Consider the following 115,343-nt stretch of genomic DNA (forward strand, 5'->3'; position numbering starts at 1 on the left):
TGACTGCCTTTCTTGTCTATGGAGATATCCGCTGCGGCCTGCTTCCCGATAAATTTCTCTGCCCACTGCTGTGGGTGGGCCTGCTCTTTCAGCTCTGTATCCATCCTGATTTTTTGCCGAGTGCGGTGGTGGGTGCGATGGCAGGATATGTCGGCTTTGCCGTTATTTACTGGGGCTATCGGTTTATCTTTAGGCGCGAAGGGATGGGCTATGGCGATGTTAAATATCTGGCAGCGCTGGGCGCCTGGCATGGCTGGTGCGTATTACCGCTGCTGGCGTTGGTCGCCGCGCTGATGGCACTTTTGTGTCTTCTCATCCTCTCTTTAGTGCACCCTGATAAACAGACATTAAAAAACCCACTGCCTTTTGGGCCATTTCTGGCGGCAGCGGGTTTATGCGTTGGCTGGGAAAACCTGATTAGCTTTCCACTTTGATCTGCGACTGAAGGTAGTTCTGTAGGCCAATTTTGGTAATGAGATCCAGTTCAGTCTCCAGCCAATCAATATGGCCTTCTTCATCGGCGAGGATCTGGATCATCATGTCACGACTAACATAATCATGGACGCTGTCAGCATAGGCGATGGCTTCACGAAGATCTCTTGCGCCTTCGAGTTCCAGTCTGAGATCGGAACGCAGCATCTCCTCAACATCTTCACCAATGCCCAGTTTGCCAAGATCCTGCAAGTTTGGAATGCCTTCGAGGAATAAAATACGCTCAATATATTTATCGGCGTGCTTCATCTCATCGATGGACTCATGGTATTCAACATCATTGAGGCGAGTCAGTCCCCAGTTTTTGAACATTCTTGCATGGAGAAAATACTGATTGATTGCGACAAGCTCATTTCCCAATAATTTATTGAGATAACTTATGATTTTAACATCACCTTTCATTATATAGTCCCTCCGCTTCCACTCATTGAAGCGTAGATCGGGCTACAAGGATGTCAAAAAAAAGATACGGGCTTACGCGATCTCTTTGAATTCCGGGATCTGCATCAATTCGTCCTGCATAATCTCACGCGCTGCGCGAACGCATTTACCGCATTGATTTCCCACCGGAACAAACTTGCGAAGCTGCTGGAATGACTGTGGCTGAAACTGGCGAACGGCCTGACGTATTTTTTTGTCACTCACACCATTACATAAACAAACGTACATAAAAACTCCCGTTCAAAATATGCGCAAAGTGTAAGTGAGAATGGTTATGATTACAATAGCACAAACGCCGGGATGCGAGACGGAAGCAGGCAAAAAATGCGAAAATTTGTGACAGGTTCAAAAAGCCAGAAAACAAAAAAGGACGCCGAAGCGTCCTTTTTTCATTCAGGGATAATTAATTAGCCCAGAACTTTAGCAACAACGCCCGCGCCAACGGTACGGCCGCCTTCACGGATTGCGAAACGCAGACCGTCGTCCATCGCGATTGGGTGGATCAGAGTCACAACCATCTTGATGTTGTCGCCAGGCATTACCATCTCAACGCCTTCTGGCAGTTCGATGGTACCGGTCACATCAGTTGTACGGAAGTAGAACTGTGGACGGTAGCCTTTGAAGAACGGAGTATGACGGCCGCCTTCGTCTTTGGACAGGATGTACACTTCAGATTCGAACTTGGTGTGTGGCTTGATTGAGCCTGGCTTCGCCAGAACCTGACCACGTTCGATTTCTTCACGTTTGATACCACGCAGCAGAACACCAACGTTCTCACCAGCACGGCCTTCGTCCAGCAGTTTGCGGAACATTTCAACGCCAGTACAGGTAGACTTAGCAGTCTCTTTGATACCAACGATTTCAACTTCTTCACCAACTTTGATGATACCGCGCTCTACACGACCGGTAACAACGGTACCACGACCGGAGATGGAGAATACGTCTTCGATTGGCAGCAGGAATGGCTTGTCAATCGCACGCTCTGGTTCTGGGATGTAAGAATCCAGGAAGCCAGCCAGTTCGATGATTTTTGCTTCCCACTCTGCTTCGCCTTCCAGCGCTTTCAGCGCGGAACCACGAACGATTGGGGTATCGTCGCCTGGGAAATCGTACTGAGACAGCAGTTCACGAACTTCCATCTCTACCAGTTCCAGCAGCTCTTCGTCATCAACCATGTCGCATTTGTTCAGGAACACGATGATGAAAGGAACGCCTACCTGACGACCCAGCAGGATGTGCTCACGAGTCTGAGGCATTGGGCCGTCAGTCGCAGCAACAACCAGGATCGCGCCGTCCATCTGCGCAGCACCGGTGATCATGTTTTTAACATAGTCGGCGTGGCCTGGGCAGTCTACGTGTGCGTAGTGGCGAGTCGGGGTGTCGTATTCAACGTGGGAAGTGTTGATGGTGATACCACGAGCTTTTTCTTCTGGTGCGTTATCGATCTGGTCGAATGCACGAGCAGAACCACCGTAGGTTTTAGCCAGAACGGTAGTGATTGCAGCAGTCAGGGTAGTTTTACCATGGTCAACGTGGCCGATAGTACCAACGTTGACGTGCGGTTTTGTACGTTCAAATTTTTCTTTAGACACGGCTATATTCCTTACTATAGTGCTCTCCCCTTTGGAGAGAGCACGGGACTTAGGTTTTAATCCTGTGGATTACTTACCACGGGCTTCAATAACGGCCTGAGCAACGTTGTTAGGCGCATCATCATACTTCAGGAATTCCATAGTGTATGATGCACGACCTTTGGTCAGAGAACGCAGCTGAGTTGCATATCCGAACATTTCAGACAGCGGAACTTCAGCGTGGATCTTAACGCCAGTTACTTCAGATTCCTGACCACGCAGCATACCGCGACGACGGCTCAAGTCACCGATAACGTCACCGGTGTTCTCTTCAGGAGTTTCTACTTCAACCTTCATGATCGGCTCAAGCAGAACTGGTTTTGCTTTCTTAAAGCCTTCTTTAAAGGCAATAGACGCAGCCAGTTTAAACGCCAGTTCAGAGGAGTCAACGTCATGGTAAGAACCGAAGTGCAGACGAACACCCATGTCAACAACTGGATAGCCAGCCAGAGGGCCCGCTTTCAGCTGCTCCTGGATGCCTTTATCAACGGCTGGGATGTATTCGCCAGGAATTACACCACCTTTGATGTCGTTGATGAACTCGTAACCTTTAGGGTTAGAGCCCGGCTCCAGTGGGTACATGTCGATCACAACGTGACCGTACTGACCGCGACCACCAGACTGCTTAGCGTGTTTACCTTCAACATCGGTAACTTTCGCACGAATCGCTTCGCGGTAAGCAACCTGAGGTTTACCCACGTTCGCTTCAACGTTGAATTCACGCTTCATACGGTCAACGATGATGTCCAGGTGCAGCTCACCCATACCAGCGATGATAGTCTGGTTAGATTCTTCATCAGTCCATACGCGGAATGATGGGTCTTCTTTCGCCAGACGGCCCAGAGCCAGACCCATTTTTTCCTGGTCAGCTTTGGTTTTTGGTTCAACCGCGATGGAGATTACCGGCTCAGGGAATTCCATACGCTCCAGAATGATCGGGTGATCTGGGTTACACAGGGTGTCACCAGTAGTCACGTCTTTCAGACCGATAGCTGCAGCGATGTCGCCCGCACGAACTTCTTTGATCTCTTCACGTTTGTTAGCGTGCATCTGTACGATACGGCCAAAACGCTCACGCGCCGCTTTCACGGAGTTCAGGATGGTGTCACCGGAGTTAACCACACCAGAGTAAACGCGGAAGAAGGTCAGGTTACCCACGAATGGGTCGGTAGCAATTTTGAACGCCAGTGCAGAGAACGGCTCGTCATCACTTGCGTGACGCTCAGCCGGAGTATCTTTACCGTCGTCCAGGATACCGTTGATCGCAGGTACGTCAACTGGGGATGGCAGGTAGTCAACTACCGCATCCAGCATCGCCTGAACACCTTTGTTCTTGAACGCAGAACCACAGGTTACCAGGATGATTTCGTTGTTCAGAACGCGCTGACGCAGAGCTTTCTTGATCTCTTCTTCAGTCAGTTCTTCACCACCCAGGTATTTCTCCATCAGCTCTTCAGAAGCTTCAGCAGCGGACTCGATCAGGTTCTGGTGCCATTCGTCAGCCAGGTCCTGCATGTCTGCTGGGATATCTTCGTAAGTGAAGGTAACGCCTGCGTCTTCTTCGTTCCAGTTGATGGCTTTCATTTTCACCAGGTCGATAACACCGGTGAAACCTTCTTCAGCACCAATTGCCAGCTGCAGCGGAACAGGGTTCGCGCCCAGACGGGTTTTGATCTGACCAACAACTTTCAGGAAGTTAGCACCCATACGGTCCATTTTGTTAACGAACGCGATGCGTGGAACTTTATATTTGTTCGCCTGACGCCATACGGTTTCAGACTGTGGCTGAACACCACCAACTGCGCAATAAACCATTACCGCGCCGTCAAGAACACGCATGGAACGTTCTACTTCGATGGTGAAGTCAACGTGGCCTGGGGTGTCGATGATGTTTACACGATGCGGTTCGTACTGCTTAGCCATACCTGACCAGAATGCAGTAGTCGCTGCGGAGGTGATAGTAATACCACGCTCCTGCTCCTGTTCCATCCAGTCCATGGTGGCTGCGCCGTCATGAACTTCACCGATTTTGTGGTTTACACCGGTGTAGAACAGAATACGTTCGGTAGTAGTGGTCTTACCGGCGTCGATGTGCGCACTGATACCGATGTTACGGTAGCGTGCGATGGGTGTTGTACGAGCCATTTGATTCCTCGTTTGTTTCTTTAGGCGTTCAGTTAAGTTACCCAGAGCGGGCGGCTTCTCTGAAGCGCCCGCCTGGTGACTAATACTCCGAAGGGATTACCAACGGTAGTGTGCGAACGCCTTGTTGGCTTCTGCCATACGGTGAACGTCTTCACGTTTCTTAACTGCAGTACCTTTGTTTTCTGCAGCATCAGAAAGTTCGTTCGCCAGACGCAGAGCCATGGATTTATCACCGCGTTTACGAGCAGCTTCAACGATCCAACGCATTGCCAGAGCATTACGACGAACCGGACGAACTTCAACTGGAACCTGATAAGTAGAACCACCAACGCGGCGGGACTTAACTTCTACAGTTGGGCGAACGTTGTCGAGAGCGACTTCGAAAGCTTCCAGTTCATTTTTACCAGAACGCTGAGCCAGGGTCTCAAGCGCGCTGTATACGATTGCTTCTGCAGTAGATTTTTTACCATCTACCATCAGGATATTTACAAATTTTGCCAGCAGTTCTGATCCGAATTTCGGATCTGGAAGGATTTTACGCTGACCAATGACGCGACGACGTGGCATGGGAATACTCCGTTGTTAATTCAGGATTGTCCAAAACTCAAAGAGTTTAGTGTGACATTAAGATAAATCAGTTTGGCCTTACTTAACGGAGAACCATTAAGCCTTAGGACGCTTCACGCCGTACTTGGAGCGAGCCTGCTTACGGTCTTTAACACCTGAGCAGTCGAGCGCACCACGAACGGTGTGGTAACGAACACCCGGAAGGTCTTTAACACGACCGCCACGGATCAGGATCACGGAGTGCTCCTGCAGGTTGTGACCTTCACCACCGATGTAGGAAGTCACTTCGAAACCGTTAGTCAAACGCACACGGCATACTTTACGCAGTGCGGAGTTTGGTTTTTTAGGAGTGGTGGTATATACACGAGTACATACGCCACGTTTCTGCGGGCAGGCTTCCAGTGCAGGCACGTTGCTTTTTGCAACTTTGCGTGCACGTGGTTTGCGTACCAGCTGGTTAACTGTTGCCATTAAATAGCTCCTGGTTTTAGCTTTTGCTTCGTAAACACGTAATAAATCGACCTCATACAATATGAGGACGCGAAATTTTAGGGCTACGTCGAAAAGGTGTCAAGAAATATACAGCGATCTCAAATCACCAGTTCATTTGACTGGGGTGTGTCACAGTAAGATTGACGAAATCAGTATAGCCAACCACGTCAATTTTGGCTGAAATTTGACCAGTAAGACCTCGCGCTTCAAGATCGTCTTTCAGCGCAGAGATGGATATGGGGGCACTGCTGAGGATTTCAACGAACTGACTACCATCAAGCGCCGCAAGCACACCGTCCTGAATCAGCAGCAAATCATCCTCTTCGCGCAACATGCTCAGTAACGCGTCGATATCACATTGCCACGGGGAATGGCTCAGGGTGTGCAGCATGTCAGCCTCAGAAAGTCAGAACAGTATCATATTGAGAGAGTTGTTCGCGCAGCGCACCCGCGGGGAGGAGCGTGACATCCAACACGAAAGGCGTCTTGTCATTGAGACCGCGCGCAGCCAAAGAGTCAGCACACACGTAGAAGGTTTCAATGTCGTAAAGCGGTAAAACTTTGAAGGTAGCGATGTAGTCCCGCGCCAGAATTGCCTGCGGTTGCTGGCCCGCCAGCAGCTGGAATACGCCGTCTCCCAGAAAGAATACGCCAATATCTTCGGTTAATGCGGAGGTTGCAAGCAACGCGTCCAGCCCTTCTCTGCCAGACGCACTCCCATGGGGAGCAGACGAAAAAACAAACGCGACACGCTTCATTAAAACTGCACCACTCTGTCGCAGGTTAGCGCGGCCTGGGCCAGTGCCCCCAGGCCACTCAACGAAAAACCGGGCTGAAGGTTAGCCCCTGGCAAGCCGAGACGCTCTGCTTCGGCCGCATCCGTCACGCCGCGACGCAATGCCGCTGCCACGCAGATATGCAGCTCAACGCCCTGCTTTTCGTTTAATGCCTGCCAGGCGCGGACAAGGTCAAATTCATCGCTCGCCGGTGACGTAAACTGGTTCGCGTTATAGACCCCTTCCCGATAGAAGAAGACGCTCGCCAGTTCGTGTCCAGCCTCAAGTAGCGCATGGGCAAACTGCAGCGCGCTGCTGGCCTGCTGAGTACCATACGCCGGGCCTGTCACCATTAACGCAAAACGCATTACTTGTCTTGCCCCAGGAAATCGCCGCTTTTGAACTGGCGAATGTAGAGGTAAACCGTGTGCTTGGAGATATTCAGACGATCGGCCACCTGGTTAATGGCGTCTTTGATGTCAAAAATCCCTTTCTCGTAGAGGTTCAGTACGATCTGACGGTTCTTGGCGTTGTTCGATACGTTGCGGTCGGCATTCACCTCTTCAATGGTGAACTCCAGCGTCTGGGTCACCAGATCCTCAACAGAGGAGGCAAAATTCACAGAAGAGCCCACATCTGGGGTTTCTGGTGGGATAAAGGTACTCATGATTTGCGAGAACGGTACATCAAGGTTCATGTTGATGCACAGCAAACCGATGACACGATGGTCACGGTTTCGAATGGCGATAGTTTCTGATTTCATCAACACACCGCTTTTGGCGCGGGTGAAGTAACATTTGGAGACGCTGCTGTCCGCGCCGGTCATGTCATGCAACATACGCAATGCAAGGTCGGTGATTGGCGAACCAATTTTACGGCCAGTATGTTCACCATTCGCAATGCGGATGGCGGAACACTTCAGATCTTGCAGGGAGTGCAATACGATTTCGCAGTGGGAGCCAATGAGCATCGCTAACCCGTCCACCACCGCCTCGTAGGATTTCAGAATATCGAAGTCGGTCTGGTCAAAAGGACGTTGATCCAGCAAATCGAGTTCACTGGTTTCGTTGGTTAAAAGCGACCTGGACATGAAAAAAACACTCCTTTTCAGGAGCCTGTCGTTAGGTTTTCAGGGCAGGCTCATTATCTACACGGACAACTAAATTAATACAGCGTGTATAGCGCTTTCCAGTGTTAATTATATCTGCCCTACAATAAAAAAAACCGCCGCCTCAAAGGCGGCGGTTTTTTTTCAGCATTACTTCTTAGCAGCAGCGGCTTTATCGTCAGCCGGAGCATCTGCCTTGGCATCCGCTTTAGGTGCCGGTTTGATGTCCAGCAGTTCTACGTCAAAGACCAGCGTAGAGTTCGCTGGGATACCCGGAACACCGGTTTTGCCGTAAGCCAGATCCGGTGGGATGACCATCTTGATCTTGCCGCCTTTCTTGATGTTCTTCAGGCCTTCGGTCCAGCCCGGGATCACACCGTCCAGACGGAAGGAAAGAGGCTCACCACGGGTGTAAGAGTTGTCGAACTCTTTACCGTCGATCAACGTACCTTTGTAGTTAACCACAACGGTGTCGCTGTCTTTAGGCGCATCACCGGTACCTTCTTTCTCAACTTTGTACACCAGGCCAGTAGAGGAGGTTTTTACACCTTTTTCTTTAGCAAAGGTATCGCGGTAGGCTTTGCCTTTCGCTTCGTTGTCTTTGGCATCTGCTTCCATTTTGGTCTGAGCAGCACCTTTCACACGCGCTTCAAACGCCTGCAGAGTCTGTTCGATTTCCTGGTCAGACAGTTTGCTCTTATCTGCAAACGCATCCTGAACACCCGCGATCAGCTGAGCTTTGTCCAGTTTGATGCCCAGTTTCTCTTGCTCTTTCAGAGAGTTTTCCATGTAACGACCCAGAGATGCGCCAAGTGCGTAGGCGGATTTCTGGTCGTCATTTTTGAACGCCGCTTTGCTGTCTGCAGTTGCAGCAGGCTTCGCTGCAGTGTCAGCAGCGAAAGACAGCGGTGCATTCAGTGCGACAGCCATTGTCGTCGCCAGCAGCGTTACTTTGAACAGTGATTTCATCCATATCTCCAGGGCCTGGGGACTCTCACCCCAGCATTAAACGTAAATGAGTGACGTACTATAAATCGTTGCGGAAGAAATCTACAGACAGACTCTCCCGATTCTCGTCTCTTTTCAGACTATTTTTGTTTAAATAAGTTTCTTGCCAAAGGGATGGATACTGCACTTGAGGATAAACTCAGTTAAACTTCGCCGCCGCAGGCCCATTATGGCGAGTGTGAAATTGACGAGGTGAACCATGAAGGACACATTGATTGAAGCGAGACTGGCTGAGCTGGAAAGCCGACTGGCTTTTCAGGACATCACCATCGAAGAACTTAACCAGACCGTGACCGCCCATGAACTTGAAATGGCAAAGCTGCGCGATCTGATGCGCCTGCTCACTGAAAAAGTGAAGGCAACGCAGTCGTCGCACATCGCCTCTCAGTCAGAAGAGACGCCACCACCTCATTATTGAGGCGTAAAAAAAGCGGGATATCCCCGCTTTTTTTGTGCCCGGTGGCGCGAAGCTTACCGGGCCTACATGTCAAATACCCTATGGATTTCGAGTCGCAGGAAGGCGGCAAGCTTGAAAATCCCCGAGAGCATAGATAACTATGTGACCGGGGTTTGAAAGCGCAGCCAACGCACCAGCGGCTTGAAAGACGACGGGTATTAGTGGCAGCCGCAGCCGCCGTTGCCGCAACCACCTTTACCGTGGTCGTGACCATGGTCGTGATCGTGGCCGTGACCACCGCAGCAGCCATCGTGGCCGTGATCGTGGTCATGGTCGTGACCGTGTGCACCGTGAACGTGGCCATGAGCCAGTTCTTCTTCGGTTGCTTCACGGATCGCAACAACTTCTACGTTGAATTTCAGGTTCTGGCCAGCCAGCATGTGGTTGCCGTCAACCACAACGTGGTCGTCTTCAACTTCAGTGATTTCAACCGGCACCGGGCCCTGGTCGGTTTCCGCCAGGAAGCGCATGCCAACCTGCAGTTCGTCAACGCCCATGAACACGTCTTTAGGAACGCGCTGAACCAGGTTGTCGTCATATTGACCATAAGCGTCGTTCGCGCCTACAGCAACGTCGAATTTGTCGCCAACGTCATGACCTTCCAGCGCTGTTTCCAGGCCAGAAATCAGGGAGCCGTGACCATGCAGGTAGTCCAGCGGCGCACTCACCGGAGACTCATCAACCAACACACCGTCTTCTGTACGTACCTGATAGGCCAGGCTGACCACCAGGTCTTTTGCTACTTTCATGATATCTCCTGAGCGTGGGAAAATTGCTGGCGCAGATTGTAGCGGAAATCTGCACCCGTGTACCCTTTAGCTTAAAAAAACTCAGGGCATATCGCTAGTCCGGATGAAAAATGCCGATCACTTGCTCTTCTTTGCGAACGTGATCGCGGGCCTCTTTATCAGCCTCACGCATCTGGTGACCGCACTTAACACACTCAACTACATCAATATTATTTTCACGCCACATAGCCAAAGTATCTTGCGCCTGGCAGGTCGGGCATTTTGCCCCCGCGATAAAGCGTTTACGTACAGCCATCTTTCGTTACCCTTTATTCAAATTCGTCCCAGCCGTCCAGTTGGCGTCGTTCCTGTTGCATCTCTCTCTGGAAGATCTCCTCCAGCTCGCGACGCGCTTCCCGCACGCGGGAGATTTGCGCCGTATCGGTATGGACCGGCATCAGCTCGCGCAGCATCCGCATATCCAGCCGGCGGAAGTGCATCTGGGCGCGCTGTGCCTGATGCGGATGCATGCCGAGCGAGATCAGCGCCTTACGGCCCAACTCCAGCGCACTGGAGAATGTCTCACGGGAGAAGTGTTTCACACCCGCCTGCAACAATTCGTGAGCTTCAACACGTCCCCGCGCACGCGCCAGAATATGCAGATGCGGGAAATGCTGCTGACACAGCTCCACCAGCTTCATTGTATCCTCCGGATCGTTGCAGGTAATCACGATGGACTCTGCCGCTTCCGCCCCCGCCGAGCGCAGCAGCTCGAGCTGGGTCGCGTCGCCGTAGTAAACCTTATAGCCATATTTGCGCATCAGATTGACCGCGCTGATATCGCGCTCCAGTACCGTGATGCGCATTTTGTTCGCCATCAGCAAACGCCCAATCACCTGTCCGAAACGGCCAAAACCCACGACGATAACCTGTGGCTTATCATCTTCCACCCAGGGCGCTTCATCTTCATCATCAGCCGGGTTAAACCGGCGCGACAGCAGTTTATCCACCAGCTTCATCAGCAGCGGCGTGGTCATCATCGACAGCGTGACCGTCACCAGCAGCAGCGCCATCTGGTCATCTTTGAAGAGTTTTTGGGAAGATGCGGTAGAGAACAGCACAAACGCGAACTCTCCTCCCTGGCTTAGCACGCTGGCAAACTGCATGCGTTCCGAGCTACGCAGCCCGTAAATACGGGCCAGTACGTAGAGCACCAGCATTTTCACCGCCACCAGCACCGCCACGCTCACGGCCACCCACAGCAGATGGGTATAAAGCACGCCAAGGTTCAGCGCCATGCCGACCGAAATAAAGAACAGCCCTAACAGCAGCCCCTTAAACGGATCGATGGCAATTTCCAGTTCGTGACGATATTCGCTCTCCGCCAGCAGCACCCCGGCAATGAACGTCCCCAGCGCCATCGACAGCCCCAGCGCATCCATAAACAGCGCAGAGCCAAGCACCAGCAGCAGCGTCGCGGCGGTAAACACTTCACGAACGCCCGAGGCGGCAATAAAGCGGAACACCGGACGCAGTAAGAAACGCCCGCCAATCAGCATCCCCGCGAAGGCCAGCACCTTCATGGAGATTTTTACCCAGTCAAAATGATCGTCACCGGATCCTGCCAGCAGCGGCACCAGCGCCAGCGCCGGGATGACGGCCAAATCCTGAAACAGCAGCACCGAAAAGCCCAGCTGTCCGGCTTCGTTGCGGTTCATCCCTTTGTCGCGCATCAACTGCAGCGCCATCGCCGTGGAGGACATCGCGAGCCCAATCCCGCCGATCACCGCCGCCTGCCAGGAAAACTGCGTCAGCATGAGCAGCCCGCCCAGAATCGCGGCGCTAAACAGCACCTGTGCCGCCCCCACGCCGAAGATGGAGCGGCGAAGCTGCCACAGCTTGGACGGGTTCAGTTCAAGGCCGATGATGAACATCAGGAACACGACGCCCAGCTCGGAGAAATGGAGGATCTCATCCACATCGCTGATGAATCCCAGCCCCCAGGGGCCGATGGCGATCCCCGCCAACAAATACCCCAGGACTGCACCGATACCGATACGTGCCGCAAGCGGCACCGCAACAACCGCCGCAAATAAAAACAGCACCCCGGCGAGGAGTAAATTCGATCCTTCCATCAACGACCTCCTGCCGGAATCGGTGAGGCCAGCCATTCACCGTAGGCTCTGGCGTGGCTCGCCAGCTCTTGTGGCTGCTGGCGTCGCGCCCAGTAGACAATAATCGGGCTCATCCAGTGCATACGGCACATTGCCGCCGTCAGCTCGAAGGGCCGCAGGATATCGCTCATGGGATAGCGGTTCAGCCCGTCGTGACGGTAAGCGCTTTCTGGCTCACCGGTCGTAATGACGCTACGCCAGTACTTTCCCGCCAGCTGGTTTCCCCCCACCCCGCTGGAGAAGCCCCGGCTCAGCACGCGGTCCAGCCACTCTTTCAGCAGCGCCGGACAGCTATAGGTATAAAGCGGATGCTGGAACACAATGACGTCATGCTGACGCAGCAGTTCCTGCTCGTAAGGAATATCAATAAAGAAATCAGGATAGTGCGCGTAGAGATCGTGCACCGTCACGTTGCTGAGCTGTGTAGCCGGCTTAAGCAGCACCCGGTTCGCCACCGAGTCCTGAGATTCCGGATGGGCATACAGCAGCAGCACCTTTGCTGTCTGAGACATCATTCCCCTCCCGGTCTTGTTTCTGTTTTTGTGTATCGTCGTTGTTTTGGGCTACCATGGCGGCCCGGTGGGGAAAATGGCCCACACCTTACATTATCATAATGACAAATTAACATAGTCGGAACATACGGCGCTTCTATGATTGTTTTCTCCTCGTTACAAATTCGTCGCGGCGTGCGCGTTCTGCTGGATAACGCCACTGCTACCATCAACCCGGGCCAAAAAGTGGGTCTGGTCGGCAAAAACGGCTGCGGTAAATCCACCCTGCTGGCGTTGCTGAAAAACGAGATTAGCGCGGATGGCGGTAACTTTACCTTCCCGGGGAACTGGCAGCTTGCCTGGGTAAACCAGGAGACGCCTGCGCTGAGTGAGCCGGCGCTCGACTATGTTATCGACGGCGACCGTGAATACCGCAAGCTCGAGGCAGAACTCAACGCCGCGAACGAGCGCAACGACGGTCACGCCATCGCCACCGTTCACGGCAAGCTGGACGCCATCGACGCCTGGACCATTCGCTCCCGCGCCTCCAGCCTGCTGCATGGCCTGGGCTTCAGCAATGAACAGCTGGAACGCCCGGTCAGCGACTTCTCGGGCGGCTGGCGCATGCGCCTCAACCTGGCGCAGGCGCTGATCTGCCGCTCTGACCTGCTGCTGCTCGATGAACCGACCAACCACCTCGATCTTGATGCCGTTATTTGGCTGGAGAAGTGGCTGAAGAGCTATCAGGGCACTCTGATTCTGATCTCCCACGACCGCGACTTCCTCGACCCGGTGGTGGATAAAATCATTCACATCGAACAGCAAACGATGTTCGAGTACACCGGCAACTACAGCTCCTTCGAGCGCCAGCGCGCGACGCGCCTTGCCCAGCAGCAGTCCATGTACGAAAGCCAGCAGCAGCGCGTGGCGCACCTGCAGAGCTTTGTGGATCGCTTCAAGGCCAAAGCCTCAAAAGCCAAGCAGGCCCAGAGCCGCATCAAGATGCTGGAGCGCATGGAGATGATTGCCCCGGCGCACGTGGATAACCCGTTCCACTTCAGCTTCCGCGAGCCTGAAAGCCTGCCGAACCCGCTGCTGAAGATGGAGAAGGTCAGCGCGGGCTATGCCGAGCGCATTATCCTCGATTCCATCAAGCTCAACCTGGTGCCGGGTTCGCGCATTGGCCTGCTGGGGCGTAACGGCGCCGGTAAATCGACGCTGATCAAACTGCTGGCGGGCGAGCTTAACCCGATCAGCGGTGAAATCGGCCTGGCGAAGGGCATCAAGCTGGGCTACTTCGCCCAGCATCAGCTGGAATTTTTACGCGCGGATGAATCGCCGATTCAACACCTGGCGCGTCTGGCGCCGCAGGAGATGGAGCAAAAGCTGCGCGACTACCTCGGCGGCTTCGGCTTCCAGGGCGATAAGGTGACGGAAAACACCGAGCGCTTCTCCGGGGGTGAAAAAGCCCGTCTGGTGCTGGCGCTGATCGTCTGGCAGCGCCCGAACCTGCTGCTGCTCGATGAACCGACCAACCACCTGGATCTCGACATGCGTCAGGCGCTGACCGAAGCGCTGATCGAGTTCGAAGGCGCGCTGGTTGTGGTTTCGCACGACCGCCACCTGATCCGCTCTACCACGGACGATCTCTACCTGGTGCACGGCGGCAAAGTCGAACCGTTCGACGGCGATCTGGAGGACTACCAGCAGTGGCTGACGGACGTGCAGAAGCAGGAGAACCAGCCGGAAGAGTCAGCGAAAGACAACGCCAACAGCGCGCAGTCGCGTAAAGACCAGAAGCGCCGTGAAGCGGAGCTGCGCACCCAGACGCAGCCGCTGCGTAAAGAGATTGCCCGTCTTGAAAAAGAGATGGAAAAGCTCAACGCCACGCTGGCTACCGTTGAAGAGAAGCTGGGCGACAGCGAGCTGTACGACCAAAGCCGCAAAGCGGAACTGACCGACTGTCTGCAAACCCAGGCGAAAACCAAATCCAGCCTCGAAGAGTGCGAAATGGCGTGGCTGGACGCGCAGGAACAGCTGGAAGCCATGCTTCAGGCCGACTAAACCATCGGGAGGGTTATGCGTTTCGATACGACGAGCGATATTACATTCCGCAAGCTCAGCATCTTCATGACATTTATGGAGAAGGGGAATATCGCACGTACCGCCGAAACGCTGGGCCTGAGCGGCGTCAGCGTGCACCGCGCGCTGCACACGCTGGAAGAGAACGTGCGCTGCCCGCTCTTTACCCACAAGGGGCGTAACCTGATTGCGCTCCCCTCCGCGTGGACGCTGCTGGAGTATTGCCAGGAAGTGATGCAGGTGATGGAGCGCGGGCTGGAGGCGTCCCGCAAAATCGCCGGTATCGGCCAGGGGCGCTTACGCGTCGGCACGCTCTACTCGCTCACCCTGGAAACCGTCCCGCGTCTGATTATGGGCATGAAGCTGCGCCGTCCGGATCTGGAGATGGATCTGACGATGGGCTCCAACGACACCCTGCTGCACATGCTGGATGAAGGCTCGCTGGACGCGATTCTTATCTCCATCTCCGAAAGCGACATCGACCGTAACAGCCTTGAGGTTCTGCCGCTGTTCCATGACGACATCTTCCTTGCCGCACCGGCTTCCGCCACGCTGAATACCCACGGGCCAGCGGATCTCCGCGATTACAAAGATCAGAAATTTGTCGCGCTTGCAGAAGGCTTTGCGACCTACGCCGGGTTCCAGGAAGCGTTTCATATCGCCGGGTTCGAGCCGGAAATCGTCACGCGCGTTAATGACATTTTCTCGATGCTGAGCCTGGTGCAGGCAGGCGTTGGATTTACGCTGATGCCGGGCAGGATGAAGAAGGTCTACGAGAATTCCGTGCAGCTGTTGAAGCTGGCGGAGCCGTACCAGATGCAGCAGCTTATCGCGATTGTCTTTGCCCGTAACCGCGAGCAGGACCCAAGCCTGCGGGCATTAGCCGCCGAAGGGCGGATGTATGCCAGAAGTTTGCAGGACGGAGCCTGAGGCCTTGCCGGGTGGCGACGCGTTGCGTCTTACCCGGCTTACAAAATAATACAACCGAACCCGTAGGCCCGGTAAGGCGTAGCCGCCACTGGGCGAAAAAAATCACGCACGAAGCCGACCCGTCAGATGCACCGCCACGTCCACACCGCTGCGCTCCAGCGAAAGGGTTTCCCCTTCCCACGCTGCCTGGCGCGTCAGGCAGGTCAATATGCCGCCGGGCGGCATTTCAATCGCCAGTCGCGCTTCGCGTTCGTTAGCGGAAATCATCGCCTCCTGCCAGCGCACGGTTCGCGCCATGTTCATCGCCAGATCGTCGGCGATCTTTTCCGGCTGCCAGAGCACGCGGCCGGTACTGCCGCTCAGGTAGGCGCAGCGTGGACGAGCCAGCGTAACGGGCTCAAACGCCGACGCCAGCTTTTTCGCCGGTTCTGCCAGCAGCGCGCAGTGCGACGGCACGCTAACCGCCAGCCGCCTGGCCTTGCTCGCCCCTTTGGCCAGCGCGCGTTCTGCCACCTGCGCCATCCCGTCATCGGTTCCGGCAATCACGATCTGCGTTTCAGCATTCAGGTTAGCAACGTAGGTTCCGGTGCCTTCAATCAGCGTTTCCACCTGCGGCAGGGTCAAGCCCATGATGGCCGTCAGGCCGTAGCCGTGCGGATACGCCTGCTCCATCAGGTCACCGCGCAGCGCCACCAGCCTCAGCGCGTCCGAAAAATCCAGCGCGCACGCGATAACCGCCGCCGGATAAGCGCCGATGGACAGCCCGCTAACAATATCCGGCGTCACGCCGCGACGCTCCAGCTCGCGCGCCCAGGCCACGCCGGAAATCAGCAGCGAAAGCTGAACCGCGCGGGTGTGAGCGAGTGAGGCTGCACTGTCCAGCGTATCCACTTCGGCGCCAAGCACCTCTCGCGCCTGTTCCAGCTCCGTTCCCGGCAAATTTTGCAGCATGCCTTCGTGCTGCGTGCCCTGCCCCGGAAAGGTAAACAGTATTTTCATCACTCCTCCCTGCGCCACGGATCCGCCACCAGGCGCGGTCCGCATTGAGTTTTTAGCAGCGTTTTGCCGTCGCGCAGCCACTCCGCCAACGCAAATCCCCCTTCGGGCGTATCCACCTGCGTATCCGCCCGACACAGCGCCCGGCCAAGCTGAGACTGCCAGCCAGCAAACGCATCAGGGGAAACGGGGTGCGGAGCGCGGATCAGCAGATCGAGATCGCTGTCGGCATGGATCACCGGAATACCGGTCGCCAGCGCGTAGCCGGTGCTGCCGGTAATGCCCCACGTCCACGGCCACGCCTGCTGCGCCAGCTGCAGCGCCACCTGAACCGGAGGCTGGGTGACAAAAGGTGATCGCAGCAGATCGGCGGTGGCACACAGGTCTTCCGGTGATACCACACGCAGCACGTTTTCCGGCTTCACCCATCCGGCCGCCCGCTGGTCGCGGCGCAATCCGCGCACGCCAACGGGAATACGGCCTTCATTATCAACATCACGCCGCACCACTACCGGCAGGCCAATATGCCAGGCTGCCTCAACCCAGGATTCGGTGATGCCTTCCAGCGCGTCGCGCGCGGTAAGCCAGATGAGGTCGTGCGGGCGTAATGTTGTGGTCATGATTACATTCCTGAAGTCAGCGAGATAAACAGCGGCAGCGACAGGATACACAGTACGGAGCTTAACAGCAGCACGGCTTCAGCATCCGGCGACTGCACGCCAAAGCGGTTACCGAACACCACGCCGAAGAAACCCGCGGAGAGCGCAATCATCAGGATAGCGGTAATCGCCACCGAGCCGTGCAGACCGAAGATCAGCACGATACCCCAGGCAATCGCGGGCTGAATCAGCAGCTTGGCGATGGTTGAGGTAATCACCATGGTGTTGATCTGCAGCTTGCGGGCAGAGAGGATCACCCCGGTCAGGAACAGCGCCGCAGCGGTGGCGGACAGCCCCAGCGGTTTAATCGCCGCAAGCACCAGTTCCGGCATTTTGATGCCGATTGCGGAGAGAATCACGCCCAGCAGCGGGCCCATCACGATCGGTTTTTTAATGGAACGCCACATCAGCACCGGCAGCATGGAGAGCGTTGAGCCGGAATTATTCCCCTCGGCGCGCGCTTTCTCGCGCTCCAGGATCAGCAGGCAGAACGGGGTCATCAGCACCGAACCGCAGGCAATAGAGACCGCAACGGAAAGCGACGTGGAAGATCCTTCACCCAGCACGCTGCCCAGAATCGGCAGACCGAGCGCCGCGTAGTTTGGCAGGGCAACGGTAAGCGTCAGCACCGCCGCGTCCTGCGGGGATTTCTTAAAGACTTTGGTGGCAAGGAAGTAGATGGCCGCATAGGTGATCCACATCGCCAGGGTCAGCACCAGGATCAGCGGCGACTGCGCCACGATGCCGGTCCACGGCGTTTGCACGGTGGCGCTAAACAGCGCGGCAGGGAGTGCAAAATCCATCACGAAGATATTGAGCAGGGAAACGTTTTTGTTATCGACCATCTTTGCCTTACCGGCCCAGAATCCCAGCAGCATGATGACGAAAATCGGTGCAAGAGCATGAACAATTACGTAAGTCATAAATCACCTGTAGTAAAAAAAGTTTTAGCACTGGTGCGATGTTTATTATTTTTCAGGATGCAGGCTCCCACGCGGGCGCAGCGGGCGCGCCCACGAGGGTTGCATCTCTGGCAGGTCTTTTTTTTTACTTACCAGCTGGCTCGCATACGTTCGCGTACGAGCGCCGAGCTGCGGCGGTTGTCAGCACCCAGACGGTTTTTAAGCGTCGCGTCCTGACGAGCATCGCTGATGGCCTGTTGCAGGGTGGTTTTCACCTGCGCCAGATCGTTATCGGATGGGGCATCCGGGTTGCTGATGTCCAGCAGGCTGGCGAGCAGCCCCAGCGTCGCATAGTTGCTGATGTCATACGCCATTGGCGGAATGGTCGCCGCCAGCTTTTCCAGCGCCTCGACGGTACGCAGCGTAATGCGCGCCGCGGACTCTTTGCCCATCGCGTGGATCAGCACGCCTTTGTCGTTAAAGGCAATCAGGCGGTTGGCCTGGTAGCCGTGCGCCAGAAACGCGCCGGACATCGCCTTGCCGACGATAAGCCCAATCACCGGATGACCGGCCAGGCGCGCGTTCGCATACGCGGCAGCGGCTCCCGCCAGCGCCTGGTGAATACCAAACGCCTCTTCCCGACGGCCATAGGCCTGGCTTGGGACGTCAATCACCGCCACAATCGGGCGCTTAACGGCCTTATCGGCATCCGCCGCGACGGTTTCACTGACCACTTTCGCCAGGGTCCAGCCTTCCAGCAGACCGACTTCACCTTTCGCCGCGCGCGGGAAGTGGTTGTTGGCATCCGGCACCACGGCCACAAAGCGCACCGCTTCACCATTAAGCTCGCCGTCTGCCGCCTGCACGGACGGGCATAACCCTTCCACACGTTTTGCATTCGGGGCGAGAATGTCCAGCCAGAGCTCGCCACGGCTCATTGAGTTAGTCATCATTTCACCTCCCGGGCAAAAAGCGCGTTAATTTGTTCGGCATCGGCCTGTTTGCGGGTGTCGAAATTCGTCAGACGGTTCAGGTAATCGTCGTAGTTATCGGTGCGATGTTTCGCCGGTACGCCTTTGGCGATGGCTTCGTTCATCGCGGCTTTCACCGCGTTCACGCCGTCGCCCACCAGCGCGTCCACCAGTCCGCTTTCATAGCGCACTTCGCCGCCGGTCATGCTCCAGATAAACGGACGGTCGCGGGAGTCGTACTCTTCAATGCCCGCTTCCTGCTCGATAACCTGCGGGCCGTTGAGGCCAAGACGCGCTTCGCGAGTCACAATCAGGTAGCTGCACAGCGCCGCCGCGATGGACATCCCGCCGAAGCAGCCCACGGTCCCGGCAACAATCCCGACCACCGGGGTATACCGGCGCAGGTCAACAATCGCGGCATGGATATCGGCAATCGCCGCCAGGCCGAGGTTAGCTTCCTGCAGACGCACGCCGCCGGTTTCGAGGCACAGCACCGCCTGCGTCGGAATGCCGTTGCGGTTATCTTCTGCCGCCAGCTCCAGCGCCGCTGCCATTTTGGCACCGGACACTTCGCCCATGCTGCCGCCCTGGAACGCGCCTTCAATCGCGACGACGACCGCAGGCTGACCGTTGATGGTGCCTTTTGCGACGACCATGCCGTCATCGGCCTGCGGAACAATCCCCTGCGGCCCAAGCCACGGAGAGATAATGCCTTCAAACGGATCCAGCAGTTCGCGGTAGCTGCCGTCATCCAGCAGCGCCTGCGCGCGCTGGCGCGCTTTTAGTTCGATAAAGCTGCTGTCGTTACGCATGGCTCACCCCCTCAAAGACCTGTTCGATGCGAATGCGCGCCACGCCCGGCGTCGCGCCGAAGTCGTGGATGGTCAGTTTGCCTGCGGGCAGGCTGCTGACGGTGTGCAGACGGTTGAACAGCGCCTCCCAGCGACCACGGCTATTGTCGACTGAAGTGGTGATATCAACGGTTAAGGTCTGGCCCGGCTCGGCGGCGAACAACACCTCCATATCCCCGGAGCCGACGACGCCCGCCAACGCCCTGCCGCTTACTTCGCGGCTGGCGGGCACGGTCAATGTAATTTTTTCCATAACATCCTCTTAATGCTTTGAATAAGGCGTTTCGACGCGGTCGAGAAACAGCGTGGCGGCAAGCAGGTCGGCAGCGCCGCCCGGTGACGCGTTGAGCGAGAGCATCTGACGGTCTAAGCTCGCCAGCGCCTGCTGCCCTGAAAGCGTTGCGCATCCTCCGGCGTTCAGTACCGCACGAGCACCGTTCTGCATGGCGTCCAGCCCCTCCATTCCGGCGCGCGACAGCACGCAGGTGTCGGTGAGTGACGTCATGATCGCCATCAGCGCGTCGAGCCTCGCATGCGTTTCGCTGCTGCCGTTGAGACGGCTGAGGCGAAGCTGCGGCAGCGCGCGCTGCATAACGTGCGGGAACGCCTGCTGCGCCTCTTCGCGCGCGCCCGGCACGCGGTAGCGGTGCGTGGCGCGCAGCCCTTTGCTGAACACTTTCGGCGCCGCATCGTCCGGGAGTTTCGCCAGCTGAGCGGCGGTATTCGCGACGGCCTGCGCAGTCGCCCCCCCGCCCAGCATCGCCACCGCGCTCACCAGCAATCCCAGCGCCCAGATCGCACCACGGTGGGTATTAACCCCGTCGGTGGCTGCCATCATCTGCTGCTCGCCTTCGCGGCCAAGACGGCCAACGGTTTGCCGAAGCGCAATGTCCGCCGGACGCTGCCAGCTCTGCTGCGCCAGCGCCTGAAACGTGGGGGTCAGGCTGCGCGCGGAGCGCTCCATCAGCGCAAGGGATAAATCGTGGTGCGCGCCGTTCCCCCGACTGTCCACCAGACCGGGTTTCGGGCTTAGTCGTGCTTCGTCAATCAGACACTGCGTGGCGGTTCGCGCCAGCCATTCGGCACCGCCTTCAACCTGAATCTGGGGCAGAAGTTTCATTACCAGCTCCGGAATTTCGCAGGTGGGTTATACAGACCGCCGGACCACTCAACGAGGTCAGACACGCTCCCGGCTGCCAGAAGAGAGCGGGTGGCGTCGGTGCGACGGATCCCCATATCTTCCGGATACACCACCTTGCCGCTCTGGCGCAGTTCCGCCACGCGTTTAGCGTCAACGCCCAGGCCGATATCGGTGATCCCCGCGACGGCGGCAACCATGGCACGACGCTCTTCCAGATCTTTCGCCCGGTAGAGGTAAGCAATCCCCTCTTCCGTCAGCACGTGCGTCACGTCATCGCCGTAAATCATCACCGGTGCCAGCGGCATGCCGGAGGCTTTCGCCACGTCAACGGCATCAAGTTTTTCCACGAAGGTCGGCTTCACGCCCGCCTGGAAGGTTTCGACCATCTGCACGACGAGTTTTTTACCGCGCTGCATTGGGTCAGGCTCGGTGATCATGTTCAGCCAGGCCGGGGTCGCATGACGACGACCGTGCGGGTCATGGCCCATGTTTGGCGCACCGCCGAAGCCGGAAAGACGACCGCGCGTCACCGTTGAGGAGTTGGCGTAGCCGTCAACCTGCAGCGTAGAGCCGATGAACATATCCACCGCGTACTGGCCTGCCAGCTGGCAGAAGGCGCGGTTGGAACGCATGGAGCCATCGGCACCGGTAAAGAAGACATCAGGACGGGCGCGGATGTACTCTTCCATCCCCAGCTCGCCGCCGAAGCAGTGCACGCTTTCCACCCAGCCGCTTTCAATGGCGGGGATCAGCGTCGGATGCGGGTTCAGCGTCCAGTGTTTACAGATTTTGCCCTTCAGGCCGAGCTGTTCGCCGTAGGTGGGCAGCAGCAGCTCAATCGCTGCGGTGTTAAAGCCGATACCGTGGTTCAGGGACTGCACCTGGTGTTCCGCATAGATGCCTTTGATCGCCATCATCGCCATCAGGATATGTTCCTGTTTGATCAGGCGCGGGTCGCGGGTGAACAGCGGTTCGATAAAGAACGGCTTGTCCGCAACGACCACGTAGTCGATCCAGGAGCCAGGAATATCGACGCGCGGCAGATCGCACTCGTCGTCCACCAGCTCGTTCACCTGCGCGATGACGATGCCGTCGTGGAACGCGGCGGCTTCCACCAGCGCCGGGGTATCTTCGGTACTCGCCCCGGTGTAGAGGTTGCCTTTGCGGTCGGCTTTAAAACCGGCAATCAGCGCCACGTTGGGGGACAGGTCGACGTAGAGGCGCGAGTAGAGTTCGATGTAGGTGTGAATTGCACCGATTTCGAGCTGACCGTCTTCCAGCAGCTGCGAGATACGCAGGCTCTGAGTCCCGGAGAAGGAGAAGTCCAGCTTGCGGGCGATGCCTTTTTCAAAGATATCCAGATGCTCGCTGCGGCCAACGCTCGGCATGATCATATGCAGGTCGTGAATGATTTGCGGGTTCACTTCAGCCAGCGAGCGGGAAAGGAAATCCGCCTGCTTCTGGTTGTTGCCTTCCAGCACGACTTTATCGCCCGGGGCGATCAGTTTTTCCAGCATGGCGACAAGATCGCCGGTTGGCAGTACCTTGCCCTGCACCGGTACGGACGCCAGACGACGCGCTTTCTCGCTGCGTCGTGTGTTCCATTGCCGGGTGGGTGTTTGCCCAGATAACATTATTAACCTCCTGATTCAGCACATCATTCTGATTTGCTTAACGTTGAGTAAAGTCTGCGCTCTGGCGAGAAAGGCATCAATTAAGCGTAGAGCTGAATCATTAGCCTGAGAGTAATAATCAAGGTAAAGATTTGTGATCGGGATCAGTTCATGGTTCGGAAATCCAGGCTAAACGGGGTACAATTCGGAAGGTATAGTAAATTTCTGACAAGAATCAGCATCGCCCTTATGACCCAAATCATTCCATCAGACTTCGACATTGCAGCCGAAGAGAGCGCAGAGTTCGTGCCCATGCGCGGCGTGGCTAACCCCCACCTGCAAACCATGCTGCCGCGCCTGATCCGCCGCAAGGTGCAGTTCACCCCGCACTGGCAGCGCCTGGATTTGCCGGACGGCGACTTTTTAGATCTCGCCTGGAGCGAAGCGCCGGAGCAGGCCCGACACAAACCTCGCCTGGTGGTGTTTCATGGTCTGGAAGGCAGCCTGCACAGTCCCTACGCCCACGGTTTAATCGAGGCGGCGAAAGCCCGCGGCTGGCTGGCGGTGGTGATGCATTTTCGCGGCTGCAGCGGCGAGCCGAATCGCCAGAAGCGTATTTACCACTCCGGTGAAACCGAAGACGGCACCTGGTTCTTACACTGGCTGAGAGAAAATTTTGGCACGGTGCCAACGGCGGCGGTGGGCTATTCGCTGGGCGGTAATATGCTGGCCTGCCTGCTGGCGAAAGAAGGTGATGCAGTCCCGCTGGATGCCGCTGTTATTGTCTCCGCTCCCTTTATGCTCGAGCAGTGCAGCTACCATATGGAGAAAGGGTTTTCCCGCGTCTATCAGCGCTACCTGCTCAACCTGCTGAAGGCAAACGCCGCGCGCAAGCTGAAGGCCTACCCTGATACCCTGCCGGTTAGCCTGCAGCAGCTCAAGCGCGTGAAGCGTCTGCGCGAGTTTGACGATCTGATTACCTCGAAGATCCACGGTTTTGCCGATGCGATTGACTATTACCGTCAGTGCAGCGCCATGCCGCTGTTGAATCAAATCACCACGCCGACGCTGATTATCCACGCCAAAGACGATCCGTTTATGGATCATCACTCTATTCCGGCACCGGAGCATTTACCGGCTAACGTGCAGTATCAGCTCACCGAGTACGGCGGGCACGTCGGCTTTGTTGGCGGCACGCTACGCAGGCCGAAAATGTGGCTGGAAACCCGCATCCCTGACTGGCTCACCTCTTTTCTGGACGGTAAAAAATGATTATCCCCTGGCAGGATCTCGCTCCCGAAACGCTCGATAATCTGATTGAAAGCTTTGTATTACGTGAAGGCACCGATTATGGTGAACAAGAACGTTCGCTCGAACAAAAGGTCAGCGATGTTAAGCGCCAGCTGAAAAGTGGCGACGTGGTGCTGGTGTGGTCCGAACTGCATGAGACGGTCAATATCATGCACCGCAACGCGTTTCACGGCTGATCTGTAAACCTTTCCAGTCAGGGAGTTGCTATGTCTGCCAGACATCCGGTTATTGCCGTAACGGGCTCAAGTGGTGCGGGTACCACCACCACCAGCCTCGCCTTTCGCAAGATTTTCGCACAGCTGAATCTCCGGGCGGCAGAAGTGGAGGGCGATAGCTTTCACCGCTATACGCGCCCGGAAATGGACATGGCCATCCGCAAGGCGCGCGATCTGGGCAAACACATCAGCTATTTCGGGCCGGAAGCCAACGATTTCAGCCTGCTGGAACAAACCTTCCGCGAATACGGGCAGAGCGGGACCGGCCAGTCCCGCAAATACCTGCACACCTACGACGAAGCGGTTCCCTGGAATCAGGTGCCGGGGACGTTCACCCCGTGGCAGCCGCTGCCGGAGCCGACCGACGTGCTGTTTTACGAAGGGCTACACGGCGGCGTGGTCACGCCTCAACACGACGTCGCGCGTCACGTGGATCTGCTGGTCGGCGTGGTGCCGATTGTTAACCTTGAATGGATCCAGAAGCTGACGCGTGACATGAGCGAGCGCGGGCATTCTCGCGAAGCGGTGATGGATTCCGTCGTGCGCTCCATGGAGGATTACATCAACTTCCTGACGCCGCAGTTCTCCCGCACCCACATCAACTTTCAGCGCGTGCCGACGGTGGATACCTCCAACCCGTTTGCGGCCAAAACGATCCCCTCGCTGGATGAGAGCTTTGTCGTCATCCATTTCCGCAATCTCGAAGGCATTGATTACCCCTGGCTGCTGGCGATGCTGCAGGGCTCGTTTATTTCGCACATGAATACGTTGGTGGTGCCGGGCGGAAAAATGGGGCTGGCGATGGAGTTAATTATGACGCCGCTGGTCCAGCGACTGATGGAAGGGAAGCAGATCGCGTGAGTTGTTTTGCCCGGTGGCGCTGCGCTTACCGGGCCTACGGTCGTGCTTTTGTAGGGCGGGTCAGCGAAGCGCCACCCGCCAAAAGATTAAGCCTCGATCACTTCATACGAATGCGTGATTTTTACCGCTTTCTCCAGCATTAACGCCACAGAGCAGTATTTCTCCGCAGAAAGGTCTACGGCGCGTGATACTGCGGCATCTTTCAGTTCTTTACCGGTCACGATAAAGTGCAGATTAATGTGCGTGAACAGGCGTGGCGCCTCTTCGCGACGTTCGGAAGTAAGCTTCACTTCGCAATCGGTCACATCATGACGACCTTTTTGCAAAATCGACACCACGTCAATTGCGCTGCATCCGCCCGCCGCCATCAGCACCATCTCCATCGGGCTTGGGGCTTTGTCGCCGGAGTTACCGTCCATCAAAATCTGATGTCCAGAAGCGGATTCGCCCAGGAACGTTAAACCTTCAACCCATTTGACACGCGCTTGCATATTCATTAACTCCAACGTTGCATTTTTGGTGACAGATTACGCGTGCATTACATTTCTCGCAACGGAAGGCGACCTGCATCATGCTGAAGCGAGACACCAGGAGACACGCGGCAAAAGCTATGCTAAAACACTCTGGATGCTACAGTAATACATTGACGTTACACATGTATGCAGAGGACATCAAACTTTACTGGCTGCGAAACGTTACGACAGCCGACTTCCCAGGGTATGGGTAAGAATTCGATTGCAACCCCAGAGTCCGGATGCATCTTATGACTCTGGTGACAGCTTATAACAGAGGATAACAGCGCATGGTGCTTGGCAAACCGCAAACAGACCCGACTCTCGAATGGTTCTTGTCTCATTGCCACATTCATAAGTACCCATCGAAGAGCACGCTGATTCACCAGGGTGAAAAAGCGGAAACGTTGTATTACATCGTTAAAGGCTCGGTGGCAGTGCTGATCAAAGATGAAGAAGGGAAAGAGATGATCCTTTCTTATCTGAACCAGGGCGATTTCATCGGTGAACTGGGCCTGTTTGAAGAGGGCCAGGAACGTAGCGCCTGGGTTCGTGCAAAGACAGCATGTGAAGTGGCTGAAATTTCTTACAAGAAATTCCGTCAGCTGATTCAGGTTAATCCTGACATCCTGATGCGTCTTTCTTCCCAGATGGCGCGCCGTCTGCAGGTGACGTCTGAGAAAGTGGGTAACCTCGCCTTCCTGGACGTGACCGGCCGTATCGCGCAGACCCTGTTGAACCTGGCGAAACAGCCAGACGCCATGACCCACCCTGACGGCATGCAAATTAAAATTACCCGCCAGGAAATTGGTCAGATCGTCGGTTGCTCCCGTGAAACAGTGGGCCGTATCCTGAAAATGCTGGAAGACCAGAACCTGATCTCCGCCCACGGTAAAACCATCGTGGTTTACGGAACGCGTTAATTCCGCTCAAACGGCGTGCCATCGCAAGGTGTCACGCCGTTTTTGTCTCTACTCCCCATGTGGCGCAGGCTGATCTATCACCCGGAAGTTAACTACGCACTGCGACAAACGCTGGTGTTGTGCCTTCCTGTGGCCGTGGGCCTGATCCTCGGACACCTCCAGCAAGGTCTGCTGTTTTCCCTCGTGCCCGCCTGCTGCAACATTGCCGGTCTGGACACGCCGCATAAGCGCTTTTTCAAACGCCTGATTATCGGTGGCTGTCTGTTTGCGGGCTGTAGTCTCGCCGTACAGCTCCTGCTTGCCCGTGATATCCCGCTGCCCCTGATCCTGACCGTGCTGGCGATGACGCTTGGCGTGACGGCGGAAATCAGTTCGCTGCACGCGCGCCTGCTGCCCGCCTCGCTGATTGCGGCTATCTTCACCCTGAGCCTCGCCGGGAATATGCCGGTATGGGAGCCGCTGCTGATCTACGCCCTTGGCACGCTCTGGTACGGGGTGTTTAACTGGTTCTGGTTTTGGCTCTGGCGGGAACAGCCGCTGCGTGAATCCCTGAGCCTGCTCTATGTGCAGCTTGCGGATTACTGTGAAGCCAAATACACCCTGCTCACCCAGCATACCGACCCGGAGAAATCCCTGCCGCCGCTGCTGACGCGTCAGCAAAAGGTTGTCGACCTGATTAGCCAGTGCTACCAGCAGCTGCACATGCTTGCCGCCAACAAGAACCACGAATACAAACGGCTGCTGCGCACTTTCCAGGTGGGGCTGGACCTGCAGGAGCATATCTCCGTTAGCCTTCACCACCCGCAGGAGGTACAAAAGCTGGTAGAGCGCAGCCATGCAGAAGCAGTGATCCGCTGGAACGCCCAGACCGTCGCCGCGCGGCTTAGGGTACTGGCTGACGATATTCTCTATCACCGCTACCCCACGCGTTTTAACATGGATAAACAGCTCGGCGCGCTGGAGAAAATCGCCCGTCAGCATCCGGATAACCCGGTAGGCCAGTTTGCCGCCTGGCACTTCAGCCGTATCGCCCGCGTGTTGCGTACGCAGCGCCCGCTTTATCACCGCGACCTGATGGCGGATAAGCAGAAACGTCTGCCGCTGCTGCCTGCGCTCAAAAGCTATCTGTCACTGAAATCCGCCGCCCTGCGCAACGCGGCGCGGATAAGCGTGATGCTGAGCATTGCCAGCCTGATGGGCATGGCGCTGCACCTGCCTAAACCCTACTGGATCTTAATGACCGTGCTGTTTGTCACGCAGAACGGCTACGGGGCCACGCGAGTGCGTATCTTCCACCGGGCTGGCGGAACGCTAGCCGGGCTGATTATTGCGGGCGTGACGCTTCACTTCCACGTGCCGGAAGGCTATACGCTGGTCGGGATGCTGGCGATCACCATGGTGAGCTATCTGATCATCCGTAAAAATTACGGCTGGGCGATGGTGGGCTTTACGGTCACGGCGGTGTACACCCTGCAGCTGCTCACGCTCAACGGCGAGCAGTTTATCGTGGCTCGTCTGGTCGATACGCTGATTGGCTGCCTGATTGCCTTCGGCGGTATGGTCTGGCTGTGGCCGCAGTGGCAGAGCGGATTGCTCAGGCAGAACGCCCATGACGCGCTGGAAGCCGACCAGCAGGCCATTCGCCTGATCCTCAGCGACGATCCGCAGCCCTCCCCGCTGGCGTATCAGCGGATGAAGGTCAACCAGGCGCACAACGCGCTGTTTAACTCGCTCAATCAGGCGATGCAGGAGCCGGGGTTTAACTCGCACTATCTTGCAGACATGAAGCTGTGGGTGACACACAGCCAGTTTATCGTCGAGCACATTAACGCCATGACCACGCTGGCGCGCGAGCACACGATGCTGACGCCGGATCTGGCGCAGCGCTATTTGCAGTCGTGTGAAATTACGTTGCAGAGGTGTCAACAGCGTCTGGAGTATGACTCGCCGGGTGAATCGGGAGATTCGAATATTCTGGAAGCGCCTGAAACGCTGACCCACGGGCCGATGAGCACCCTTGAGCAGCATCTGCAGCGCGTTCTGGGGCATTTGAACACCATGCACACCATTTCATCGGTGGCATGGCGTCAGCGCCCGCATCACGGGATTTGGTTAACGCGCCGGTTAAAGCGAACCGAGTATTAGCCTTTAACGATCTTCGCGACCGCCGCGGCAAAGCGGGTTAATCCGTCTTCAATATCTTTCTCTTCCACCACCAGCGACGGCGCAAAGCGCATCACGTCAGGTCCGGCATTGAGCACCATCACCCCTTCGTGCGCGGCGGCGTGCAGGAAATCACGCGCGCGGCCTTTGAACTGCGGCTTCAGCTCGGCGCCAATCAGCAGCCCCATGCCGCGGATCTCGCTGAAAACACCATATTCATCGTTAATCTGCTGGAGATGCTTCACGAACAGCTCACGCTTCGCGCTAACGCCGTTCAGCACCTCAGGCGTATTGATAACATCAAACGCGGCACCCGCCACGGCGCTCGCCAGCGGGTTGCCGCCGTAGGTAGAGCCGTGAGAGCCGACGTGGAACGCAGAGGCAATCTCCTGCGTCGTCAGTACCGCACTCACCGGGAAACCGCCGCCGAGCGCTTTGGCGCTGGTCAGGATGTCCGGCGTCACGCCGTAATGCATGTAGGCAAACAGATCCCCGGTGCGCCCCATGCCGCACTGCACTTCATCAAAGACCAGCAGCGCCTGATGCTCGTCACACAGTTCGCGCAGCCCTTTCAGGAATTCCGGCGTCGCTGCGGTCACGCCGCCTTCGCCCTGAATAGGCTCGACCACCACCGCGCAGGTGTGGTCGTCCATTACCGCTTTCACGGCATGCAGATCGTTAAACGGCACGTGGACAATGTCTGCCGGTTTCGGGCCGAAGCCGTCGGAATACTTCGGCTGGCCGCCAACGGAGACGGTAAAGAAGGAGCGTCCGTGGAAGGCATTGTGGAAGGCGATGATTTTGGTTTTGTACGGGCTGTGGCGCGTGGTGGCGTAGTAGCGCGCCAGCTTAAAGGCGGTTTCGTTGGCTTCGGTGCCGGAATTCATAAACAGCACGCGTTCCGCGAAGGTGGCATCGATGATCTTACGCCCCAGACGCAGCGCCGGTTCGTTGGTGAACACGTTGCTGGTGTGCCACAGGGTTTCGCCCTGGGTTTTCAGCGCCTCCACCAGCGCGGGATGGCAATGGCCCAGCGCCGTCACCGCAATCCCGCCCGCGAAATCAACATACTCTTTGCCTTCCTGATCCCAGACGCGGCTGCCTTTCCCCTTCACAGGGATAAACTCAGCCGGTGCATAAATCGGCAGGATCACTTCATCAAATGTTGCACGGGTAATTGCTGGTTGTTCAGTTGCCATGTCATGACCATCCATTTTTATGTCACAGTGATAGTGAAAATATAATCACAAAATATGCATAAAAAATCACAACAAGGCAACAGATATTCAGCGATTGAGGAAATTTGCCAGCAGCGCGTGTCCCTGCTCGCTGAGGATGCTTTCCGGATGGAATTGCACGCCTTCGAGATCCCACTCGCGGTGACGGATACCCATGATCTCCTGCGTCTCGCTCCAGGCGGTAACCTCAAAGCAGGCGGGTAGCGTCGGCGGGTCAATGACCAGAGAATGGTAGCGCGTCACGGTTAACGGATTATTTAACCCTGCGAATACGCCCGTGCCGGTGTGGGTGACCGGAGAGGTTTTCCCGTGCATCACTTTCGCAGCGCGCACGATAGTGGCACCAAACGCCTGGGCAATAGCCTGATGACCCAGGCAGACGCCCAGAATCGGCAGTTTGCCTGCATAGTGGCGGATAACATCCAGAGAAATGCCTGATTCCGAGGGCGTACACGGCCCCGGCGAAATCACGATTTTCTGCGGGGCCAGCGTGTCGATATCGGGCAGCGTGAGGTCATCATTACGGCGGACAACCACCTCTGCACCCAGTTCACAAAAATACTGGTAAAGGTTCCAGGTGAAGGAATCGTAGTTATCAATCAGCAGAATCATGGCGGCTCCCGAAAAAAATGCCGCCCTATTCTACTCAGATTCCCGTGCTTCGCTCACTACTTTGGCAAAGATAGCGCTCAGCGCGGTCAAATCGCCCATCGCGCCGCTTCGGTTAGCCGCCACCCACTGCTCGGGATCGATATCCCGCCAGTCCAGCGCGTAACCCGCGTGGAGCGCCAGCTGCTCGAAGAAGACGCGTTGGGCAATGCCGTTGCCGCGCATAAAAGGATGCAGCATATTGATTTCACAGTAGTAATGACTAACTTTGTCAACAAAAGCCGCCCTCTCAAGACCCACAAGATACTTTTCGCTTTCAAGCGCCGCCATCAGCTCGTTGCCCATCTTCTCGATGTACTCGAAATGGCAGAAGGGAATGTCACCCTTAAAAATATCGTCGGTACGGAATTCGCCTGCCCGCTTCATCTCGCTGTGATACAGATGGCGGTGAATCAGGCACAGATGGGGCAGCCCGGGCGCGGATGGCCCAAGCTCCAGCGTTTCGATGTGGGGCGCTGAAGGACCATGACCTTTTTCAAGGAGACAACTGGCCTGCAAATTGACGCTACGCTGCTGTTCCCAGAGTCGGGATTTTTGCTTGTCGGTGAGTTTTTTCACTTAACGCCTCCCTGAATAGTCCGTTTGCCACAAGTATAAGCAGCAAAACGCGCTTTCGCAGGGAGGGCAACATAACGCGGGCAGAAGAAACCCGCGTTCAGAAGAGTTACGGCAGAACTTTTGCGGAAAGGATAACGATCGGTTTTGACGGGACATTCTGATACGGGCCGACGTCGTGAGTAGGCACCTGAGAAATCTTGTCGGCCACGTCCATCCCTTTCACGATTTTACCGAAGACGGCATAGCCAAAGTCACGCTGGCCGTGGTCAAGGAAGGCGTTATCCGCCACGTTGAGGAAGAACTGGCTGGTCGCGCTGTCTTTATCTGCGGTACGCGCCATGGAGATAGTGCCGCGCTTGTTCAGCAGGCCGTTGTCCGCTTCGTTTTTAATCGGTGGGTTAGGCTGCTTCTGCTGCATCTGCTCGTTGAAGCCGCCGCCCTGCACCATAAAGCCCGGGATCACGCGGTGGAAAGTGGTGTTGTTGTAGAACCCACTGTTCACGTAGTCGAGGAAGTTTTTCACCGAAACAGGGGCTTTCTGGCTGTTCAGTTCCAGCTCAATATTCCCGGCAGAGGTGGTCAGCAGGACGTGAGGGTCACCCTTGGCTGCCAGCGCAGCAGGGGAAACGGCAGAAAGAGCAAACACAGCTGCAACAGCCGCCAGTGTTGATTTGAGCATGAGAATTCCTTAACAAAGCGCAGTATAAAAAGCGAATGGCTTGATTCTAAAGAGCAGTATGAACGGAGACCAGCCTTTTACCTAATTTTACGAAATTGAAACAGTTGTTACCGCGCAAACGATTGGTAATGGCGCTATTTTACGTGATCTGCATCACACAAAAATATGCAAATGTGATCAATATTTTCTGAAAAGATTTAATTAGATCACTTTCGAGTCTAAAATCTGCCCGCTCTCAGCGCCTTCCCGGCGCTTTTCTTTTTCTGAACAGGCCAGACATGACTAACAGCAATCGCATCAAGCTCACATGGATCAGCTTCTTCTCCTACGCCCTGACCGGCGCGTTGGTGATCGTCACCGGGATGGTGATGGGAAATATCGCAGACTACTTCCAGCTGCCCGTTTCCAGCATGAGTAATACCTTTACCTTCCTCAACGCGGGGATCCTGATCTCTATCTTCCTGAATGCCTGGCTGATGGAGATTGTGCCGCTGAAAACCCAGCTGCGCTTTGGTTTTGTGCTGATGGTCGCCGCCGTGGCGGGCCTGATGCTGAGCCACAGCATCGCGCTGTTCTCCGCCGCCATGTTCGTGCTCGGTCTGGTCAGCGGGATCACCATGTCGATCGGTACGTTCCTGATTACCCATATGTATGAAGGCCGCCAGCGCGGCGCGCGCCTGCTGTTTACCGACTCCTTCTTTAGCATGGCCGGTATGATCTTCCCGATGGTGGCTGCCGTTCTGCTGGCGCGCAGCATCGAGTGGTACTGGGTTTATGCCTGCATCGGTCTGGTCTACGTGGCGATCTTTATCCTGACCTTCGGCTGTGAGTTCCCGGTACTGGGCAAGAAAGCGCAAACTACCGCAGAGCCCGTTGTGAAAGAAAAGTGGGGCATCGGCGTGCTGTTCCTCTCCGTTGCCGCCCTGTGCTACATCCTGGGCCAGCTGGGCTTTATCTCCTGGGTACCAGAATACGCGAAAGGGCTTGGCATGAGCCTGAACGACGCGGGTAAACTGGTGAGCGATTTCTGGATGTCTTACATGTTCGGCATGTGGGCGTTTAGCTTCATCCTGCGCTTCTTCGACCTGCAGCGCATTCTGACCGTGCTGGCGGGCCTGGCAACCGTGCTGATGTACCTGTTCATCAACGGTTCGCCGGAGCATATGCCGTGGTTCATTCTGACCCTGGGCTTCTTCTCCAGCGCCATTTATACCTCGATCATCACCCTGGGCTCCCTGCAGACCAAAGTGGCCTCGCCGAAGCTGGTTAACTTCGTCCTGACCTGCGGCACCATCGGCACCATGCTGACCTTCGTGGTGACGGGTCCGATTGTCGCCCACAGCGGTCCGCTGGCGGCGCTGCACACCGCTAACGGTCTGTATGCCGTGGTGTTCATCATGTGCTTCATCCTGGGCTTCGTGACCCGCCACCGCCAGCACAACGTTGCAGCGGCGTCTCACTAACGTCTACGCCCCTTTGCGCTCGGCAGAGGGGCTGTTTCTGGCAAAGCTCACCTCTTCTCCCCCGACATCCATCTGGATCCACGTCTGCGCCAGCTGCGTCGTGGCAATCACGCGTCCCTGACGAATCGACCAGCGTACCGGCACCTGGCAGCGTACCGCTTCAAACCCGCTCTCCGCAGGCAGAATAATCAGGTTTGCCGGGTTCCCCGTCTTAATACCGTAATCGCTCAGGCCAAAGGTCCGGGCGCTGTTATGGGTGATCAGGTTCAGGCCGTTGTCGATTTGCGGATAGCCCATCATCTGACAGACGTGCAGTCCCATATGCAGCACCTGCAGCATATTGCCAGTCCCGAGCGGATACCACGGGTCAAACACATCATCGTGACCAAAGCAGACGTTAATGCCCGCGTCCTGGAGTTCTTTCACGCGCGTGATCCCGCGGCGTTTCGGGTAGTCATCAAAGCGCCCCTGCAGGTGGATGTTCACCAGCGGGTTAGCGACGAAGTTAATCCCTGACATTTTCAGCAGGCGGAACAGCCGCGAGGTGTACGCGCCGTTGTAGGAGTGCATGGCGGTAGTATGGCTGGCCGTCACGCGCGGACCGATGCCTGCTTCATATGCCAGTGTCGCCACCGTCTCGATAAACCGCGACTGTTCGTCGTCAATTTCATCGCAGTGAATATCCAGCGGGCGGTCATATTTCTTCGCCAGATCAAAAGCGATATGCAGCGACTGGACGCCATACTCGCGGGTGAACTCGAAGTGCGGGATCGCCCCAACCACGTCGGCCCCCAGCGTTAACGCCTCTTCCAGCAGCGCCGCGCCGTTCGGATAGGAGAGGATCCCCTCCTGCGGGAAGGCGACGATTTGCAGCGTCACCCACGGTGCGACCTCCTGCTTCACCTCCAGCATCGCCTTCAGGGCGGTGAGCGTCGGATCAGAGACATCCACATGGGTGCGGACAAACTGGATGCCGTTGGCGATTTGCCACTTCAGCGTTTTCCAGGCGCGCGCTTTCACATCCTCATGGCTGAGCAGCGCCTTGCGCTCTGTCCAGCGCTCAATACCTTCGAACAGGGTGCCGGACTGGTTCCAGTTTGGCTCCCCCGCCGTCTGGGTGGTATCGAGATGAATATGCGGCTCGATAAACGGCGGGATCGCCAGCCCGCCGCGCGCATTCAGGACTTCGTAACTTTCGGCATGGGTATCATCCATTGGTGTGACTTCACCAAAACGACCGTTCTCGATGGCGATTTGCCACAGCCCTTCCCGACCCGGTAAGCGAACATTCTGGACAAGCCAAAGCGGTGTTGTAGACATACCTTTCTCCCGAAAAACACGGCTGATATTTAGGAGTACGCATTTTCAAAAAACGCACTCTATTTTGTACACAAAATCGACGAATACGAAAAGCCTGCAAATTCCATAACTTATAAAAATCCTGACAAATCAGTTATATACCACCTTGTGGGTAGGTGAAGGCGTATTTGATTTGCATCAATAAGTGCCCCTGCTGAATCGTTAAGGTAGGCAGTAATAAAAAAGAAATCGAGGCAAAAATGAGCAAAGTCAGACTCGCTATCATCGGTAACGGCATGGTCGGCCACCGCTTTATTGAGGATCTTCTCGATAAAGCCGACGCCGACCGTTTCGACATTACCGTGTTCTGTGAAGAACCCCGCAAGGCGTACGACCGCGTGCACTTGTCTTCCTACTTCTCCCATCATACCGCCGAAGAGCTCTCTCTGGTGCGTGAAGGTTTCTACGAGAAGCATGGCGTAAAAGTGCTGGTGGGCGAACGCGCTATCACCATCAACCGTCAGGAAAAAGTGATCCACTCCAGCGCCGGGCGTACGGTTTTTTACGACAAGCTGATCATGGCGACTGGCTCCTATCCGTGGATCCCGCCTATCAAAGGCTCAGAAACGCAGGATTGCTTCGTTTATCGTACCATTGAAGACCTCAACGCCATCGAATCCTGCGCCCGTCGAAGCAAACGCGGCGCGGTGGTCGGCGGCGGACTACTGGGTCTGGAAGCGGCTGGCGCGCTCAAAAACCTCGGCGTTGAAACCCACGTCATCGAATTTGCCCCGATGCTGATGGCCGAACAGCTGGACCACATGGGTGGTGACCAGCTTAAGCGTAAAATCGAAAGCATGGGCGTGAAGGTTCACACCAGCAAGAACACCAAAGAGATCGTGCAGGAAGGCACAGAAGCGCGCAAAACCATGCGCTTTGCCGACGGCAGCGAGCTGGAAGTGGACTTTATCGTCTTCTCCACCGGTATTCGTCCGCGCGACAAGCTGGCGACCCAGTGCGGTCTCGCCGTGGCGCAGCGCGGCGGGATCATGATTAACGATGCCTGCCAAACCTCCGATCCGGATATTTACGCCATCGGCGAATGCGCTAGCTGGAACAATCGCGTTTACGGTCTGGTGGCGCCGGGCTACAAAATGGCGCAGGTCGCCGTTGACCACATTCTCGGCACCGAAAACGCGTTTACCGGCGCAGACATGAGCGCCAAGCTGAAGCTGCTGGGTGTGGACGTAGGCGGTATTGGCGATGCGCACGGTCGTACCCCGAATTCCCGCAGCTACGTCTACCTCGACGAAAGTAAAGAAGTCTACAAACGCCTCATCGTCAGCCAGGACAACAAAACCCTGCTCGGTGCGGTACTGGTGGGCGATACCAGCGACTTCGGCAACCTGCTCCAGCTGGTGCTGAACGCCATCGAGCTGCCGGAGAACCCGGACGCGCTGATCCTCCCGGCGCATGCCTCCAGCGGCAAGCCGTCTATCGGGGTGGATAAACTGCCCGACAGCGCGCAGATTTGCTCCTGCTTCGACGTCACCAAAGGCATGCTGATTTCCGCCATCAACAAGGGTTGCCACACCGTGGCGGCGCTGAAAGCGGAAACCAAAGCCGGTACCGGCTGCGGCGGCTGTATTCCGCTGGTCACTCAGGTGCTGAACGCCGAGCTGGCGAAACAAGGCATCGAAGTGAACAACAACCTGTGCGAGCACTTCGCGTATTCTCGCCAGGAGCTGTACCACTTGATCCGCGTGGAAGGCATCAAGTCCTTCGACGAACTGCTGGCGAAGCACGGCCAGGGCTACGGCTGTGAAGTGTGTAAACCGACCGTCGGCTCCCTGCTGGCCTCCTGCTGGAACGAGTACGTGCTCAAGCCGGAGCACACGCCGCTGCAGGACACCAACGACAACTTCCTGGCGAACATTCAGAAAGACGGGACCTATTCCGTTATCCCACGTTCTGCCGGTGGCGAAATCACGCCGGAAGGGCTGGTGGCCGTGGGCCGTATCGCCCGTGAATTTAACCTGTACACCAAAATCACCGGCTCCCAGCGTATCGGCCTGTTTGGCGCGCAGAAGGACGACCTGCCGGAAATCTGGCGTCAGCTGATTGAAGCGGGCTTTGAAACCGGCCACGCGTATGCCAAAGCGCTGCGTATGGCGAAAACCTGCGTGGGCAGCACCTGGTGCCGCTACGGCGTGGGCGACAGCGTGGGCTTCGGCGTGGAGCTGGAGAACCGCTACAAAGGCATCCGCACCCCGCACAAAATGAAGTTTGGCGTCTCCGGCTGTACCCGTGAATGTGCGGAAGCGCAGGGTAAAGACGTGGGGATCATCGCCACCGAGAAAGGCTGGAACCTGTACGTCTGCGGCAACGGCGGGATGAAGCCACGCCACGCGGACCTGCTGGCCGCGGATCTTGACCGCGACACGCTGATTCAGTATCTCGACCGCTTCATGATGTTCTACATCCGCACCGCCGATAAGCTGACCCGTACCGCTTCCTGGCTGGATAACCTGGAAGGCGGCATCGACTACCTGAAGTCCGTCATCATCGACGATAAGCTGGGCCTGAACGAACAGCTGGAAGCCGAAATGGCGCGCCTGCGCGAGGCGGTGATCTGCGAGTGGACTGAAACCGTGAACACGCCTGCGGCGCAGACGCGCTTCAAACACTTTATCAACAGCACCCAGCGCGACCCGAACGTGCAGGTAGTGCCGGAGCGTGAACAGCATCGCCCGGCAACGCCGTATGAACGCATCCCAGTGACGCTGGTGGAGGAAAACGCATGAGCCAGTGGATAAACATTTGCGATATTAACGACATTATCCCCGCCACCGGCGTATGTGCGCTGCTGGGCCGCGAGCAGGTCGCGATTTTCCGCCCTCGCCACGATGAACAGGTTTATGCCATCAGCAATATTGACCCGTTCTTCGAGGCCAGCGTGCTCTCCCGTGGATTGATTGCCGAGCATCAGGGTGAACTGTGGGTTGCCAGCCCGCTGAAAAAGCAGCGCTTCAGCTTAACTGACGGACGCTGCATGGAAGATGAAAATGTCTCCGTGAAGCACTACGACGCCCGCGTGAAGGACGGTAAGGTGCAGCTGAAAGGCTAATCCCCCGCCTTTTCAATACGAAAAGCTTATGACCCCTTATGGGTAACGGCAGGAAAAACCGTATGTTCTGTGCGATTCCTGCTGTTATCCTGACGTCAATTATTACCCCCTCCATGAATGCTGCGAGGTAACGTCGTGGATCACCTGCCGATTTTTTGTCAATTACGCAACCGCGACTGCCTGCTCGTGGGCGGCGGCGACGTGGCTGAACGCAAAGCGCGCCTGCTGTTAGAGGCTGGCGCCCGACTCACCGTCAACGCCCTCGACTTCGCCCCACAGTTTGAGGTCTGGGCTCAGGAAGGGATGCTCACGCTGGAGCAGGGTGAGTTTAATGAATCCCTGCTGGATACCTGCTGGCTGACCATCGCTGCGACGGATAACGATGAAGTGAACCAGCGCGTCAGTGACGCCTGCGAAGCGCGACGTATCTTCTGTAACGTGGTGGATGCGCCGAAAGAGGCCAGCTTCATCATGCCGTCGATTATCGACCGTTCGCCGCTGATGATCGCAGTGTCATCCGGCGGTCGCTCGCCGGTTCTCGCCCGCCTGCTGCGGGAAAAGCTGGAGGCCGTGCTGCCCCAGCATCTTGGTCAGATAGCCCATTACGCCGGGCAGCTTCGTACCCGCGTGAAGCAAACTTTCTCCACCGTAGGCGAGCGTCGCCGCTTCTGGGAGAAATTCTTTGTTAACGACAGGCTGGCACAGTCGCTGGCGAATCAGGACGCGAAAGCCGTTGAAGAGACGACCGAACAGCTGCTGAGCGAACCGCTGGATCACCGCGGTGAAGTGGTGCTGGTGGGCGCAGGTCCCGGCGATGCAGGTTTGCTGACGCTGAAAGGGCTGCAGCAGATCCAGCAGGCCGATATCGTGGTTTACGATCGCCTGGTCTCCGATGACATCATGAACCTGGTGCGCCGCGACGCCGACCGCGTGTTCGTCGGCAAACGCGCGGGCTACCACTGCGTGCCCCAGGAGGAGATTAACCAGATCCTGCTGCGCGAGGCGCAGAAAGGTAAACGCGTGGTGCGCCTTAAGGGCGGCGATCCGTTTATCTTTGGTCGCGGCGGCGAAGAGCTGGAAACCCTGTGCAACGCGGGCATTCCGTTCTCTGTCGTGCCGGGCATTACGGCGGCGTCCGGGTGTTCAGCCTACTCTGGCATTCCGCTGACCCACCGTGATTACGCCCAGAGCGTGCGTCTGGTGACGGGGCACCTGAAAACCGGCAGCGAGCTGGACTGGCACAACCTGGCCGCCGAAAAGCAGACGCTGGTGTTCTATATGGGGCTTAATCAGGCCGCGACTATTCAGGCGAAACTGCTGGAACATGGCATGGAGGCAGATATGCCGGTCGCGCTGGTGGAAAACGGTACCGCCATTACGCAGCGCGTGGTGGATGGTGTGCTGACGCAGCTTGGTGAACTGGCGCAGCAGGTAGAGAGTCCGGCGCTGATTATTGTTGGCCGTGTGGTTGAACTGCGCGAAAAACTCAACTGGTTCTCTAATCACTAACGCATATCCGTTCTTCTTCGAGTAGTCCTTAACCGGACTACTCCCCTGTTACCGCTGTCGATAACATACCGCCCTGAAATGGAACTTTTCCATTTATTCCCTCGTGTTACATCCAATTTAAGTTTCAAGACAAGGAATGCGTATGTTCAAACTGGCAAAAGCCGCCGTTCTGGTTGGCCTGTTATCGACTCTGACCGCCTGCACCGGTCACGTGCAAAACACCAAAAATAACTGCAGCTACGATTACCTGCTGCACCCGGCGATCTCCATTTCGAAGATCATCGGCGGTTGCGGCCCGGCGGCGCAGCAGTAAGCGATTTTCAGGCGTAAAAAAACCGGGGATTTCCCGGTTTTTTTGTTTGGGCGGTTTTTCGTCGGGTGGCGGCTCCGCCTTACCCGACCTACACGATCCCGTAGGCCGGGTAAGCGTCAGCGCCACCCGGCAAGCAGACTCAAGGTTTCGCGACAAACCCAATCGCTTCGTACACCGCTTTCAGGGTTTCGGACGCGCGCGCGCTGGCTTTTTCCGCGCCGTCTTTCATGACCTTCTGCAGGAAGGCTTCGTCGTTGCGATAGCGGTTATAGCGCTCCTGAAGCTCGGTCAGCATGCCGGAAACGGCGTCTGCCACTTCACCTTTCAGGTGGCCGTACATTTTGCCTTCGAAGTGCTGCTCCAGCTCAGGAATGCTCTGGCCGGTGACACCGGAGAGAATATCCAGCAGGTTGGAGACGCCCGCTTTGTTCTGCACGTCGTAGCGGACAACAGGCGGCTCGTCGGAATCGGTGACCGCACGCTTGAGCTTTTTAACCACCGATTTCGGGTCTTCCAGCAGGCCGATAACGTTGTTGCGGTTATCGTCAGACTTGGACATCTTCTTGGTCGGCTCCAGCAGCGACATCACGCGCGCACCGGATTTTGGAATGAACGGCTCTGGCACTTTAAACACATCGCCGTAAATCGCGTTGAAGCGCTGGGCGATATCACGGCTCAGCTCAAGGTGCTGCTTCTGGTCTTCACCCACCGGCACCTGGTTGGTTTGATACAGCAGGATGTCAGCCGCCATTAGCACCGGATAGTCAAACAGACCGGCGTTGATGTTTTCAGAGTAGCGCGCGGATTTATCCTTGAACTGGGTCATGCGGCTCAGCTCGCCGAAATAGGTGTAGCAGTTCAGCGCCCAGCCCAGCTGTGCGTGCTCTGGCACGTGAGACTGAACGAAGATGGTGCTCTTCTCTGGATCGATACCGCAGGCCAGATATAAAGCCAGGGTATCCAGCGTGGCTTTGCGCAGCTTCTCAGGATCCTGACGCGCGGTAATTGCATGGAGATCCACGATGCAGTAAATGCAATGGTAGTCATCCTGCATGCTGACCCACTGACGTAACGCACCCATGTAGTTACCAATGGTCAATTCACCTGACGGCTGTGCGCCACTAAAAACGATGGGCTTAGTCATTATTCAATTCCTGATGTTCACTGTGCGAAAGCCCGAGTGCGGGCAACAAATCTTTGAAGTGGTCGAACACGACATCCGGCTCACTCAGCGTGATGGCCTCACCGTAGTTGTAGCCATAGGTTAATCCCACGGAAGGACAGCCTGCCGCTCTGGCAGCCAGAATATCATTACGGGAATCACCGACAAAGAGCAGCTCCGCAGGCGTTAAGGATAATTTTCCTGCCACCAGCAGAAGCGGTTCCGGGTGCGGCTTTTTGTTCTGCACGTCGTCGCCGCCCACAATCACGGAGAAATACTTCGCGATATCCAGCGCTTCCAGAAGCGGTGCGACAAACGGCGTCGGCTTGTTCGTCACCAGACCCAGCGGGATGCCTTTGGCGTGAAGTGCGCTCAGCGTTTGTTCAACATCCGGGAACAGGAAGCTGCCCTCTTCAACGGTCTCTTCGTAGAAACGATCGAACAGTTTACGCAGAATACGCAGCTGCTCATCTTTAGGAATGTCGGCGTGATCGACGCTCGGTTTACCCTGCGCAGCACGCTGCGATGCGCGTTCCTGACGAGCCCAGGTCAGGGCGCGATCCATCAGCACATCTGCGCCATTGCCAATCCACGTCACCACGCGCTCTTCGCCCGCAACGGGTAATTCGAGCGCATACAGCGCCTGATCGACGGCGCTCGTTAAGCCAGGCGCGCTGTCGACCAGCGTGCCGTCGAGGTCAAATGCGATACCCCGGGTTGCCTGCAATTTATCCATGACTTACCTTCGCCAGTTCACGGCGCATTTCATCAATGACTTTTTTGTAATCCGGTTGGTCGAAAATCGCTGAGCCTGCAACGAACATATCCGCGCCCGCAGCCGCAATTTCACCAATGTTATTCACTTTCACGCCGCCATCCACTTCCAGACGAATATCGTAACCTGACTCGTCAATACGACGGCGCACTTCACGCAGTTTATCGAGCGTCTGAGGAATGAACGACTGGCCGCCAAAGCCCGGGTTAACGGACATCAGCAGGATCACGTCCAGCTTATCCATCACGTAGTCGAGATAGCTCAGCGGCGTAGCCGGGTTAAAGACCAGGCCCGCTTTACAGCCGTTCTCTTTGATCAGCTGCAGCGTGCGGTCAACGTGTTCTGAGGCTTCCGGGTGAAAAGTGATGATACTGGCGCCCGCCGCGGCGAAATCAGGCACGATGCGATCAACCGGTTTTACCATCAGGTGCACGTCAATCGGTGCGGTAATGCCGTAGCTACGCAGCGCCTTGAGCACCATAGGACCGATGGTCAGATTGGGAACGTAGTGGTTATCCATAACGTCAAAATGGACGACATCCGCGCCAGCCGCCAGTGCGTTGGCGGTGTCTTCACCCAGGCGGGCAAAATCGGCCGACAGAATTGAGGGAGCAATCAAAAACTGTTTCATCCGCATCTCCTTGAAATGTATTTACCGGCGGGCAAAACGGCTCAGGGGCGATAAAGAGCCAGGAGTTCGTCCACCTTTTTACGTGTGCCGCCGTTGCTGCTAATGCTACGCCGCACCTTGACCTGAAAATGCTTCGCGGCTTTGTACCATTCGCGCGTATCAGGGGTATCGTGATTCGAAATTAACACCGGAATTCTTTTGCTGACCAGCTTTTCCGCCATCTCCGCCAGACGCGCCTGCTCGGCAGGGCTGAAGCTGTTGGTGTGATAAGCGGTAAAATTTGCCGTCGCAGAGAGCGGGGCGTAAGGCGGGTCGCAGTAGACGACCGAGTTTACGCCAGCCAACTCCATGCACTCCTCATAGGAGAGACAATGGAATTCTGCATTCTGCGCTTTTTCAGCAAAGTGGTACAACTCATCCTGCGGGAAGTAAGGACGCTTGTAGCGACCAAACGGCACGTTAAATTCGCCGCGCAGATTATACCGGCACAGGCCGTTGTAGCCATGGCGGTTGAGGTAGAGGAACAACAGTGCGCGACGGAACGGATCCTGGCTCTGATTAAACTCAGTGCGGAACTGATAGTAAACGTCAGGATGGTTGTTCTCAGGGGTAAACAGCTTCCGCGCCTCTTCCACATACTCATCGGTACGCAGCTTAACAATGTTATAGAGGCTGATAAGGTCGCTGTTGATATCCGCCAGGATATAACGAGAAAAATCGGTATTCAGGAATACCGATCCAGCGCCCACGAAGGGCTCGATAAGACACTCGCCTTTCGGCAGGTGCTTTTTAATATCGTCGAGCAGGGGGTATTTCCCCCCTGCCCATTTCAGAAAAGCGCGATTTTTTTTCATGCTGACTAACTGATTACACCTTCTCCGGCTGTGGAGAAAGCTCCGACAGCATCCTGCGCTTTAAACATTACTTCAGATCGGCCTGCACCTGATGAATCGGCTTCGCCCACGGGTTCTTCGCCTGGACATCAGCGGGCAGTGTTGCAACGGCGCGTTTCGCTTCATCTTTAGAAGCATACACACCGCTCACCAGCACATACCACGGCTGCCCGTTGCGGGTCGTCTGATAAACAACGTAGTTTTTCAGATTTGATTTCTTCGCCCAACCGTTGAGGTTGTCATAGTTAGACGAACTGCTCAGCTGCAGGGTGTAATTGCTGGATGGCGCAGATTTCAGAGAACCCACGTTGCCTGCCGTTTTACCTGCTGCTGCGCTGGAAGTGGTTGCCGTTGCAGTTGGTGCTGCCGTCGCTGCAGGTGCCGTTGTGGTTGCTGTCGCTTTTGGCGCTGCTGTTGCCGTTGGCGCTTTCACCGGCTCGCTCACTGCAGGTTTGGTCTGCGCTGGCGCTTTCACTTCAGGCGCTTTAGCTACAGTCTGCGGCTTGCTTTCACGCTTCGGCTCAATCACGGCCTGTTTGCGTTCCTGACGCGGTGCAGTCTGCGTCTGGCGCGGTTTGGTTTCCGTTGTCGGCGCGGTTGCAGTTGCTTGCGGTTGTGCATTGCTACCGCGAATCGGCGCGACGGTTGCAGGTTCAGTTGGCAGCGTAGAGTTGACCACCACGTTGTTCATCTGATCCTGGTTCTGAGGCTGCGTCAGTGCGTTGTTCAGATCGCCCTGAACCTCTACACGCTGCTGGCCCTCTGGCGTAGCAGGTGCCTGCCCTTCGGTCGGGGTAGAAGAGACTGGCGGCAAAGACACATCCTGCGGAGTCGTTGTATTACCCGCAGTCTGCTCTGCAGACGTGGTACCCGGTGCAGGCTGCGCACCGTTTGCCTGGTCGGTCGCATCGTTACCTGACAGGTTGATGCTCTTCTCGGTAGAAGCCATCTGATCGGCTGAATTCGTTGAGGGTGCTTTCAGCGCGGAACCAATGCCGACAATCAGCAGCAGCAGTACCAGAACGCCCAGCCCCATCATGATGTACTGGCGGGAAGCCGGTTTCGCCGCTACCGCTTTTTTACGTTTACGCGGGCGACGCTCTACAGGCTCTTCGTCCATTGAATCTTCTTCGGACTCATAATCCTCTTCTTCTCGCTCATCACGCGCGTTACGGCTGCGTGAAGGGCGACGATCGTCTGCATCCAGATCAACATCGTCAAAGTTGATCTGCGGCTCGTTATCACGTTCTGAAGATTGACGAGAACGACCAGTACGACGATCGCTGGGATCGGGTTTCAGCTCGTCTTCTGGTTTGAATTCATCCATTTAACACCCCACTCAAAGGCTTATGCCAACGACTTTACATTTCACCTGAAGCTAAACGACCACCGGTAACAGTGGCCTGACCTTTCTAGTTGTTACGCCTGCTGACAATCAGCGATAGCGCCAAGAACGACATCGTGCGGCACTCCGCCGCGCATTTCACTCTTCCCTATTGCAAGCGGGAGTACCAGACGCATCTCACCTGCCAATACTTTTTTATCGCGCATCATGTGGGGTAGATACGCCTGCGCAGACATCTCCTGCGGCCCTGTCACTGGTAACCCGGCACGTTCAAGCAGCGCAATAATGCGTGCTGTCTCTTCCGGTTTGAACTGACCCAGGCGCTCAGACGCACGCGCAGCCATGACCATACCGGCCGCGACCGCTTCGCCATGAAGCCAGTTACCGTAGCCCATTTCCGCTTCGATCGCGTGACCAAACGTATGCCCCAGATTCAGTAAAGCACGTAAGCCCGTTTCGCGCTCGTCTGCTGCAACGACTTCTGCTTTCAGCTCACAACAACGACGAATACAGTACGCCAACGCTGGCCCGTCAAGGCGCAGCAGGGCATCCATATTCTCTTCCAGCCAAGTGAAGAACTCACCGTCAAGAATAATGCCGTATTTGATCACTTCTGCAAGACCAGACGCCAGCTCACGCTCAGGTAAGGTTTTCAGACAGTCGAGATCCACCACCACCGATGCCGGCTGGTAGAATGCGCCAATCATGTTTTTACCGAGCGGATGGTTGACGGCGGTTTTGCCACCAACAGAAGAATCGACCTGTGACAGCAAGGTCGTTGGGATCTGAATAAAGCGCACGCCACGTTGATAGCTGGCGGCTGCAAAGCCTGTAAGATCGCCTACAACACCGCCGCCGAGGGCGAGCAGTGTCGTATCGCGACCGTGCGGTTTTTGCAGAAGTGCGGTAAAGACGGTATCAAGCACCGTCAGGCTTTTATACTGCTCGCCATCGGGCAGAATCACACTGTCGACCTTCACGCCCGCCTGCTCAAGCAGGTGGCGCACGCGGTCAAGATAAAGCGGAGCCAGTGTCTCATTGGTGACCAGCATCGCCTGATCACCCGCTTTCAGTGGTAAGAAGGAAGCTGGGTCGTTAAACAAACCAGCCGCGATGGTGATAGGGTAACTACGTTCCCCGAGAGTAACTGTAATCCTCTCCATGACGCGACATCCACCTTAAATGCTTTTACCCGCAGGCGAGTGTATATAAAGCCAGAATCAGTTGCTTTCCAGCATATGAATAATCTGGTTTGCAACCACTTTAGCGCTCTGATCGTCAGTACGAATGGTCACATCAGCAATCTCTTCGTACAGAGGATTGCGTTCGCCTGCCAGGGCTTCCAGAACTTCACGTGGTGGCGTTTCAACCTGCAGCAGCGGGCGCTTTTTATCGCGCTGCGTACGTGCCAGTTGTTTTTCGATAGTTGTCTCAAGATAGACCACTACACCACGGGCGGAGAGACGGTTGCGGGTTTCGCGAGATTTAACAGAGCCGCCGCCAGTTGCCAGCACAATGCCCTGTTTTTCCGTGAGTTCGTTGATCACTTTTTCTTCTCGGTCACGGAAACCTTCTTCGCCTTCTACATCGAAGACCCAGCCCACATCCGCTCCGGTTCGTTTCTCAATCTCTTGATCAGAATCGTAAAATTCCATATTGAGTTGTTGAGCTAACTGACGCCCAATAGTGCTTTTGCCGGCACCCATAGGCCCAACCAGAAAGATATTGCGTTTCTCTGCCATTTTTTCGGTACTACTAAGACTATTCGTTAATGGTAATCCCCGCTTCGCAGACACCCAGCGTAGCAGGACATGAACTGAAACCTCATATGCAATAGAGCGAGAGTCAGACTAAAAATTATCTCAATACTCCGGCTTGTTTGGCAACTGATTAAATCACCGCACCAGACGCATAAGGTAATAAGACGTAAGTCCAACTCAAATCGGTACTCCTTGTATGCTAATTCATGCCCCACGTCAAACATCTGCAACAAACTGAATGCAAAATCATTGCGGGGATCGTTACCCATTAATGAATACCGACCAGGCGTGGCGTAATAAACACCACCAGCTCGCGCCGCTCGTTATCTTTGCCGTCGTGACGGAACAGTTGCCCAATCCAGGGGATTTTCCCCAGCCCCGGCACGCTATCACTCCCGGTTTTATTCTTTTGCGAGAAAATGCCGCCCAGCGCCAGCGTTTCTCCGCTTTTTACCTCCACCTGCGTTTCTATCTCTTGCTTATCAATTGCCAGCGTTTCGCCATCGGCCTGCTGAAGCACCTGGCCCGGCATGTTTTCGCTGATGTGAAGCTTCAGACGCACGCGCCCTCCCGGCAGCACCACCGGCGTGACCTCCATCCCTAGCACGGCCTCTTTAAATTCCACGGAGGTCGCGCCGCTCTCGCCGCTGGAGACCTGATACGGAATTTCGCTGCCCTGCTTGATGCTGGCCGGTTGCATATGGGACGCCAGCAACCGTGGACTGGCGATAATATCCACCTGCTGTTTTTGCTCCAGAGCCGACAGTTCCAGATCCAGCAGCCTGCCGTTGATGCGCCCAATGTTAAACCCGACGTGCGTGGTCGCACTGGCGACCGACAGATCTGCCCCGAGCGTCGTGACCTGCCCCACTTTACCGGCCTCTGTAGCCTCTGCGAGATTCCATTTCACCCCCAGTTCACGCAGGCTTTTTTCGTTAATGGTGACGATATGGGCCGAAAGCTCCACTTGCTCAACGGGCAGGTCCATCTGCTCCGCCCAACGCTTTAGCACGTCCACGACGCTCTGATTATCCCGCACCCACAGTCGATTTGTGCGCTTATCGACGGATAAACTGCCCTTCGGGCTCAGGAGCCTTTCGGCGTTTTTTTGCACGTCTCCGGCATCCGCCCAGGTGAACGGAATGCTCTGTGAGACGAGCGGTGCCTCAAGCAACCGCCGTGCCTGCTGCTCGCGCTGCCAGGCGGCAGTATGGACATAAAAGATGCCGCCATCTTCCTGAAGGACCAGCCCGGCACTGGTCACCACCGTCTGCAGCGCCTGTCGCCAGGGCACGCGCGTTAAATTCAACGAAAGCGAGCCCGTCACATCCGGCGATACCACCAGATTACGGTTCTCCTGCGCCACCAGCGCCTGCAGCACCTGTACGACAGGGACATCATCCACCACGAGGGTGACGGGTTTTGGCGCGGCGGCCCACAGGGGCTGGCTGATCGCCAGCAGTAACAGCAGTATCCTTAACGTCACTTTTATTCGTTCCTTCTCGTTGCCATGTCCATTGCGTCGGTTCACACAGGTCCCCGACATCCACGGTCAGCTGTTGTTGATCCATCTTGCTCACCCGCCAGCCAGGCGGTAAACGTTCATCCCTTTTCACGCGGTGCCAGCGCTGTTGCCCGTCGCGCAAAATGCCGGTTTCCATGCTGCCACTCACCATTCCCTGATATCGCCACCGGGCGAGCTGCCCAACCGCGCAGCTATCCTCCGGGGGCTGGAAGGGATCGCGCATTCCAGTCAGAAACAGCAGCGAAAAGAGAATCAGGTAGCGCACCTTACTGCGCATGATCGCTCTCCAGCTGCAGGCTCAGGCGTAGCGTTGCGCCTTCAGGGACAAGGTTAAATGCGCTGATGCTCACCGCCTGCTGCGCCAGACGGGAAAACAGCGCTGGGACATCTGACCATAGCGCATCCAGCACCAGTTCCCCGCCGTTCTGCTGCGGTTTCCAGTGCACCAGCGCGGTTCTCTTGTCCTGAAAATCCAGCGGCGAGAAGGGCTGAACGGGCGGCATCTCGCGCCGGGCTGGCGCCACGGGTTGCCGTCCGGCCCCAGGCCACAACGCGGTATTCAATTGCCTGGCGCGAATGGATAACGCCTCAAGTTCTGCACACTTCAACCCAGCGGGCCGGACCAGAAGCCCCCATACGGCCATGGCAATAACCCCGGACACCACGCACCAGCAGATCACCCGCACAGAAGAGCGGATTTCTACCCAGCGTTGCAGACGTTGTTCCACGGCCTACCCCCGGCGCTTAAGCTGAAAAGTGAACACCCAGCGGCCCTGGCTATCCTGCTGCAGTTCACCAGCAGACCCGAAGCTAAACCCTGCCACCTGTTTCAGCGCATCCGTCATGGCCGCAAGCGCCGGGAGGGCGGAGGCATACCCGCTCACCGTAAGCACAGGCGGTTGATAACGTAACGCTGAAAGCCAGGCTTGCGCTGGCATCACGGCAGAGAGTGACTCCAGTGCCGGTTGCCATGCGACGGGACGAGATTCCACCTCAGTCGTTGCTGGGGGTGCAGAGGGGCGCTGACGTGTTTTCAGTATTTGCTGCACCGCGTTGATTCCCGCCAGTTCACTCTGTAGCCCACGCAGCTTCACGTCATGATTCATCCGCAGGCCAAGCCCGAGGGTCAGCGTCACCAGCAATGAAGCGATAAACAGCACGCCCCAGAAGCGCAGGCAGCGCATCCGGCGCTGCTGTCGCCACGGTAAAAAATTCGCCGTGCTCATTCAGGCACCTCACTCATGGCCAACGCCAGCGCGACGGTAAAAACAGCACCGCACTCGGGTAAAGGAGGCTGGCAACTGACCAGCAGTTTCCAGGGGTCACGTGTGGCATCGAACTGAACGATGTCATCAGAAGAGAGCGCAAGCAGAGCCGCCAGCTCGGTGACATCTTTCGCTTCTGTGGCGTAGCGCCGTCCCCACTGGTGGCGCATCGCCCACAGCCACTGGTGCCCATCCCGCCAGGCGACGCACTGAGCAGGGGCAACGGCAGGCAGAAGATTCCCTAACGCGCCTGCATCCGGCGTGATAGCCGCTAACCGCAAGCGCAGCGTTTTTGCCAACAACAAAAGGGCATCGACTTCGTTGTTTTGCGCCGCCGTAACATGAAATGTGTTGCTGAACGTGTCCTCCACATAGTCAAAGCACAGCCCGTCTGTGGACATCTCCAGCTCCCGGGACAGCGTGGAACCCACCCAGGAAACCTGCTCGCTGTCACGAAGGGCCATGGACGGGCGCGGCAGCGAGCGTTGTAACGTGCGCGCAGCGGGAAATGAGAGGAATACCCGGTGGTAATGGGGCAACGCCCGCCGCCAGTCGCGTAACGCGGCAACCAGATGTTCTGGCTTGAGAATTTTCCCGTCGCGGATAATCCCGTCTGCCAGGGAAACAGCCCACCAGCGCCGTAAACGCCACCCTGACTTCTCTTTGGTCAGCGCTACGATGAGCACCCTATCTTGTTGAATATGAATGCCCGTTTGCCAGGTTTTGAAAGCCATACTTCACGATCTCCTTATCGCCCGTCAGAGTGACGGCTATATCAATGAATCAGGCTTGCCTTTATACTACCGCGCGATTGTTTAGAAACTGCCCAAGTGAAACCAGATGGGAAATCTCCGGTGAAGTTCGTAAAGTATTTATTGATCCTTGCAGTCTGTTGCATTCTGCTGGGAGCAGGCTCGATTTATGGTTTGTACAAATATATTGAGCCGCAGCTACCTGATGTCGCCACGCTTCGTGATGTGCGACTCCAGATCCCAATGCAGGTCTATAGCGCCGATGGCGAGCTCATGGCGCAATATGGCGAAAAACGCCGTATCCCGCTGACCTTAAAGCAAATTCCTCCCGTGATGGTGAACGCTTTTATCGCCACCGAGGACAGCCGTTTTTACGAGCACCACGGCGTCGATCCGGTGGGGATTTTCCGCGCCGCCAGCATAGCGTTGTTCTCCGGTCATGCCTCTCAGGGGGCCAGTACCATTACGCAGCAGCTGGCGCGTAACTTCTTCCTCAGCCCTGAAAAGACGCTAACGCGTAAGATCAAAGAGGTGTTCCTCGCGATCCGCATCGAGCAGTTGCTGAGCAAAGACGAGATCCTTGAGCTTTACCTCAACAAAATCTATCTCGGTTACCGCGCCTATGGCGTTGGCGCTGCTGCGCAGGTGTACTTTGGTAAGCCGGTAGAACAACTCACGCTGAGCGAAATGGCGACCATCGCCGGTCTGCCGAAAGCGCCATCCACGTTCAACCCGCTCTACTCCATGGACCGTGCGACTGCGCGTCGTAACGTGGTGCTGTCGCGTATGCTGAGCGAAGGCTACATCAGCCAGACCGAGTACGACCAGGCACGCAGCGATGTTATCGACGCCAACTACCATGCGCCGGAAATCGCCTTCTCCTCGCCGTATCTCACCGAGATGGTTCGTCAGGAGATGGTGAGCCGTTATGGCGAGAAGGCCTATGAAGACGGCTATCGCGTATACACCACGGTGACCCGCAAAGTTCAGCAGGCGGCACAGCAGGCCGTGCGTAACAACGTGATGGATTACGACATGCGCCACGGCTACCGCGGCCCGTCGAACGTGTTGTGGAAAGTGGGCGAAAGCGCGTGGGACAGCAAGAAAATCACCGACTCGCTGAAAACACTACCAACCTATGGCCCGCTGCTGCCAGCCGTTGTCACACAGGCCGATCCGCAGGAGGCCGTCGCTCTGCTGGCTGACGGCACGTCCGTCTCGCTGCGAATGGACGGGATCCGCTGGGCCCGTCCGTACCGCTCTGACACGCTGCAAGGCCCGACGCCGCGCAAAGTGACGGACGCGGTGCAGACGGGTCAGCAAATCTGGGTTCGCCAGGTGGGCGATGCGTGGTGGCTGGCACAGGTGCCAGACGTGAACTCCGCGCTCGTCTCCATTAATCCGCAAAACGGTGCGGTGATGGCGCTGGTCGGCGGGTTTGATTTCAACCAGAGCAAATTTAACCGTGCCACTCAGGCGCTGCGTCAGGTTGGCTCTAACATCAAGCCGTTCCTCTACACCGCCGCGATGGATAAAGGGCTGACGCTCGCCAGTATTCTCAACGACGTACCGATTTCCCGCTGGGATGCCGGTGCGGGTTCTGACTGGCAGCCGAAGAACTCTCCACCGCAATATGCGGGCCCAATCCGTCTTCGTCAGGGTCTGGGGCAGTCGAAAAACGTGGTGATGGTTCGCGCCATGCGCGCCATGGGCGTTGACTATGCGGCAGAGTATCTGCAGCGCTTCGGCTTCCCGGCGCAGAATATCGTCCATACCGAATCGCTGGCGCTGGGCTCCGCGTCCTTTACGCCGCTTCAGGTCGCGCGCGGTTATGCGGTAATGACGAACGGCGGGTTCCTGATCGATCCGTACTTCATCAGTAAAATTGAGAACGACCAGGGCGGCGTGCTGTTCGAGGCGAAACCAAAAATCGCCTGTGCAGAGTGCGATATTCCGGTCATTTACGGCGATACGCAGAAGTCTAACGTACTTGAAAACAAAGACATGGAAGATGTCGCCATTTCTCAGGAACAGCAGAACTCAGCGGTACCACAGCCTCAGCTGGAGCAGGCTAACCAGGCGCTGGTTGCCCAGACCGGTGCGCAGGAGTATGCCCCGCACGTGATCAACACGCCGCTGTCGTTCCTGATTAAGAGCGCGCTGAATACCAATATCTTTGGTGAACCGGGCTGGCAAGGCACCGGCTGGCGTGCCGGACGTGATCTGCAACGCCGCGACATCGGTGGGAAAACGGGGACCACCAACAGCTCGAAAGATGCGTGGTTCTCCGGTTACGGGCCGGGTGTGGTCACTTCTGTCTGGATCGGCTTTGACGATCACCGCCGCGATTTGGGTCGTACCACCGCCTCCGGCGCGATTAAAGATCAGATCTCCGGTTACGAAGGCGGCGCGAAGAGTGCGCAACCGGCGTGGGATGCATACATGAAATCCGTTCTGGAAGGCGTGCCGGAGCAGCCGCTAACGCCTCCGCCGGGCATTGTGACGGTCAACATTGACCGCAACACCGGGCAGCTCGCCAATGGCGGAAATAGCCGTGAAGAGTATTTCATCGAAGGCACGCAGCCAACCAGGCAGGCGGTGCATGAGGTGGGAACAGAAATTATCGATAACGGCGAAACGCACGAGTTGTTTTAAGCATAAAAATGCCCGGTAAAAACCGGGCAAAGAATTCCAGGCCGGGTAAGGCGAAGCCGCCACCCGGCTTTTTTATGACCTACAGCCGCCCCTGCCCTTTCAACCACTCGCGTACCAGGAACAGGGCGCTCACGTTACGCGCTTCGTTAAAGTCCGGATCTTCCAGTAAATCCATCAGATGCGCCAGCGGCCAGCGAACCTGCGGCAGCGGCTCCGGCTCGTCTCCTTCCAGCGATTCTGGATAGAGATCTTCCGCCACCACTATATTCATTTTGCTGGAAAAATAGGACGGTGCCATGCTCAGTTTTTTCAGGAACGACAGCTCATTCGCGCCAAAACCGACCTCTTCTTTCAGTTCACGATTGGCGGCTTCGAAAACGGTCTCACCCGGATCGATCAGGCCCTTGGAGAATCCAAGTTCGTAAGATTCAGTTCCTACCGCGTATTCACGGATCAAGATCAGGTGATCGTCAACGATGGGGACAATCATCACTGCTTCACGCGAAGAGGGGCGCATACGTTCGTAAACGCGACGCACACCGTTGCTGAACTCCAGGTCCACACTTTCCACATTAAACAGGCGCGATTTAGCGACGGTTTCAACGCTCAGAATGGTGGGTTTTTGTAGTGGTTTGCTCATCTTGACGGGTCTTTGCTGTGTGAACTGGCGTTATTGTGCGATATGCCGCACGGTTTGGGCAATGTCAATTGTACTTTATTTACATTTATGCAACGTAACTGGAATCAATCCTTAATTCAAAACAAATGTCAAGAGGTTGAAATGTTTCCAGGAATTTGCTGATATCGCGCCATCACAGGCTTTGCTATTATCATCGGTCACTGGGATGCGCTTCAGAATGCTCAAGTTCGACTCCATACTTGCCGATAGCCAACCACAGACTCTCATTCATGTTAAAGGTGCTACTGACTACACCTGTAAGATAAGTAAGATGGGGAAAGCATGAGCACCATTTTGATTGTTCTCACTGCTATGCTGGCCGCCGCGCTGGTTGCAGGGTGGGCGTACAGGCGTCGCGTACAGCGTCGATATCGACTGCCCTTTTTAAACGCTTTTGCGGGTGCGACGACACGTAAGCTCGCGCCTGAAGAACGCAGCGCCATTGAACACTACCTCGATAACCTGAACCGCGCTCAGCAGTCTCCAGGGCCAACGGGTGCCAGTACTGCGCCGGTCTCCCTCAATCTTAACGCACAAAGCGATACCGTGCTCTGCGTGACGCGCTCGATCACCCGTTACGGCATTACGACTGACGACCCTAACAAATGGCGTTATTACCTGGATTCTGTCGAGGTCCATCTGCCGCCATTCTGGGAACAGTACATTAATGATGAAAACAGCGTAGAGCTGATTCATACCGACTCCCTGCCGCTGGTTATCTCGCTAAACGGCCATCACCTCAATGAGTACGTGCATGAAGCGCCGCGCTTCGCGCTGGAACGGGCAAGTTCAACGCAGGCCAGCATTCGCGGTGAAGAGACAGAGCAGATTGAACTGCTGAACATTCGTCAGGAGACGCATGAAGAGTACGCCTTAAGCCGCCCGGATGGTATTCGTGAAGCGGTGCTGATTGTTGCGGCATTTCTGCTCTTTTTCTTCTGTCTGCTCACGCCAGATGTTTTCGTTCCCTGGCTGGCGGGCGGCGCAGTTCTGCTCCTGGCGGCCGGATTGTGGGGTCTGTTTGCCCCTCCGACGAAAACGTCGCTGCGTGAAATTCACTGCCTGCGTGGAACACCAAAGCGCTGGGGTCTCTTCGGCGAGAACGATCAGGAGCATCTCAATAATATCTCGCTCGGTATTATCGACCTTATCTATCCGCGCCACTGGCAGCCGTGGATCGCCCAGGATTTAGGGCATAAAACCGATATCGATATCTACCTCGACCGCCACGTGGTGCGTCAGGGGCGTTATCTGTCTCTGCACGATGAAGTAAAAAACTTCCCGCTTCAGCACTGGCTTCGCAGCACGGTCATTGCTGGCGGCGCTGCGCTGGTCTTTTTGATGCTGCTACTTTTCGTGCCGCTGGATATGCCCATTAAGTTCACCCTGTCATGGATTAAAGGGGCGCAGACGGTGGAAGCCACCAGCGTGAAGCAACTGGAAGACGCCGGCATACGCGTGGGTGATACGCTGCGTCTGCAAGGGACCGGAATGTGTAACATCCATGCGCCTGGCGCATGGAACACACGTCAGAATTCGCCATTTATGCCGTTTGATTGTTCGCAAATTATCTGGAACGATGCGCCTCCGCTGCCGCTGCCTGAATCCGATGTCGTGAATAAAGCCACGGCGCTCACCGAGACGGTCAGCCGCCAGCTGCATCCGAAACCTGATGACGATTCCCGCGTTAGCCCTGCCCTGCGTTCGGCAATTCAGAAATCGGGCATGGTACTGCTGGATGACTTTGGTGAAATCGTCCTGAAAACAGAAGATCTCTGTTCTGCTCAGGACGAGTGCGTGCGGCTTAAAAATGCACTGGTGAATCTCGGGAACAGCAAGGACTGGGATGCGCTGGTGAAACGCGCGGAAGCAGGACGCCTGGACGGCGTCAACGTGCTGCTGCGTCCGGTCAGCGCTGAATCTCTGGATAACCTGGTCGCCACCTCCACCGCGCCGTTTGTGATGCGCGAAACCACCCGAGCAGCCCAGGCGTTAAACAGCCCGGCTCCGGGCGGCTTTGTGATTGTCAGCGATGAGGGGAGCGATCTGGTTGATCAGCCTTATCCGCAAGTTGCGTTATATGACTACCCGGCTCAGGAGCAGTGGGGAGAGTTCCAGCGCCTTGCTCAAATGCTGATGCAAACGCCGTTCAGCGCGGAAGGGATCGTCACACGTATCTTCACAGACGCCAATGGCACGCGCCATGTCGACCTGCACCGAATGCCGGATAGCGCAGGATTGTGGCGTTATATCGGCACATCTCTGCTGATGATGGCGATGCTGGCATGCATTTTCTGGAACGGCTTTATGGCCTTGCGCCGCTATCAGCGTTCGCGCACCCGGCTTGCTGAGATTCAGCAGTATTACGAAAATTGCCTCAATCCTAAACTCATCTCATCCTCTGAGAGCCTGATCGGATAACGTCACTGCGCGGCAAGTTGTGCTACCCTGTCGCGCACGTTTCTTCTGGCTGGAGTTCCCCTAAATGCATCTTGATATTGCCTGGCAGGAGGTCGATACCGTCCTGCTGGATATGGACGGCACGCTGCTTGATCTCGCCTTTGATAACTTTTTCTGGCAACAACTGGTGCCCGAAACATACGGTAAACAGCAGGGTATCTCTCCGGCAGAAGCACAGGAATTCATTCGTTCGCAATATAGCGCCGTGCAGCATACGCTAAACTGGTACTGTCTGGACTACTGGAGCGAGCGCCTCGGTTTGGATATTTGTGCCATGACCACCGCCCAAGGGCCACGCGCGGTACTGCGCGACGATACGGTGCCGTTCCTGGATGCCCTGAAAGCCAGCGGTAAGCGCCGCATTTTGCTGACTAACGCGCATCCTCATAATCTGGCCGTGAAGCTGGAACATACGGGTCTGGCGTCACACCTTGATTTATTACTTTCCACCCACACATTTGGTTATCCGAAAGAGGATCAGCGTTTGTGGCATGCGGTGGCGGAGGAGACCGGTTTGCAGCCGGAACGTACGCTGTTTATTGACGACAGCGAGCCGATTCTGGATGCCGCCGCGACGTTTGGCATTCGCTATTGTCTGGGCGTGACCAATCCTGATTCCGGACTGGCTGAAAAAAGCTACCTGCGGCATCCGGGGCTGAACGACTATCGCCGGATGATCCCCTCACTCACCGTGAAGGAGACGCCATGAAAGAAAAACCCTCTGATGGGGTAAGACTGGATAAATGGCTATGGGCGGCCCGGTTTTATAAAACGCGCGCCCTTGCCCGCGAAATGGTTGATGGTGGCAAAGTGCATTACAACGGTCAGCGCAGCAAGCCGAGCAAGATGGTTGAGCTGAATGCCACCTTAACGCTGCGCCAGGGTAATGATGAAAAAACGGTAGTGATTAAAGCCATTACCGAACAGCGACGTCCCGCAACCGAAGCCACACAGCTTTATGAAGAGACAGCTGAAAGCATTGAAAAGCGTGAGAAAACCGCGCTGGCGCGCAAAATGAACGCGCTGACGATGCCTCACCCGGACCGGCGACCGGATAAAAAAGAGCGCCGCGATCTGATGAAATTTAAACACGGTGAGACCGAGTAACCCTCACCTGCACGAGAGATGAAAATGGCCCAACACGACCAATTACACCGCTATCTGTTTGAACAATTCGCCGTGCGCGGCGAGCTGGTCACCGTATCCGAAACCTGGAAACAGATTCTGGAAAACCACAACTACCCGCTGCCGGTGAAAACCCTGTTGGGCGAACTGCTGGTTGCCACCAGCCTGCTGACCGCCACGCTAAAATTCGCTGGCGATATCACCGTGCAGCTGCAGGGTGACGGCCCGATGACGCTGGCGGTGATCAACGGCAACAACCAGCAGCAGATGCGCGGCGTTGCGCGCGTTCAGGGCGAAGTCCCTGAAAATGCGGATCTGAAAACGCTGGTCGGCAATGGCTATCTGGTGATCACCATCTCCCCGGAGGAAGGCGAGCGCTATCAGGGCGTGGTCGGGCTGGAAGGCGATACCCTGGCAGCCTGCCTGGAAGACTACTTCATGCGGTCTGAACAGCTGCCAACCCGTCTGTTCATCCGCACCGGTGAAGTTGACGGTCAGCCTGCTGCTGGCGGTATGCTGCTGCAGGTTCTGCCTGCACAGGATGCGCAGACCAATGATTTTGAGCACCTGGCGACGCTGACCGAAACCGTCAAAGCAGAAGAGCTCTTCAACCTGTCGGCGACCGACGTGCTGTGGCGTCTGTACCACGAAGAAGAAGTGACGGTATACGACCCGCAGGCGGTGGAGTTTAAGTGCACCTGCTCCCGCGAGCGCTGCGCGGGCGCCCTGAAAACGCTGCCTGACGAAGAGATCGACAGCATCATGGCGGAAGACGGTGAAATCGACATGCACTGTGACTACTGCGGTACGCACTACGTGTTCAATTCGATGGATATCGCCGAGATCCGCAATAACGCCTCCCCGGCGGATCCGCAGGTTCACTAAACCTCTTTCCCCTCACCCTAACCCTCTCCCCTTTGGGAGTGGGCTGGGGTGAGGAGTAAAAAACTCCCCCCAAGCTGAATCGTTTTCCCTATGTAACTCTTACGTAATTTTCTTACGTGTATGCGATTACATTCACATTCCTTCGGTTAAATTCACCAGCCCTTAACCTTTTAGGAACATTTTCCACAACCAAAAAGCGATTCCTGCGATAATCCGCCTGCGCTGTGACTGGAGTCGCAGCGTTTTCCGTTAGTAAGGGTTTTGTCCAGATACGTAAATCTATGAGCCCCGTCGCGGTTAACAACCTCAGAAAAACCCTACAATTTCAGGCAGTACATATTGGCTAAGGAGCAGTGATATGCGTGTTACTGGTTTAACCCCGCAAGATCTCATGGCTTATGGTATTCACGACGTCCAGGAAATCGTCTACAACCCCGATTACGATACGCTGTATCAGGAAGAGCTCAATCCAGCACTGGAAGGATACGAGCGAGGTGTGTTGACAAACCTTGGTGCTATCGCCGTCGATACCGGTATTTTTACCGGTCGTTCGCCGAAAGATAAGTATATCGTCCGAGACGAAACCACCCGCGATACGCTGTGGTGGGCTGATAAGGGCAAAGGGAAGAACGACAACAAACCGCTCTCCCCGGAGACCTGGCAGCATCTGAAAGGGCTCGTCACTCACCAACTCTCCGGCAAGCGCCTGTTCATTATCGACGCTTTCTGCGGCGCTAACGCCGACACCCGACTTTCCGTGCGTTTCATTACCGAAGTGGCCTGGCAGGCGCATTTCGTGAAAAACATGTTTATTCGTCCTACCGACGAAGAGCTGCAGGACTTCACCCCAGATTTCATCGTGATGAACGGCGCGAAATGCACGAATCCACAGTGGAAAGAGCAGGGTCTGAACTCCGAAAACTTTGTTGCCTTCAACCTGACCGAGCGTATCCAGCTGATTGGCGGTACCTGGTACGGCGGCGAGATGAAGAAAGGGATGTTCTCGGTCATGAACTACCTGCTGCCGCTGCGCGGTATCGCCTCCATGCACTGCTCGGCGAACGTCGGCGAGAAAGGCGACGTGGCGGTATTCTTCGGCCTGTCCGGCACTGGGAAGACAACTCTCTCTACCGATCCGAAACGCCGCCTGATTGGCGATGACGAACACGGCTGGGACGACGACGGCGTGTTTAACTTCGAAGGCGGCTGCTACGCGAAGACCATTCGACTGTCTGAAGAGGCAGAGCCGGATATCTTCCACGCGATCCGCCGCGACGCGCTGCTCGAAAACGTCACCGTGCGTGCCGACGGCTCCATCGACTTCGACGATGCGTCGAAAACCGAAAACACCCGTGTGTCGTATCCGATTTACCACATCGACAATATCGTGAAGCCGGTGTCAAAAGCGGGTCATGCTACGAAGGTGATTTTCCTGACGGCGGATGCGTTCGGCGTGCTGCCTCCGGTATCTCGCCTGACCGCCAGCCAGACGCAGTACCACTTCCTCTCGGGCTTTACCGCCAAGCTGGCCGGAACCGAGCGCGGCGTGACGGAGCCAACCCCAACCTTCTCCGCCTGCTTTGGCGCGGCCTTCCTGTCGCTGCATCCGACGCAGTACGCTGAAGTGCTGGTAAAACGCATGCAGGCATCCGGCGCGCAGGCCTACCTGGTGAACACCGGCTGGAACGGTACCGGCAAACGTATCTCTATCAAAGATACCCGCGCGATTATCGACGCCATTCTGGATGGTTCTCTGGACGACGCTGAAACCTTCACGCTGCCGATGTTTGACCTGGCGATCCCAACGTCGCTGCCGGGTGTGGATACGCATATCCTCGACCCGCGCAATACGTACGGTTCTCCGGAGCAGTGGCGTGAGAAGGCGGAATCGCTGGCGAAGCTGTTTATTGAGAACTTCGAGAAGTATACCGATACCCCGGCGGGTGCTGCGCTGGTGAGTGCGGGTCCAAAACTGTAGTCCATGTCGGGTGGCGGCTTCGCCTTACCCGACCTACAAAAAAGGGTGGCGAGTGCCACCCTTTTTTTAACTCTCTTTCACCTGCCCCCGCGTCACCGGTACCGGCAGCCAGGCGCGAATACTCAGCCCACCCCGTTCGCTGGTGCCAATCTCCAGCAATCCGTTATGGTTATCGATAATACGCTGCACAATCGCCAGGCCTAAACCGGTTCCGCTGGTGCTGCGCGCGCTGTCGCCACGCACAAACGGCTGGAACAGATGCTTACGCTGCTCAGGCTTAATGCCAGGGCCATCGTCTTCCACCTGGAACCAGGCGCGGTTGAGTTCAGAACCGCTGCTGACTTTAATCCAGCCATTGCCGTAGCGAGCCGCGTTGACCACCATGTTCGCCACTGCACGTTTGATGGAGAGCGGATGCATGCGCACCTGGATCTCCCCCGCCTGCAGGTCGGTATCAATCTCACGCTCGTAGCCGCTTTCCGCAGCCACCACCTCGCCCAGCACTGCGTTCAGGTCAGCCATTTCCATCGGCATCTCCTGCCCGGTGCGCAGGTAATCGATGAACTGCTCAATAATGGCGTTACACTCTTCGATATCCTTGTTGATGGACTCGGCAAGGTAACCGTCCTCTTCCCCCATCATCTCCGTCGCCAGGCGAATACGCGTCAGCGGCGTGCGCAGGTCATGGCTGACCCCCGCCATCAGCAGCGTACGGTCATCCGCCAGCTGCTTCACGCCTGCCGCCATATGGTTAAACGCGCGCGTCACCGAACGGACTTCTGAGGCGCCATACTCGCGCAGCGGTGGAGGAATAATCCCTTTACCGACCTGCAGCGCCGCGTGCTCCAGGTCGACCAGCGGTCGGTTCTGTATACGGATAAACAGCCACGCGCCGCCTATCGCCAGCAGCATGATGGCCAGGGTGTAGCGGAACAGCGGCGAGAAGTCGCCCTGATGGATTTCGGTCAGCGGGACGCGCACCCAGATATTGGGTGAGAGCCAGGTTTTCAGCCAGACGACCGGCGAGCTTTTGTTGACCTCAACGCGCACTTCCGTTGGGCCACCCAGCTGCTGCGCCATCTGCTGGCTAAGGAATTCGTAGTGCTGCGCCCAGCGCAGGCCAGCGTCTTCCGCCGCTTCGTTGGAGTAGAGCGAAATGCCCAGCTCACGGTAGATTTCACGGCGAAACGCCGGGGGAACGACGAGCTGCGTGCCGTCCTCCAGCTGCAGCTTATCGGTCATCAGCATACGGACTTCGTAGGCAAGGACCTTATTAAACTGCTGGAGGCTCGGCAGGATCGCAAAGTTCAGCACCACCAGATAGGTCGTCACCAGGCTGACGAACAGCAGAGTGACGATCAATAACAGGGTGCGGGCAAACGAGCTTCGCGGCGAGAAGCGCATTCGCCTCATGCTTTAGAGCCGTCCGGGACGAACACGTAGCCCAGACCCCATACGGTCTGAATATAACGAGGATGAGCAGGATCTTCTTCCACCATGCGGCGCAGACGGGAGATCTGCACGTCAATGGAGCGCTCCATTGCGGAGTATTCGCGACCGCGCGCCAGGTTCATCAGCTTGTCACGGGAAAGCGGCTCGCGCGGGTGGCTGACCAGCGCTTTCAGTACCGCAAACTCGCCGCTGGTGAGCGGCATTGGCTCGTCTTCACGGAACATCTCGCGCGTGCCGAGGTTCAGCTTGAACTTGCCGAAGGCAATGACGGCTTCTTCCTGCGACGGTGCGCCAGGCAGTTCGTTCGCCTGACGGCGCAGCACGGCGCGAATACGCGCCAGCAGTTCACGCGGGTTAAACGGTTTTGGAATGTAGTCGTCTGCGCCAATTTCGAGGCCCACGATACGGTCAACCTCTTCGCCCTTCGCCGTCACCATGATGATTGGCATCGGGTTGCTCTGGCTGCGCAGACGGCGGCAGATGGAAAGCCCGTCTTCGCCCGGTAGCATCAGGTCAAGGACCATCAGGTGGAAAGATTCACGGGTCAGCAGACGGTCCATCTGCTCAGCGTTCGCGACGCTACGAACCTGGAAGCCCTGCTCGGTCAGATAACGCTCAAGCAGCGCGCGCAGGCGCATGTCGTCATCCACGACCAGAATTTTGTAGTTTTCTTGCATTGTGTGTACTCCCAAAGGTTCGGATAGTCTTTGTAACAGCGTATTCTAAAAAAGTGCACGTATTCGACCAGCTAATTCTGGTATAAATTCTAGTCGAAATTGTTACAAAGCATATTTAACAGCAGCTTATCTGCTCATTTCATCACATAAATCATTATTAATCCTGTCTGTTACACTGTGTGGTACGTATTGTGCGCAAGACAGTAAACCGGCAGCAAAGGCTTCACCATGAAAACGCCCCTGATCACCCGCGAAGGGTACGAAAAGCTCAAAAAAGAGATGGATTACCTGTGGCGCGAAGAGCGTCCCGAGGTGACCAAAAAAGTCACCTGGGCGGCAAGCCTGGGCGATCGCAGCGAAAATGCTGACTACCAGTACAACAAAAAGCGACTGCGTGAGATCGACCGTCGGGTTCGCTACCTGACGAAGTGCCTCGAGAACCTGAAAATTGTCGATTACTCCCCGCAGCAGGAAGGCAAAGTGTTCTTCGGCGCGTGGGTTGAAATTGAAAACGATGACGGCAACACCCTGCGGTTTCGCATCGTTGGCTACGATGAAATTTTTGGTCGTAAGGATTACATCTCCATCGACTCACCCATGGCGCGCGCGCTGCTGAAAAAGGAAGTGGGCGATCTGGCCGTCGTGCAGACCCCTTCCGGTGAAGCCAGCTGGTACGTGAACGAAATCGAGTATGTTAAATAGTCCGAGAGCGCCCTCCACGGCTGGCATTTTGCCGTGTCAGCCCGTATAACTATCCCCTGATTTTTTCGACTCAACAGATGATAAAGCCATGATGAAAGATTCGCTCTGCCGCATTATTGCGGGTGATATTCAGGCCAGAGCCGAACAGGTAGAAGCTGCCGTTCGCCTGCTTGATGAAGGGAACACCGTGCCGTTTATTGCACGCTATCGTAAGGAAGTCACCGGTGGTCTGGATGACACGCAGCTGCGTAACCTGGAAACGCGCCTGGGTTATTTGCGCGAGCTGGAAGAACGTCGGCAGGCAATCCTCAAATCCATTGGCGAACAGGGCAAGCTGACCAGCGAGCTGGAAAACGCCATCAATGGCACCCTGAGCAAAACCGAACTCGAAGATCTCTATCTGCCGTATAAACCGAAGCGCCGCACGCGTGGGCAGATTGCGATTGAAGCGGGTCTTGAGCCGCTGGCCGACCTGCTGTGGAACGAGCCGTCCCACGATCCCGATACCGAAGCGGCGAAATTTATCGACGCTGACAAAGGCGTAGCGGACACCAAAGCCGCCCTCGACGGCGCGCGCTACATTCTGATGGAGCGTTTCTCTGAAGACGCCGCCCTGCTCGCTAAAGTGCGTGATTACCTGTGGAAAAACGCCCACATCGTCTCTACCGTCGTCGCGGGTAAAGAGGAAGAAGGCGCGAAATTCCGCGACTACTTCGATCACCACGAACCGATCTCTACCACCCCTTCACACCGCGCGCTGGCGATGTTCCGCGGCCGCAACGAAGGCGTGCTCCAGCTCTCCCTGAACGCCGACCCGCAGTTTGACGAGCCGCCGAAAGAGAGCCACTGCGAGCAGATCATCACCGATCACCTCGGCCTGCGCCTGAACAACGCCCCGGCGGACAGCTGGCGTAAAGGCGTGGTGAGCTGGACCTGGCGCATTAAGGTGCTGATGCACCTCGAAACCGAGCTGATGGGCACCGTGCGCGAGCGCGCCGAAGACGAAGCCATTAACGTTTTCGCCCGCAACCTGCACGACCTGCTGATGGCCGCCCCTGCTGGCCTGCGCGCGACCATGGGTCTCGATCCGGGCCTGCGTACCGGTGTGAAGGTTGCCGTCGTTGACGGCACCGGCAAGCTTGTCGCCACCGACACTATTTACCCGCACACTGGTCAGGCAGCGAAAGCGGCCGTCGTGGTGGCGGCGCTGTGCGAGAAGTACAACGTGGAACTGGTCGCCATCGGCAACGGTACGGCCTCACGCGAAACCGAGCGTTTCTACCTCGACGTGCAGAAACAGTTCCCGAAAGTGACGGCGCAGAAAGTGATCGTCAGTGAAGCGGGCGCATCCGTCTATTCCGCGTCTGAACTGGCAGCGCTGGAGTTCCCGGACCTGGACGTTTCCCTGCGCGGCGCGGTCTCTATCGCACGCCGTTTACAGGATCCGCTGGCCGAACTCGTGAAGATCGACCCGAAATCCATCGGCGTGGGCCAGTATCAGCACGACGTGAGCCAGACGCAGCTGGCGCGCAAGCTGGATGCGGTGGTGGAAGACTGCGTAAACGCCGTCGGCGTTGACCTGAACACCGCCTCCGTTCCCCTGCTGACTCGCGTGGCGGGCTTAACCCGCATGATGGCGCAGAACATCGTCGCCTGGCGTGATGAGAACGGCCAGTTCCAGAACCGTCAGCAGTTGCTGAAGGTGAGCCGTCTGGGGCCGAAAGCCTTTGAGCAGTGCGCGGGCTTCCTGCGTATCAACCACGGCGATAACCCGCTCGATGCCTCTACCGTTCACCCGGAAGCCTACCCTGTGGTGGAGCGCATTCTGGCCGCGACCCAGCAGGCGCTGAAAGACCTGATGGGCGACAACAGCGCGCTGCGTAACCTGAAAGCATCGGATTTCACCGACGAGCAGTTTGGCGTGCCGACGGTTAGCGACATCATCAAAGAGCTGGAAAAACCGGGCCGCGATCCGCGTCCTGAGTTTAAAACCGCGACTTTTGCCGACGGCGTGGAGACCATGAACGACCTGCTGCCGGGCATGGTGCTGGAAGGTGCGGTCACCAACGTCACCAACTTTGGCGCGTTTGTGGATATCGGCGTGCATCAGGACGGTCTGGTCCATATCTCTTCCCTCGCCGACAAGTTCGTTGAAGACCCGCATACCGTGGTCAAAGCGGGCGACATCGTGAAGGTGAAAGTGCTGGAAGTAGATCTGCAGCGCAAGCGTATCGCCCTGACCATGCGTCTGGACGAGCAGCCGGGCGAAACCAACGCGCGCCGCGGCGGCAACGGCGGCGGTCGCGAACAGCAGCGTCCGGCAGCGAAGGCCGCGAAACCGCGCGGGCGTGACGCGCAGCCTGCGGGCAACAGCGCGATGATGGATGCGCTGGCAGCGGCAATGGGTAAGAAACGCTAAGGTTGTCAATGCCCGGTGGCGCTACGCTTACCGGGCCTACGATTTTGTAGGCCGGGCAAACGCAGTGCCGCCCGGCAAGCAGACCGCAGGGAATTAAAATAAATATGGTGACCCCATATTTAAACCACTATTTATCACTCCATTAACAAATAAGCTTTTTATTCCTTCCCGAGTAATTCTGCAAATATTGAGCAAGGTCAATCAGACCGCAAATTAATACGATTAACAACATTCCGTCACAGTTTTAATATTGCTGATAAAAACTATTCTCATTATCATCATTGTGTAGATTATTTAACCTCTCGTGGAATCAGGCGCTATGCAATTCACTCCAGACAGTGCATGGAAAATTACCGGTTTTACTCGTGAAATTAGCCCCGCCTATCGGCAAAAGCTCTTGTCACTCGGCATGCTACCCGGCTCGTCATTCCAGGTAGTACGCGTGGCCCCGCTGGGCGACCCCGTTCATATCGAAACCCGACGCGTCAATCTGGTACTGCGTAAGAAAGACCTCGCCTTAATTGAAGTCGAAGCGTTATCTCAATAACAAGCCAGCGGTTCAGTGAGTCTATTACAATGAAAAAATTAACTATTGGCTTAATTGGCAATCCTAATTCCGGCAAGACAACCTTATTTAATCAGTTAACCGGTGCGCGCCAGCGCGTCGGCAACTGGGCAGGCGTGACGGTTGAACGCAAAGAAGGCCAGTTCACGACGACGGACAATCAGGTCACACTGGTTGACCTGCCGGGCACCTATTCGCTCACCACGATTTCATCCCAGACCTCGCTCGATGAGCAGATCGCCTGCCACTATATTCTGAGCGGCGATGCGGATCTGCTCATCAACGTGGTGGATGCGTCCAACCTTGAGCGCAATCTCTATCTGACGCTGCAGCTGCTTGAGCTGGGTATTCCCTGCATCGTGGCCCTTAACATGCTCGACATCGCAGAGAAGCAGAAATTGCGCATCGACGTCGATGCCCTCTCCGCACGCCTGGGCTGCCCGGTGGTTCCGCTTGTCTCTACCCGCGGGCGCGGCATTGACGCCCTGAAGCTGGCCGTTGACCGCCACGCAGGTAATGCCGACGTTGAACTGGTGCACTACGCGCAGCCGCTGCTTCGCGAAGCCAGCAAGCTGGCGCAGGAGATGGACACCGCCATGCCTGCCAGACAGCGTCAATGGCTCGGCCTGCAGATGCTGGAAGGTGATATCTACAGCCGCGCCTATGCCGGTGACGCAGCAGATAAACTCGACGTGGCGCTGGCACGCCTGAGCGACGAGCTGGATGACCCGGCGCTGCACATCGCGGACGCGCGCTATCAGGCCATCGCCGCGATTTGCGACGTGGTCAGCAACGCCCTGACGGCGGAACCCAGCCGCTTTACCGCCGCCGTAGATAAGATTGTGCTCAACCGATTCCTCGGTTTGCCCATCTTCCTGCTGGTGATGTACCTGATGTTCCTGCTTGCCATTAACATCGGCGGCGCGCTCCAGCCTGTCTTTGATGCCGGTTCCGTCGCGATATTCGTGCACGGTATCCAGTGGCTGGGCTATACCCTGCACTTCCCGGAATGGCTGACTATCTTCCTCGCTCAGGGGATTGGCGGCGGTATCAACACCGTGCTGCCGCTGGTGCCGCAGATCGGCATGATGTACCTGTTCCTCTCCTTCCTTGAAGACTCCGGCTATATGGCTCGCGCGGCGTTCGTGATGGATCGCCTGATGCAGGCGCTGGGGCTGCCGGGTAAATCCTTCGTGCCGCTGATCGTTGGCTTCGGCTGCAACGTGCCGTCGGTGATGGGTGCACGTACGCTTGATGCGCCGCGCGAGCGGCTGATGACCATCATGATGGCGCCATTTATGTCCTGCGGCGCGCGCCTGGCCATCTTTGCGGTCTTTGCCGCCGCTTTCTTTGGTCAGCAGGGCGCGCTGGCGGTCTTCTCGCTGTACGTGCTCGGCATCGTGATGGCAATCCTGACCGGTCTGATGCTGAAGCACACCATTATGCGCGGTGAAGCGTCACCGTTCGTGATGGAGCTGCCGGTTTACCACGTACCGCATCTGAAGAGCCTGGCGATCCAGACCTGGCAGCGCCTGAAAGGCTTCGTGCTGCGCGCCGGTAAAGTGATTGTCATCGTCAGTATCTTCCTGAGCGCGCTGAACAGCTTCACGTTGAGCGGTCAGGCGGCAGATAACATCAACGACTCTGCCCTCGCCTCCGTCAGCCGCGTCATCACGCCGGTCTTCAAACCGATTGGCGTGCAGGAGGATAACTGGCAGGCGACCGTTGGCCTGTTCACCGGCGCAATGGCGAAAGAGGTGGTTGTCGGGACGCTGAACACACTCTACACCGCAGAGAACATTCAGGAGCAAGAGTTCAATCCGGCAGAGTTTCACCTCGGCGACGAACTGTTGGGTGCCGTTGAGGAAACCTGGCAGAGCCTGAAAGACACCTTCAGCCTGAGCGTGCTGGCGAACCCGATTGAGGCCAGCAAAGGCGACGGCGAAATGGCGACCGGCGCCATGGGCGTGATGAGCGAGAAATTCGGCAGTGCGTCAGCGGCCTACAGCTACCTCATCTTCGTGTTGCTGTACATTCCGTGCATCTCGGTAATGGGGGCGATTGCCCGTGAGTCCAGCCGCGGCTGGATGGGCTTCTCCATTCTGTGGGGGCTGAATATCGCTTACTCCCTGGCGACGGTGTTCTATCAGACCGTTAACTTCAGCCAGCACCCGCGTTACAGCCTGGTCTGCATCCTGGCGGTGATCCTGTTTAACGTGATGGTGATGGGCTTGCTGCGCCGGGCGCGGAGCCGCGTTGATATCAACCTGCTGGCGACGCGTAAAACGCCGACCTCCTGCTGCAACAGCCCGGCTGGCGACTGTCACTAAGGGGCAAACAGATGGCATCGTTGATTCAGGTTCGTGATTTACTGGCGTTACAGGGGCGCATGGAGGCAAAACAGCTCAGCCTCAGCCTGCATACGCCCCAGCCGATGATCGATGCCATGCTGGAAAGACTCGAAGCGATGGGAAAAGCCGTGCGCATTCAGGAAGAGCCGGACGGTTGTTTGTCCGGCAGCTGTAAACGTTGCCCGGAAGGGAAAGCCTGCCTCAGGGAGTGGTGGGCACTGCGCGAATAAAGCCGGACAGCGCCGAACAAAACTCGCCAGGGTGCGAGATAAACGGCGCGTGTGCCGCTTTAGCGACCACCAACGATTGGCTCTCCGGCCACAGATCATCCAGCAGCGGAACCACCTTGCGCGGCACCAGCCCGTCCAGATAACCATAAATACGAAGATGCGGGACCGCCAGCGACGCCAGCGGTTCACGCAGATCGACCGTTTTCAGGATCTCAAGCCCCCCGTTAAGCACCTCAACGTCAGGCATCGGCAGCGAGAGCACGGTCTGCTTCAGCGTGCGCGCATCCTGACGCGCGGTTTCTGTTCCCATCGTCTGCAGCGCGAGAAAACGTTCCACCGTCCGCTGGAAGTCTTCGCTTAGCTGCTGCTGGAACCCGGCCAGCACTTCAGGCTTGATACCCGGCCACGCATCCTGCGCGCTAAAACTCGGGGACGAGGCCACGGTAACCAGCGCGCTCACGCGCCCGGGGTTATCCAGCGCAATTTTGCTTGCCACCAGCCCACCCAGGCTCCAGCCCAGCCAGACGGCGTTTTGCGGCGCGGCATCCAAAACCTGCTGCGCCATCTCATCAAGCGACATCGCGCCAAAGCCGCGACTACGGCCATAGCCCGGCAAATCCACCAGATGCAGCGTAAATTGCGAGGCGAGTTCCTCACTTACGCAACGCCACACTTCCGCATTCAGTCCCCATCCGTGCAGCAGCACAAGATGACAATTTCCCGTCCCGACGGTCTGCCACCACAGCGTCTTCATCAGCTATCGTTCTCTTTTTTTACATGGAGGTTGCCTATGCTAACAGTGCCCGGCTTGTGCTGGCTATGCCGAATGCCGCTTGCGCTCAGCGCGTGGGGGATGTGTTCCGTCTGTACCCGCTCGCTGGAAGGACGAATCGCCGGGTGTCCGCAGTGTGGGTTACCGGCGGTCAGCCTGGCGATCCCCTGCGGTCGCTGCCTAAAAAAAGCGCCGCCGTGGCAAGCGCTTGTGGCGGTGGATAATTATGTTCCGCCGCTCAGTTCACTTATCCACGCACTGAAGTTTTCCCACCAAAGCGTACTGGCGACGCCTCTTGCCCGCTTGCTGCTTCTCGCCGTTTTGCAGGCACGACGAACGCGCGCGCTGCCGCGGGTCGACATGCTGATGAATGTCCCCCTGCACCACCGTCGCCACTGGCGGCGCGGCTATAACCAAAGCGACCTGCTCTGTCGTCCGCTCGCCCGCTGGCTCGGATGCCGTTACGCTGCCTCAGCGCTCAGTCGCGTGCAGGCAACCGCAATACAGCATCAGCTCAGCGCGCGGCTTCGCAAAAGGAACCTGAAAAATGCCTTCCGCCTTGAATTGCCGGTTCACGGCCTCCATATCGCGCTTGTGGATGATGTCGTCACCACGGGCAGTACCGTTGCTGAACTTTCCCGACTGCTTTTGCAAAGCGGCGCCGCGTCGGTTCAGGTATGGTGTCTGTGCCGTACCTTGTAGCCCTTCTTCAATGGGCGTATGATTATACCCAGGTAATTTAGTCAACTATTAGGTCAAAGCTATGATCCGTATTTCCGATTCTGCACAAGCGCACTTTGCCAAATTGCTGGCAAATCAGGAAGAAGGGACGCAGATCCGCGTGTTTGTGATCAATCCAGGCACTCCGAATGCAGAATGTGGTGTCTCGTATTGTCCTCCGGACGCTGTGGAAGCAACTGACACCGCCCTTAAATTTGAACAGCTCACCGCGTACGTCGATGAACTGAGCGCGCCGTATCTTGACGATGCGGAAATCGACTTTGTCACCGACCAGCTGGGCTCTCAGCTGACCCTGAAAGCACCGAACGCGAAAATGCGTAAAGTGTCTGACGATGCCCCGCTGATGGAGCGCGTTGAGTATCTGCTGCAATCGCAGATCAACCCACAGCTGGCAGGACACGGTGGCCGTGTAACCCTGATGGAAATCACGGAAGACGGTCTGGCGATCCTGCAGTTCGGCGGCGGCTGTAACGGCTGTTCTATGGTCGATGTGACCCTGAAGGAAGGGATCGAGAAGCAGCTGCTGAACGAATTCCCGGAACTGAAAGGCGTGCGCGATCTGACCGAGCACCAGCGCGGCGAGCACTCTTACTACTAATTCAGTACCCGTCTGTCTTGCCCGGTGGCGCTGCGCTTACCGGGCCTACAAAACAGTTACTGCATCCGAATCGTAGGCCGGGTAAGGCGAAGCCGCCACCCGGCTTTTGTTTTCCCGCAGCCCCCCCTCTATATGTTGACCTGCGTCTCATAATTCAAATTTAGCCTCCCAGGGTGATTCTCAATCACATCATGTTACCCGTATCATTCTCGTGGGCACTCAACACCCTTATAACAGCCGACTAAACTTAATGGTTTCGCAGGCATCAGTATGAGTGCCGTTAACGCTCTGTTCCCAGTTGGGACAATCGGAATTTGTCGTTGAAACAATGACGTTACCCATAACAATTCAAAGGCCAGGTAAATCATGCCATTAGTCATCGTCGCTATCGGTGTTGTGTTATTACTGCTCTTGATGATCCGTTTCAAAATGAACGGATTTATCGCTTTGGTTCTGGTGGCACTTGCAGTCGGTCTGATGCAAGGGATGCCGCTGGTGAAAGTCATCAGCTCGATTAAAGCCGGTGTCGGCGGTACGCTCGGCAGCCTGGCGTTGATCATGGGCTTCGGCGCCATGCTCGGCAAAATGCTGGCGGACTGCGGGGGTGCGCAGCGCATCGCCACCACGCTGATCGCCAAATTCGGTAAACAGCACATTCAGTGGGCCGTGGTCTTAACCGGTTTTACCGTCGGTTTCGCGCTGTTCTATGAAGTGGGCTTCGTGCTGATGCTGCCGCTGGTGTTCACCATCGCGGCTGCGGCAAATATCCCGCTGCTATATGTCGGTGTGCCAATGGCTGCGGCGCTGTCCGTGACCCACGGCTTCCTGCCGCCGCACCCGGGCCCAACCGCTATCGCCACCATTTTCCACGCAGATATGGGTAAAACCCTGCTGTTCGGTACGATTCTGGCAATCCCAACCGTGATTCTGGCGGGCCCGGTTTATGCGCGCTTCCTGAAAGGCATTGATAAGCCGATTCCTGAAGGGCTGTACAGCGCCAAAACCTTTACCGAAGAAGAGATGCCTGGCTTTGGCGTCAGCGTCTGGACCTCTCTGGTGCCGGTCATTCTGATGGCGATGCGCGCCGTGGCGGAGATGGTCCTGCCAAAAGGTCACGCGTTCCTGGCCGTTGCGGAATTCCTGGGTGACCCGGTGATGGCAACACTGATTGCGGTGCTGATCGCGATGTTCACCTTCGGCCTTAACCGCGGTCGTTCAATGGATCAGATCAACGACACGCTGACCTCTTCCATTAAAATCATTGCCATGATGCTCCTGATCATCGGCGGTGGCGGTGCGTTCAAGCAGGTTCTGGTCGACAGCGGCGTGGACAAATACATCGCTGCCATGATGCATGAAACCAACGTGTCGCCGCTCCTGATGGCCTGGTCTATTGCTGCCGTGCTGCGTATTGCGCTGGGTTCTGCAACCGTTGCGGCGATCACCGCAGGCGGTATCGTTGCCCCGTTGATTGCGACCACGGGCGTAAGCCCTGAGCTGATGGTTATCGCAGTCGGTTCCGGTAGCGTGATTTTCTCTCACGTGAACGATCCGGGCTTCTGGCTGTTCAAGGAGTACTTCAACCTGACGATCGGTGAAACCATCAAGTCCTGGTCCGCGCTGGAAACCATTATTTCGGTGTGCGGTCTGGTCGGGGTTCTGCTGTTGAATATGGTGGTTTGATGTAAAAAAGCCGGGTGGCGCTGACGCTTACCCGGCCTACATTCTATTCCCTCTCCCTCTGGGAGAGGGTTAGGGTGAGGGTGAAACTACCGCTTCTTACCCACCGCTCTTCTGCGCTTGTCCAAATCCTTAATCAGCCTGTTCACCCCGTCATCGGCAAACATCTTCTCAAGCGTTGTGGACAGCTTGCGACGCCAGTTCTTGTACTGATAGCTGGTGCCCGGGATGTTCACCGGCTCCGCCATATCAATCCAGTCTTCCGGCTGCAGGCCCAGCAGAGCGCTGTTACTGTCGGCAATATAGCGCTGCAAACCACGATTAAGCGTGGAGGTCATCGACATCAACGACGCCTTATGCCCGGCGCGTTTCGGCAGACAGCCATGCTTGTGCAGCGCATCCAGCAGCCCCTGTTTGGAGAGTTCGCGATCCTGATACAGGCCGCGCAGAACCTCTTCATCAGGATAGAGTCCCAGCGTTTTACCGAGCGTCAGGTCGCCGCTTTCCCAATAGCCACGAAGCGTAGGAAGGTCATGCGTCGTCGCGACTGCCATTGACTGTTCAGGGTACGCTTGCGGCGCGCGGAAGGTTTTCTCATGGTCGTTTTCAAAATAGAGCACTTTGTAGGAGTAGACGCCGCTGTCGCGGAGCTTACTGACAATTTCCACCGGCACGGTACCGAGATCCTCACCGATCACCATGCACTGGTGACGCTTACTTTCCAGCGCCAGGATCGACAGCAGATCGTCAACCGGGTACTGCACGTACGCCCCGTGGTCGGCCGTTTCACCGTACGGGATCCACCACAGGCGCAGCACGGACATCACGTGGTCGATACGCAGCGCCCCGCAGTTCTGCATGTTCGCGCGCAGCAGGTCGATAAACGGCTCGTAGGCGCGCGCCGCCATCACGTGCGGATCCATCGGCGGCAAGCCCCAGTTCTGGCCGAGCGGGCCAAGGATATCCGGCGGCGCGCCGACGGAGGCTTTCAGACAGTAAAGCTCGCGGTCACACCAGGTTTCCGCACCGCCTTCCGCCACGCCAACGGCCAGGTCACGATACAGGCCAATCGGCATCTTGTAGCCCTGGCTCACCTGCCAGCAGGCGGCAAACTGGCTGTACGCCAGCCACTGCAGCCATAGGTAGAAGTCCACCTCGTCAGCGTATTTTTTGCAGAAGGCTTTCACTTCAGGCGTGTCGACGGTCTGATACGCTTCCGGCCAGACCGGCCAGCCCCAGCGCATTTCGTCCTCTTTCACCTGATACGCGTGCAGCGCATCAAACGCCGCCTGCCAGTACAGGCTTTCGCCCTCCTGGGTGACAAACTGACGGAAGGCCGTCATCTGCTCGTCATCGCGCTTCGCAAAACCTTTCCATGCCAGACGCAGTGCCGCCATTTTCAACGCGGTGACGGTGGCGTAGTCCACCCAGTCGGCGTCGCGCGCCTGCTTCAGCGCGTGCTGCGTGGTACTGAGGTTCCACCACGCTTGCGCCTCTTTGCTGTTTTTGAAGTCATCTAACGCGTTAACGTCGATGTAAATCACGTTCAGCCAGCGACGGGACGACGGGCTGTACGGGCTGGCACTTTCCGGGTTCGCCGGATAAAGCGCATGGATCGGGTTGAGGCCGATGAACGCGCCGCCGCGCTCGCCCACATCCACCAGCATCTTTTTCAGGTCGCCAAAATCACCGATGCCCCAGTTGTTGTCCGAACGGAGGGTGTAGAGCTGCACGCAGGCGCCCCACAGCTTTTTACCTTCGAGCAACGCCTGCGGCTCGTAGCAGCGTTTTGGCGCGACGATCACCCGGCAGTGGAAACGCAGGTCATCCTGGGTGAGCGTTAAGGTGTGATAGCCCTCCGGCAGCTTCGCCGGAAGGTTGAGCGTTTTGCCACCGGTCGCGTGGCCTTTGTGCTGATGCCCCTCTTCGGTGGTGAGCAGCCAGCTAAACTCGCCGCGCCCCTCCACCGCCAGCGGCATCTTTTTGCCTGCGGTGAAGACCTTCACGTTCGGCACCGGTGCAACCGACGCTTTCGCGTCGGCTTTGTGCATGGCATCCAGCAAACGTCTTTTGGTGTCGGCGCCAATAGACTGCGGTTTGCCGTGCGCATTGATGTAACTGAGGCTGATCCCCGCCGCCTGCGCGGCACTGTCCAGACGTTTACTCTCCATCGCGCTTCCTTAGCGTTTTGCCTGCCAGATACGGGCCTGATAATCACGGATTGAACGGTCAGAGCTGAACATGCCGCAGCGGGCGGTGTTCAGGATGCACGCGCGGGTCCACGCTTCCTGGTCGCGATACAGCACGTCGACCTGTTTTTGCGCTTCAACGTAGGCCGTGAAGTCCGCCATCACCAGATACGGGTCACCGCCGTGTTTGTCCATGCTGTGCAGCATCTGGTCAAACGCGTGCTTGTCGCCGTCGCTGTATTTGCCGCTTTCCAGCTCTTTCAGCACCGCGTCCAGCACTTTGTCTTTCTTACGCCATTTCACCGGGTCGTAGCCTTTGGCCTTGATGGCTTTCACCTCTTCCACGGTATGGCCGAAGATGAAGATATTCTCTTCACCGACCTTCTCGGCGATTTCGACGTTTGCTCCGTCGAGCGTACCGACGGTCAGCGCGCCGTTCAGCGCCAGCTTCATATTGCCGGTACCGGACGCTTCTTTCCCTGCGGTAGAGATCTGCTCGGAGATATCCGCCGCCGGGATCAGCATTTCAGCCGCCGAGACGCAGTAATCCGGCAGGAACACGACCTTCAGCTTGTCGCCCACTTTCGGATCGCTGTTGATCGCCGCCGCCACTTTGTTGATGGCGAGGATAATGTTTTTCGCCAGGTAGTAGCCCGGCGCCGCTTTCGCACCGAACAGGAACACGCGCGGCACACGGTCGGCCTGCGGGTTCTCGCGGATCTCTTTGTACAGCGCCAGAATGTGCAGCAGGTTCAGGTGCTGACGTTTGTACTCGTGCAGGCGTTTGATCTGGATATCGAAAATCGCATTCGGGTTGATCTCAATTCCGGTGCGCACTTTCACAAACTCCGCCAGGCGAACCTTGTTCTCCAGCTTGATCGCGCGGTACTGCTCGCGGAACTTCGCGTCGTCGGCGTATTTTTCCAGGTTGATGAGCTGGTCCAGATCGTTGGCCCACTCTTTCTTCAGGGTCTTGTCCAGCAGGCCGGCCAGCAGCGGATTGCACTGCTTGATCCAGCGACGCGGCGTGATGCCGTTGGTCACGTTGTGGAATTTGGTCGGCCACAGCTGGTGGTATTCCGGGAACAGATCTTTGACCACCAGGTCCGAGTGCAGCGCCGCCACGCCGTTAACGGCAAAACCGCTGACAACGCACATGTTCGCCATGCGCACCTGCTTATCGTGCACCACCGCCAGCTTCGCCCAGACCGCTTTGTTGCCCGGCCAGGTTTTATCCACCAGCGTTTTAAACTGGTCGTTAATCTTGTTAATGATCTGCATATGACGCGGCAGCAGCGTTTTCACCAGCTTCTCATCCCAGCACTCCAGCGCTTCCGGCATCAGGGTGTGGTTGGTGTAGGCAAAGGTACGGCTGGTGATGGCCCAGGCGTCGTCCCAGCTAAGCTGATGTTCGTCGATCAGCACGCGCAGCAGTTCCGGGATGGCAATGGTCGGGTGCGTGTCGTTGAGCTGAATCACTTCGAAGTCCGGCAGCTGCGCCAGCTTGCGGCCCGCCAGGTGATGGCGACGCAGAATGTCCGCCACGGAGCAGGCGCACTGGAAGTACTGCTGCATCAGGCGCAGCTTTTTACCCGCCAGGTGGTTGTCGTTCGGGTAGAGCACTTTGGTCAGCTTCTCGGCGTCGATACCCTGCTGCTCGGCGCGCAGGAAATCGCCGTCGTTGAATTTGGTCAGGTTAAACGGATGCGCGTGCTTCGCCTGCCACAGACGCAGCGGCTGCGCCATGCCGTTACGGTAGCCGAGCACCGGCAGATCCCAGGCTTCACCGGTGAGGGTGAATGCCGGTTCCCAGAGTCCCTGCTTAGTGACTTTCCCGCCAATGCTGACCTGCACATCGAGCTGCGCGTTGTGGCGGAACCACGGATAGGTGTTGCGATGCCAGTCGTCCGGCGCTTCCATCTGATGGCCGTCGGCAAATGACTGACGGAACAGGCCATACTGATAGTTCAGACCATAGCCAATCGCGGACTGACCAACGGTTGCCATAGAGTCAAGGAAGCAGGCTGCCAGGCGCCCCAGACCACCATTCCCCAGCGCCGGGTCGGTCTCTTCTTCCAGCAGGTCGGTCAGGTTAATGTCGTGTTCTTTCAGCACATCGCCGACGTCCTGATACCAGCCGAGGTTCAGCAGGTTGTTGCCGGTCAGGCGGCCAATCAGGAATTCCATCGAGATATAGTTCACGTGACGCTGGCCCTTAACAGGCTTCGCCACCGGTTGAGCATCCAGTTGCTCTGCGAGCGCACCGCTCACCGCCTGCCACCACTGGTGAGGCGTCATCTCGTTTGCAGCACGAAGGCCAAAACGCTGCCACTGACGTGTCAGGGCAGCCTGGAATTGAGCTTTGTTGAAGGTAGGCTGTGACATAGGGAATTGGCATCCTGTAGAAAGAAAACACATGTTGGCGCTAGTGTGCCTGGCTCATTCCGCCTCTTCCTCCTCCTGTGGGGGATTAGACAGGGAGGAGTAGCGGGGATGAGCATAAAAGTGTGATCGAGGCCACTCTGTAAGTGTGCACGGCGGGAGAAAAGATATCCTGGAAGAGTGTCAAAAAAATGAAATGCAGTTTCGTAAGAAATTATTCCTCGCGGAAATGATTACTTACGTACAATAATATTTCTGCAATCGGGTAATAACTAAGGCGATTATTAATTTCCCTTAACTTTACCAGCAGTATATTAAATTTAACGTCACTGTCCCTTTCTGAAACCAGTTTCAGCGCAGCCGCAACACAACCATACAAGCCAGCATTGACGGGGCATCAAAGACCTTTCCAGAAAGTTCCATCATCTGCCTGAATGTTTTGTGACAGAGTGCAAATTCACAGCCACCAAATCCAGACATAACTTGCAATAGTTAACTTATTGGCCGACCTTATATCCATTAATTACGAAGCGCAAAAAAAATAAAATCTCTCGTTCCCCACAGTGAAGTGAAACCTATGTTGATTCCGTCTAAATTAAGTCGCCCGGTTCGTCTTGACCATACAGTGGTCCGCGAGCGTCTGCTGGCTAAACTTTCCGGCGCGCATAATTTCCGACTGGCGCTGGTTACGAGTCCTGCAGGTTATGGAAAAACAACGCTCATTTCACAATGGGCCGCAGGTAAGAGCGATCTCGGCTGGTACTCCCTTGATGAGGGCGATAACCAGCAGGAGCGTTTTGCCAGCTATTTGATTGCCGCCATTCAACAGGCCACCAACGGACACTGCGTCGCCAGTGAGGTGATGGTGCAAAAACGCCAGTACGCCAGCCTGTCTTCCCTTTTCTCACAGCTGTTTATCGAACTGGCAGAATGGCATCGTCCGCTTTATGTGGTGATTGATGACTATCATCTGATCACAAACCCGGTGATCCACGAGTCGATGCGCTTCTTCCTGCGCCATCAGCCGGAAAACCTGACCTTAGTTGTCCTGTCGCGTAACCTGCCGCAGCTGGGTATTGCCAACCTGCGCGTGCGCGATCAGCTTCTCGAAGTGGGCAGCCAGCAGCTGGCCTTCACCCACCAGGAAGCGAAACAGTTCTTTGACTGCCGCCTGACCTCACCGATTGAGGCCGCCGAAAGCAGCCGCCTGTGTGATGATGTCGCGGGCTGGGCCACGGCGCTGCAGCTTATCGCGCTCTCTGCCCGGCAAAACAACAGTCCGGCGCATCAGTCTGCGCGACGTCTGGCGGGCATCAACGCCAGCCACCTTTCTGATTATCTGGTGGATGAGGTGCTGGACAGCGTCGATCCCTCCACCCGTAATTTCCTGCTGAAAAGCTCCCTGCTGCGTTCCATGAACGATGCGCTGATCGTGCGCGTTACCGGCTGTGAGAACGGTCAGCTACAGCTTGAAGAGATTGAACGTCAGGGCCTCTTCCTGACGCGCATGGACGACCCCGGTGAGTGGTTTAGCTATCACCCGCTGTTTGGCAGCTTCCTGCGCCAGCGCTGTCAGTGGGAACTGGCGGTTGAACTGCCGGAAATTCACCGCGCCGCTGCCGAAAGCTGGATGGCACAAGGCTTCCCGAGCGAGGCCATCCACCACGCGCTGGCCGCCGGTGATGCCAGCATGCTGCGCGATATCCTCCTCAACCATGCATGGGGCCTGTTCAACCACAGCGAGCTGACGCTGCTCGAAGAGTCGTTAAAAGCTCTGCCGTGGGAAAGCCTGCTGGAGAACCCGCGTCTGGTGCTGCTTCAGGCCTGGCTGATGCAGAGCCAGCATCGCTACAGCGAAGTTAACACCCTGCTGGCACGCGCCGAGCAGGAGATGGAAAGCGAAATGGATGCCACCCTGCACGGCGAGTTCAACGCCCTGCGCGCTCAGGTGGCCATTAACGACGGCGACCCGGACGAAGCTGAACGGCTGGCGATGGTCGCGCTGGATGAACTGCCGCTGGCTAACTTCTACAGCCGCATCGTTGCGACCTCGGTGCACGGCGAAGTACTGCACTGCAAAGGCGACCTCACCCGTTCGCTTTCACTGATGCAGCAAACCGAGCAGATGGCACGTCGGCACGATGTCTGGCACTACGCGCTGTGGAGCCTGATCCAACAGAGCGAGATTTTATTTGCGCAGGGGTTCCTGCAGGCCGCCTGGGAAAATCAGGAAAAAGCGTTCCAGCTGATTCGTGAACAGCATCTGGAACAGCTGCCGATGCATGAGTTCCTGTTGCGTATTCGCGCGCAGCTGCTGTGGGCATGGTCACGTCTGGACGAGGCCGAAAGCTGCGCCCGTCAGGGTGTAGACGTACTCTCCAGCTTCCAGCCGCAGCAGCAGCTGCAGTGTCTGGCGCTGCTGGTCCAGTGTTCGCTGGCGCGTGGGGATCTGGATAATGCCCGCAACCACCTTAACCGCCTGGAGAACCTGCTCGGCAACGGTCAGTACCACAGCGACTGGGTATCAAACGCCGATAAGGTTCGGGTGATTTACTGGCAGATGATCGGCGATAAAAAGTCCGCCGCCAACTGGCTGCGTCAAACGCCGAAACCGGAATTTGCCAACAACCACTTCCTGCAGAGCCAGTGGCGGAACATTGCCCGCGCGCAGATCCTGCTGGGTGAGTTTGAACCGGCTGAGATCGTGCTGGAGGAGTTAAACGAAAACGCGCGCAGCCTGCGGCTGATGAGCGACCTGAACCGCAACCTGCTGCTGCTGAACCAGCTCTACTGGCAGGCCGGGCGTAAAAATGACGCCCAGCGCGTGCTGCTGGAAGCGCTACAGCTGGCTAACCGCACCGGGTTTGTCAGCCACTTTGTCATTGAAGGCGAAGTCATGGCGCAGCAGCTGCGCCAGCTTATTCAGCTCAATACGCTGCCGGAACTGGATCAGCATCGCGCTCAGCGTATTCTGCGCGAGATTAACCAGCACCATCGCCATAAGTTCGCGCATTTCGATGAGAACTTTGTAGAACGTCTGCTGAACCACCCGGAAGTCCCGGAACTTATCCGCACCAGCCCGCTCACCCAGCGTGAATGGCAGGTTCTCGGGCTGATCTATTCCGGCTACAGCAACGAGCAGATTGCCGGCGAGCTGGCGGTGGCGGCGACCACCATCAAAACGCATATCCGCAATTTGTATCAGAAGCTGGGTGTGGCGCATCGACAGGATGCGGTGCAGCATGCGCAGCAATTGTTGAAGATGATGGGGTACGGTGTGTAATTCATTGCCCGGCGGCGCTACGCTTGCACGGGCCTACGGGGTTTTGTAGGTCGGGTAAGCGTAGCGCCACCCGACACAATTCCTAGCACAATTCCAGCTGCAAATTATTATCTTTAATCACCTGCATCACGCCCGCTGGCGGCATCACGTCGGTATAAACCGCATCCACCATGCTGATGCTGCCCATGTTCACCATCGCGTTACGGCCAAACTTGGAATGGTCTACCACCAGCATCACGTGGCGTGAGTTTTCAATAATCGCGCGCTTGGTGCGCACCTCGTGATAATCAAACTCCAGCAGCGAGCCGTCGCTGTCGATGCCGCTGATCCCCAGAATGCCGAAGTCGAGGCGGAACTGAGAGATAAAATCAAGCGTCGCTTCGCCGATAATCCCACCGTCGCGGCTGCGCAGTTCGCCGCCCGCGAGGATGATGCGGAAATCGTCTTTCTGCATCAGGGTATTGGCCACGTTCAGGTTGTTCGTCACCACGCGCAGGTTCTCGTGATCCAGCAGCGCATGGGCTACCGCTTCCGGCGTGGTGCCGATATCAATAAACAGCGTCGCCCCGTTTGGGATCTGGCTGGCGACCTTGCGGGCAATCCGCTCTTTCTCTGCCGTCTGCGTGGCTTTACGGTCATGCCAGGAGGTATTGACCGAGCTGGACGGTAGCGCCGCCCCGCCGTGGTGGCGCAGAATGCGGTTCTGATCGGCCAGGTCGTTCAGGTCACGACGGATGGTTTGTGGACTGACGGCAAACTGCTCCACCAGCTCTTCGGTGCTGACGTATCCCTGTTTTTTAACCAGTTCGATAATGGCGTCATGACGTTGTGTTTGTTTCATCAATTATCCCTGAGAATTATGTTCGTTTTCGCGCATGGAGCGTGTCGGCGAAGGCCATCGCCAGCCCCACGGCCAGCCCGGTGACGTGCGCACCGTTGGCAATAGACATACCAAACAGATCAAACCATCCGGCAATTAGCCATACTAACGCAAAGGTTATCAATCCGCGTTGCAGATAGATGCCGCTTTCAGGGTCGCGTTCGCCTCTGAGCCAGACATAGCCCATCAGGGCGTACACCACGCCTGACAATCCGCCAAACCACGGGCCGCTGAATTTATGCTGCACATAGCCGCTCAGCAGGGCGCTAATAATGGTGATAACGATCAGCTTGCCGCTGCCGAGTCGCTTCTCCACGATACCGCCGAGATACCACCACCACAGCAGGTTAAAGAGGATGTGCATCACCGAGAAGTGCATCAGCGCGTGGGTAAAGTAGCGCCAGACGTCAAACTGCAGCGACGGATCGTACGGCCACGCCAGGGCAATCATTACGCTCTGGTCGCCCGCCACGTTCATAATGATGAAGACGATAATGCAGGCCGCCATCAGCAGCAGCGTAAACGGCCCTGCGCGTTCGCGGATGGTGGCAAGGAAAGGAAAACGACTGTAGTGCAACCCGCTGCCGGTGTGGCCGGATTGCCAGCTTGCCGCCAGATAGCGCGGATCGCCAGGGTTCTCAAGGAAACGCGCCAGTTCTTCATTTACGCGCGCGGCCTGGCTCTCGTCGGCCAGCCAGACGTCGGTCTGGTTATGTTGCTGAATGGTCAGGATAACGCCCTGCGTCGCCATATAGTCGACAAACGCCTGGGCGACGCGCGGGTTGGTAAAGGAGGTAATCATCAACATGGGCGACGGTCGCTTATTTCCACACAAAAGGGGACAGTATAGCGGGATCAGCGCTCAAAAGCGTATTCCACTTCTGCCGGGAAATGACGATGCCATGCATCGAAGCCGCCGTCGACGCTGTACACCGCGTCGTAACCCTGCTGAAGCAGATACTGCGCCGCGCCTTTGCTGCTGTTGCCGTGGTAGCACATGACCATGACCGGCGTCTCGAAGTCGTTATCGCGCATAAACGCGCCCAGCGTGTCGTTGGTGAGATGGAACGCGCCCGGCGTGTGGCCCATCGCAAAGCTTTGCGGATCGCGGATGTCCACCAGCACCGCTTTTCCCTGGTGCATCTTCTGGTGGGCTTCTTCTACGTTAATACATTCAAACTGATCCATGGTGTTCTCTTTACTGTGGTCAACGACAAGATTTTACCCCGTAGTGTACGTCCTGGCGGCGGGTAAACGCCATTATGTTATCCATATCACTCTAAATTGTTTTTTTGATGTTACCAAAAGCGCGTTCCTTTGCTATTATGAGCGATATCGAACATTTCTGAGCTTTAACGAAAGTGCGTGAGGGTGTTATGGAAACCAAAGATCTGATTGTGATAGGCGGTGGCATCAACGGTGCCGGTATTGCGGTCGATGCCGCAGGACGCGGTTTATCCGTGCTGATGCTGGAAGCTAACGATCTCGCCTGCGCGACCTCGTCCGCCAGCTCCAAACTGATCCACGGTGGCCTGCGCTACCTGGAACACTACGAATTCCGCCTGGTCAGTGAAGCACTGGCCGAACGCGAAGTGCTGCTGAAAATGGCCCCGCATCTGGCTATTCCGATGCGCTTCCGCCTGCCCCATCGCCCACATCTGCGTCCGGCGTGGATGATCCGAATTGGTCTGTTTATGTACGATCATCTGGGTAAGCGCACCAGCCTGCCGGGTTCGAACGGTTTGCGTTTTGGCTCAGAATCGGTCCTTAAGCCTGAAATCGTGCGCGGTTTCGAATATTCCGACTGCTGGGTGGACGATGCGCGTCTGGTGCTGGCGAATGCGCAGATGGTAGAGAAAAAAGGCGGCGAGGTGAAAACCCGTACCCGCGCCACCGCCGCGCGTCGTGAAAACGGTCTGTGGATTGTGGAAGCGGAAGACGTGGATACCGGCGAGAAGTTCAGCTGGAAAGCGCGCGGTCTGGTGAACGCCACCGGCCCGTGGGTGAAGCAGTTCTTCGATGACGGCATGCACCTGCCTTCTCCGTACGGCATCCGCCTGATCAAAGGCAGCCACATTGTGGTGCCGCGCGTGCATACCCAGAAGCAGGCCTACATTCTGCAGAACGAAGATAAACGCATCGTGTTTGTCATCCCGTGGATGGACGAGTTCTCGATCATCGGCACCACCGACGTGGAGTACAAAGGCGATCCGAAAAACGTCGAGATCGACGAAAGCGAAGTGAACTACCTGCTGAAAGTGTATAACGCGCACTTTAAGAAGCAGCTGGCGCGCAATGATGTGGTCTGGACCTACTCCGGCGTGCGTCCGCTGTGCGATGACGAGTCTGACTCACCGCAGGCCATCACCCGCGACTATACGCTCGATATTCACGACGTAGACGGCCAGGCGCCGCTGCTGTCGGTGTTTGGCGGCAAGTTGACCACCTATCGCAAGCTGGCCGAGCACGCGCTGGAAAAACTGGCACCGTACTATAAAGGCATTGGCCCGGCATGGACCAAAGGCGCGGTCCTGCCTGGCGGTGATATCGGCGATAACCGCGATGATTACGCCGCGAAGCTGCGCCGTCGTTTCCCGTTTATCACCGAAGGCATGGCGCGCCACTATGCCCGCACCTACGGCAGCAACACCGAGCTATTCCTGGGTGACGCGAAAGCGCTAGCCGATCTGGGCGAGCATTTCGGTCATGAGCTGTATGAAGCCGAGCTGCGTTACCTGGTGGAGCACGAGTGGGTTCGCCGCCTGGATGATGCCATCTGGCGTCGTACCAAAGAGGGGATGTGGCTTAACGCCGAGCAGCAGTCTCGCGTGGCGCAGTGGCTGCAGCAGCATGCGGGAAAGCGTGAATTGTCACTCGCGTCGTAATTAGAAAAAAGCCCGGTGGCGCTGCGCTTACCGGGCCTACGGGATCGAGTAGGCCGGGTAAGGCGAAGCCGCCACCCGGCTTTGTTTTTACAACCGCACCGGATCAATATGCCAGATCGTCTCGGCATACTCCTTGATGGTCCTGTCAGACGAGAAATATCCCATATTGGCGATGTTATGCATCGCGGTGATGGTCCACTTCTCCTGCTGACGATACAGCTCGTCCACCCGGTCCTGACAATCCACGTAGCTGCGATAATCCGCCAGCACCTGATAGTGATCGCCAAAGTTAATCAGCGAATCCACCAGGTCCCGGTAGCGTCCGGGCTCTTCAGGATTAAACAGCCCGGTCGCGATTTGGGTCAGCACCTGACGGAGCTCTTCATCCTCTTCATAATACTCACGCGGTTTGTAGCCCTGCCTGCGCAGTTCCTCCACCTCCTCCGTGGTATTACCGAAAATAAAGATATTCTCCTCCCCCACATGCTCCAGCATCTCGACGTTCGCACCGTCCAGCGTGCCGATGGTCAGCGCGCCGTTCAGGGCAAACTTCATGTTACTGGTGCCGGACGCTTCCGTCCCCGCCGTGGAAATCTGCTCTGAGAGATCCGCCGCCGGGATGATCAGCTGCGCCAGGCTCACGCTGTAGTTAGGGATGAAAACTACCTTCAGCTTGTCGCCGATGTCCGGATCGGTATTCACCACCTTCGCCACATCGTTAATCAGGTGAATGATGTGCTTCGCCATGTAATAGGCGGAAGCCGCCTTACCGGCAAAGATCTTCACGCGCGGCACCCAGTCAGCCGTAGGGTCGGCCTTGATACGGTTGTAGTGCGTGATCACATGCAGCACATTCATCAGCTGACGTTTGTACTCGTGAATACGCTTGATCTGCACGTCGAACAGCGCTTTCGGGTTCGCCACCACGTTCAGATGCATCGCCAGCCAGACCGCCAGACGCTTTTTGTTGAGGAGCTTGGCTTCACGCACGGCTTTATTCACCGTCGGGAAATCAATGTGCTGTTCCAGTTCGCTCAGGTGGCTCAAATCGGTGCGCCAGGTGCGGCCGATATTCTCGTCCAGCACGTCAGACAGCGGCGGGTTCGCCAGCGCCAGCCAGCGGCGCGGCGTAACGCCATTGGTCACGTTGCAGAAACGCGTCGGGAAAATCTTCGCAAAATCCGCAAACAGCGACTGCACCATCAGGTTCGAGTGCAGCTCCGACACCCCGTTGACCTTGTGGCTGATCACCACCGCCAGCCAGGCCATGCGCACGCGGCGACCATTGGATTCATCGATGATCGACGCACGGCTCAGCAGGCCAGTATCGTTCGGGTACTGCTCCTGCAGGGTCTTGAGGAAGTAGTCGTTAATTTCAAAGATAATCTGCAGGTGGCGCGGCAGAATTTTGCCGAGCATATCCACCGGCCAGGTTTCCAGCGCTTCGCTCATCAGCGTGTGGTTGGTGTACGAGAACACCTGACAGGTCACTTCAAAGGCGTCATCCCAGCTGAACTTATGTTCGTCGATCAGCAGGCGCATCAGTTCCGGAATGGAGAGCACCGGATGCGTGTCGTTGAGGTGAATCGCCGTTTTCTCCGCCAGATTGGCGTAGGTTTTGTGCAGCTGATGGTGGCGGCTGAGGATGTCCTGAATCGTCGAGGAGACGAGGAAATACTCCTGACGCAGGCGCAGCTCGCGGCCCGAGTAGGTCGAATCGTCCGGATACAGTACGCGGGACACGTTCTCGGAGTGGTTTTTATCTTCCACTGCCGCAAAGTAGTCGCCCTGGTTAAATTTACCGAGGTTGATCTCGCTACTGGCCTGGGCATTCCACAGGCGCAGCGTGTTGGTGGCGTCGGTGTCGTAGCCGGGGATGATCTGGTCATAGGCTACGGCGAGGATCTCTTCGGTTTCGACCCAGCGGGATTTTTTGCCTTCCTGCTGAATACGCCCGCCAAAGCGCACTTTATAGCGCGTGTTGTGACGCTTGAACTCCCACGGGTTGCCGTATTCCAGCCAGTAATCCGGGGACTCTTTCTGGCGGCCATCCACGATGTTCTGCTTGAACATGCCGTAGTCGTAGCGGATGCCGTACCCGCGGCCCGGCAGCGCCAGCGTCGCCAGCGAGTCAAGGAAGCAGGCAGCAAGACGTCCCAGGCCACCGTTTCCGAGGCCGGGGTCGTTCTCTTCGTCGATCAGCTCTTCTAAATCCAGCCCCATCTCTTCCAGCGCGGTTTTGACGTCGTCATAAATACCGAGCGACAGCAGCGCGTTGGAGAGGGTGCGGCCAATCAAAAATTCCATCGACAGGTAATAAACCTGACGCGTTTCCTGCGAGAGCTGGGCGCGGTTGGAGCGCAGCCAGCGTTCGACTAAACGGTCACGCACCGCAAACAGGGTGGCGTTCAGCCACTCGTGTTTGTTGGCGATAACCGGATCTTTCCCGATGGTGAACATCAGCTTGTAGGCGATGGAGTGCTTTAACGCCTCAACGCTGAGCGTGGGTGAAGAGTAGCTAAATGGAGCGTTCATATCAGTAACTTCGCCTCGTTACATCAAGCGTTGATAAAGGTCGCGGTAGGACTGCGCCGCAACGTGCCAGCTAAAGTCCATGGACATCGCCTGACGTTGTACGTAACGCCACAGCGATGGACGGGACCACAAGACGAACGCACGCCGAATCGCGCGAAGCAGCGACCAGGCATTACTGTCCTCAAAAACAAAGCCGCTGGCGATACCGTCCGCCAGGTTTTCCAGCGAGCTGTCGGACACCGTATCCGCCAGCCCACCCGTGCGGCGTACCAGTGGCAGCGTGCCGTATTTCAGGCCGTAGAGCTGCGTCAGGCCGCAGGGTTCAAAGCGGCTCGGCACCAGAATGACGTCTGCCCCACCCATAATGCGGTGCGAAAATGCTTCGTGATAACCAATCTGCACGCCCACCTGCCCCGGATGTTCTGCGGCGGCGGCAAGGAAACCTTCCTGCAGCACCGGGTCGCCCGCGCCGAGCAGCGCCAGCTGGCCGCCCTGCTCCAGGAGTCCCGGCAGCGCTTCGAGCACCAAATCCAGCCCTTTCTGGCTGGTCAGGCGGCTGACCACGGCGAACAGCGGCACCTTGTCGTTCACCTTCAGCCCCATCGCAATTTGCAGCTGGCGTTTGTTTTCGGCTTTGTCTTCCACCGAATCGCGGCCATAGCGCGCAGCCAGGAGGAGGTCGGTATCCGGACTCCAGATCTTTTCATCGACGCCGTTCAGAATGCCCGACAGACGGCCCTCACGGTGGCGCTGTTGCAGCAGCCCTTCCAGGCCGTAGCCAAACTCTGGCTGGGTGATTTCACGGGCGTAGGTTGGACTCACCGCCGTGATGTGATCGGCGTAGTACAGCCCCGCCTTCAGGAACGAGATCTGCCCGTTAAACTCCAGACCGTGCATGTTATAGAACGACCATGGCAGATCGATGTCATTCATATGATGGGCATAGTACATGCCCTGATACGCCAGGTTGTGCACCGTAAAGACCGATTTGGCCGGATGACCTTTCGCCGCCAGATACGCAGGCGCCAGGCCAGCATGCCAGTCATGCGCGTGTACAACATCCGGTCGCCAGAACGGATCCAGCCCGACGGCCATCTCCGCCCCCACCCAGCCGAGCAGCGCAAAGCGCAGCACGTTGTCGGTATAGGCGAACAGGTTCGTATCGTGATACGGACTGCCTGGTCGGTCGTACAGGTGAGGCGCGTCGATCAGGTAAATCCCTACGCCATTGTAATGTCCAAATAGCAGGGTGATGCGTCCGGCGAAGGTTTCACGGCGGGTAACGACCTTTGCATCAGGAATACCACGCCGGATATCCGGGAAAGCGGGCAACAGGACTCGGGTATCCACCCCACCGGCGATTTGCGCCGCCGGTAATGCGCCAAGAACGTCCGCCAGCCCGCCCGTCTTCAGCAACGGGAACATCTCAGAACATACGTGTAAAACCTGCATCATCGCTCCTGTTTGATTTGCAGCTTCCGCAACATTTCCCGTGTGACTAACACGATCCCCTCTTCAGAACGGTAGAAGCGACGCGCATCTTCTTCCGCGTTTTCACCAATCACCATCCCTTCAGGGATGACGCAGGCACGGTCGATCACGCAACGGCGAAGACGACACGAGCGCCCTACCCAGACATCCGGCAGCAGGACTGCCGAGTCGATATTACAGAATGAATTCACACGCACGCGGGGGAACAGCACGGACTGCACCACCACGGAGCCGGAGATAATGCACCCGCCGGAAACCAGCGAGTTCAGCGTCATTCCGTGGCTGCCGGAGCGATCCTGCACGAACTTCGCGGGCGGCAGCGATTCCATGTGGGTGCGAATCGGCCAGTTCTGGTCGTACATATCCAGTTCAGGCGTAACAGACGCCAGGTCGAGGTTCGCTTTCCAGTAGGCTTCCAGCGTACCGACGTCGCGCCAGTAAGGTTCCGCATTCGGGTCTGACTGCACGCAGGACAGCGGGAAAGGATGTGCATACGCCATGCCAGCTTTGGTGATTTTCGGGATGATGTCTTTACCGAAGTCGTGGCTGGAGTTTTCGTCTTTGTCGTCTTCTTCCAGCAGCTCATAAAGGTATTCTGCATCAAAGATATAGATCCCCATGCTGGCGAGCGATTTGGTGTCATCTCCCGGCATGGTCGGCGGGTTCGCCGGTTTTTCAACGAAGTCGATAATCTTGTCGTCGGCATCCACGTGCATCACACCAAACGCCGTCGCTTCAGCAACGGGCACCGGCAGACACGCCACGGTGCAGCGCGCCCCTTTTTCGACGTGGTCGATGAGCATGTGCGAGTAGTCTTGCTTGTAGATGTGGTCACCCGCGAGGATGACGATATATTCCGCGCTGTAGCGGCGAATAATGTCGAGGTTCTGGGTCACCGCATCCGCCGTGCCGCGATACCAGTTTTCCCCGTGAACGCGCTGCTGCGCCGGGAGCAGATCGACAAACTCGTTCATCTCTTCGCTGAAGAACGACCAGCCGCGCTGGATATGCTGCACCAGCGTGTGCGACTGATACTGCGTAATGACGCCAATGCGGCGAATGCCAGAGTTCAGGCAGTTGGAGAGCGCAAAGTCGATGATGCGGAACTTACCACCAAAGTGAACGGCCGGTTTGGCGCGCTTGATGGTCAAATCTTTCAGACGGGTTCCACGCCCGCCCGCGAGTATCAGGGCAACAGTTTTTAATGGTAGCTGGCGCGCCAACATTAAGGGATCGTTCTTCTCTAATCTAACCATGACTAACTCCTTTTTTATCATCTTTGGAATACGCACACTCCGTGCGCAGGCCCGTGCCAGACAGCCATAACAACCGGATTATCCGCTCCGGCAAAGGGGGGAACGGCTCGCCACTCCCCGTCAGGTAAAACAATCTCTGCGACGTCATCCGTCGCGTTCAGCGTGACCAGCCACGTATCCGAGAGCAGGATTTGCAGACAGGTTATGCCGTGTTGCCACTCTTGCGCGCTCAGCGGTTGCGCGTCTTTATTCAGCCAGCGAACGTTGCCGTCGCCCTCTTCCCACCAGCTGTCGGCGGTAAGCGCCGGGATTTGCTGGCGGAGGTGGATCAGCGCCGCGGTGAAATGGGTCAACCCGCTGTTTGCTTCTCCCCAGTCGAGCCAGGTTAAGGTGTTATCCTGGCAATAGGCGTTGTTGTTGCCGTGCTGGCTGTGGCCATGCTCGTCGCCCGCCAGCAGCATCGGCGTGCCCTGCGACAGTAAAAGCGTCGTCAGCAGCGCGTGAACGCTGGCGCGTCGCCGCTCGATCACGTCCAGACTTCCGCCTAACCCTTCTATACCATGGTTAAAGCTATGGTTATTGTTAGTCCCATCGCGATTCTCCTCACCGTTTGCCTCATTGTGTTTCTGATTGAAACAAACGCAGTCGCGAAGCGTGAAACCGTCGTGCGCCGTTACCAGGTTGATGGTGGCCGACGGACGTTTGCCGTCGCGCTTAAAGAGATCGCTGGAACCGGCAAAACGTCCTGCGAATTCCCCCAACGACAGATCGCGTGCCAGCCAGAAGCGGCGGATGGCATCGCGGTAGTGATCGTTCCACTCGGCAAACAGCGGCGGGAAATTTCCCACCTGATAGCCGCCCTCACCAATGTCCCACGGCTCGGCAATCAGCTTCACCTGCGACAACACCGGGCAATTTTTGATTGCCTCAAACAGCGGTGCCTGCTGGCTGAACGCCGGCGTGCGCCCCATGACGGGGGCCAGGTCGAAACGAAAACCGTCGACATGGAAGGTTTCCACCCAATATTTCAGGCACTCATACGCATAATGCGTCACCGCCGGATGGTTGAGATTGAGCGTGTTACCGCAGCCGGTCCAGTTCTCATAATCGCCATCTTCCCTGATCCAATAATAGCTACGGTTATCAATTCCGCGCTGCGAGAGCGTCGGGCCATCGAGATCGCTTTCGGCACTGTGGTTGAGCACCACATCCAGAATGACCTCAATGCCCGCCGCGTGGAGTGCCTTCACCGCATCGCGGAACTCGTCCCGGGCTTTTTCAGGATGGGCGGCATAGCGGGGTTCAAGGGCGAACATCGCCAGCGGGTTGTAACCCCAGTAGTTGCTCAGCCCAAGGCGCTGTAACCGCGGCTCGCTGGCGAAATGCGCCACGGGCAGCAGCTCCAGCGCGGTGATCCCTAAGTGCTTCAGGTAGGCAACCATGGTCGGATGCCCGAGCGCTTTATAGGTCCCGCGCATCTCTTTGGGAATCGACGGGTGCAGATACGTCAGCCCTTTCACATGCGCTTCGTAAATGACGGTATTGCCCCACGGCGTGCGCGGCGGGGCATCGTCTTCCCAGTCGTAGAGGTCGCTCACCACCACGCTTTTTGGCGCGAGCGGCGCACTGTCGCGGTGGTCGGGTTCACCGTAGCCGACGTGGAATATCGGGTCGTCTTTAAACTCGCCGTCCACACGGTGCGCACACGGGTCAATCAACAGCTTCGCCGGGTTAAACCAGTGTCCCTGTGCAGGTTCCCATGCGCCGTGAACGCGAAAACCGTAGTGCATTCCCGGACGCCCGCCGGACAGGTAACCGTGCCAGATATCCCCCGTGCGGGACGGTAAATCGTAACGGTGCTCGTTACCTTCCCCGTCAAACACACAGAGTTCTACCCGCTCCGCGTGCGCAGAAAAGAGCGTGAAGTTCACCCCCTTCCCGTCAAAGCGCGCCCCGAGCGGTTCGGGATTACCTGCCGTTAGCTGCGTCATTCCCCCTCCCGCACCAGCCAGATGGTGCTTAGCGGCGGCAGCGTCAGGCTCAGGGAATGAGGACGCCCGTGGCTTTCGAGAGCATCGCTCTGCACCAGACCGCCGTTACCCGCGTTGCTGCCGTGATAATGCATAGAATCGGTGTTCAGTATTTCGCGCCATTTCCCTGCCTGGTTAATGCCGAAGCGGTAATGTTCGCGCGGCACCGGCGTGAAATTGCTGGCAACGATAATTTCATTGCCCGCTTTATCGCGGCGCACAAAGACAAATACCGACCGTTCACGATCGTCCACCACCAGCCACTCGAAGCCGTACGGGTCAAAATCCAGCTCGTGCAGCGCTTTGTGGTGGCGATAGGTCAGGTTCAGGTCACGCACCAGACGCTGTACGCCGTGGTGCCAGTTGTCACCACCTTCCAGCAGGTGCCAGTCGAGGCTGGAATCGTGGTTCCACTCTCGGCCCTGCGCGAATTCATTGCCCATAAACAGCAGTTTCTTGCCCGGGAAAGCGAACATCCAGCCGTAGTAAGCGCGCAGGTTGGCAAACTTCTGCCACGCGTCGCCCGGCATGCGGTCAAGAATGGATTTTTTACCGTGCACCACTTCATCATGCGACAGCGGCAGCATGAAGTTTTCGGTGTAGTTGTAGAGCAGCCCGAAGGTGAGCTTGTCGTGGTGATACTGACGGTGAACCGGGTCGAGCTTCATGTAGTCGAGCGTGTCGTGCATCCAGCCCAGGTTCCACTTGTACCAGAAGCCCAGCCCACCCATTGACGGAGGGCGAGAGACGCCGGGGAAGTCGGTGGACTCTTCCGCCATCGTCACCGCGCCTTCCACCTGCTCGCCGAGAATGCGGTTGGTGTTGCGCAGGAACTCAATGGCTTCCAGATTTTCACGGCCGCCATACTCGTTCGGGATCCACTCCCCCTCTTTACGGCTGTAGTCGCGGTAGATCATCGACGCCACCGCATCGACGCGCAGGGCATCAATACCGAAGCGCTCGATCCAGTACAGCGCGTTGCCCACCAGGAAGTTCGTCACTTCACGGCGACCGTAGTTATAGATCAGCGTGTTCCAGTCCTGGTGATAGCCTTCGCGCGGGTCGCTGTGCTCGTACAGCTTCGTGCCGTCAAATTCCGACAAACTGAAATCATCAGACGGGAAGTGGCCGGGCACCCAGTCGAGGATCACGTTCAGCCCGGCGGCATGCGCGGCATTGATGAAATAGCGGAAATCATCGCGCGTGCCGAAGCGGCGCGTTGGCGCATACAGCCCGGTAGGCTGGTAGCCCCAGCTTCCGTCGAACGGGTGTTCGTTAATCGGCAGCAGCTCAAGGTGAGTAAAGCCCATCCATTTGGCGTACGGCACCAGCTGATCGGCCAATTCACGATAGCTGAGCCAGAAGTTATTATCGGTGTGGCGACGCCAGGAGCCGAGATGCACCTCATAGACGGAGATTGGCGCGTCGAAGCGGTTGGCCTGCTTGCGTTCTTCCGTCTGGACGATCTTCTCCGGCAGCCCACAAATCAGCGACGCGGTATCCGGGCGCATTTGCGCTTCAAAGGCATACGGGTCAGCTTTAATGCGCAGCTTGCCGTTGGCATCGATCATCTCGAACTTATAGAGCTGGCCGTTTTGCGCGCCAGGGATAAACAGCTCCCAGATGCCGGTTTCACGGCGCAGGCGCATCGGATGACGACGGCCATCCCAGTAGTTGAACTGCCCGACTACGGAAACCCGCCGGGCATTCGGTGCCCACACGGAAAAACGTGTGCCGGTGATCCCGTCCATGGTATCGGCATGCGCGCCCAGCGTTTCATAGGGCCGCAGGTGAGTCCCTTCGGACAACAGCCAGGCGTCCATCTCTTTCAGGAGCGGGCCGAAGCTGTAAGGGTCGTCAATCAGGTTCTGCTGACCGTGCCAGATGACGGCAAGCTGATAGCGAAAAGGGTTTTTACGACGGGGCATCACGCCCGAGAAGAAGCCACGAGAATCGAGGCATTCCAGATTGCCGACCTTGCGGCCGGTTTTGGGTTCTATCACCCAAACTTCTGTGGCATCCGGCAACAGCGCCCGAACTTCCAGTCCAGCCTCCGTTCGGTGCATCCCAAGCACAGAAAAGGGGTCAGCAAAATGACCCGCAATAAGCGCATTAATCACGTCTCTATCCACACGATCGGACATGGTATTCATCCTGTTTTTTATGTCGTCCTTTTTACGCGCTCCGGGACGACTTTTAATGTGACCTGAACGGGACAGCACAAATATGTGCATCCTTTCTGCTCCGTTCGAACCTCAGGTAAGAAATGACTCTTCCTTAAAGCATAGCCAACGCTCTAAATGACTCCTGATAAAAAATAAGACATCCGCGTGTTACTCCATGTAGTACGCAAAAAAAAGGGGTGAAAATCACCCCCGGTATTTAACAAATTATTACGCCAGCTGGCGCAGCATGCGGCGCAGCGGTTCGGCGGCACCCCACAGGAGCTGGTCGCCGACCGTGAACGCGGAAAGGTACTCCGGCCCCATGTTCAGCTTGCGCAGACGGCCAACCGGCGTGGTCAGCGTGCCGGTGACGGCTGCCGGGGTCAGTTCGCGCATGGTGATATCGCGATCGTTTGGCACCACTTTCGCCCACGGGTTGTGTGCGGCCAGCAGCTCTTCCACGGTCGGAATAGACACATCTTTTTTCAGTTTAATGGTGAAAGCCTGGCTGTGGCAGCGCAGCGCGCCGATACGCACGCAGAGGCCGTCAACCGGAATGGTGTTCGCGGTCGCGAGGATTTTGTTGGTCTCAGCCTGGCCCTTCCACTCTTCTCGGGTCTGGCCGTTATCCAGCTGTTTGTCGATCCATGGGATCAGGCCACCGGCCAGCGGTACGCAGAAGTTGTCCACCGGCAGCTCGCCGCTGCGGGTCAGCTGAGTGACCTTACGCTCGATATCAAGAATCGCGGACGCCGGGTTTGACAGCTCGGTCGCGACGCTCTGGTGCAGCTGGCCCATCTGGGTCAGCAGCTCGCGCATGTGACGCGCGCCGCCGCCGGACGCGGCCTGGTAGGTCGCCACGGAGACCCACTCCACCAGATCCTGCGCGAACAGGCCGCCGAGGGACATCAGCATCAGGCTGACGGTACAGTTACCGCCAACAAAGGTTTTCACGCCGTTGTTCAGACCGTCGGTGATCACGCCCTGGTTAACCGGGTCGAGAATGATGATGGCATCGTCCTTCATGCGCAGCGAAGAGGCCGCGTCAATCCAGTAGCCCTGCCAGCCGCTTTCACGCAGCTTTGGATAGATTTCGTTGGTATAATCGCCGCCCTGGCACGTCACAATAATGTCGAGTGCCTTCAGCGCTTCCAGATCGTAAGCATCCTGCAACGTGCCTGTGGTACCACCAAAGGACGGAGCAGCCTGGCCGAGCTGGGAAGTGGAGAAGAAGACCGGGCGGATAGCGTCGAAATCGCGCTCTTCAACCATGCGTTGCATGAGTACAGAGCCGACCATACCGCGCCAGCCGATAAAACCAACGTTTTTCATAGCATTTTTTTCCTGCTGAGGGTGTGTGCTGATTGTGCAAGCCAGTATTGAACTGGGATATGCTTCACATTACAAAATGCTGCCAAAGTCGCAAGCGAAATTAATCGATGATTGCCCGGCAATCAGAAATACAGCTAATTATCATAATAACCATAGAGAGTTTCAGGGATAATTTACATGAGTGAAATCATTTCCGCGGCGGTTTTATTGATCCTGATAATGGATCCACTGGGAAACCTGCCGATTTTCATGTCGGTGTTAAAGCACACCGAGCCGAAGCGCCGTCGGGCGATCATGATCCGCGAGCTGCTTATCGCCCTGCTGGTGATGTTTATCTTCCTGTTTGCCGGGGAGAAGATCCTCGCGTTCCTGAACCTGCGCGCCGAAACGGTCTCCATTTCCGGCGGGATTATTCTGTTCCTGATTGCCATCAAAATGATTTTCCCGAGCGCGGAAGGCAGCAGCAGCGGCCTGCCTGCGGGTGAAGAGCCGTTCATCGTGCCGCTGGCGATCCCGCTGGTTGCCGGGCCAACGATTCTGGCGACGCTGATGCTGTTGTCGCACCAGTATCCGAATCAGATGAGCCACCTGGTGATTGCCCTGCTGATTGCCTGGGGCGGGACGTTTATCATCCTGCTGCAGTCGTCGCTGTTCCTGCGCCTGCTGGGGGAGAAAGGGGTGAACGCCCTGGAGCGCCTGATGGGGCTGATTCTGGTGATGATGGCGACGCAGATGTTCCTGGATGGAATTCGCGCGTGGATGAAAGGGTGAGGATGTAAAAAAGCCGGGTGGCGCTTGCGCTTACCCGGCCTACGGGACCTGATTTTTTTGTAGGTCGGGTAAGGCGAAGCCGCCACCCGACTAACATACGGCCTCTGCGGCCTGTTGCCCTCACCCCAACCCTCTCCCACAGGGAGAGGGAGAAAACCAGGATTAGCTCAACAACGTAAACGCAATCATCCCGACAATCGCACCCGTCGTGCCGAGGATGGTTTCCATCAGCGTCCAGGTTTTCAGGGTTTGCGCTTCGGTGGCACCGGTAAATTTACCGAACAGCCAGAAGCCTGCGTCGTTCACGTGGGATACCACAATCGAACCGCCCGCGATACAGATAGACAGCGCCGCCATCTGCGCACCGGAGTAGTTCAGCTGTTCAATCACCGGCATCACCAGGCCCACCGCAGTTAAGCACGCCACGGTTGCGGAACCCTGGATGATACGCACCGCCGCCGCCAGTACGAAGCAGGTGACCGCAATCGGCAGGCCCATTCCGGTCAGCGCTTCGCCCAGAGCCGGGCCCACGCCGGAATCCACCAGCACCTGCTTGAACACGCCACCGGCACCGATCACCAGCAGGATGATACCCGCAGGCTGCAGCGCGGCACCGCAAATCTCCATCACGCGGTCTTTCGGCATCCCCTGACGCATTGCCAGGCCGTAAATCGCCACCAGACAGGCCACCAGAATCGCCGTGAACGGGTGGCCGATGAACTCAAACCACTCGTAAGCGCTGGAACCGACCGGCACAAAGCGCGCGGCGATGGTTTTCAGACCCACCAGCACCAGCGGGAGCAGGATCAGCGACAGGCTGAAGCCGAAGGAAGGCATTTTGCCCTCGCCCAGGTGCGGCTCGGTGATGTCATCAGGAATGTGCAGCTCAACGTAGCGGCTGATGAAGTTACCCCACAGCGGGCCGGCGATAATCATCCCCGGGATCGCGGCGCAGAGGCCAATGAGGATCATCCAGCCGAAGTCAGCGTGCATCTGGGAGGCCAGCAGCATCGGCGCAGGCCCTGGCAGCAGGAACGCCGCGGCCGCCGCCACGCCCGCAAACAGCGGAATGACCAGCTTCACGAGGTTCGTACCGGTATGGCGTGCCATCGAGAATGCGACGCTAATCAGCAGCACGACCGCCACTTCGAAGAAAAGCGGCAGCGCGCAAATCAGGCCAGCCAGACCAATCGCGTAGTGCGCGCGGCTGTGGCCGAAGGATTTCAGCATCTTGACGGCAATCTGATCGACCGCGCCCGTCTCGTGCAAAATCTTGCCAAACATCGCGCCGAGCGCGACCACAATCGCCAGGAAGCCCAGCGTGCCGCCCATCCCTTTTTCCATCGTCGCGGCGATCTTGTCGAGCGGCATACCGGAAAAGAGACCTGCACCAATAGAAACCACCATCAAAGCAACGAAGGCATGCATACGCGCCTTCATCACGAGAAACAGCAGCAGCAAAACGGAACCCACCGCTGTCAAAACAAGCGTTAATGTACTCAAAACTTACTGCCTTTTATTAATGACCTCGATGGTGCTGGCGACAACACCTTCCAGTGACTGATCGATATCAACCACTAAGACGTCCTGCTCATCCGCACCCGGCTCCTGCAGCGCTTCGAACTGCGTGACCAGCATCTGGGTTTTGAAGAAGTGACCTTTACGCGCCTTCAGACGGCTTTCAATCACCTCGAAATCGCCCTTCAGATAGATGAAGGAGAGGTTCGGGTTACCGTCGCGCAGCAGGTCGCGGTAGGTTTTTTTCAGCGCGGAGCAGACGATCAGGGAGACTTTGTTAGTACGCTGCATCGCAAAGGCGGCATCGTTCAGCGCCTGCAGCCACGGTTTGCGGTCGTCGTCGTTCAGCGGCTCGCCGGAGGCCATTTTCATGATGTTGCTGCGCGGATGGAGGAAGTCGCCATCAAGAAACGCAGCCTGAAGTTGATGCGCCACTTCGCTCGCCACGGCAGATTTACCGCTACCGGACACGCCCATCAGGACGTAAACGTGGTGATCGTGATTAGTCGTGCTCAAAGGGTGTCCCTCAGTCAATTGTTACGGGTAACAGTTATCGGTAACATTGTCCTGCCGGGGCAAAAGAGAAGCAATATCCAAACGTGCGCGAAGTGAATAAGTGTGAGCTACTTCAAATTTGTCGGATTAAATAGATCCACCCGGTGACAAGGTGAAACCTAAATCTAACATTTTAGGGGTAACTGCCTCACCACGAATGCGCGCCAGCAGGCGTTCTGCACCAATGCGGCCCATACGTTCACGCGGGGTCAGGACGCTCGCCAGACGCGGCTCCATCACCTGGCCGATGTCGTGGCCGTGGAAACCGGCAATCGCCATATCGTCGGGGATCTTCAGCCCCAGACGCTGGCACTCAAACGCCGCGCCGACCGCAAGGTCATCGTTGGTACAGAAAATACCGTCCAGTTGCGGATACTCGCGTCGCGCCTGACGCATCAGCTCAATACCCGAGGTGTAGGACGAGGATTGTTCCACCATCACGCTGTACGGGGTTAAACCGGCGTCGAGCATCGCCTGCTCGTATCCCTTCTGTTTGATGATAGTACGTTCATCAAGGCGTGCACCCAGATAGGCAATGTGGCGATGACCGCGCGCAATGATCGCCGCCGTCATCTGACGCGCCGCTTCAAAGTTATCGAACCCAACGGCGATATCGAGGCAAGGCGACTGGCTGTCCATCAGTTCCACCACCGGGATACCGGCCACTTCAATCATTTTGAGCGTGCGGGCAGTGTGGGTACGTTCCGTTAAAATCAGGCCGTCGATGTTCCAGGAAAGCATCGATTCAAGACGTTCCTCTTCCAGTTCCGGCTTGTACCCGTAGTGCGCGAGCATGGTCTGATAGCCAAAGGCGTCGGTCACGCTTTCGATTCCACGTAATACTTCAGCGAAAACCTGGTTGGTCAAGGAAGGAAGCAGGACGCCCACCGCACGGCTGGTCGCATTGGAGAGAATATCGGGTGCGCGGTTGGGGATATAACCCAGTTCATCAAGGGCAGCGGCAATCTTGCCACGTAACGCCACGGAAACCTGTTCCGGGTTACGTAAAAAACGGCTGACCGTCATTTTGGTCACACCGACGCGATCGGCGACATCCTGAAGTACGGGGCGTTTCTTTTTCATCGTCCTGAGAAATCTTGAAGTGAGAGATTTTCTCAGTTTATCACGGACAAAGCTCAACCTTCCCCGTTTAAAGGGAAGGTTGAGAAATTATTTATACCGGCGGCAGGTCAAACAGCAGGATTTCGCTTTCGCTGTCGGCATGCACGGAGAGCGCCTGCTCATCCCAGATGGCCAGACCATCGGCGGTTGTGGCTTTGGTGCCGTTGATGGACACGTCACCTTTCACCACCTGGATCCAGACGCGGCGGTTGGCGGCAATCTGATGCACGGACTGTTCGTCTTTTGCCAGCGCCCAGCGGTACAGCTCCATATCCTGATGCACTTTCAGAGAACCTTCACGCGCATCCGGGGACAGCACCAGCTGTTTGCCCTGTTTAGCGTCGAAGCGGCGCTGCTCGTAGCGCGGCGCGATGCCGGTCTCTTCTGGAATGATCCAGATTTGATACAGGTGCAGTTTTTCCGTTTTGCTCGGGTTGTACTCAGAGTGACGCACCCCGGTGCCCGCACTCATAATCTGGAACTCGCCCGCCGGAACCTGCTCTTCGTTACCCATGCTGTCTTTGTGCGCCACGGCACCTTCGAGCACATAGGTCAGGATTTCCATGTCTTTGTGCGGGTGGGTGCCGAAGCCCTGGCCTGCATCAATCACGTCGTCGTTAATCACGCGCAGTGCGGAGAAGCCCATGAAATTCGGGTCGTAGTAGTCGGCAAACGAGAATGAATGCCATGAGTCCAGCCAGCCATGATTCGCGTGACCACGTTCGTTTGCTTTGCGTAAGTAGATCATTGTTTTCACCCTCAGTTCGTTTCGATGGAGTAAGTGTGGACGCAAACCGCCTGGGATCATAGAGGGTGAAAATTGACTCCTCTGTTCAAAAATTATGAACAAGCACAGAGGAGCCGTTTTTGCTTATTTTGCGAGGGTTACCGTGGCAGGAGAAGCCTGCTCAAAGGCCCGTTCAAGGATTTCCAGGTTGGTCAGAACGTCAGATTCCTTGACGTAATTCGGCGTACCCGTGGTGAGCGTTTCATACAGCGCATCGTAAACGCGGCCATAGTCGCCTGGTTCCGGCTTGAGTTCTTCTTTTACTGTTGTGCCATCTGCCTTCACATACTCCAGCACGCCTACGGAATCATCCGCCGCAAAGCCCGGTTCGCCCGGCATGATGTTGGCCTTCAGGCTGGTTTCCTGCTGGTCGATGCCGTACTTGATAAACGAGCCTCGGGTGCCGTGAACGATAAATTTCGGATAGTCGATTTTCACCAGATGGCTGGTTTTGACGATGGCTTTCAGATCGCCGTAGAACAGCTGTGCTTCAAAGGTGTCGTCCGGGTTGGCTTTATTGCGCAGGCTGCGGATGTCGTACGCCACGTGGTCCGGGCGACCAAACAGGGAGATGATCTGGTCCATGGTGTGCACGCCCAGACCATAGAACGAGCCGTCCTGCGGCAGGCCGGGCTGGGTTTCCGCGACCGGACGGTAGTAGTCGAAGTGGCTTTCAATTTCCACAATGTCGCCGAGCTTGCCGCTCTCAATCGCCTTTTTCGCCGTCAGGAAGCAGCTGTCAAAACGGCGGTTCTGATACGGCGTCACGGTCAGCCCTTTGCTCTTCGCCAGCGCAAACAGTTCCTTCGCTTCTGCGATGGTCGGGGTGAACGGCTTTTCCACCAGCACGTTTTTGCCCGCTTCCAGCGCGCGCTTCGCGTAGTCGAAGTGGCTGTCGGCGTGGGTGCAGACAATGATCAGATTCACCTGCGGATCGTGAAGCACCTCGTTCAGATCGCTGGTGAAATGAATGTGGGAATACTGTGGAGACTGCTCTTCCGGCTTCGCACTGCGTCGGTAGATATGGGCGACGTGCCAGCTGTCTTTACGGTTGAGGACATAGGGTAGGTGATAGCGGGTGGTGCTTTTACCAAAGCCGATAAACGCACAGTTCAGGGTCATGGTTCCGTCCTTTTTGATCAGGTTTCTGTTTTCACTATAGCGATAAACTTGCCCAAAAGAATCCTAAAATGGCGGCACTTGCCTTGACCCTGCCGCTAAAAACCCCGATAAGGTGAAGGTCAAATCTATGCTCGCGAATGGAGTCGCGCCCATTTCTATGGAAAGGAAATATCTCGCCTTAAACAGTGCGCTTCTCTTCTGGTTGCTTTCGCTTGCCGCCTGGTGCTTCGCCGCCCGTCAACTCGCATGGCTCTTCGCAGCATTCTCTTTATTGGCTTTCACGCTTCCCCTGCTTATCAACCTGGGTAATGTTATGTTTAAAAAGAATAAAATTAATGAAATCAAGGTGCCAACTGCCCTTCCCCCGGCTCCTGTCATGGAAAAAGAACCTACCGCCACCGAGAAGCACGGCACCACGGTGATTGCCAACGACGTCCGCGTTGAAGGCAATATCGTTTCGACGGGTCACGTCTATGTGCACGGTGAGCTCATCGGCAATATTGCCTCTGAACAGAGTCTGATCAAAATCATGCGCGGGGGACGGGTTGAGGGAAACATCACCTGCCGCGAGCTGATTATTGACGGGGCCGTGACTGGCGAATGCCACAGCGATGCCATTGAAATCTGCGAAAACGGTGAGGTAACGGGAACGCTTTCCTACCGGGCGCTGGCCGTCAAAAAAGGGGGGATGTTTTCCGGTATTGCAGAGATGCTGCCTGCCGCTATCGAAAAGAACAACGTCGTTGGCCTGATCAAGGACAGCACCGCTGACGCTCCTGAAGCGTGCGAGCTTGCCAAATAATAAGCAAAAAAAAGCCAGCGAAACGCTGGCTAAAGTAATACTGGAAGCAATGTGAGCAATGTCGTGCTTTCAGGTTCCCGTAGCGGTCTTCCTGAATGCAGAGCAATAATAATCATTCTCATTCGCACTTGTCCACTTCTTTTTGCAAAAAATAGCGGTTGACTCAAATTTTAAAGTCACTGATGTTGGAAGGGACATTTAACTGACTGAGGAACAAGGAATGAGTGAGATAGTGATACGCCACGCAGAACCGAAAGATGCCGAAGCTTTACGCCAGAACTATATGCATCCGGGGGTGTATCACGATACGCTACAGCTACCTCATCCTTCCCTTGAACACTGGCAAGAGCGGCTTCATCCAAAACCTGGCCAAAAACGTCTGGTCGCCTGCATCGATGAAAACATCGTCGGTGACCTGGCGCTGCAGGTAGAAGCCAGCCCGCGACGCAGCCATGTGGCAACATTTGGTATCAGCGTTGCGGCGCACGCCCAGGGGCGCGGCGTGGGGAGCGCGCTCATGCGCGAGATGATCAACCTGTGCGATAACTGGATGCGCATCGAACGTATCGAGTTAACGGTTTTTGCCGATAACCCTGCTGCACTGGCGCTGTACCGGAAGTTTGGTTTTGAAATCGAAGGCACCGGCAGGAAATTTGCCCTGCGCAACGGCGAGTATGTGGATGCGTATTATATGGCGAGAATGAAGTAGTTTGTTGCCCTCACCCTAACCCTCTCCCACAGGGAGAGGGAATGAAACACGTAGGCCGGGTAAGGCGAAGCCGCCACCCGGCAATACATCAATACCCCGCCGTCAAATCATCCACCGAACGTGGATCCGATGCCCCAAACAGCGCCCCGTCCGGCCCCACCATAATGCTCTGGGTGCTGCCCATCGCCTCTTTCACCGCCACTTTTTGCCCGCGCTGTTCAAGCAGCTTAATGGTATCTGGGCTAAAGCCCTTCTCGACGCGCAGCTCGTCCGGCAGCCACTGGTGGTGGAAACGCGGGGCGTTGGTCGCTTCGGCTACGTTCATCCCAAAGTCGATGCTGTTCACCACCATCTGCAGCACGGTGGTAATAATTCGACTCCCGCCCGGGCTGCCGGTTACCAGCCAGGTTTTTCCGTCTTTCACCACGATGGTAGGCGACATGGACGAGAGCGGACGCTTCTTCGGCCCGACGGCGTTGGCATCACCGCCTACCAGCCCGTAAACGTTCGGCACACCCGGCTTGGCGGAGAAGTCATCCATCTCGTTGTTCAGCAGAATACCGCTGTTGCCCGCCACAATCCCGGTACCAAAGGTGGTATTCAGCGTATAGGTCACCGCCACCGCATTGCCGTCTTTATCCACCACCGAGAAGTGGGTGGTCTGATTGCTTTCATAAGGCGCCAGCTTGCCGGGGCGGATCTCGCTCGACGGCTTCGCCTTGTTGATGTCGATCTGGTCGGCCAGGGATTTGGCATAGGCTTTGTTGGTCAGCGCCTGCCACGGCACCTTCACGAAGTCCGGGTCGCCGAGGTACTCCGAGCGGTCGGCGTAGGCGCGTTTTTCCGCTTCCGCCATCACCTGCATGGCGTCCGCGCTGCCGAAGCCGAACTTGTGCATATCGAAGTTTTCCAGAATGTTGAGGATCTGCACGATGTGAATGCCCCCGGAAGACGGCGGCGGCATGGAGAAGACCTCGTAGCCGCGATAGGTGCCGCTAATCGGCTCGCGCTCCACCGCTTTGTACTCCGCCAGATCCGCTTTCGTGATTAGCCCACCGTTCTTTTGCATTTCATCGGCAATCTGGTCAGCAATCGCGCCTTTATAGAAGGCATCCGGGCCGTGTTCCGCAATCCGCTCCAGGCTGGTCGCCAGGTTCTTCTGCACCAGCTTATCGCCCTTCTTCAGCGGTTCGCCGTCTTTCCAGAAGATGGCCTTACTGTTTTCGTGATTCGGAATGACTTCACTGCCGTAGGTTTTGAGATCGTCCGCGAGCGCGTCATTCACCACAAAACCCTCGCGCGCCAGCTTGATGGCAGGCTGCACCACTTTGTTCAGCGGCAGCGTGCCGTATTTTTCCAGCGCCAGCGAGAAGCCCGCAACGGTGCCCGGCGTGCCGGAGGCGAGGTGCGAGGTCAGGGATTTCTTGCTGTCCGGGTTGCCCTGCTCGTCAAGGAACATATCGCGGGAGGCCTGATTCGGTGCCATCTCACGGAAGTCGATGGCGGTGGTTTTCCCGTCTTTGGTACGCAGCATCATAAACCCGCCGCCGCCGAGGTTACCCGCCTGCGGATGCGTGACCGCCAGCGCGTACCCGACCGCAACCGCCGCATCCACCGCGTTACCGCCCTGCTTCAGAATATCGACGCCCACCTGGGTTGCCAGCGCGTCAACCGAGGCCACCATGCCATGCGTCGCCCGCACGGGATGGAAAACGTCTTCCTCCACGCCGTAGGAGACGGGAGGCGCCGCGGGCGGGTTGGCCGCCACGCTAAATGTGCCGCCTGCCATCAGCGCGGCGATCGCTACCCAGCGCAAAAACGTTGGTTTCATCATTATTGTTCTCCAGGTGATGGGGTCCATACTCCCCGCTTAAGCCTGGTTCACAACTCCTAAAAAATCATCGTCATGGTGAAATCGGGGTAAACTTAAGAGAAACCTCAAAAGGAGGAGATGACAATGAAACGCTTGATGATTCTTACGGCACTGCTTCCCTTTGCCGCGCTCGCACAGCCACTCAATACGATGAACAACCCTAACCAGCAGGGTTACGTCATTCCCAGCCAGCAGCGGATGCAAACGGAAATGATGAGCCAGCAACAGCAGCAGAAAGGGATGCTTAATCAACAGTTGAAAACGCAAACCCAGATGCAGCAGCAGAGCCTGCAAAACCAGATGAACGCCAACACCCAGCGCATCCAGCAGGGTCAGGTTCGCGAGCAGCCGCTGCCGAATAAAAACGGCGGGATGTTAGGCGGGGGGTCAACCCTGAACAGCGGCCAGCAGCATATGCTGCCGCCGCAGTCGAACGGCAGTATGCTTAATCCGCAGAACTAAAGTTCGGGCCGATGCGGTCAATCGCATCGGTACAAATGCTGTCAACGCCCCAGCGCAGCAGTTCGGCTGCACGCTGGGGTTTGTTAACGGTATACACCAGAATATGCAGACCCGCCGCTTTCAACATCTTCACCCGCGCCTCATCCAGCAGCTTGTGATTGAGATGAATTGAAACGCACGCTAAGCGTGTCGTCAGCTCGTGCCAGTCCTCGCGCCACTCGTCCAGCAGCAGCCCACGCGGCAGCTCCGGCACGGCCGCCTGTGCCGCTTCCAGCGCGTCGATTTCAAACGACGACAGCAGCGGTGCCGTCATCCCTTCCCACAGCTCACGCGCGGCCAGCGCGATGACTTTGCCCGTCAGCGGCCCGGTGCCGGTGGTCGGTTTGATTTCGATATTGGCCATCATACCGTGCTGGCGACAGCGATCCGCCACTTCCGCCAGCAGCGGCAGCGGTTCGCCTTTGAACTCGCCGCTGTACCAGCTTCCGGCATCTACCTTCAGCAGATCGCGCCACGGCAGTTCACCCGCCACGCCCCAGCCGTTGCTGGTGCGTTCGAGGTTATCGTCATGCAGCAGGAAAATTTCGCCGTCTTTCGACAGCTTGGCGTCGAACTCGATCATCGTGTGGCCGTAGCGCGCGCCAACGTCAATCGCCGCCAGGGTATTTTCCGGCGCCAGCTTACCGCCGCCCCGGTGGGCGACGATGTGGGGATAAGGCCAGTTGCTCATACTCGTTGTCCTGTTTCACCGTCAAAGAAGTGCAGGTGATTTTCCGGCAGGTGCAGCCACAGCGTACTGCCTGCTTTCGGGCGTTCCTGATGCGCTAAACGCACCACTATTTTTTGCTCGCCCCAGCGCCCGTGCGCCAGGTTATCTGCACCCAACATCTCCAGCGTGTCCATCACCAGCGGCACGCCGCCGTCCGCCTGAGAGGTTAAACCGATATGTTCCGGGCGGATACCGAGCGTCATCTTACGCCCGGCGTAGCCACGATAGTACCAGTTGATCGGCAACGCCATCCCGCTTTCCAGTTCAAAATGCGTGCCCGCGCTGCTGATACGCCCTTCAAGCAGGTTCATTGCCGGGCTGCCGATAAAGCTCGCCACAAAGCGGGTAGCCGGTTTCTCATACACTTCCACCGGGGTGCCAATCTGCTCGGCGATGCCTTTGTTCATCACCATTACGCGCTGGGCGAGGGTCATGGCTTCGACCTGATCGTGGGTCACGTACAGGGAGGTGGTTTTCAGACGACGATGCAGCTGCTGCAGCTCAAGACGCATCTGCACGCGCAGCTTGGCGTCGAGGTTAGAAAGCGGTTCGTCGAACAGGAATACCGCCGGATCGCGCACGATGGCGCGCCCCATCGCCACGCGCTGGCGCTGGCCGCCGGAGAGCTCGCGCGGGCGGCGCTTCAGCAGGCCGTCCAGCTCGAGAATGCGCGCCGCCTCTTTCACGCGCTCGTCGATATGGCCTTTGCCCATGCCGCGGATTTTCAGCCCCCAGGCCATGTTCTCTTCCACGCTCATGTGCGGATAGAGGGCGTAGTTCTGGAACACCATCGCGATGCCTCTGTCTTTCGGCTCCATTTCGGTGACGCGCTGGCGGTCAATCCAGATATCCCCGGACGTCACCCGCTCCAGCCCCGCCACCATGCGCAGCAGCGTGGATTTGCCGCAGCCGGACGGGCCGACCATCACGATAAATTCCCCATCCGCCACGTCGAGCGTCAGCGGCTGAATCACCTGGGTTTTACCGTCCCAGCTTTTGGTTACTGCCTGAAGTTTTAAACCTGCCATCTTATTTCTCGCTATCGACCAGGCCGCGGACAAACGCACGCTGCATGGCTAAAACAATGACTACGGGTGGGATAAGGGTGAGCAGCATCGCCGCCATCACCTGGTTCCAGAGGGTGGTGCCTTCGCCGGTGGAGATCATGCCTTTGATGCCCGCCACGGCAGTGCCGAGATTGACGTCCTGAATAATCAGCAGCGGCCACAGGTACTGGTTCCAGCCGTAGATAAAGGTGATCACAAACAGCGCCGCGAGGTTGGTTTTCGACAGCGGCAGCACGATGTCGCGGAAGAAGCGCATCGGCGACGCGCCGTCGATGCGCGCGGCTTCAATCAGCTCGTCCGGCAGGGTCATAAAGAACTGGCGGAACAGGAAGGTCGCGGTCGCCGAGGCCATCAGCGGCAGGGTTAAGCCCGCGTAGCTGTCGAGCATTTTCAGGTTGGCGATCACCTCCACCGTCGGGAAGATACGCACCTCCACCGGCAGCATCAGGGTGATAAAAATCATCCAGAAGAAGAGGTTACGCAGCGGAAAGCGAAACCAGACGATGGCGAAGGCCGACAGCATCGACACCGTAATTTTGCCGACGGTGATGCCGAACGCCATGATGAAGCTGTTGAGCATCATCAGCCAGAACGGCGCGCTGTTGGCGCCCACGCCCTGTGTCCAGATGGTCTTCATGTTCTCGAAAAGATGTGTGCCTGGGATCAGCGTCATCGGCGTGTCGAACACCGCTTTGGTGTCCAGCGTGGCGGCGACAAACGCCACGTACAGCGGGAAGAGGATGACGATAATCCCTAAAATCAGCATGGTATGGCTGAAAATCGTCAGCCCGCGACGGTTCTCAATCATTGGTAGCGCACCTTACTTTCGACATAGCGGAACTGCACTACCGTGAGGATGATGACGAGGAACATCAGCACCACGGACTGCGCGGCGGAGGCAGAGAGATCCAGGCCGGCAAAACCTTCGCGGTAGATCTTGTAGATAAGCGTTGTTGTCGCCTGTACCGGGCCGCCTGCGGTGGCCGCGTCGATCACCGGGAAGGTGTCGAAGAAGGCATACACGAGGTTCACCACCAGCAGGAAGAAGCTCACCGGGGCGATCAGCGGCAGCGACAGCCTGAAGAAGCGACGAATGGGCCCTGCGCCGTCAATCGCCGCCGCTTCCACCAGCGAGCGCGGAATGGACTGCAGCGCGGCAAAGAAGAACAGGAAGTTGTAGCTGATCTGCTTCCACACCGAGGCGAATACCACCAGGAACATCGCCTGGCCGCTGTTCTGGGCATGGTTCCAGTCGTAGCCCAGTTCGGCCAGGAAATGGGTAATCAACCCGCGTCCCGGGTTAAACAGGAAGATCCACAGCACGGCGGCGACGGCGGGAGCCACGGCGTAAGGCAGCAGCATCAGCGTTTGATAAATACGGCTGCCGCGCACCACGTAGTCCACCAGCGCGGCGAAGAACAGCGATGCCAGAAGGCCGCTGACGGTCACCAGGGCGCTGAACTTGATCGTCGTCCAGAAGGAATCCAGGTAGTAGCTGTCATGGAACAGCGCGGTGAAGTTGTCCAGCCCGACAAACTGGCTGGAAAGCCCGAACGGATCGACGCTTTGTACCGAGTACCACAGCGCTTCGCCCGCAGGCCAGATAAAGAAAATAACGGTGATGACCAGCTGCGGCGCGACCAGCAGGTACGGCAGCCAGCGGGAACGGAACACCGGACGGGATGATGACATAGGTTTGCTCTGTAGGTATTCCCCCCTCACCCCGGCCCTCTCCCCAAAGGGGCGAGGGAGAAAAGACGGCTCCGCGCAGTCCCCTCTCCCCTATGGGGAGAGGGTTAGGGTGAGGGGCAGGTTTGAATTACGATTTGGTGGACTGCTCAAAGCGGCGCAGCAGCTGATTCCCGCGCTCTACCGCAGAGTCCAGCGCCTGCTGTGGCGTTTTCTTCCCGGTCCACACGCTTTCCAGCTCTTCATCCACGATGGTACGGATCTGCGGCATGTTGCCCAGACGCAGGCCCTTGGTGAACGGCAACGGCGGCTTGTTCAGCATCTGACGCGTCGCAATGTCCGCCCCTGGGTTTTTGCTGTAGAAGCCCTGCTCGCGGGTCAGGTCGTACGCAGCTTTGGTGATCGGCAGGTAGCCGGTCTTCTGGTGCCACTCGGCCGCGTTTTCAGGCTTCGCCAGGAAGTCGAGGAACTCGGCTACGCCTTTGTAGGTGCCGTTGTCTTTGCCCTGCATGACCCACAGGCTCGCTCCGCCGATGATGGCGTTCTGCGGCGCGCCCTTCACGTCGGCGTCGTACGGCATCATGCCCACGCCGTAGTTAAATTTGGCGTAGTGACGGATATCCGCCAGCGAGCCGGACGATGCGGTGGTAATGGCGCAGTCGCCGTTGTAGAACTTCTCGGTGGATTCGTCTTTACGCCCGAAGTAGCTGAAGTCGCCCTTCTTGTTGAGTTCTTCCAGCAGCGCGATGTGCTTCACCTGCTCCGGCTTGTTGAACTCCAGTACCGCATCGGTGCCGTCGAAGCCGTTGTTTTTGGTGGCAACCGGCAGGCCGTGCCAGGCGCTGAAGTTTTCAATCTGGATCCAGCCCTGCCAGCCGCTGGCGTAGCCGCACTTCATCCCCGCCGCTTTCAGCTTCGCGGTGTACTCGGCCAGATCCTGCCAGGTCTTTGGCGGCTGCTCCGGGTCTAAACCGGCTTTCCTGAAGGCGTCTTTGTTGTAATACAGCACCGGCGTGGAGCTGTTAAACGGCTGGGACAGCAGATGCCCGGTTTTGGAATCGGTGTAATAACCCGCCACGGTTGGCACGAACTGGGATTCGTCGAAGTTGATACCCGCGTCTTTGAACACTTCATACACCGGCTTAATGGCTTTGGAGGCCATCATGGTCGCGGTACCCACTTCATAAACCTGTAACAGCGCAGGGGCGTTACCGGTACGGAAGGCGGCGATGCCCGCGCTCAGGCTCTGCTCGTAGTTGCCTTTGTACACCGGCACAATTTTGTAATCCGGGTGGGTGTCGTTGAAACGCTGCGCCAGGGAGTCAACCTCTTTACCCAACTCCCCTTCCATGGAATGCCAGAACGGAATGGTGGTCACAGCCATTGCGTTCGTCGCAAAAGCCAGACCCAGTGCCAGACCCAAAGCTGTGTGTCGTAACGATGTCATTGTCATCTCTCTTATTGTGCCGGATGCGCGATATCACGCGTTTTATGCTCGCGAGGTAACATGACATGCTCGAATTACAGAAAAATAACTGTTTGTTTACAGATAAGTGACAGCCAGGCGTCAGGGGGATGATGGTTGTGTGAAGGGGGTTAGGTGTGTGGTTGGGTGCGGTCTGGTGCCCTCACCCCGGCCCTCTCCCACAGGGAGAGGGAGAAAAACACGTAGGCCCGGTAAGCGTAAGCGCCACCGGGCAATACAGACGGCTTAGCCTCCGAGGTACGCGCTCCGCACCGCCTCGTTTGCCAGCAGCGCGTCGCCGGTATCCTCAAGCACCACGCGACCGTTCTCCAGCACGTAGCCACGGTCGGCGAGCTTCAGCGCCTGGTTGGCGTTCTGCTCGACGAGGAAGATGGTCATCCCCTCTTTGCGCAGCTGCTCAATGGTGTCGAAGATCTGCTGAATGATGATCGGCGCAAGACCGAGCGACGGTTCATCCAGCAGCAGCAGACGCGGCTGGCTCATCAGCGCGCGGCCAATCGCCAGCATCTGCTGCTCGCCGCCGGACATGGTGCCCGCACGCTGGATGCGGCGCTCCCACAGGCGTGGGAAGAGTTCGTACACCCACTTGATGCGGGTCTGGTATTCATCGCGGTGAGCAAAGAAGCCGCCCATCGCCAGGTTCTCTTCCACCGTCATGCGAGAAAACACGCGACGCCCTTCCGGGACAATCGCCACCGCTTCACGCATGATTTTGGCGGTCTGCCAGTCGGTAATGTCTTTGCCATCGAACACAATCCGCCCGCTGGTGGCGCGCGGGTCGCCGCACAGGGTGCCGAGCAGCGTGGTTTTGCCCGCGCCGTTGGCCCCGATCAGGGTGACGATTTCGCCCTGATTGATGTGCAGGCTGACGTCGTGCAGCGCCTGGATCTTGCCGTAGTGCGCGTTGACCTTGTCGAACGTTAACATCGCTTTTTCCATCTTATGCCTCACCAAGGTATGCGCGGATCACGTCCGGGTTGTTGCGGATCTCTTCCGGCGTGCCGTTCGCCAGCGGCGTGCCCTGGTTTACCACGTAGATACGGTCCGAAATGCCCATCACCAGCTTCATGTCATGCTCAATCAGCAGAATGGTGGTGTCGTGATGATCGCGCAGCTCGGCAATCAGTTCGTCCAGCTCTTTGGTCTCTTTCGGGTTGAGGCCTGCCGCCGGTTCGTCGAGCATCAGGATTTCCGGCTGCGTCACCATACAGCGCACAATCTCCAGGCGACGCTGATCGCCGTAGGCCAGGTTGCTCGCCTGACGGTTGGCGTGCTGCAGCAGGCCAATTCGGTCAAGCCAGGTGGCGGCGCGGTCAAGCGCTTCATCCTGCGCGCGGCGGAAGGCCGGGGTTTTCAGCAGGCCGGAGAAGAGCCCGGTTTTCAGCTGCTGATGCTGTGCCACCAGCAGGTTCTCAATCACCGTCATCTCGCGGAACAGACGCACGTGCTGGAAGGTACGCACCACGCCCATGCGGGCAATCTGCTGGCCCGGCAGCCCTTCCAGGTGCTGGTCGCGCAGCATGATGGTGCCGCCCGTCGGCTTGTAGAAGCCGGTCAGGCAGTTGAAGACCGTGGTTTTCCCCGCGCCGTTCGGGCCAATCAGGGAGACAATCTCTTTCTTGTGCAGATCCAGATTCACGTTGTTGACCGCCAGCAGGCCGCCAAAACGCATCATCAGACCGTTAACGGATAATAATGGCTGGCTCATGCCTGCTCTCCTTTCGCTTGCCCGTTCTTCAGCTTCAGCTGTGGACGGGTCATCGGCAGCAGACCCTGCGGACGCCAGATCATCATCAGCACCATCAAACCACCCAGCATCAGCATGCTGTATTCGTTAAAGTCGCGCATCAGCTCGCGCGAGACCACCAGCAGGATGGCCGCGAGGATAACGGCAAACTGCGAGCCCATCCCGCCGAGTACCACAATCGCCAGCACGAAGGCCGATTCGGCAAAGGTGAAGGATTCCGGGCTAACGAAGCCCTGACGCGCGGCAAACAGCGTTCCGGCGAAACCGGCAAACGCGGCGCTGATGGTGAACGCGGTCAGCTTGATGCGGGTCGGGTTCAGGCCCAGCGAGCGGCAGGCGATTTCATCTTCGCGCAGCGCTTCCCACGCGCGGCCCAGCGGCATGCGCAGCAGACGGTTGATCACGAACAGGGTAATCACCACCAGCAGCAGCGCCACCAGATAGAGCCAGATCACGCGGTCGGACGGATCGTACTTGATGCCAAAGAAGTTGCTGAAGGTATCCCAGCCGCCTTCGCGGGCGGTGCGGCTGAACTCCAGGCCGAAGAAGGTCGGTTTCGGGATCTGGCTGATGCCGTTCGGGCCGCCGGTCACTTCGGTATTGTTGAGCAGCAGGATACGGACGATTTCGCCGAAGCCCAGGGTCACAATCGCCAGGTAGTCACCGCGCAGGCGCAGCACCGGGAAGCCGAGCAGGAAGCCCGCGGCGGCAGAGACCAGCCCCGCCAGCGGCAGGCAGGTCCAGAAGCCGAGGCCGTAATAGTGGTTCAGCAGCGCGAAGGTGTAGGCGCCGATGGCGTAGAAGCCGCCGTAGCCCAGCACCAGCAGGCCGGAGAGCCCCACCACCACGTTCAGACCGAGACCCAGGATCACGTAGATCATGGTCAGGGTGGCGATATCCACGGTCCCGCGCGATACCACAAACGGCCACGCCACGGCAGCGACCAGCAGCGCCACGAGGAACAGCTTCTGCTTCACGGTCGTACCGTCGATAGCGGGCAGCACGAATTTCGGCCCGGAGACGTTTTTCAGCGTCTTCTGGAAGACCGGGCGCAGCAGCTGGAACAGGAACACTACGGCCGTGCCGATAAACACCCACTGCCAGCGAATATCAGCGGCGGTGTCGACCACCAGCTTAGTGCCGTCCAGCTCTAACTGGACGCCCATAAAGACGCCCGCCAGCACGAAGAACATGGCGGCAGAGAGCAGCGCCATTGCAAAATGCATCGGTTTCATACTTTCTCTACCTCCGGACGGCCCAGAATACCGGTAGGCATCACCAGCAGAACCAGAATCAGCAGGGCAAACGACACCACGTCTTTATATTCTGTGCTCAGGTACGCCGAGGAGAGCGCTTCCGCCACGCCCAGGATCAGGCCGCCGATCATCGCGCCCGGAATACTGCCGATACCGCCCAGTACCGCGGCGGTGAAGGCTTTCATCCCGGCCATAAAGCCGATGTACGGGTTAATCACGCCATAGAACTGGCCGAGCAGTACGCCTGCCACCGCCGCCATCGCGGCGCCAATCACGAAGGTCAGGGCAATCACGCGGTCGGTGTTGATGCCGAGCAGGCTCGCCATCTTCAGGTCTTCCGCGCAGGCGCGGCAGGCGCGTCCCATGCGGGAGTAGCGGATGAAAATAGTCAGAGCCAGCATTGCCAGGAAGGTTACAACCCAGATAACCAGCTGCATGGTGGTGATAGAGGCAGAGAAGTTCTCGCTGGCCCCCACAATCCACTGGCCGTTAAACAGGCTTGGCAGCGCCACGTCGCGCGAGCCTTCGGTCAGGCTGACGTAGTTTTGCAGGAAGATGGACATCCCGATGGCGGAGATCAGCGCAATCAGGCGTTTTGAACTGCGCACGGGCCGGTAAGCCACGCGTTCGATGCTCCAGCCGTAGGCGCTGGCAATCACAATCGCGCCGACAAACCCGGCGGCGACCAGCAGCCAGCTGCTGTCGATGCCCATCATCATCAGCGCGGCAATGATCATAAAGGAGACGTAGCTACCGATCATGTACACCTCGCCGTGGGCGAAGTTGATCATGCCGATAATGCCGTAAACCATCGTGTAGCCGATGGCGATCAGCGCGTAGGTGCTTCCCAGCGTAACGCCGTTAAACATCTGCTGCAGGAAATAGAGAAACTGCTCGGACATATGCAAACCTTTTTATACCCGCCCGGCGAGCCGGGCGGTGGGATAGTTATTTGGCGGCCGAGGACGAACCGTCGGCGTGCCACTTAAAGACACCAAATTCAAATCCCTTCAGATCGCCTTTCTCATCCCAGTTCAGCGGCCCAATCACGGTGTTCGCCCCGTGTGCTTTTAAATCTTTCACCAGATCCAGCGGCTCTTTGCTGCCGGTACGCTCCAGCGCGGTCGCCAGAGACTGCACGGCCGCGTAGGTGATCCAGACGTACGGACCGCTCGGATCTTTCTTCTGCGCCTTGAGCGCCTCTACGATAGCCTTGTTGGCCGGATCCTGGTCATAGCGTTTTGGCATCGTGACCAGCATGCCTTCGGCAGAATCCCCGGCGATGTTCGACAGGGAGGCGTTGCCCACGCCCTCTGGCCCCATAAACTGGGTTTTCAGGCCGGTGGCACGCGCCTGGCGCAGCATCTGGCCCATTTCCGGGTAGTAGCCGCCGTAGTAAACGAAGTCGATATTCTCTTTTTGCAGACGGGCGATCAGCGCGGAGAAGTCTTTCTCGCCTGCGGTAATGCCGTCGAAGAAGACGATGTTCGCGCCGCCTTTTTTCAGGCCGTCCTGCACAGAGCGCGCCAGGCCTTCGCCGTACTGCTGTTTGTCATGAATGATGGCAATACGCGTTGGCTTAACGGTGTCGAGGATGTATTTGGCGGCGGTGGGTCCCTGCGAGGAGTCCAGACCGGCGGTACGCATAATGTGCTGGTAGCCGCGCTGGGTCAGCTCCGGGTTAGTTGCGCCCGGGGTGATCATCAGAATGCCTTCGTCTTCGTAAATATCAGATGCGGGCTGCGTGGACGATGAGCACAGGTGGCCGATGACGTACTGGATACCGTCGTTGACGATTTTGTTGGCGACCGCGACGGCCTGTTTTGGATCGCAGGCGTCGTCATATTCTACGCCCACCAGCTTGTCGCCTTTGATGCCGCCTTTGGCGTTGATGTCTTTAATGGCCTGACGGGCGCCGTTGAACTCCATATCACCCCACTGGGCAACAGGACCGGACATCGCGCCGACCACAGCCACTTTTATGTCGTCCGCCATAGCCGCCTGCGAAATTGCCAGTGCGACCATTCCCGCGATTATTGCTTTCGCGTTCCTTTTCATCTCTGAATCCCCATTCGTGATGTCGTGTATATATTTTGTTTTATTATGGTTAAAAAGCATTCTGTACTTTTAATGAACAACGCTATTTTTACCAGTGCCTTTAATGGTTTAGCGCGGTTTTTTATCAAAAACCAGACTAATATCTCTATTTTTCAGGCGATTAAGCAAAGATAATATTCTGAAATCAGGCAGAGATAAACAAATAAAAGTGCAGTTTGCAGCATAAAATAACGGTACAAAGCGCCGAATAAATCACTGCCTGTCAGGTTAAAATTCTGCTTAATTTTCGATCCATGTGTTTTCGAACTGCGCAATGCGTTGCCAAAAAACTAATCACCTGGTAAATGGGAATAAAAAGAGAAAGCACCCGAGCAAATAAATTGAGTACACTGGCCCTACTCAATCTGATTTGGACAAGTAGCTAATGAAACTGACTATCGTGCGTCTGGTGACCTTTAGCGACCAGGATCATATCGACCTGGGCAAGATCTGGCCGGAATATTCCCCTTCGTCGCTGGCCGTCGACGACAATCACCGTATCTATGCCGCGCGCTTTAACGAGCGTCTGCTGGCCGCCGTTCGCGTGACGCTGAGCGGCACGGAAGGGGCGCTGGATTCCCTGCGCGTGCGCGACGTCACCCGCCGTCGCGGGGTCGGACAGTATTTAATTGAAGAAGTCATTCGTGAAAACCCGAGCGTGACCTCCTGGTGGATGGCCGACGTGGGCGTGGAAGACCGCAGCGTGATGGCGGCGTTTATGCAGGCGTTAGGGTTTACGGCGCAGGCGAACGGGTGGGAGAAGCGCTAAAAGAAAGCCGGGTGGCGGCTGCGCCTTACCCGGCCTACGAGGTGCTCATTGTAGGCCCGGTAAGCGAAGCGCCACCGGGCAAAAGAGGGGCTGTGCGGCCTGATGCCCTCACCCCGGCCCTCTCCCACGGGGAGAGGGAGAAAACATAAAAAAGGCAACTTACGTTGCCTTTTGCTTTTATTTTGCGTCAGTAGCAGTCCCGTTCGCATGCCAGTCAAACACGCCGAACTCGAAGCCCTTCAGATCGCCCTTCTCATCCCATGACAGCGGCCCCATGACGGTTTCCACGGAGTTCGCTTTCAGCCAGGTGGCAATCTCAGCCGGATCGGCTGACTGGTTCAGGCCCGCCTGCAGCGACTGCAGCGCCGCGTAGGTGGTCCAGACGAACGCGCCGCTTGGATCCTGTTTCTTCGCCTTGATCGCATCCACGATTGGTTTGTTCGCAGGGACCTGGTCGTAGTTCTTCGGCTTGGTCACCAGCAGGCCTTCGGCTGATTCACCCGCGATGTTAGACAGAGAGACGTTCGCCACGCCTTCCGGCCCCATGAACTGGGTTTTCAGACCGGCAGCACGCGCCTGGCGCAGGATCTGGCCCATTTCCGGGTGGTAGCCACCGTAGTAAACGAAATCAATATTCTCTTTCTTCAGACGCGCCACCAGCGTGGAGAAGTCTTTCTCACCGGCGGTAATACCGTCGAAGAACACCACGTCAGCATTGGCTTTCTTCAGGTTGTCCTGGACG

The 115,343-nt window shown here is 57.0% G+C and carries 108 protein-coding genes (2 of these 108 only partly in view); 35 read left to right on the top strand and 73 right to left on the bottom strand.

From position 1 onward, the window contains the following. Nucleotides 1–434, top strand: the 3' portion of a protein-coding gene (locus HV355_RS09240; protein ID WP_182401673.1) for an A24 family peptidase. It extends 40 nt beyond the left edge of the window; 434 of the gene's 474 nt are visible here — the last part of the coding sequence; its start codon lies beyond the left edge, outside the window; the stop codon is at nt 432–434. Here HV355_RS09240 and bfr read toward each other — a convergent pair. The 11 genes from bfr to fkpA form a co-directional block, all read right to left on the bottom strand. Beyond that, nucleotides 418–894, bottom strand: a complete 477-nt coding sequence (gene bfr, locus HV355_RS09245) for a bacterioferritin (protein ID WP_089600728.1) — start codon at nt 892–894, stop codon at nt 418–420. The two genes, HV355_RS09240 and bfr, sit on opposite strands and share 17 nt — an antisense overlap. Nucleotides 895–966: 72 nt before the next feature. Further along, nucleotides 967–1,161, bottom strand: coding sequence for a bacterioferritin-associated ferredoxin (bfd, locus tag HV355_RS09250; protein WP_003863268.1), 195 nt, complete (start codon nt 1,159–1,161; stop codon nt 967–969). Between the two features lie 179 nt (nt 1,162–1,340). Then, nucleotides 1,341–2,525: an elongation factor Tu gene (gene tuf / locus HV355_RS09255; RefSeq protein WP_014068448.1), complete on the bottom strand. Its 1,185-nt coding sequence runs from the start codon at nt 2,523–2,525 to the stop codon at nt 1,341–1,343. A gap of 69 nt (nt 2,526–2,594) precedes the next feature. Next, the gene (fusA, locus tag HV355_RS09260; RefSeq protein WP_010436278.1) at nt 2,595–4,709 is read right to left on the bottom strand and encodes an elongation factor G; all 2,115 of its coding nucleotides are present in this window, start codon (nt 4,707–4,709) and stop codon (nt 2,595–2,597) included. Between the two features lie 96 nt (nt 4,710–4,805). After that, nucleotides 4,806–5,276 (bottom strand): 30S ribosomal protein S7, encoded by a 471-nt coding sequence (gene rpsG, locus HV355_RS09265; protein WP_003861706.1) that lies wholly within the window; start codon nt 5,274–5,276, stop codon nt 4,806–4,808. Between the two features lie 96 nt (nt 5,277–5,372). Next, complete coding sequence (rpsL, locus tag HV355_RS09270) at nt 5,373–5,747, bottom strand: 30S ribosomal protein S12 (RefSeq protein WP_000246815.1); 375 nt, start codon at nt 5,745–5,747, stop codon at nt 5,373–5,375. Nucleotides 5,748–5,871: 124 nt separating this feature from the next. After that, complete coding sequence (tusB, locus tag HV355_RS09275) at nt 5,872–6,159, bottom strand: sulfurtransferase complex subunit TusB (RefSeq protein WP_182401675.1); 288 nt, start codon at nt 6,157–6,159, stop codon at nt 5,872–5,874. Between the two features lie 7 nt (nt 6,160–6,166). Next, nucleotides 6,167–6,526, bottom strand: coding sequence for a sulfurtransferase complex subunit TusC (tusC, locus tag HV355_RS09280; RefSeq protein ID WP_108417738.1), 360 nt, complete (start codon nt 6,524–6,526; stop codon nt 6,167–6,169). Continuing rightward, nucleotides 6,526–6,912, bottom strand: coding sequence for a sulfurtransferase complex subunit TusD (gene tusD, locus HV355_RS09285; protein WP_029485212.1), 387 nt, complete (start codon nt 6,910–6,912; stop codon nt 6,526–6,528). Before tusD ends, tusC begins: the two co-directional genes overlap by 1 nt. Then, the gene (locus HV355_RS09290) at nt 6,912–7,634 is read right to left on the bottom strand and encodes a transcriptional regulator (RefSeq protein ID WP_023333674.1); all 723 of its coding nucleotides are present in this window, start codon (nt 7,632–7,634) and stop codon (nt 6,912–6,914) included. The genes tusD and HV355_RS09290 overlap by 1 nt, the downstream gene beginning before the upstream one ends. Nucleotides 7,635–7,802: 168 nt before the next feature. After that, complete coding sequence (gene fkpA / locus HV355_RS09295; RefSeq protein ID WP_010436293.1) at nt 7,803–8,621, bottom strand: FKBP-type peptidyl-prolyl cis-trans isomerase; 819 nt, start codon at nt 8,619–8,621, stop codon at nt 7,803–7,805. A gap of 238 nt (nt 8,622–8,859) precedes the next feature. Here fkpA and HV355_RS09300 point away from each other — a divergent pair, with 238 nt between their 5' ends. Beyond that, nucleotides 8,860–9,078 carry a protein SlyX gene (locus HV355_RS09300; protein ID WP_010436296.1) on the top strand — a complete coding sequence of 73 codons (219 nt, stop codon included), beginning with the start codon at nt 8,860–8,862 and terminating at the stop codon, nt 9,076–9,078. A gap of 197 nt (nt 9,079–9,275) precedes the next feature. On the opposite strand, the gene slyD is transcribed toward HV355_RS09300, so the two are convergent. The 4 genes from slyD to kefG form a co-directional block, all read right to left on the bottom strand. Beyond that, nucleotides 9,276–9,866: a peptidylprolyl isomerase gene (gene slyD / locus HV355_RS09305; protein ID WP_089598586.1), complete on the bottom strand. Its 591-nt coding sequence runs from the start codon at nt 9,864–9,866 to the stop codon at nt 9,276–9,278. A 94-nt stretch (nt 9,867–9,960) separates the two neighbouring features. Then, nucleotides 9,961–10,161: a YheV family putative zinc ribbon protein gene (locus HV355_RS09310; RefSeq protein WP_010436300.1), complete on the bottom strand. Its 201-nt coding sequence runs from the start codon at nt 10,159–10,161 to the stop codon at nt 9,961–9,963. A gap of 13 nt (nt 10,162–10,174) precedes the next feature. Continuing rightward, nucleotides 10,175–11,980: a glutathione-regulated potassium-efflux system protein KefB gene (kefB, locus tag HV355_RS09315; RefSeq protein WP_120159470.1), complete on the bottom strand. Its 1,806-nt coding sequence runs from the start codon at nt 11,978–11,980 to the stop codon at nt 10,175–10,177. Beyond that, nucleotides 11,980–12,534 carry a glutathione-regulated potassium-efflux system ancillary protein KefG gene (kefG, locus tag HV355_RS09320; RefSeq protein WP_085928927.1) on the bottom strand — a complete coding sequence of 185 codons (555 nt, stop codon included), beginning with the start codon at nt 12,532–12,534 and terminating at the stop codon, nt 11,980–11,982. The genes kefB and kefG overlap by 1 nt, the downstream gene beginning before the upstream one ends. 135 nt (nt 12,535–12,669) lie before the next feature. Between kefG and HV355_RS09325 the strand changes: the two genes are divergently transcribed. Both HV355_RS09325 and HV355_RS09330 read left to right on the top strand, forming a co-directional pair. Further along, nucleotides 12,670–14,574, top strand: a complete 1,905-nt coding sequence (locus HV355_RS09325) for an ABC transporter ATP-binding protein (RefSeq protein ID WP_148401260.1) — start codon at nt 12,670–12,672, stop codon at nt 14,572–14,574. Nucleotides 14,575–14,589: 15 nt separating this feature from the next. Continuing rightward, entirely contained in the window at nt 14,590–15,522 is a 933-nt protein-coding gene (locus HV355_RS09330; RefSeq protein WP_182401677.1) for a LysR substrate-binding domain-containing protein, read from the top strand. 102 nt (nt 15,523–15,624) lie between these two features. Here the strand turns inward: HV355_RS09330 and mdcH are convergent, their stop codons facing one another. The 8 genes from mdcH to mdcA all read right to left on the bottom strand — a co-directional run bounded on the left by mdcH (nt 15,625) and on the right by mdcA (nt 22,676). Continuing rightward, entirely contained in the window at nt 15,625–16,521 is an 897-nt protein-coding gene (gene mdcH, locus HV355_RS09335) for a malonate decarboxylase subunit epsilon (RefSeq protein ID WP_182401679.1), read from the bottom strand. Then, nucleotides 16,521–17,138: a malonate decarboxylase holo-ACP synthase gene (locus tag HV355_RS09340; protein ID WP_174340034.1), complete on the bottom strand. Its 618-nt coding sequence runs from the start codon at nt 17,136–17,138 to the stop codon at nt 16,521–16,523. The genes mdcH and HV355_RS09340 overlap by 1 nt, the downstream gene beginning before the upstream one ends. Nucleotides 17,139–17,140: 2 nt before the next feature. Next, nucleotides 17,141–18,100, bottom strand: a complete 960-nt coding sequence (locus HV355_RS09345; protein ID WP_024907941.1) for an AEC family transporter — start codon at nt 18,098–18,100, stop codon at nt 17,141–17,143. Between the two features lie 128 nt (nt 18,101–18,228). Next, a complete protein-coding gene (gene mdcE / locus HV355_RS09350; RefSeq protein ID WP_126816121.1) occupies nt 18,229–19,029 on the bottom strand; it encodes a biotin-independent malonate decarboxylase subunit gamma in 801 nt (266 codons plus the stop codon). Further along, nucleotides 19,029–19,862 carry a biotin-independent malonate decarboxylase subunit beta gene (locus HV355_RS09355; protein ID WP_126816056.1) on the bottom strand — a complete coding sequence of 278 codons (834 nt, stop codon included), beginning with the start codon at nt 19,860–19,862 and terminating at the stop codon, nt 19,029–19,031. The genes mdcE and HV355_RS09355 overlap by 1 nt, the downstream gene beginning before the upstream one ends. Next, nucleotides 19,855–20,154 (bottom strand): malonate decarboxylase acyl carrier protein, encoded by a 300-nt coding sequence (gene mdcC, locus HV355_RS09360; protein WP_010436321.1) that lies wholly within the window; start codon nt 20,152–20,154, stop codon nt 19,855–19,857. The genes HV355_RS09355 and mdcC overlap by 8 nt, the downstream gene beginning before the upstream one ends. Nucleotides 20,155–20,163: 9 nt before the next feature. Then, nucleotides 20,164–21,021, bottom strand: coding sequence for a triphosphoribosyl-dephospho-CoA synthase (locus tag HV355_RS09365; protein WP_182401681.1), 858 nt, complete (start codon nt 21,019–21,021; stop codon nt 20,164–20,166). Continuing rightward, nucleotides 21,021–22,676, bottom strand: a complete 1,656-nt coding sequence (mdcA, locus tag HV355_RS09370; protein ID WP_182401683.1) for a malonate decarboxylase subunit alpha — start codon at nt 22,674–22,676, stop codon at nt 21,021–21,023. The genes HV355_RS09365 and mdcA overlap by 1 nt, the downstream gene beginning before the upstream one ends. 228 nt (nt 22,677–22,904) lie before the next feature. Here mdcA and HV355_RS09375 point away from each other — a divergent pair, with 228 nt between their 5' ends. From HV355_RS09375 to HV355_RS09385, 3 genes are read left to right on the top strand one after another with little or no spacing between them, the layout of a single operon-like run. After that, entirely contained in the window at nt 22,905–23,927 is a 1,023-nt protein-coding gene (locus HV355_RS09375; RefSeq protein WP_126545828.1) for a hydrolase, read from the top strand. Further along, nucleotides 23,924–24,142 carry a YheU family protein gene (locus HV355_RS09380; RefSeq protein WP_010436326.1) on the top strand — a complete coding sequence of 73 codons (219 nt, stop codon included), beginning with the start codon at nt 23,924–23,926 and terminating at the stop codon, nt 24,140–24,142. The genes HV355_RS09375 and HV355_RS09380 overlap by 4 nt, the downstream gene beginning before the upstream one ends. Nucleotides 24,143–24,172: 30 nt before the next feature. Then, entirely contained in the window at nt 24,173–25,042 is an 870-nt protein-coding gene (locus tag HV355_RS09385; RefSeq protein WP_010436329.1) for a phosphoribulokinase, read from the top strand. Between the two features lie 86 nt (nt 25,043–25,128). Here HV355_RS09385 and HV355_RS09390 read toward each other — a convergent pair whose 3' ends face one another. Further along, the gene (locus tag HV355_RS09390; RefSeq protein WP_010436331.1) at nt 25,129–25,533 is read right to left on the bottom strand and encodes an OsmC family protein; all 405 of its coding nucleotides are present in this window, start codon (nt 25,531–25,533) and stop codon (nt 25,129–25,131) included. A 311-nt stretch (nt 25,534–25,844) separates the two neighbouring features. Between HV355_RS09390 and crp the strand changes: the two genes are divergently transcribed. Next, nucleotides 25,845–26,477 carry a cAMP-activated global transcriptional regulator CRP gene (gene crp / locus HV355_RS09395; RefSeq protein ID WP_000242758.1) on the top strand — a complete coding sequence of 211 codons (633 nt, stop codon included), beginning with the start codon at nt 25,845–25,847 and terminating at the stop codon, nt 26,475–26,477. A gap of 57 nt (nt 26,478–26,534) precedes the next feature. Continuing rightward, nucleotides 26,535–28,622 (top strand): YccS/YhfK family putative transporter, encoded by a 2,088-nt coding sequence (locus HV355_RS09400; RefSeq protein WP_182401798.1) that lies wholly within the window; start codon nt 26,535–26,537, stop codon nt 28,620–28,622. Here HV355_RS09400 and HV355_RS09405 read toward each other — a convergent pair. From HV355_RS09405 to ppiA, 4 genes are all read right to left on the bottom strand, one after another. Further along, nucleotides 28,619–29,839, bottom strand: a complete 1,221-nt coding sequence (locus tag HV355_RS09405; RefSeq protein WP_182401685.1) for an aspartate aminotransferase family protein — start codon at nt 29,837–29,839, stop codon at nt 28,619–28,621. The two genes, HV355_RS09400 and HV355_RS09405, sit on opposite strands and share 4 nt — an antisense overlap. Nucleotides 29,840–29,926: 87 nt before the next feature. Then, nucleotides 29,927–30,490, bottom strand: a complete 564-nt coding sequence (pabA, locus tag HV355_RS09410; protein ID WP_148401265.1) for an aminodeoxychorismate synthase component 2 — start codon at nt 30,488–30,490, stop codon at nt 29,927–29,929. Nucleotides 30,491–30,520: 30 nt separating this feature from the next. Beyond that, nucleotides 30,521–31,105 (bottom strand): putative adenosine monophosphate-protein transferase Fic, encoded by a 585-nt coding sequence (locus HV355_RS09415; RefSeq protein ID WP_148401266.1) that lies wholly within the window; start codon nt 31,103–31,105, stop codon nt 30,521–30,523. Between the two features lie 106 nt (nt 31,106–31,211). After that, nucleotides 31,212–31,784: a peptidylprolyl isomerase A gene (gene ppiA / locus HV355_RS09420; RefSeq protein WP_010436347.1), complete on the bottom strand. Its 573-nt coding sequence runs from the start codon at nt 31,782–31,784 to the stop codon at nt 31,212–31,214. A gap of 278 nt (nt 31,785–32,062) precedes the next feature. On the opposite strand from ppiA, the gene tsgA reads away from it, so the two are divergent. Continuing rightward, the gene (tsgA, locus tag HV355_RS09425) at nt 32,063–33,247 is read left to right on the top strand and encodes an MFS transporter TsgA (RefSeq protein WP_089598575.1); all 1,185 of its coding nucleotides are present in this window, start codon (nt 32,063–32,065) and stop codon (nt 33,245–33,247) included. A 3-nt stretch (nt 33,248–33,250) separates the two neighbouring features. Here tsgA and HV355_RS09430 read toward each other — a convergent pair whose 3' ends face one another. Beyond that, entirely contained in the window at nt 33,251–34,567 is a 1,317-nt protein-coding gene (locus tag HV355_RS09430) for a cytosine deaminase (RefSeq protein WP_182401687.1), read from the bottom strand. Nucleotides 34,568–34,806: 239 nt separating this feature from the next. Here HV355_RS09430 and nirB point away from each other — a divergent pair, with 239 nt between their 5' ends. The 4 genes from nirB (at nt 34,807) to HV355_RS09450 (ending at nt 39,495) form a co-directional block, all read left to right on the top strand. Next, nucleotides 34,807–37,350, top strand: coding sequence for a nitrite reductase large subunit NirB (gene nirB, locus HV355_RS09435; RefSeq protein ID WP_100167361.1), 2,544 nt, complete (start codon nt 34,807–34,809; stop codon nt 37,348–37,350). Next, entirely contained in the window at nt 37,347–37,673 is a 327-nt protein-coding gene (nirD, locus tag HV355_RS09440; protein WP_148401269.1) for a nitrite reductase small subunit NirD, read from the top strand. The genes nirB and nirD overlap by 4 nt, the downstream gene beginning before the upstream one ends. Nucleotides 37,674–37,808: 135 nt before the next feature. Continuing rightward, entirely contained in the window at nt 37,809–39,182 is a 1,374-nt protein-coding gene (gene cysG / locus HV355_RS09445; protein WP_172701518.1) for a siroheme synthase CysG, read from the top strand. Nucleotides 39,183–39,324: 142 nt separating this feature from the next. Further along, nucleotides 39,325–39,495 carry a YhfL family protein gene (locus HV355_RS09450; protein WP_008503029.1) on the top strand — a complete coding sequence of 57 codons (171 nt, stop codon included), beginning with the start codon at nt 39,325–39,327 and terminating at the stop codon, nt 39,493–39,495. Nucleotides 39,496–39,634: 139 nt separating this feature from the next. On the opposite strand, the gene trpS is transcribed toward HV355_RS09450, so the two are convergent. From trpS to HV355_RS09510, 12 genes are all read right to left on the bottom strand, one after another. Then, nucleotides 39,635–40,639, bottom strand: coding sequence for a tryptophan--tRNA ligase (trpS, locus tag HV355_RS09455; RefSeq protein WP_010436358.1), 1,005 nt, complete (start codon nt 40,637–40,639; stop codon nt 39,635–39,637). Beyond that, nucleotides 40,632–41,393, bottom strand: a complete 762-nt coding sequence (gph, locus tag HV355_RS09460) for a phosphoglycolate phosphatase (protein WP_100167359.1) — start codon at nt 41,391–41,393, stop codon at nt 40,632–40,634. The genes trpS and gph overlap by 8 nt, the downstream gene beginning before the upstream one ends. Then, nucleotides 41,386–42,063: a ribulose-phosphate 3-epimerase gene (rpe, locus tag HV355_RS09465; protein ID WP_010436362.1), complete on the bottom strand. Its 678-nt coding sequence runs from the start codon at nt 42,061–42,063 to the stop codon at nt 41,386–41,388. The genes gph and rpe overlap by 8 nt, the downstream gene beginning before the upstream one ends. Nucleotides 42,064–42,104: 41 nt before the next feature. Then, the gene (gene dam, locus HV355_RS09470; protein WP_042715393.1) at nt 42,105–42,917 is read right to left on the bottom strand and encodes an adenine-specific DNA-methyltransferase; all 813 of its coding nucleotides are present in this window, start codon (nt 42,915–42,917) and stop codon (nt 42,105–42,107) included. A 67-nt stretch (nt 42,918–42,984) separates the two neighbouring features. Beyond that, nucleotides 42,985–44,283 (bottom strand): cell division protein DamX, encoded by a 1,299-nt coding sequence (gene damX / locus HV355_RS09475; protein WP_182401689.1) that lies wholly within the window; start codon nt 44,281–44,283, stop codon nt 42,985–42,987. 92 nt (nt 44,284–44,375) lie between these two features. Next, the gene (gene aroB, locus HV355_RS09480) at nt 44,376–45,464 is read right to left on the bottom strand and encodes a 3-dehydroquinate synthase (protein WP_042715390.1); all 1,089 of its coding nucleotides are present in this window, start codon (nt 45,462–45,464) and stop codon (nt 44,376–44,378) included. A gap of 57 nt (nt 45,465–45,521) precedes the next feature. Next, the gene (aroK, locus tag HV355_RS09485) at nt 45,522–46,043 is read right to left on the bottom strand and encodes a shikimate kinase AroK (RefSeq protein ID WP_010436374.1); all 522 of its coding nucleotides are present in this window, start codon (nt 46,041–46,043) and stop codon (nt 45,522–45,524) included. Between the two features lie 286 nt (nt 46,044–46,329). Beyond that, entirely contained in the window at nt 46,330–47,547 is a 1,218-nt protein-coding gene (hofQ, locus tag HV355_RS09490) for a DNA uptake porin HofQ (protein WP_126816061.1), read from the bottom strand. After that, nucleotides 47,459–47,863 (bottom strand): HofP DNA utilization family protein, encoded by a 405-nt coding sequence (locus HV355_RS09495; RefSeq protein WP_182401691.1) that lies wholly within the window; start codon nt 47,861–47,863, stop codon nt 47,459–47,461. The genes hofQ and HV355_RS09495 overlap by 89 nt, the downstream gene beginning before the upstream one ends. Beyond that, nucleotides 47,853–48,314 (bottom strand): DNA utilization protein HofO, encoded by a 462-nt coding sequence (locus tag HV355_RS24265; protein ID WP_346010235.1) that lies wholly within the window; start codon nt 48,312–48,314, stop codon nt 47,853–47,855. Before HV355_RS24265 ends, HV355_RS09495 begins: the two co-directional genes overlap by 11 nt. A 3-nt stretch (nt 48,315–48,317) precedes the next feature. Then, entirely contained in the window at nt 48,318–48,812 is a 495-nt protein-coding gene (locus HV355_RS09505; protein WP_120159451.1) for a PilN domain-containing protein, read from the bottom strand. After that, on the bottom strand, nt 48,809–49,585 hold the full coding sequence (locus tag HV355_RS09510) for a DNA utilization protein HofM (RefSeq protein WP_120159450.1): 777 nt from the start codon (nt 49,583–49,585) through the stop codon (nt 48,809–48,811). The genes HV355_RS09505 and HV355_RS09510 overlap by 4 nt, the downstream gene beginning before the upstream one ends. A 120-nt stretch (nt 49,586–49,705) precedes the next feature. Here HV355_RS09510 and mrcA point away from each other — a divergent pair, with 120 nt between their 5' ends. Continuing rightward, nucleotides 49,706–52,258: a peptidoglycan glycosyltransferase/peptidoglycan DD-transpeptidase MrcA gene (gene mrcA, locus HV355_RS09515; RefSeq protein WP_120159449.1), complete on the top strand. Its 2,553-nt coding sequence runs from the start codon at nt 49,706–49,708 to the stop codon at nt 52,256–52,258. A gap of 79 nt (nt 52,259–52,337) precedes the next feature. Here the strand turns inward: mrcA and nudE are convergent, their stop codons facing one another. Further along, the gene (nudE, locus tag HV355_RS09520) at nt 52,338–52,898 is read right to left on the bottom strand and encodes an ADP compounds hydrolase NudE (RefSeq protein WP_010436390.1); all 561 of its coding nucleotides are present in this window, start codon (nt 52,896–52,898) and stop codon (nt 52,338–52,340) included. Between the two features lie 321 nt (nt 52,899–53,219). On the opposite strand from nudE, the gene HV355_RS09525 reads away from it, so the two are divergent. From HV355_RS09525 to pckA, 5 genes are all read left to right on the top strand, one after another. Beyond that, nucleotides 53,220–55,358: an intracellular growth attenuator family protein gene (locus tag HV355_RS09525; protein ID WP_089598562.1), complete on the top strand. Its 2,139-nt coding sequence runs from the start codon at nt 53,220–53,222 to the stop codon at nt 55,356–55,358. 64 nt (nt 55,359–55,422) lie between these two features. Further along, nucleotides 55,423–56,106: a GMP/IMP nucleotidase gene (gene yrfG, locus HV355_RS09530; RefSeq protein ID WP_100167351.1), complete on the top strand. Its 684-nt coding sequence runs from the start codon at nt 55,423–55,425 to the stop codon at nt 56,104–56,106. Next, nucleotides 56,103–56,504 (top strand): ribosome-associated heat shock protein Hsp15, encoded by a 402-nt coding sequence (gene hslR / locus HV355_RS09535; RefSeq protein ID WP_042718914.1) that lies wholly within the window; start codon nt 56,103–56,105, stop codon nt 56,502–56,504. The genes yrfG and hslR overlap by 4 nt, the downstream gene beginning before the upstream one ends. Nucleotides 56,505–56,528: 24 nt before the next feature. Continuing rightward, a complete protein-coding gene (hslO, locus tag HV355_RS09540) occupies nt 56,529–57,407 on the top strand; it encodes an Hsp33 family molecular chaperone HslO (RefSeq protein WP_010436401.1) in 879 nt (292 codons plus the stop codon). Between the two features lie 358 nt (nt 57,408–57,765). After that, entirely contained in the window at nt 57,766–59,385 is a 1,620-nt protein-coding gene (gene pckA, locus HV355_RS09545; RefSeq protein ID WP_120159447.1) for a phosphoenolpyruvate carboxykinase (ATP), read from the top strand. Between the two features lie 66 nt (nt 59,386–59,451). On the opposite strand, the gene envZ is transcribed toward pckA, so the two are convergent. Both envZ and ompR read right to left on the bottom strand, forming a co-directional pair. Beyond that, entirely contained in the window at nt 59,452–60,798 is a 1,347-nt protein-coding gene (envZ, locus tag HV355_RS09550; RefSeq protein WP_023309494.1) for a two-component system sensor histidine kinase EnvZ, read from the bottom strand. Beyond that, nucleotides 60,795–61,514 carry a two-component system response regulator OmpR gene (gene ompR / locus HV355_RS09555; protein WP_001157751.1) on the bottom strand — a complete coding sequence of 240 codons (720 nt, stop codon included), beginning with the start codon at nt 61,512–61,514 and terminating at the stop codon, nt 60,795–60,797. Before ompR ends, envZ begins: the two co-directional genes overlap by 4 nt. Nucleotides 61,515–61,742: 228 nt before the next feature. On the opposite strand from ompR, the gene greB reads away from it, so the two are divergent. The 5 genes from greB to feoC all read left to right on the top strand — a co-directional run bounded on the left by greB (nt 61,743) and on the right by feoC (nt 67,781). Beyond that, nucleotides 61,743–62,216 carry a transcription elongation factor GreB gene (greB, locus tag HV355_RS09560; RefSeq protein ID WP_010436410.1) on the top strand — a complete coding sequence of 158 codons (474 nt, stop codon included), beginning with the start codon at nt 61,743–61,745 and terminating at the stop codon, nt 62,214–62,216. 88 nt (nt 62,217–62,304) lie between these two features. Next, nucleotides 62,305–64,635: a Tex family protein gene (locus HV355_RS09565; RefSeq protein WP_172701526.1), complete on the top strand. Its 2,331-nt coding sequence runs from the start codon at nt 62,305–62,307 to the stop codon at nt 64,633–64,635. Nucleotides 64,636–64,954: 319 nt separating this feature from the next. Beyond that, on the top strand, nt 64,955–65,182 hold the full coding sequence (gene feoA / locus HV355_RS09570; protein ID WP_010436417.1) for a ferrous iron transporter A: 228 nt from the start codon (nt 64,955–64,957) through the stop codon (nt 65,180–65,182). 29 nt (nt 65,183–65,211) lie between these two features. Continuing rightward, complete coding sequence (gene feoB, locus HV355_RS09575; protein ID WP_108417713.1) at nt 65,212–67,530, top strand: Fe(2+) transporter permease subunit FeoB; 2,319 nt, start codon at nt 65,212–65,214, stop codon at nt 67,528–67,530. A gap of 11 nt (nt 67,531–67,541) precedes the next feature. Beyond that, nucleotides 67,542–67,781 carry a [Fe-S]-dependent transcriptional repressor FeoC gene (feoC, locus tag HV355_RS09580; RefSeq protein ID WP_010436421.1) on the top strand — a complete coding sequence of 80 codons (240 nt, stop codon included), beginning with the start codon at nt 67,542–67,544 and terminating at the stop codon, nt 67,779–67,781. On the opposite strand, the gene bioH is transcribed toward feoC, so the two are convergent. Next, the gene (gene bioH / locus HV355_RS09585; protein WP_108417711.1) at nt 67,753–68,535 is read right to left on the bottom strand and encodes a pimeloyl-ACP methyl ester esterase BioH; all 783 of its coding nucleotides are present in this window, start codon (nt 68,533–68,535) and stop codon (nt 67,753–67,755) included. The two genes, feoC and bioH, sit on opposite strands and share 29 nt — an antisense overlap. A 36-nt stretch (nt 68,536–68,571) precedes the next feature. On the opposite strand from bioH, the gene gntX reads away from it, so the two are divergent. The 3 genes from gntX to gntT all read left to right on the top strand — a co-directional run bounded on the left by gntX (nt 68,572) and on the right by gntT (nt 71,575). Further along, nucleotides 68,572–69,255, top strand: a complete 684-nt coding sequence (gene gntX / locus HV355_RS09590) for a DNA utilization protein GntX (RefSeq protein ID WP_182401693.1) — start codon at nt 68,572–68,574, stop codon at nt 69,253–69,255. A 61-nt stretch (nt 69,256–69,316) separates the two neighbouring features. Further along, nucleotides 69,317–69,892 carry a Fe-S biogenesis protein NfuA gene (nfuA, locus tag HV355_RS09595; RefSeq protein ID WP_010436427.1) on the top strand — a complete coding sequence of 192 codons (576 nt, stop codon included), beginning with the start codon at nt 69,317–69,319 and terminating at the stop codon, nt 69,890–69,892. Between the two features lie 366 nt (nt 69,893–70,258). Next, on the top strand, nt 70,259–71,575 hold the full coding sequence (gene gntT / locus HV355_RS09600) for a gluconate transporter (protein ID WP_182401695.1): 1,317 nt from the start codon (nt 70,259–70,261) through the stop codon (nt 71,573–71,575). Between the two features lie 86 nt (nt 71,576–71,661). Here the strand turns inward: gntT and malQ are convergent, their stop codons facing one another. Continuing rightward, nucleotides 71,662–73,743, bottom strand: coding sequence for a 4-alpha-glucanotransferase (gene malQ / locus HV355_RS09605; protein ID WP_182401697.1), 2,082 nt, complete (start codon nt 73,741–73,743; stop codon nt 71,662–71,664). Nucleotides 73,744–73,752: 9 nt separating this feature from the next. Next, the gene (gene malP, locus HV355_RS09610; RefSeq protein ID WP_182401699.1) at nt 73,753–76,146 is read right to left on the bottom strand and encodes a maltodextrin phosphorylase; all 2,394 of its coding nucleotides are present in this window, start codon (nt 76,144–76,146) and stop codon (nt 73,753–73,755) included. A gap of 574 nt (nt 76,147–76,720) precedes the next feature. Here malP and malT point away from each other — a divergent pair. After that, nucleotides 76,721–79,426 carry an HTH-type transcriptional regulator MalT gene (gene malT, locus HV355_RS09615; RefSeq protein WP_089598550.1) on the top strand — a complete coding sequence of 902 codons (2,706 nt, stop codon included), beginning with the start codon at nt 76,721–76,723 and terminating at the stop codon, nt 79,424–79,426. A gap of 82 nt (nt 79,427–79,508) precedes the next feature. On the opposite strand, the gene HV355_RS09620 is transcribed toward malT, so the two are convergent. The 3 genes from HV355_RS09620 to glpE are packed head-to-tail and all read right to left on the bottom strand — an operon-like array spanning nt 79,509 to nt 81,494. Beyond that, nucleotides 79,509–80,267, bottom strand: a complete 759-nt coding sequence (locus HV355_RS09620) for a DeoR/GlpR family transcriptional regulator (RefSeq protein WP_008503060.1) — start codon at nt 80,265–80,267, stop codon at nt 79,509–79,511. Nucleotides 80,268–80,283: 16 nt separating this feature from the next. Next, nucleotides 80,284–81,114: a rhomboid family intramembrane serine protease GlpG gene (gene glpG / locus HV355_RS09625; RefSeq protein WP_182401701.1), complete on the bottom strand. Its 831-nt coding sequence runs from the start codon at nt 81,112–81,114 to the stop codon at nt 80,284–80,286. A gap of 47 nt (nt 81,115–81,161) precedes the next feature. Further along, nucleotides 81,162–81,494: a thiosulfate sulfurtransferase GlpE gene (gene glpE / locus HV355_RS09630; protein WP_006177908.1), complete on the bottom strand. Its 333-nt coding sequence runs from the start codon at nt 81,492–81,494 to the stop codon at nt 81,162–81,164. Nucleotides 81,495–81,682: 188 nt separating this feature from the next. Between glpE and glpD the strand changes: the two genes are divergently transcribed. Further along, complete coding sequence (glpD, locus tag HV355_RS09635; protein ID WP_108417706.1) at nt 81,683–83,191, top strand: glycerol-3-phosphate dehydrogenase; 1,509 nt, start codon at nt 81,683–81,685, stop codon at nt 83,189–83,191. Nucleotides 83,192–83,278: 87 nt separating this feature from the next. Here the strand turns inward: glpD and glgP are convergent, their stop codons facing one another. From glgP to asd, 6 genes are all read right to left on the bottom strand, one after another. Continuing rightward, nucleotides 83,279–85,726, bottom strand: a complete 2,448-nt coding sequence (gene glgP, locus HV355_RS09640) for a glycogen phosphorylase (RefSeq protein ID WP_182401703.1) — start codon at nt 85,724–85,726, stop codon at nt 83,279–83,281. 18 nt (nt 85,727–85,744) lie between these two features. Then, entirely contained in the window at nt 85,745–87,178 is a 1,434-nt protein-coding gene (gene glgA, locus HV355_RS09645; protein WP_089598546.1) for a glycogen synthase GlgA, read from the bottom strand. After that, on the bottom strand, nt 87,178–88,473 hold the full coding sequence (gene glgC, locus HV355_RS09650) for a glucose-1-phosphate adenylyltransferase (RefSeq protein ID WP_042718928.1): 1,296 nt from the start codon (nt 88,471–88,473) through the stop codon (nt 87,178–87,180). The genes glgA and glgC overlap by 1 nt, the downstream gene beginning before the upstream one ends. A gap of 17 nt (nt 88,474–88,490) precedes the next feature. Continuing rightward, nucleotides 88,491–90,464 (bottom strand): glycogen debranching protein GlgX, encoded by a 1,974-nt coding sequence (gene glgX / locus HV355_RS09655; RefSeq protein WP_182401705.1) that lies wholly within the window; start codon nt 90,462–90,464, stop codon nt 88,491–88,493. After that, entirely contained in the window at nt 90,461–92,647 is a 2,187-nt protein-coding gene (gene glgB / locus HV355_RS09660; RefSeq protein ID WP_126816072.1) for a 1,4-alpha-glucan branching enzyme, read from the bottom strand. Before glgB ends, glgX begins: the two co-directional genes overlap by 4 nt. A 249-nt stretch (nt 92,648–92,896) precedes the next feature. Beyond that, complete coding sequence (gene asd, locus HV355_RS09665) at nt 92,897–94,000, bottom strand: aspartate-semialdehyde dehydrogenase (protein ID WP_182401707.1); 1,104 nt, start codon at nt 93,998–94,000, stop codon at nt 92,897–92,899. Nucleotides 94,001–94,177: 177 nt separating this feature from the next. Between asd and yhgN the strand changes: the two genes are divergently transcribed. After that, nucleotides 94,178–94,771, top strand: a complete 594-nt coding sequence (gene yhgN, locus HV355_RS09670) for an NAAT family transporter YhgN (protein ID WP_003861574.1) — start codon at nt 94,178–94,180, stop codon at nt 94,769–94,771. Nucleotides 94,772–94,933: 162 nt separating this feature from the next. Here yhgN and gntU read toward each other — a convergent pair whose 3' ends face one another. The 5 genes from gntU to HV355_RS09695 all read right to left on the bottom strand — a co-directional run bounded on the left by gntU (nt 94,934) and on the right by HV355_RS09695 (nt 99,875). Continuing rightward, entirely contained in the window at nt 94,934–96,274 is a 1,341-nt protein-coding gene (gntU, locus tag HV355_RS09675) for a gluconate transporter (RefSeq protein ID WP_010436459.1), read from the bottom strand. Nucleotides 96,275–96,277: 3 nt separating this feature from the next. Next, nucleotides 96,278–96,805 carry a gluconokinase gene (gene gntK, locus HV355_RS09680; protein ID WP_010436461.1) on the bottom strand — a complete coding sequence of 176 codons (528 nt, stop codon included), beginning with the start codon at nt 96,803–96,805 and terminating at the stop codon, nt 96,278–96,280. Between the two features lie 126 nt (nt 96,806–96,931). Next, nucleotides 96,932–97,927, bottom strand: a complete 996-nt coding sequence (gene gntR, locus HV355_RS09685; RefSeq protein WP_089598541.1) for a gluconate operon transcriptional repressor GntR — start codon at nt 97,925–97,927, stop codon at nt 96,932–96,934. A 91-nt stretch (nt 97,928–98,018) separates the two neighbouring features. Further along, nucleotides 98,019–98,714 (bottom strand): pirin family protein, encoded by a 696-nt coding sequence (locus tag HV355_RS09690; RefSeq protein ID WP_010436464.1) that lies wholly within the window; start codon nt 98,712–98,714, stop codon nt 98,019–98,021. A 123-nt stretch (nt 98,715–98,837) separates the two neighbouring features. Beyond that, nucleotides 98,838–99,875 carry an oxidoreductase gene (locus tag HV355_RS09695; protein ID WP_182401709.1) on the bottom strand — a complete coding sequence of 346 codons (1,038 nt, stop codon included), beginning with the start codon at nt 99,873–99,875 and terminating at the stop codon, nt 98,838–98,840. A gap of 157 nt (nt 99,876–100,032) precedes the next feature. Between HV355_RS09695 and HV355_RS09700 the strand changes: the two genes are divergently transcribed. Both HV355_RS09700 and yhhY read left to right on the top strand, forming a co-directional pair. After that, nucleotides 100,033–100,677 carry a polymer-forming cytoskeletal protein gene (locus tag HV355_RS09700; RefSeq protein ID WP_108417701.1) on the top strand — a complete coding sequence of 215 codons (645 nt, stop codon included), beginning with the start codon at nt 100,033–100,035 and terminating at the stop codon, nt 100,675–100,677. Between the two features lie 220 nt (nt 100,678–100,897). After that, nucleotides 100,898–101,386, top strand: coding sequence for an N-acetyltransferase (gene yhhY, locus HV355_RS09705; protein WP_010436469.1), 489 nt, complete (start codon nt 100,898–100,900; stop codon nt 101,384–101,386). An 88-nt stretch (nt 101,387–101,474) separates the two neighbouring features. Here yhhY and ggt read toward each other — a convergent pair whose 3' ends face one another. Then, the gene (ggt, locus tag HV355_RS09710) at nt 101,475–103,220 is read right to left on the bottom strand and encodes a gamma-glutamyltransferase (protein ID WP_182401710.1); all 1,746 of its coding nucleotides are present in this window, start codon (nt 103,218–103,220) and stop codon (nt 101,475–101,477) included. 123 nt (nt 103,221–103,343) lie between these two features. Between ggt and HV355_RS09715 the strand changes: the two genes are divergently transcribed. Beyond that, nucleotides 103,344–103,721, top strand: coding sequence for a DUF2756 family protein (locus tag HV355_RS09715; protein WP_042719209.1), 378 nt, complete (start codon nt 103,344–103,346; stop codon nt 103,719–103,721). On the opposite strand, the gene ugpQ is transcribed toward HV355_RS09715, so the two are convergent. The 10 genes from ugpQ to livK form a co-directional block, all read right to left on the bottom strand. Next, nucleotides 103,705–104,451, bottom strand: coding sequence for a glycerophosphodiester phosphodiesterase (gene ugpQ / locus HV355_RS09720; protein ID WP_126816078.1), 747 nt, complete (start codon nt 104,449–104,451; stop codon nt 103,705–103,707). The two genes, HV355_RS09715 and ugpQ, sit on opposite strands and share 17 nt — an antisense overlap. After that, complete coding sequence (locus tag HV355_RS09725) at nt 104,448–105,518, bottom strand: sn-glycerol-3-phosphate import ATP-binding protein UgpC (protein ID WP_063616534.1); 1,071 nt, start codon at nt 105,516–105,518, stop codon at nt 104,448–104,450. The genes ugpQ and HV355_RS09725 overlap by 4 nt, the downstream gene beginning before the upstream one ends. 1 nt (nt 105,519) lies before the next feature. Then, entirely contained in the window at nt 105,520–106,365 is an 846-nt protein-coding gene (ugpE, locus tag HV355_RS09730) for a sn-glycerol-3-phosphate ABC transporter permease UgpE (protein WP_120159433.1), read from the bottom strand. After that, nucleotides 106,362–107,249, bottom strand: a complete 888-nt coding sequence (ugpA, locus tag HV355_RS09735) for a sn-glycerol-3-phosphate ABC transporter permease UgpA (protein WP_100167338.1) — start codon at nt 107,247–107,249, stop codon at nt 106,362–106,364. Before ugpA ends, ugpE begins: the two co-directional genes overlap by 4 nt. A 127-nt stretch (nt 107,250–107,376) precedes the next feature. Further along, nucleotides 107,377–108,693 (bottom strand): sn-glycerol-3-phosphate ABC transporter substrate-binding protein UgpB, encoded by a 1,317-nt coding sequence (gene ugpB / locus HV355_RS09740; protein ID WP_182401712.1) that lies wholly within the window; start codon nt 108,691–108,693, stop codon nt 107,377–107,379. Nucleotides 108,694–108,957: 264 nt separating this feature from the next. After that, nucleotides 108,958–109,671: a high-affinity branched-chain amino acid ABC transporter ATP-binding protein LivF gene (gene livF / locus HV355_RS09745; RefSeq protein ID WP_006812273.1), complete on the bottom strand. Its 714-nt coding sequence runs from the start codon at nt 109,669–109,671 to the stop codon at nt 108,958–108,960. A gap of 1 nt (nt 109,672) precedes the next feature. Next, on the bottom strand, nt 109,673–110,440 hold the full coding sequence (gene livG, locus HV355_RS09750) for a high-affinity branched-chain amino acid ABC transporter ATP-binding protein LivG (RefSeq protein WP_008500101.1): 768 nt from the start codon (nt 110,438–110,440) through the stop codon (nt 109,673–109,675). Further along, nucleotides 110,437–111,714: a branched chain amino acid ABC transporter permease LivM gene (gene livM / locus HV355_RS09755; RefSeq protein WP_010436486.1), complete on the bottom strand. Its 1,278-nt coding sequence runs from the start codon at nt 111,712–111,714 to the stop codon at nt 110,437–110,439. The genes livG and livM overlap by 4 nt, the downstream gene beginning before the upstream one ends. Next, a complete protein-coding gene (gene livH, locus HV355_RS09760) occupies nt 111,711–112,637 on the bottom strand; it encodes a high-affinity branched-chain amino acid ABC transporter permease LivH (protein ID WP_010436488.1) in 927 nt (308 codons plus the stop codon). Before livH ends, livM begins: the two co-directional genes overlap by 4 nt. Before the next feature lie 46 nt (nt 112,638–112,683). Further along, complete coding sequence (gene livK, locus HV355_RS09765) at nt 112,684–113,793, bottom strand: high-affinity branched-chain amino acid ABC transporter substrate-binding protein LivK (RefSeq protein WP_010436489.1); 1,110 nt, start codon at nt 113,791–113,793, stop codon at nt 112,684–112,686. A gap of 424 nt (nt 113,794–114,217) precedes the next feature. Here livK and panM point away from each other — a divergent pair, with 424 nt between their 5' ends. After that, nucleotides 114,218–114,601: an aspartate 1-decarboxylase autocleavage activator PanM gene (panM, locus tag HV355_RS09770; protein ID WP_126816080.1), complete on the top strand. Its 384-nt coding sequence runs from the start codon at nt 114,218–114,220 to the stop codon at nt 114,599–114,601. 177 nt (nt 114,602–114,778) lie between these two features. Here panM and livJ read toward each other — a convergent pair whose 3' ends face one another. Continuing rightward, nucleotides 114,779–115,343, bottom strand: the 3' portion of a protein-coding gene (gene livJ / locus HV355_RS09775; RefSeq protein WP_139157911.1) for a branched chain amino acid ABC transporter substrate-binding protein LivJ. The gene runs 536 nt beyond the window's last position; only the last 565 of its 1,101 coding nucleotides appear in the window; the start codon falls outside the window, past its right edge; its stop codon occupies nt 114,779–114,781.

The sequence above is a fragment of the Enterobacter sp. RHBSTW-01064 genome (assembly GCF_014103035.1).
GTDB lineage: Bacteria > Pseudomonadota > Gammaproteobacteria > Enterobacterales > Enterobacteriaceae > Enterobacter > Enterobacter mori.

Bases quoted from the DNA above. Each gene is read 5' to 3' on its own strand.
- bfr (WP_089600728.1), bottom strand. From the start codon at position 894: ATGAAAGGTGATGTTAAAATCATAAGTTATCTCAATAAATTATTGGGA.
- bfd (WP_003863268.1), bottom strand. From the start codon at position 1,161: ATGTACGTTTGTTTATGTAATGGTGTGAGTGACAAAAAAATACGTCAG.
- fusA (WP_010436278.1), bottom strand. From the start codon at position 4,709: ATGGCTCGTACAACACCCATCGCACGCTACCGTAACATCGGTATCAGT.
- rpsG (WP_003861706.1), bottom strand. From the start codon at position 5,276: ATGCCACGTCGTCGCGTCATTGGTCAGCGTAAAATCCTTCCAGATCCG.
- rpsL (WP_000246815.1), bottom strand. From the start codon at position 5,747: ATGGCAACAGTTAACCAGCTGGTACGCAAACCACGTGCACGCAAAGTT.
- tusB (WP_182401675.1), bottom strand. From the start codon at position 6,159: ATGCTGCACACCCTGAGCCATTCCCCGTGGCAATGTGATATCGACGCG.
- tusC (WP_108417738.1), bottom strand. From the start codon at position 6,526: ATGAAGCGTGTCGCGTTTGTTTTTTCGTCTGCTCCCCATGGGAGTGCG.
- tusD (WP_029485212.1), bottom strand. From the start codon at position 6,912: ATGCGTTTTGCGTTAATGGTGACAGGCCCGGCGTATGGTACTCAGCAG.
- HV355_RS09290 (WP_023333674.1), bottom strand. From the start codon at position 7,634: ATGTCCAGGTCGCTTTTAACCAACGAAACCAGTGAACTCGATTTGCTG.
- fkpA (WP_010436293.1), bottom strand. From the start codon at position 8,621: ATGAAATCACTGTTCAAAGTAACGCTGCTGGCGACGACAATGGCTGTC.
- HV355_RS09300 (WP_010436296.1), top strand. From the start codon at position 8,860: ATGAAGGACACATTGATTGAAGCGAGACTGGCTGAGCTGGAAAGCCGA.
- slyD (WP_089598586.1), bottom strand. From the start codon at position 9,866: ATGAAAGTAGCAAAAGACCTGGTGGTCAGCCTGGCCTATCAGGTACGT.
- HV355_RS09310 (WP_010436300.1), bottom strand. From the start codon at position 10,161: ATGGCTGTACGTAAACGCTTTATCGCGGGGGCAAAATGCCCGACCTGC.
- kefB (WP_120159470.1), bottom strand. From the start codon at position 11,980: ATGGAAGGATCGAATTTACTCCTCGCCGGGGTGCTGTTTTTATTTGCG.
- kefG (WP_085928927.1), bottom strand. From the start codon at position 12,534: ATGATGTCTCAGACAGCAAAGGTGCTGCTGCTGTATGCCCATCCGGAA.
- HV355_RS09325 (WP_148401260.1), top strand. From the start codon at position 12,670: ATGATTGTTTTCTCCTCGTTACAAATTCGTCGCGGCGTGCGCGTTCTG.
- HV355_RS09330 (WP_182401677.1), top strand. From the start codon at position 14,590: ATGCGTTTCGATACGACGAGCGATATTACATTCCGCAAGCTCAGCATC.
- mdcH (WP_182401679.1), bottom strand. From the start codon at position 16,521: ATGAAAATACTGTTTACCTTTCCGGGGCAGGGCACGCAGCACGAAGGC.
- HV355_RS09340 (WP_174340034.1), bottom strand. From the start codon at position 17,138: ATGACCACAACATTACGCCCGCACGACCTCATCTGGCTTACCGCGCGC.
- HV355_RS09345 (WP_024907941.1), bottom strand. From the start codon at position 18,100: ATGACTTACGTAATTGTTCATGCTCTTGCACCGATTTTCGTCATCATG.
- mdcE (WP_126816121.1), bottom strand. From the start codon at position 19,029: ATGACTAACTCAATGAGCCGTGGCGAGCTCTGGCTGGACATTCTCGCC.
- HV355_RS09355 (WP_126816056.1), bottom strand. From the start codon at position 19,862: ATGCGTAACGACAGCAGCTTTATCGAACTAAAAGCGCGCCAGCGCGCG.
- mdcC (WP_010436321.1), bottom strand. From the start codon at position 20,154: ATGGAAAAAATTACATTGACCGTGCCCGCCAGCCGCGAAGTAAGCGGC.
- HV355_RS09365 (WP_182401681.1), bottom strand. From the start codon at position 21,021: ATGAAACTTCTGCCCCAGATTCAGGTTGAAGGCGGTGCCGAATGGCTG.
- mdcA (WP_182401683.1), bottom strand. From the start codon at position 22,676: ATGTTATCTGGGCAAACACCCACCCGGCAATGGAACACACGACGCAGC.
- HV355_RS09375 (WP_126545828.1), top strand. From the start codon at position 22,905: ATGACCCAAATCATTCCATCAGACTTCGACATTGCAGCCGAAGAGAGC.
- HV355_RS09380 (WP_010436326.1), top strand. From the start codon at position 23,924: ATGATTATCCCCTGGCAGGATCTCGCTCCCGAAACGCTCGATAATCTG.
- HV355_RS09385 (WP_010436329.1), top strand. From the start codon at position 24,173: ATGTCTGCCAGACATCCGGTTATTGCCGTAACGGGCTCAAGTGGTGCG.
- HV355_RS09390 (WP_010436331.1), bottom strand. From the start codon at position 25,533: ATGCAAGCGCGTGTCAAATGGGTTGAAGGTTTAACGTTCCTGGGCGAA.
- crp (WP_000242758.1), top strand. From the start codon at position 25,845: ATGGTGCTTGGCAAACCGCAAACAGACCCGACTCTCGAATGGTTCTTG.
- HV355_RS09400 (WP_182401798.1), top strand. From the start codon at position 26,535: ATGTGGCGCAGGCTGATCTATCACCCGGAAGTTAACTACGCACTGCGA.
- HV355_RS09405 (WP_182401685.1), bottom strand. From the start codon at position 29,839: ATGGCAACTGAACAACCAGCAATTACCCGTGCAACATTTGATGAAGTG.
- pabA (WP_148401265.1), bottom strand. From the start codon at position 30,490: ATGATTCTGCTGATTGATAACTACGATTCCTTCACCTGGAACCTTTAC.
- ppiA (WP_010436347.1), bottom strand. From the start codon at position 31,784: ATGCTCAAATCAACACTGGCGGCTGTTGCAGCTGTGTTTGCTCTTTCT.
- tsgA (WP_089598575.1), top strand. From the start codon at position 32,063: ATGACTAACAGCAATCGCATCAAGCTCACATGGATCAGCTTCTTCTCC.
- HV355_RS09430 (WP_182401687.1), bottom strand. From the start codon at position 34,567: ATGTCTACAACACCGCTTTGGCTTGTCCAGAATGTTCGCTTACCGGGT.
- nirB (WP_100167361.1), top strand. From the start codon at position 34,807: ATGAGCAAAGTCAGACTCGCTATCATCGGTAACGGCATGGTCGGCCAC.
- nirD (WP_148401269.1), top strand. From the start codon at position 37,347: ATGAGCCAGTGGATAAACATTTGCGATATTAACGACATTATCCCCGCC.
- HV355_RS09450 (WP_008503029.1), top strand. From the start codon at position 39,325: ATGTTCAAACTGGCAAAAGCCGCCGTTCTGGTTGGCCTGTTATCGACT.
- trpS (WP_010436358.1), bottom strand. From the start codon at position 40,639: ATGACTAAGCCCATCGTTTTTAGTGGCGCACAGCCGTCAGGTGAATTG.
- gph (WP_100167359.1), bottom strand. From the start codon at position 41,393: ATGGATAAATTGCAGGCAACCCGGGGTATCGCATTTGACCTCGACGGC.
- rpe (WP_010436362.1), bottom strand. From the start codon at position 42,063: ATGAAACAGTTTTTGATTGCTCCCTCAATTCTGTCGGCCGATTTTGCC.
- dam (WP_042715393.1), bottom strand. From the start codon at position 42,917: ATGAAAAAAAATCGCGCTTTTCTGAAATGGGCAGGGGGGAAATACCCC.
- damX (WP_182401689.1), bottom strand. From the start codon at position 44,283: ATGGATGAATTCAAACCAGAAGACGAGCTGAAACCCGATCCCAGCGAT.
- aroB (WP_042715390.1), bottom strand. From the start codon at position 45,464: ATGGAGAGGATTACAGTTACTCTCGGGGAACGTAGTTACCCTATCACC.
- aroK (WP_010436374.1), bottom strand. From the start codon at position 46,043: ATGGCAGAGAAACGCAATATCTTTCTGGTTGGGCCTATGGGTGCCGGC.
- HV355_RS09495 (WP_182401691.1), bottom strand. From the start codon at position 47,863: ATGCGCAGTAAGGTGCGCTACCTGATTCTCTTTTCGCTGCTGTTTCTG.
- HV355_RS09505 (WP_120159451.1), bottom strand. From the start codon at position 48,812: ATGAGCACGGCGAATTTTTTACCGTGGCGACAGCAGCGCCGGATGCGC.
- HV355_RS09510 (WP_120159450.1), bottom strand. From the start codon at position 49,585: ATGGCTTTCAAAACCTGGCAAACGGGCATTCATATTCAACAAGATAGG.
- nudE (WP_010436390.1), bottom strand. From the start codon at position 52,898: ATGAGCAAACCACTACAAAAACCCACCATTCTGAGCGTTGAAACCGTC.
- HV355_RS09525 (WP_089598562.1), top strand. From the start codon at position 53,220: ATGAGCACCATTTTGATTGTTCTCACTGCTATGCTGGCCGCCGCGCTG.
- yrfG (WP_100167351.1), top strand. From the start codon at position 55,423: ATGCATCTTGATATTGCCTGGCAGGAGGTCGATACCGTCCTGCTGGAT.
- hslR (WP_042718914.1), top strand. From the start codon at position 56,103: ATGAAAGAAAAACCCTCTGATGGGGTAAGACTGGATAAATGGCTATGG.
- hslO (WP_010436401.1), top strand. From the start codon at position 56,529: ATGGCCCAACACGACCAATTACACCGCTATCTGTTTGAACAATTCGCC.
- pckA (WP_120159447.1), top strand. From the start codon at position 57,766: ATGCGTGTTACTGGTTTAACCCCGCAAGATCTCATGGCTTATGGTATT.
- envZ (WP_023309494.1), bottom strand. From the start codon at position 60,798: ATGAGGCGAATGCGCTTCTCGCCGCGAAGCTCGTTTGCCCGCACCCTG.
- ompR (WP_001157751.1), bottom strand. From the start codon at position 61,514: ATGCAAGAAAACTACAAAATTCTGGTCGTGGATGACGACATGCGCCTG.
- greB (WP_010436410.1), top strand. From the start codon at position 61,743: ATGAAAACGCCCCTGATCACCCGCGAAGGGTACGAAAAGCTCAAAAAA.
- HV355_RS09565 (WP_172701526.1), top strand. From the start codon at position 62,305: ATGATGAAAGATTCGCTCTGCCGCATTATTGCGGGTGATATTCAGGCC.
- feoA (WP_010436417.1), top strand. From the start codon at position 64,955: ATGCAATTCACTCCAGACAGTGCATGGAAAATTACCGGTTTTACTCGT.
- feoB (WP_108417713.1), top strand. From the start codon at position 65,212: ATGAAAAAATTAACTATTGGCTTAATTGGCAATCCTAATTCCGGCAAG.
- feoC (WP_010436421.1), top strand. From the start codon at position 67,542: ATGGCATCGTTGATTCAGGTTCGTGATTTACTGGCGTTACAGGGGCGC.
- bioH (WP_108417711.1), bottom strand. From the start codon at position 68,535: ATGAAGACGCTGTGGTGGCAGACCGTCGGGACGGGAAATTGTCATCTT.
- gntX (WP_182401693.1), top strand. From the start codon at position 68,572: ATGCTAACAGTGCCCGGCTTGTGCTGGCTATGCCGAATGCCGCTTGCG.
- nfuA (WP_010436427.1), top strand. From the start codon at position 69,317: ATGATCCGTATTTCCGATTCTGCACAAGCGCACTTTGCCAAATTGCTG.
- gntT (WP_182401695.1), top strand. From the start codon at position 70,259: ATGCCATTAGTCATCGTCGCTATCGGTGTTGTGTTATTACTGCTCTTG.
- malQ (WP_182401697.1), bottom strand. From the start codon at position 73,743: ATGGAGAGTAAACGTCTGGACAGTGCCGCGCAGGCGGCGGGGATCAGC.
- malP (WP_182401699.1), bottom strand. From the start codon at position 76,146: ATGTCACAGCCTACCTTCAACAAAGCTCAATTCCAGGCTGCCCTGACA.
- malT (WP_089598550.1), top strand. From the start codon at position 76,721: ATGTTGATTCCGTCTAAATTAAGTCGCCCGGTTCGTCTTGACCATACA.
- HV355_RS09620 (WP_008503060.1), bottom strand. From the start codon at position 80,267: ATGAAACAAACACAACGTCATGACGCCATTATCGAACTGGTTAAAAAA.
- glpG (WP_182401701.1), bottom strand. From the start codon at position 81,114: ATGTTGATGATTACCTCCTTTACCAACCCGCGCGTCGCCCAGGCGTTT.
- glpE (WP_006177908.1), bottom strand. From the start codon at position 81,494: ATGGATCAGTTTGAATGTATTAACGTAGAAGAAGCCCACCAGAAGATG.
- glpD (WP_108417706.1), top strand. From the start codon at position 81,683: ATGGAAACCAAAGATCTGATTGTGATAGGCGGTGGCATCAACGGTGCC.
- glgP (WP_182401703.1), bottom strand. From the start codon at position 85,726: ATGAACGCTCCATTTAGCTACTCTTCACCCACGCTCAGCGTTGAGGCG.
- glgA (WP_089598546.1), bottom strand. From the start codon at position 87,178: ATGCAGGTTTTACACGTATGTTCTGAGATGTTCCCGTTGCTGAAGACG.
- glgC (WP_042718928.1), bottom strand. From the start codon at position 88,473: ATGGTTAGATTAGAGAAGAACGATCCCTTAATGTTGGCGCGCCAGCTA.
- glgX (WP_182401705.1), bottom strand. From the start codon at position 90,464: ATGACGCAGCTAACGGCAGGTAATCCCGAACCGCTCGGGGCGCGCTTT.
- glgB (WP_126816072.1), bottom strand. From the start codon at position 92,647: ATGTCCGATCGTGTGGATAGAGACGTGATTAATGCGCTTATTGCGGGT.
- asd (WP_182401707.1), bottom strand. From the start codon at position 94,000: ATGAAAAACGTTGGTTTTATCGGCTGGCGCGGTATGGTCGGCTCTGTA.
- yhgN (WP_003861574.1), top strand. From the start codon at position 94,178: ATGAGTGAAATCATTTCCGCGGCGGTTTTATTGATCCTGATAATGGAT.
- gntR (WP_089598541.1), bottom strand. From the start codon at position 97,927: ATGAAAAAGAAACGCCCCGTACTTCAGGATGTCGCCGATCGCGTCGGT.
- HV355_RS09690 (WP_010436464.1), bottom strand. From the start codon at position 98,714: ATGATCTACTTACGCAAAGCAAACGAACGTGGTCACGCGAATCATGGC.
- HV355_RS09695 (WP_182401709.1), bottom strand. From the start codon at position 99,875: ATGACCCTGAACTGTGCGTTTATCGGCTTTGGTAAAAGCACCACCCGC.
- HV355_RS09700 (WP_108417701.1), top strand. From the start codon at position 100,033: ATGGAAAGGAAATATCTCGCCTTAAACAGTGCGCTTCTCTTCTGGTTG.
- yhhY (WP_010436469.1), top strand. From the start codon at position 100,898: ATGAGTGAGATAGTGATACGCCACGCAGAACCGAAAGATGCCGAAGCT.
- ggt (WP_182401710.1), bottom strand. From the start codon at position 103,220: ATGATGAAACCAACGTTTTTGCGCTGGGTAGCGATCGCCGCGCTGATG.
- HV355_RS09715 (WP_042719209.1), top strand. From the start codon at position 103,344: ATGAAACGCTTGATGATTCTTACGGCACTGCTTCCCTTTGCCGCGCTC.
- ugpQ (WP_126816078.1), bottom strand. From the start codon at position 104,451: ATGAGCAACTGGCCTTATCCCCACATCGTCGCCCACCGGGGCGGCGGT.
- HV355_RS09725 (WP_063616534.1), bottom strand. From the start codon at position 105,518: ATGGCAGGTTTAAAACTTCAGGCAGTAACCAAAAGCTGGGACGGTAAA.
- ugpE (WP_120159433.1), bottom strand. From the start codon at position 106,365: ATGATTGAGAACCGTCGCGGGCTGACGATTTTCAGCCATACCATGCTG.
- ugpA (WP_100167338.1), bottom strand. From the start codon at position 107,249: ATGTCATCATCCCGTCCGGTGTTCCGTTCCCGCTGGCTGCCGTACCTG.
- ugpB (WP_182401712.1), bottom strand. From the start codon at position 108,693: ATGACATCGTTACGACACACAGCTTTGGGTCTGGCACTGGGTCTGGCT.
- livF (WP_006812273.1), bottom strand. From the start codon at position 109,671: ATGGAAAAAGCGATGTTAACGTTCGACAAGGTCAACGCGCACTACGGC.
- livG (WP_008500101.1), bottom strand. From the start codon at position 110,440: ATGAGCCAGCCATTATTATCCGTTAACGGTCTGATGATGCGTTTTGGC.
- livM (WP_010436486.1), bottom strand. From the start codon at position 111,714: ATGAAACCGATGCATTTTGCAATGGCGCTGCTCTCTGCCGCCATGTTC.
- livH (WP_010436488.1), bottom strand. From the start codon at position 112,637: ATGTCCGAGCAGTTTCTCTATTTCCTGCAGCAGATGTTTAACGGCGTT.
- livK (WP_010436489.1), bottom strand. From the start codon at position 113,793: ATGAAAAGGAACGCGAAAGCAATAATCGCGGGAATGGTCGCACTGGCA.
- panM (WP_126816080.1), top strand. From the start codon at position 114,218: ATGAAACTGACTATCGTGCGTCTGGTGACCTTTAGCGACCAGGATCAT.